Origin of the sequence: Paraburkholderia sejongensis (assembly GCF_020880815.1) — a bacterium.
GTDB classification, from domain to species: Bacteria; Pseudomonadota; Gammaproteobacteria; order Burkholderiales; family Burkholderiaceae; genus Paraburkholderia; species Paraburkholderia sejongensis.
The window spans coordinates 1-115,343 of the sequence record NZ_JAJITD010000010.1; the positions used below are offsets into that span (position 1 = coordinate 1).

The 115,343-nt window shown below is 64.8% G+C and carries 90 protein-coding genes and 6 tRNA genes (1 of these 96 running past the window's edge); 39 read left to right on the forward strand and 57 right to left on the reverse strand.

The annotated features are described in order from the left end of the window. Window positions 1-442: 442 nt before the first annotated feature. Window positions 443-2,347 (forward strand): propionate--CoA ligase, encoded by a 1,905-nt coding sequence (locus LJ656_RS19960; protein ID WP_230511107.1) that lies wholly within the window; start codon window positions 443-445, stop codon window positions 2,345-2,347. Window positions 2,348-2,466: 119 nt separating this feature from the next. On the opposite strand, the gene LJ656_RS19965 is transcribed toward LJ656_RS19960, so the two are convergent. Both LJ656_RS19965 and LJ656_RS19970 read right to left on the reverse strand, forming a co-directional pair. Next, window positions 2,467-3,261, reverse strand: coding sequence for a 5'-methylthioadenosine/adenosylhomocysteine nucleosidase (locus LJ656_RS19965; RefSeq protein WP_230511108.1), 795 nt, complete (start codon window positions 3,259-3,261; stop codon window positions 2,467-2,469). Then, entirely contained in the window at window positions 3,258-5,621 is a 2,364-nt protein-coding gene (locus LJ656_RS19970) for a UvrD-helicase domain-containing protein (RefSeq protein WP_230511109.1), read from the reverse strand. The genes LJ656_RS19965 and LJ656_RS19970 overlap by 4 nt, the downstream gene beginning before the upstream one ends. A 793-nt stretch (window positions 5,622-6,414) precedes the next feature. Between LJ656_RS19970 and LJ656_RS19975 the strand changes: the two genes are divergently transcribed. After that, window positions 6,415-9,294, forward strand: coding sequence for a valine--tRNA ligase (locus tag LJ656_RS19975; RefSeq protein ID WP_230511110.1), 2,880 nt, complete (start codon window positions 6,415-6,417; stop codon window positions 9,292-9,294). Window positions 9,295-9,358: 64 nt separating this feature from the next. Next, complete coding sequence (gene galU, locus LJ656_RS19980) at window positions 9,359-10,240, forward strand: UTP--glucose-1-phosphate uridylyltransferase GalU (protein ID WP_230511111.1); 882 nt, start codon at window positions 9,359-9,361, stop codon at window positions 10,238-10,240. Between the two features lie 221 nt (window positions 10,241-10,461). Here the strand turns inward: galU and LJ656_RS19985 are convergent, their stop codons facing one another. The 4 genes from LJ656_RS19985 to LJ656_RS20000 all read right to left on the reverse strand — a co-directional run bounded on the left by LJ656_RS19985 (window position 10,462) and on the right by LJ656_RS20000 (window position 13,726). After that, window positions 10,462-10,689, reverse strand: a complete 228-nt coding sequence (locus tag LJ656_RS19985) for a sulfurtransferase TusA family protein (protein WP_230511355.1) — start codon at window positions 10,687-10,689, stop codon at window positions 10,462-10,464. Window positions 10,690-10,801: 112 nt separating this feature from the next. Continuing rightward, the gene (locus LJ656_RS19990) at window positions 10,802-11,833 is read right to left on the reverse strand and encodes a Gfo/Idh/MocA family oxidoreductase (protein WP_230511112.1); all 1,032 of its coding nucleotides are present in this window, start codon (window positions 11,831-11,833) and stop codon (window positions 10,802-10,804) included. Beyond that, window positions 11,833-12,849, reverse strand: a complete 1,017-nt coding sequence (gene iolG, locus LJ656_RS19995; RefSeq protein WP_230511113.1) for an inositol 2-dehydrogenase — start codon at window positions 12,847-12,849, stop codon at window positions 11,833-11,835. The genes LJ656_RS19990 and iolG overlap by 1 nt, the downstream gene beginning before the upstream one ends. After that, window positions 12,842-13,726, reverse strand: coding sequence for a MurR/RpiR family transcriptional regulator (locus tag LJ656_RS20000; RefSeq protein ID WP_230511114.1), 885 nt, complete (start codon window positions 13,724-13,726; stop codon window positions 12,842-12,844). Before LJ656_RS20000 ends, iolG begins: the two co-directional genes overlap by 8 nt. A gap of 265 nt (window positions 13,727-13,991) precedes the next feature. On the opposite strand from LJ656_RS20000, the gene LJ656_RS20005 reads away from it, so the two are divergent. From LJ656_RS20005 to iolB, 7 genes are all read left to right on the forward strand, one after another. Continuing rightward, the gene (locus LJ656_RS20005) at window positions 13,992-15,038 is read left to right on the forward strand and encodes a sugar ABC transporter substrate-binding protein (protein WP_230511115.1); all 1,047 of its coding nucleotides are present in this window, start codon (window positions 13,992-13,994) and stop codon (window positions 15,036-15,038) included. 171 nt (window positions 15,039-15,209) lie between these two features. Continuing rightward, window positions 15,210-16,385 (forward strand): ABC transporter permease, encoded by a 1,176-nt coding sequence (locus LJ656_RS20010; protein WP_230511116.1) that lies wholly within the window; start codon window positions 15,210-15,212, stop codon window positions 16,383-16,385. Between the two features lie 25 nt (window positions 16,386-16,410). Then, a complete protein-coding gene (locus LJ656_RS20015) occupies window positions 16,411-17,229 on the forward strand; it encodes an ATP-binding cassette domain-containing protein (RefSeq protein ID WP_230511117.1) in 819 nt (272 codons plus the stop codon). Between the two features lie 66 nt (window positions 17,230-17,295). Next, a complete protein-coding gene (locus tag LJ656_RS20020; protein WP_230511118.1) occupies window positions 17,296-19,362 on the forward strand; it encodes a bifunctional 5-dehydro-2-deoxygluconokinase/5-dehydro-2-deoxyphosphogluconate aldolase in 2,067 nt (688 codons plus the stop codon). Beyond that, complete coding sequence (iolD, locus tag LJ656_RS20025) at window positions 19,359-21,368, forward strand: 3D-(3,5/4)-trihydroxycyclohexane-1,2-dione acylhydrolase (decyclizing) (protein WP_230511119.1); 2,010 nt, start codon at window positions 19,359-19,361, stop codon at window positions 21,366-21,368. The genes LJ656_RS20020 and iolD overlap by 4 nt, the downstream gene beginning before the upstream one ends. 10 nt (window positions 21,369-21,378) lie before the next feature. After that, window positions 21,379-22,287 carry a myo-inosose-2 dehydratase gene (gene iolE / locus LJ656_RS20030; RefSeq protein WP_230511120.1) on the forward strand — a complete coding sequence of 303 codons (909 nt, stop codon included), beginning with the start codon at window positions 21,379-21,381 and terminating at the stop codon, window positions 22,285-22,287. Beyond that, complete coding sequence (iolB, locus tag LJ656_RS20035) at window positions 22,284-23,084, forward strand: 5-deoxy-glucuronate isomerase (RefSeq protein ID WP_230511121.1); 801 nt, start codon at window positions 22,284-22,286, stop codon at window positions 23,082-23,084. The genes iolE and iolB overlap by 4 nt, the downstream gene beginning before the upstream one ends. Before the next feature lie 21 nt (window positions 23,085-23,105). Here iolB and LJ656_RS20040 read toward each other — a convergent pair whose 3' ends face one another. From LJ656_RS20040 to LJ656_RS20080, 9 genes are all read right to left on the reverse strand, one after another. Beyond that, window positions 23,106-25,388: a hypothetical protein gene (locus LJ656_RS20040; RefSeq protein ID WP_425605967.1), complete on the reverse strand. Its 2,283-nt coding sequence runs from the start codon at window positions 25,386-25,388 to the stop codon at window positions 23,106-23,108. A gap of 594 nt (window positions 25,389-25,982) precedes the next feature. Further along, window positions 25,983-26,708 carry an ABC transporter ATP-binding protein gene (locus LJ656_RS20045; RefSeq protein WP_230511122.1) on the reverse strand — a complete coding sequence of 242 codons (726 nt, stop codon included), beginning with the start codon at window positions 26,706-26,708 and terminating at the stop codon, window positions 25,983-25,985. Then, entirely contained in the window at window positions 26,705-27,505 is an 801-nt protein-coding gene (locus LJ656_RS20050; RefSeq protein WP_230511123.1) for an ABC transporter ATP-binding protein, read from the reverse strand. The genes LJ656_RS20045 and LJ656_RS20050 overlap by 4 nt, the downstream gene beginning before the upstream one ends. Next, window positions 27,502-28,956: a branched-chain amino acid ABC transporter permease gene (locus tag LJ656_RS20055; RefSeq protein ID WP_425605968.1), complete on the reverse strand. Its 1,455-nt coding sequence runs from the start codon at window positions 28,954-28,956 to the stop codon at window positions 27,502-27,504. The genes LJ656_RS20050 and LJ656_RS20055 overlap by 4 nt, the downstream gene beginning before the upstream one ends. After that, the gene (locus LJ656_RS20060; RefSeq protein WP_230511124.1) at window positions 28,949-29,887 is read right to left on the reverse strand and encodes a branched-chain amino acid ABC transporter permease; all 939 of its coding nucleotides are present in this window, start codon (window positions 29,885-29,887) and stop codon (window positions 28,949-28,951) included. The genes LJ656_RS20055 and LJ656_RS20060 overlap by 8 nt, the downstream gene beginning before the upstream one ends. A 73-nt stretch (window positions 29,888-29,960) precedes the next feature. Beyond that, the gene (locus LJ656_RS20065; RefSeq protein WP_230511125.1) at window positions 29,961-30,428 is read right to left on the reverse strand and encodes an acyl-CoA thioesterase; all 468 of its coding nucleotides are present in this window, start codon (window positions 30,426-30,428) and stop codon (window positions 29,961-29,963) included. Window positions 30,429-30,551: 123 nt separating this feature from the next. Further along, window positions 30,552-31,700 (reverse strand): iron-containing alcohol dehydrogenase, encoded by a 1,149-nt coding sequence (locus LJ656_RS20070; protein ID WP_230511126.1) that lies wholly within the window; start codon window positions 31,698-31,700, stop codon window positions 30,552-30,554. 61 nt (window positions 31,701-31,761) lie between these two features. Then, complete coding sequence (locus LJ656_RS20075) at window positions 31,762-32,292, reverse strand: NUDIX domain-containing protein (protein WP_230511127.1); 531 nt, start codon at window positions 32,290-32,292, stop codon at window positions 31,762-31,764. Between the two features lie 386 nt (window positions 32,293-32,678). Beyond that, window positions 32,679-34,079, reverse strand: a complete 1,401-nt coding sequence (locus LJ656_RS20080; protein WP_230511128.1) for a YbfB/YjiJ family MFS transporter — start codon at window positions 34,077-34,079, stop codon at window positions 32,679-32,681. A gap of 101 nt (window positions 34,080-34,180) precedes the next feature. Between LJ656_RS20080 and LJ656_RS20085 the strand changes: the two genes are divergently transcribed. Next, window positions 34,181-35,092 carry a LysR family transcriptional regulator gene (locus tag LJ656_RS20085; RefSeq protein WP_230511129.1) on the forward strand — a complete coding sequence of 304 codons (912 nt, stop codon included), beginning with the start codon at window positions 34,181-34,183 and terminating at the stop codon, window positions 35,090-35,092. A 222-nt stretch (window positions 35,093-35,314) separates the two neighbouring features. Here the strand turns inward: LJ656_RS20085 and alaS are convergent, their stop codons facing one another. After that, on the reverse strand, window positions 35,315-37,939 hold the full coding sequence (alaS, locus tag LJ656_RS20090) for an alanine--tRNA ligase (protein WP_230511130.1): 2,625 nt from the start codon (window positions 37,937-37,939) through the stop codon (window positions 35,315-35,317). Window positions 37,940-38,253: 314 nt separating this feature from the next. On the opposite strand from alaS, the gene LJ656_RS20095 reads away from it, so the two are divergent. Continuing rightward, entirely contained in the window at window positions 38,254-39,474 is a 1,221-nt protein-coding gene (locus LJ656_RS20095; protein ID WP_230511131.1) for a CaiB/BaiF CoA transferase family protein, read from the forward strand. 84 nt (window positions 39,475-39,558) lie between these two features. On the opposite strand, the gene LJ656_RS20100 is transcribed toward LJ656_RS20095, so the two are convergent. Beyond that, window positions 39,559-40,116: an RBBP9/YdeN family alpha/beta hydrolase gene (locus LJ656_RS20100; RefSeq protein WP_230511132.1), complete on the reverse strand. Its 558-nt coding sequence runs from the start codon at window positions 40,114-40,116 to the stop codon at window positions 39,559-39,561. A gap of 218 nt (window positions 40,117-40,334) precedes the next feature. Between LJ656_RS20100 and LJ656_RS20105 the strand changes: the two genes are divergently transcribed. Further along, complete coding sequence (locus tag LJ656_RS20105) at window positions 40,335-42,059, forward strand: glutamine--tRNA ligase/YqeY domain fusion protein (protein WP_230511133.1); 1,725 nt, start codon at window positions 40,335-40,337, stop codon at window positions 42,057-42,059. 167 nt (window positions 42,060-42,226) lie between these two features. Continuing rightward, window positions 42,227-43,216: a transporter substrate-binding domain-containing protein gene (locus tag LJ656_RS20110; RefSeq protein ID WP_230511134.1), complete on the forward strand. Its 990-nt coding sequence runs from the start codon at window positions 42,227-42,229 to the stop codon at window positions 43,214-43,216. 71 nt (window positions 43,217-43,287) lie between these two features. Here LJ656_RS20110 and LJ656_RS20115 read toward each other — a convergent pair whose 3' ends face one another. The 3 genes from LJ656_RS20115 to LJ656_RS20125 form a co-directional block, all read right to left on the reverse strand. After that, window positions 43,288-43,737 carry an NUDIX hydrolase gene (locus LJ656_RS20115; protein WP_230511135.1) on the reverse strand — a complete coding sequence of 150 codons (450 nt, stop codon included), beginning with the start codon at window positions 43,735-43,737 and terminating at the stop codon, window positions 43,288-43,290. Window positions 43,738-43,807: 70 nt separating this feature from the next. Continuing rightward, window positions 43,808-44,194: a hypothetical protein gene (locus LJ656_RS20120; RefSeq protein ID WP_230511136.1), complete on the reverse strand. Its 387-nt coding sequence runs from the start codon at window positions 44,192-44,194 to the stop codon at window positions 43,808-43,810. Between the two features lie 214 nt (window positions 44,195-44,408). Further along, window positions 44,409-45,878, reverse strand: a complete 1,470-nt coding sequence (locus LJ656_RS20125) for a cytochrome-c peroxidase (protein ID WP_230511137.1) — start codon at window positions 45,876-45,878, stop codon at window positions 44,409-44,411. Window positions 45,879-46,090: 212 nt separating this feature from the next. Here LJ656_RS20125 and LJ656_RS20130 point away from each other — a divergent pair, with 212 nt between their 5' ends. Both LJ656_RS20130 and LJ656_RS20135 read left to right on the forward strand, forming a co-directional pair. Continuing rightward, window positions 46,091-47,671 (forward strand): acid phosphatase, encoded by a 1,581-nt coding sequence (locus LJ656_RS20130; protein ID WP_230511138.1) that lies wholly within the window; start codon window positions 46,091-46,093, stop codon window positions 47,669-47,671. A gap of 265 nt (window positions 47,672-47,936) precedes the next feature. Then, window positions 47,937-49,430 (forward strand): metal-dependent hydrolase family protein, encoded by a 1,494-nt coding sequence (locus LJ656_RS20135; protein WP_230511139.1) that lies wholly within the window; start codon window positions 47,937-47,939, stop codon window positions 49,428-49,430. A 57-nt stretch (window positions 49,431-49,487) separates the two neighbouring features. On the opposite strand, the gene LJ656_RS20140 is transcribed toward LJ656_RS20135, so the two are convergent. Then, window positions 49,488-52,349 (reverse strand): glycosyltransferase, encoded by a 2,862-nt coding sequence (locus LJ656_RS20140; protein WP_230511140.1) that lies wholly within the window; start codon window positions 52,347-52,349, stop codon window positions 49,488-49,490. Window positions 52,350-52,364: 15 nt separating this feature from the next. Continuing rightward, entirely contained in the window at window positions 52,365-53,531 is a 1,167-nt protein-coding gene (locus LJ656_RS20145; protein WP_230511141.1) for an FkbM family methyltransferase, read from the reverse strand. 254 nt (window positions 53,532-53,785) lie between these two features. Between LJ656_RS20145 and LJ656_RS20150 the strand changes: the two genes are divergently transcribed. Further along, window positions 53,786-55,138: a methyltransferase domain-containing protein gene (locus tag LJ656_RS20150; RefSeq protein WP_230511142.1), complete on the forward strand. Its 1,353-nt coding sequence runs from the start codon at window positions 53,786-53,788 to the stop codon at window positions 55,136-55,138. 261 nt (window positions 55,139-55,399) lie between these two features. Here LJ656_RS20150 and LJ656_RS20155 read toward each other — a convergent pair. Continuing rightward, window positions 55,400-55,476 (reverse strand) — tRNA-Arg (locus LJ656_RS20155). 110 nt (window positions 55,477-55,586) lie between these two features. Further along, window positions 55,587-56,417 (reverse strand): undecaprenyl-diphosphate phosphatase, encoded by an 831-nt coding sequence (locus tag LJ656_RS20160; RefSeq protein ID WP_230511143.1) that lies wholly within the window; start codon window positions 56,415-56,417, stop codon window positions 55,587-55,589. 216 nt (window positions 56,418-56,633) lie between these two features. Between LJ656_RS20160 and LJ656_RS20165 the strand changes: the two genes are divergently transcribed. The 6 genes from LJ656_RS20165 (at window position 56,634) to LJ656_RS20190 (ending at window position 62,057) form a co-directional block, all read left to right on the forward strand. Further along, window positions 56,634-56,777: a hypothetical protein gene (locus LJ656_RS20165; RefSeq protein ID WP_230511144.1), complete on the forward strand. Its 144-nt coding sequence runs from the start codon at window positions 56,634-56,636 to the stop codon at window positions 56,775-56,777. A 291-nt stretch (window positions 56,778-57,068) separates the two neighbouring features. Then, window positions 57,069-57,977 carry an aldose epimerase family protein gene (locus LJ656_RS20170; RefSeq protein WP_230511145.1) on the forward strand — a complete coding sequence of 303 codons (909 nt, stop codon included), beginning with the start codon at window positions 57,069-57,071 and terminating at the stop codon, window positions 57,975-57,977. A gap of 172 nt (window positions 57,978-58,149) precedes the next feature. Next, window positions 58,150-58,866, forward strand: a complete 717-nt coding sequence (locus tag LJ656_RS20175; protein ID WP_230511146.1) for a peptidoglycan DD-metalloendopeptidase family protein — start codon at window positions 58,150-58,152, stop codon at window positions 58,864-58,866. A gap of 146 nt (window positions 58,867-59,012) precedes the next feature. After that, the gene (locus LJ656_RS20180; RefSeq protein WP_230511147.1) at window positions 59,013-59,339 is read left to right on the forward strand and encodes a hypothetical protein; all 327 of its coding nucleotides are present in this window, start codon (window positions 59,013-59,015) and stop codon (window positions 59,337-59,339) included. 1,027 nt (window positions 59,340-60,366) lie between these two features. After that, window positions 60,367-60,675 (forward strand): DUF2288 domain-containing protein, encoded by a 309-nt coding sequence (locus tag LJ656_RS20185; RefSeq protein WP_230511148.1) that lies wholly within the window; start codon window positions 60,367-60,369, stop codon window positions 60,673-60,675. Next, window positions 60,672-62,057 carry an MATE family efflux transporter gene (locus tag LJ656_RS20190; protein WP_230511149.1) on the forward strand — a complete coding sequence of 462 codons (1,386 nt, stop codon included), beginning with the start codon at window positions 60,672-60,674 and terminating at the stop codon, window positions 62,055-62,057. The genes LJ656_RS20185 and LJ656_RS20190 overlap by 4 nt, the downstream gene beginning before the upstream one ends. Window positions 62,058-62,366: 309 nt before the next feature. Here LJ656_RS20190 and LJ656_RS20195 read toward each other — a convergent pair whose 3' ends face one another. Then, window positions 62,367-62,534, reverse strand: coding sequence for a hypothetical protein (locus LJ656_RS20195; RefSeq protein ID WP_230511150.1), 168 nt, complete (start codon window positions 62,532-62,534; stop codon window positions 62,367-62,369). Window positions 62,535-62,702: 168 nt separating this feature from the next. Between LJ656_RS20195 and LJ656_RS20200 the strand changes: the two genes are divergently transcribed. The 4 genes from LJ656_RS20200 to LJ656_RS20215 all read left to right on the forward strand — a co-directional run bounded on the left by LJ656_RS20200 (window position 62,703) and on the right by LJ656_RS20215 (window position 64,816). Continuing rightward, window positions 62,703-62,885 carry a hypothetical protein gene (locus tag LJ656_RS20200; protein WP_230511151.1) on the forward strand — a complete coding sequence of 61 codons (183 nt, stop codon included), beginning with the start codon at window positions 62,703-62,705 and terminating at the stop codon, window positions 62,883-62,885. Window positions 62,886-63,033: 148 nt separating this feature from the next. Next, a tRNA-Pro gene (locus tag LJ656_RS20205) sits at window positions 63,034-63,110 on the forward strand. A gap of 280 nt (window positions 63,111-63,390) precedes the next feature. Beyond that, window positions 63,391-63,849: a SixA phosphatase family protein gene (locus LJ656_RS20210; protein WP_230511152.1), complete on the forward strand. Its 459-nt coding sequence runs from the start codon at window positions 63,391-63,393 to the stop codon at window positions 63,847-63,849. A 154-nt stretch (window positions 63,850-64,003) separates the two neighbouring features. After that, window positions 64,004-64,816: a GNAT family N-acetyltransferase gene (locus tag LJ656_RS20215; RefSeq protein ID WP_230511153.1), complete on the forward strand. Its 813-nt coding sequence runs from the start codon at window positions 64,004-64,006 to the stop codon at window positions 64,814-64,816. A gap of 141 nt (window positions 64,817-64,957) precedes the next feature. Here the strand turns inward: LJ656_RS20215 and ppx are convergent, their stop codons facing one another. Next, window positions 64,958-66,622 carry an exopolyphosphatase gene (gene ppx, locus LJ656_RS20220; protein ID WP_425605971.1) on the reverse strand — a complete coding sequence of 555 codons (1,665 nt, stop codon included), beginning with the start codon at window positions 66,620-66,622 and terminating at the stop codon, window positions 64,958-64,960. A gap of 206 nt (window positions 66,623-66,828) precedes the next feature. Between ppx and ppk1 the strand changes: the two genes are divergently transcribed. Further along, window positions 66,829-68,892 (forward strand): polyphosphate kinase 1, encoded by a 2,064-nt coding sequence (gene ppk1 / locus LJ656_RS20225; protein WP_230511155.1) that lies wholly within the window; start codon window positions 66,829-66,831, stop codon window positions 68,890-68,892. A gap of 117 nt (window positions 68,893-69,009) precedes the next feature. Here the strand turns inward: ppk1 and phoR are convergent, their stop codons facing one another. The 11 genes from phoR to LJ656_RS20280 all read right to left on the reverse strand — a co-directional run bounded on the left by phoR (window position 69,010) and on the right by LJ656_RS20280 (window position 81,366). Continuing rightward, window positions 69,010-70,323, reverse strand: a complete 1,314-nt coding sequence (gene phoR, locus LJ656_RS20230) for a phosphate regulon sensor histidine kinase PhoR (protein ID WP_230511156.1) — start codon at window positions 70,321-70,323, stop codon at window positions 69,010-69,012. A gap of 76 nt (window positions 70,324-70,399) precedes the next feature. Beyond that, complete coding sequence (gene phoB / locus LJ656_RS20235; protein WP_230511157.1) at window positions 70,400-71,101, reverse strand: phosphate regulon transcriptional regulator PhoB; 702 nt, start codon at window positions 71,099-71,101, stop codon at window positions 70,400-70,402. 26 nt (window positions 71,102-71,127) lie between these two features. Next, a complete protein-coding gene (phoU, locus tag LJ656_RS20240) occupies window positions 71,128-71,832 on the reverse strand; it encodes a phosphate signaling complex protein PhoU (protein WP_075301750.1) in 705 nt (234 codons plus the stop codon). A 24-nt stretch (window positions 71,833-71,856) separates the two neighbouring features. Then, window positions 71,857-72,699 carry a phosphate ABC transporter ATP-binding protein PstB gene (pstB, locus tag LJ656_RS20245; protein ID WP_425605978.1) on the reverse strand — a complete coding sequence of 281 codons (843 nt, stop codon included), beginning with the start codon at window positions 72,697-72,699 and terminating at the stop codon, window positions 71,857-71,859. 23 nt (window positions 72,700-72,722) lie between these two features. After that, the gene (gene pstA / locus LJ656_RS20250; protein WP_230511159.1) at window positions 72,723-73,619 is read right to left on the reverse strand and encodes a phosphate ABC transporter permease PstA; all 897 of its coding nucleotides are present in this window, start codon (window positions 73,617-73,619) and stop codon (window positions 72,723-72,725) included. Then, window positions 73,616-74,617, reverse strand: a complete 1,002-nt coding sequence (gene pstC, locus LJ656_RS20255) for a phosphate ABC transporter permease PstC (protein ID WP_230511160.1) — start codon at window positions 74,615-74,617, stop codon at window positions 73,616-73,618. Before pstC ends, pstA begins: the two co-directional genes overlap by 4 nt. A 169-nt stretch (window positions 74,618-74,786) precedes the next feature. Next, window positions 74,787-75,818: a phosphate ABC transporter substrate-binding protein PstS gene (pstS, locus tag LJ656_RS20260; RefSeq protein WP_230511161.1), complete on the reverse strand. Its 1,032-nt coding sequence runs from the start codon at window positions 75,816-75,818 to the stop codon at window positions 74,787-74,789. A 432-nt stretch (window positions 75,819-76,250) separates the two neighbouring features. Beyond that, a complete protein-coding gene (gene glmM, locus LJ656_RS20265; protein WP_230511162.1) occupies window positions 76,251-77,612 on the reverse strand; it encodes a phosphoglucosamine mutase in 1,362 nt (453 codons plus the stop codon). A gap of 27 nt (window positions 77,613-77,639) precedes the next feature. Beyond that, window positions 77,640-78,542, reverse strand: coding sequence for a dihydropteroate synthase (folP, locus tag LJ656_RS20270; RefSeq protein ID WP_230511163.1), 903 nt, complete (start codon window positions 78,540-78,542; stop codon window positions 77,640-77,642). An 84-nt stretch (window positions 78,543-78,626) separates the two neighbouring features. Beyond that, on the reverse strand, window positions 78,627-80,516 hold the full coding sequence (gene ftsH / locus LJ656_RS20275; protein WP_075301762.1) for an ATP-dependent zinc metalloprotease FtsH: 1,890 nt from the start codon (window positions 80,514-80,516) through the stop codon (window positions 78,627-78,629). A 187-nt stretch (window positions 80,517-80,703) separates the two neighbouring features. After that, the gene (locus tag LJ656_RS20280; RefSeq protein ID WP_230511164.1) at window positions 80,704-81,366 is read right to left on the reverse strand and encodes an RlmE family RNA methyltransferase; all 663 of its coding nucleotides are present in this window, start codon (window positions 81,364-81,366) and stop codon (window positions 80,704-80,706) included. Window positions 81,367-81,564: 198 nt separating this feature from the next. Between LJ656_RS20280 and LJ656_RS20285 the strand changes: the two genes are divergently transcribed. Then, window positions 81,565-82,095 (forward strand): YhbY family RNA-binding protein, encoded by a 531-nt coding sequence (locus LJ656_RS20285; RefSeq protein WP_230511165.1) that lies wholly within the window; start codon window positions 81,565-81,567, stop codon window positions 82,093-82,095. Between the two features lie 98 nt (window positions 82,096-82,193). Here LJ656_RS20285 and LJ656_RS20290 read toward each other — a convergent pair whose 3' ends face one another. The 7 genes from LJ656_RS20290 to gloB form a co-directional block, all read right to left on the reverse strand. Next, a complete protein-coding gene (locus tag LJ656_RS20290; protein WP_230511166.1) occupies window positions 82,194-82,703 on the reverse strand; it encodes a DUF4149 domain-containing protein in 510 nt (169 codons plus the stop codon). Between the two features lie 20 nt (window positions 82,704-82,723). After that, window positions 82,724-83,200, reverse strand: coding sequence for a transcription elongation factor GreA (gene greA, locus LJ656_RS20295; RefSeq protein WP_062127755.1), 477 nt, complete (start codon window positions 83,198-83,200; stop codon window positions 82,724-82,726). Between the two features lie 151 nt (window positions 83,201-83,351). Next, window positions 83,352-86,603 (reverse strand): carbamoyl-phosphate synthase large subunit, encoded by a 3,252-nt coding sequence (gene carB, locus LJ656_RS20300; RefSeq protein WP_230511167.1) that lies wholly within the window; start codon window positions 86,601-86,603, stop codon window positions 83,352-83,354. Window positions 86,604-86,754: 151 nt separating this feature from the next. After that, window positions 86,755-87,909 (reverse strand): glutamine-hydrolyzing carbamoyl-phosphate synthase small subunit, encoded by a 1,155-nt coding sequence (carA, locus tag LJ656_RS20305; RefSeq protein ID WP_230511168.1) that lies wholly within the window; start codon window positions 87,907-87,909, stop codon window positions 86,755-86,757. 462 nt (window positions 87,910-88,371) lie between these two features. Then, the gene (locus LJ656_RS20310; RefSeq protein ID WP_230511169.1) at window positions 88,372-89,613 is read right to left on the reverse strand and encodes an MFS transporter; all 1,242 of its coding nucleotides are present in this window, start codon (window positions 89,611-89,613) and stop codon (window positions 88,372-88,374) included. Window positions 89,614-89,864: 251 nt separating this feature from the next. After that, window positions 89,865-91,556, reverse strand: coding sequence for a transglycosylase SLT domain-containing protein (locus LJ656_RS20315; RefSeq protein WP_230511170.1), 1,692 nt, complete (start codon window positions 91,554-91,556; stop codon window positions 89,865-89,867). A gap of 158 nt (window positions 91,557-91,714) precedes the next feature. Beyond that, on the reverse strand, window positions 91,715-92,506 hold the full coding sequence (gene gloB, locus LJ656_RS20320; RefSeq protein WP_230511171.1) for a hydroxyacylglutathione hydrolase: 792 nt from the start codon (window positions 92,504-92,506) through the stop codon (window positions 91,715-91,717). A gap of 18 nt (window positions 92,507-92,524) precedes the next feature. Between gloB and LJ656_RS20325 the strand changes: the two genes are divergently transcribed. The 5 genes from LJ656_RS20325 (at window position 92,525) to LJ656_RS20345 (ending at window position 97,171) form a co-directional block, all read left to right on the forward strand. Further along, the gene (locus LJ656_RS20325; RefSeq protein WP_230511172.1) at window positions 92,525-93,379 is read left to right on the forward strand and encodes a class I SAM-dependent methyltransferase; all 855 of its coding nucleotides are present in this window, start codon (window positions 92,525-92,527) and stop codon (window positions 93,377-93,379) included. Further along, window positions 93,376-93,822: a ribonuclease HI gene (gene rnhA / locus LJ656_RS20330; protein ID WP_230511173.1), complete on the forward strand. Its 447-nt coding sequence runs from the start codon at window positions 93,376-93,378 to the stop codon at window positions 93,820-93,822. Before LJ656_RS20325 ends, rnhA begins: the two co-directional genes overlap by 4 nt. Before the next feature lie 90 nt (window positions 93,823-93,912). Continuing rightward, window positions 93,913-94,647 (forward strand): DNA polymerase III subunit epsilon, encoded by a 735-nt coding sequence (dnaQ, locus tag LJ656_RS20335; protein WP_230511174.1) that lies wholly within the window; start codon window positions 93,913-93,915, stop codon window positions 94,645-94,647. Between the two features lie 48 nt (window positions 94,648-94,695). Beyond that, a tRNA-Val gene (locus LJ656_RS20340) sits at window positions 94,696-94,770 on the forward strand. 526 nt (window positions 94,771-95,296) lie between these two features. Next, entirely contained in the window at window positions 95,297-97,171 is a 1,875-nt protein-coding gene (locus LJ656_RS20345; protein ID WP_230511175.1) for an ABC transporter ATP-binding protein, read from the forward strand. Between the two features lie 31 nt (window positions 97,172-97,202). Here LJ656_RS20345 and LJ656_RS20350 read toward each other — a convergent pair whose 3' ends face one another. From LJ656_RS20350 to LJ656_RS20360, 3 genes are all read right to left on the reverse strand, one after another. Further along, complete coding sequence (locus tag LJ656_RS20350; protein ID WP_230511176.1) at window positions 97,203-97,667, reverse strand: DUF2214 family protein; 465 nt, start codon at window positions 97,665-97,667, stop codon at window positions 97,203-97,205. Window positions 97,668-97,819: 152 nt separating this feature from the next. Continuing rightward, window positions 97,820-98,674 (reverse strand): hypothetical protein, encoded by an 855-nt coding sequence (locus LJ656_RS20355; protein WP_230511177.1) that lies wholly within the window; start codon window positions 98,672-98,674, stop codon window positions 97,820-97,822. A gap of 201 nt (window positions 98,675-98,875) precedes the next feature. After that, window positions 98,876-99,940, reverse strand: coding sequence for a glycosyltransferase family 4 protein (locus LJ656_RS20360; RefSeq protein WP_230511178.1), 1,065 nt, complete (start codon window positions 99,938-99,940; stop codon window positions 98,876-98,878). 693 nt (window positions 99,941-100,633) lie between these two features. Between LJ656_RS20360 and LJ656_RS20365 the strand changes: the two genes are divergently transcribed. Next, window positions 100,634-102,469 (forward strand): ABC transporter ATP-binding protein, encoded by a 1,836-nt coding sequence (locus tag LJ656_RS20365; RefSeq protein WP_230511179.1) that lies wholly within the window; start codon window positions 100,634-100,636, stop codon window positions 102,467-102,469. A gap of 127 nt (window positions 102,470-102,596) precedes the next feature. Here LJ656_RS20365 and otsA read toward each other — a convergent pair whose 3' ends face one another. Next, the gene (otsA, locus tag LJ656_RS20370; protein ID WP_230511180.1) at window positions 102,597-104,054 is read right to left on the reverse strand and encodes an alpha,alpha-trehalose-phosphate synthase (UDP-forming); all 1,458 of its coding nucleotides are present in this window, start codon (window positions 104,052-104,054) and stop codon (window positions 102,597-102,599) included. 55 nt (window positions 104,055-104,109) lie between these two features. Further along, a complete protein-coding gene (otsB, locus tag LJ656_RS20375; RefSeq protein WP_230511181.1) occupies window positions 104,110-104,859 on the reverse strand; it encodes a trehalose-phosphatase in 750 nt (249 codons plus the stop codon). 447 nt (window positions 104,860-105,306) lie between these two features. Here otsB and LJ656_RS20380 point away from each other — a divergent pair, with 447 nt between their 5' ends. The 3 genes from LJ656_RS20380 to LJ656_RS20390 are packed head-to-tail and all read left to right on the forward strand — an operon-like array spanning window position 105,307 to window position 107,339. Beyond that, a complete protein-coding gene (locus tag LJ656_RS20380; RefSeq protein ID WP_425605972.1) occupies window positions 105,307-105,936 on the forward strand; it encodes an SCO family protein in 630 nt (209 codons plus the stop codon). A gap of 19 nt (window positions 105,937-105,955) precedes the next feature. Then, window positions 105,956-106,417 carry a copper chaperone PCu(A)C gene (locus LJ656_RS20385; RefSeq protein WP_230511182.1) on the forward strand — a complete coding sequence of 154 codons (462 nt, stop codon included), beginning with the start codon at window positions 105,956-105,958 and terminating at the stop codon, window positions 106,415-106,417. Window positions 106,418-106,451: 34 nt separating this feature from the next. After that, entirely contained in the window at window positions 106,452-107,339 is an 888-nt protein-coding gene (locus LJ656_RS20390; protein WP_230511183.1) for a cytochrome c oxidase assembly protein, read from the forward strand. Window positions 107,340-107,346: 7 nt separating this feature from the next. On the opposite strand, the gene LJ656_RS20395 is transcribed toward LJ656_RS20390, so the two are convergent. The 8 genes from LJ656_RS20395 to uvrC all read right to left on the reverse strand — a co-directional run bounded on the left by LJ656_RS20395 (window position 107,347) and on the right by uvrC (window position 114,143). Next, window positions 107,347-107,847: a GNAT family N-acetyltransferase gene (locus tag LJ656_RS20395; RefSeq protein ID WP_230511184.1), complete on the reverse strand. Its 501-nt coding sequence runs from the start codon at window positions 107,845-107,847 to the stop codon at window positions 107,347-107,349. A gap of 340 nt (window positions 107,848-108,187) precedes the next feature. After that, the gene (locus tag LJ656_RS20400) at window positions 108,188-108,955 is read right to left on the reverse strand and encodes a TraB/GumN family protein (protein WP_230511185.1); all 768 of its coding nucleotides are present in this window, start codon (window positions 108,953-108,955) and stop codon (window positions 108,188-108,190) included. Between the two features lie 256 nt (window positions 108,956-109,211). Beyond that, window positions 109,212-109,946: a hypothetical protein gene (locus LJ656_RS20405; RefSeq protein ID WP_230511186.1), complete on the reverse strand. Its 735-nt coding sequence runs from the start codon at window positions 109,944-109,946 to the stop codon at window positions 109,212-109,214. A gap of 548 nt (window positions 109,947-110,494) precedes the next feature. Further along, window positions 110,495-110,568 (reverse strand) — tRNA-Cys (locus LJ656_RS20410). A gap of 130 nt (window positions 110,569-110,698) precedes the next feature. After that, a tRNA-Gly gene (locus LJ656_RS20415) sits at window positions 110,699-110,774 on the reverse strand. Window positions 110,775-110,837: 63 nt separating this feature from the next. After that, window positions 110,838-110,913: transfer RNA gene (locus tag LJ656_RS20420), tRNA-Gly, on the reverse strand. Window positions 110,914-111,121: 208 nt separating this feature from the next. Beyond that, window positions 111,122-111,715, reverse strand: a complete 594-nt coding sequence (pgsA, locus tag LJ656_RS20425; protein WP_230511187.1) for a CDP-diacylglycerol--glycerol-3-phosphate 3-phosphatidyltransferase — start codon at window positions 111,713-111,715, stop codon at window positions 111,122-111,124. A 211-nt stretch (window positions 111,716-111,926) separates the two neighbouring features. Further along, window positions 111,927-114,143: an excinuclease ABC subunit UvrC gene (gene uvrC / locus LJ656_RS20430; protein WP_230511188.1), complete on the reverse strand. Its 2,217-nt coding sequence runs from the start codon at window positions 114,141-114,143 to the stop codon at window positions 111,927-111,929. A gap of 271 nt (window positions 114,144-114,414) precedes the next feature. Here uvrC and earP point away from each other — a divergent pair, with 271 nt between their 5' ends. Then, window positions 114,415-115,343, forward strand: the 5' portion of a protein-coding gene (earP, locus tag LJ656_RS20435) for an elongation factor P maturation arginine rhamnosyltransferase EarP (protein WP_230511189.1). Its footprint extends 283 nt past the window's final position; the window shows 929 of its 1,212 coding nt (coding positions 1-929); it begins with the start codon at window positions 114,415-114,417; its stop codon lies beyond the right edge, outside the window.

A 115,343-nucleotide genomic window follows, 5' to 3' on the forward strand; every position in this document is an offset into this window, starting at 1 on the left:
CGCGCCGCATTTGACTGGTCATCCGCCATGAACCAGTTTGCCATTCTGTTTGGCGAGCGCTTCACCAATGCACGCGGGTAACTCCGCTAACCGCCTCGCACACAAAAATGCGGACAGGTTCCGCACAGGGGCAACGCTAATAGACCGACAAGAACACAAGGAAAGGCCAACACAGTAAAGAACACAGACAAAAAAGCCCCGCCCTGCACAAAGGGCCCCAAACCAGCCCCCTCAAACAAAGCCCCCCGCGGTAACGAATTTCCGGCGCACAATCACAACAATCCATCAGCGCGTCCGCGCCTCGTCTTCATGGACAACCCCCGTTGCCCCCACCGGCGCACCCCTCTAAGCTGATGCGCACATCCGCGCCGCGCAGGCGCAAAATTTGCACGGCAGCCCCACCGCCACCCCATCCCTTCACGCCGCAAGAGGATCGCCGCCGATGACCCGCTACCGCGATTTCCACCGCCGTTCGATCGACCACCCCGAAGACTTCTGGCGCGAAGAGGCGCGGCGGATCCACTGGCACACGCCGTTCGGCACCGTGCTCGACCGCTCGAAGCCGCCGTTCGCGCGCTGGTTCGTCGGGGGCCGCACCAATCTCTGCCACAACGCGGTCGACCGCCACCTCGCCGAGCGCGCACAGCAGAACGCGCTCGTCTACGTGTCGACCGAAACCGGCATCGAGCGCCGCTACACGTACGCGGAGCTGTACGCGGAAATCAACCGGATGGCCGCGGTGATGCGCTCGCTCGGCGTCAAGCGCGGCGACGTCGTGCTGATCTATCTGCCGATGATCCCCGAGGCCCTGTTCGCGATGCTCGCGTGCGCGCGGCTCGGCGCGATTCACTCGGTCGTGTTCGGCGGCTTCGCGGCGCCGAACCTCGCGGCCCGCATCGACGACGCGAAGCCGGTGCTGATCGTCACCGCCGACGCCGGCGCGCGCGCCGGCAAGGTGATCGACTACACGCCGCTCGTAGACGAAGCGATGGCGCGCACCATGCACCGGACCCCGCACGTGCTGCTGATCGATCGACAGCTCGCGCCCGAGCGGCTGAACGCGCCCTACCTCGTCGCCTACGAACCGCTGCGCGAACAGTTCTTCAACGTGCACGTGCCATGCGAATGGCTCGAATCGAACGAGCCGTCGTACGTGCTGTACACGTCCGGCACGACCGGCAAGCCGAAGGGCGTGCAGCGCGATGTCGGCGGCTACGCGGTCGCGCTCGCGGCATCGATGGAATACATCTTTCAGGGCCAGCCGGGCGACACGATGTTTACCGCGTCCGACGTCGGCTGGGTGGTCGGTCATAGCTACATCGTCTATGCGCCGCTGATCGCGGGGCTCACCACCGTGATGTACGAAGGCACGCCGATCCGCCCGGACGGCGGCATCTGGTGGCGGCTCGTCGAGCAGCACAAGATCAACATCATGTTCACCGCGCCGACCGCGCTGCGCGTTCTGAAAAAGCAGGACCCGGCGCTGCTCGCGGCCGCCGATCTGTCGAGCCTGCGCGCGCTGTTCCTCGCCGGCGAGCCGCTCGACGAGCCGACCGCCGCGTGGATCGCCGGCGCGCTCGACAAGCCGGTGATCGACAACTACTGGCAGACCGAAACCGGCTGGCCGATGCTGGCGATCCCGCGCGGCATCGAAGAGCTGCCGAACAAGCTCGGCTCGCCGGGCGTGCCGTCGGTCGGCTACAAGTTGACGATCCGCAACGAGCTGACCGGCGAGCCGTGCAAGGCCGGAGAAAAAGGCGTGCTGACGCTCGACTATCCGTTGCCGCCGGGCTGCATGTCGACGGTGTGGGGCGACGACAAGCGCTTCGTCAGCACCTACTGGTCGAGCGTGCCGAACCAGCAGGTCTACTCGACGTTCGACTGGGGCGTGCAGGACAAGGACGGTTACGTGACGATCCTCGGGCGCACCGACGACGTAATCAACGTCGCCGGCCATCGCCTGGGCACGCGCGAGATCGAGGAAGCGCTGTCGAGCCACGCGGCCGTCGCGGAAGTCGCGGTGGTCGGCGTCAACGATCCGGTCAAGGGGCAGGCGGCGATGGCCTTCGTGGTACTGCGCGGCGCGCAACCCGGCGCCGATCCGAGCGAGCGCGCGCGGCTCGAAGCCGAACTGGTGATGACGGTCGATCGCCAGCTCGGCGCGATTGCGCGGCCCGCGCGGGTGGTGGTGGTGTCGATGCTGCCGAAGACGCGCTCGGGCAAGCTGCTGCGCCGCGCGATCGCGGCGCTCGCGGAAGGCCGCGATCCGGGCGATCTGCCGACCATCGAAGACCCCGCCGCGCTACAGCAGGTGCGCGACGCGCTCGGCGACGGCGGGAAGAACTGACGGGGAAAACGAGCGGGAAAGCGGCGCTCATTGAGCGAACGTGCGGCGAAAGCTCAGCGCAGAACCGCGCCGAAACGCAACGAAAGGTGGCGGGGAATCGGCGAACACCCGCCGCAAACTCAGCCCCCGCTGCCCGGCACGGCGAGAAAACGCGCGAGGATTGCGTTCGAATAGGTGCCGGCGATCTCGGTCAGGAACGACATGAACGATGCGGGCGCGTGATCGTCGGCGGTATCGGAGATCGTGCGCACGACCGCGCACGGCACGCCGTACTCGTGACAGACCTGCGCGAGCGCCGCGCCTTCCATTTCGACCGCGAGCGCATCGGGCAACGCGAAGCGCAACGCCCCGAGCGCCGCCGCGCTCGCGACGAACTGGTCGCCGCTGACGATCAGGCCGCGATGCACGCGCGGCTCGTGGGTGCCGAAGCGCGCCGCGCAGGCCGCACCCTCGTCCGCGACGAAACGCTCGCAGGCGGCGGCCAGCCGGTCGGCCAGCGCCGCATCGACGCCGAAACGCGACACGCCAAGCAGCGGCACTTCGAAGCGCGGAAACAGCGGCGACGCATCGATATCGTGTTGCAGCAGCGTGCTCGCGACGACGATATCGCCGACCCGCACATCGCTGCCCACGCCACCGGCGACCCCGGTAAACACGATCGCCTCGACATCGAACGCATGGATCAGCGCGCTCGCGGTCACGGCCGCCGCGACCTTGCCGACCCGCGCGAGCGTGACCACGCACGGCGTGCCGTGCACGGTGCCGACGTGATAATCGCGCCGGCCATGCGTGACGGTGCGCACGCCGGACTCGGCGCGCATCGCTTCGATCAGATCGCCGAGTTCCTGCGGCAACGCGGCCAGAATGCCGAGCGGCCGGCCGGTCGCGGCGGCCTCGCTGATCAGCGTGCTCATTCGACCGCCTGCAATTTGGCGACGGCCAGCGCGAGCCACTTCTCGCCGTGGCGTTTGAAGCGAACCTGCGCTTTCGAGTCGGTGCCGCCGCCTTCGAGCGCGGTGATCGTGCCTTCGCCGAACTTCGTGTGGAACACCTGCTGGCCGACCCGGAAGCCGGTTTCGGCCGCGCGCTGCTCGTTCGCGAAAGCCGGCGCCGGCGCGGACGCGACCGATGCCGCCGTCGACGCAGCGCCGCCATATCCGGGACGCTGGAACCAGTCGCGCCCGTAACCGGCGTTATCCGACCGGCCGCCCCAACGCGCGCCCGCCTCGACCTTAGGCGTGAGCCACTTGAGCGTTTCTTGCGGCAGTTCGTCGAAGAAACGCGAGCGGATGTTGTAACGGGTCTGCCCGTGCAGCATCCGGCTTTGCGCGAACGACAGATAGAGCCGCTCCTTCGCGCGCGTGATCGCGACGTACATCAGACGCCGCTCCTCTTCGAGCCCGTCCGCCTCCATCGCGCTGTTCTCGTGCGGGAACAGCCCCTCTTCCAGACCGGTGATGAACACCGCGGTGAATTCGAGGCCCTTGGCCGCGTGCACGGTCATCAGTTGCACCGCTTCCTGACCGGCCTGCGCCTGGTTGTCGCCCGCTTCGAGCGATGCGTGCGACAGGAAGCCCGCGAGCGGCGTCATCGTGTCGGGGTTCTGGGCCGGATCGGCGACGTCCGGCGCGTCGAGCACGACCGTGTTCGGATCGTCGGTCGCGACCGCGAGTTCGGGCGCGGCGCTCGCGCCCGGGCGCAGTGGAATCGAGCGCGCCGGCGTATCGAGCCCGTAGCCCTCTTCGCTGACGAACGCGGCGGCCGCGTTGACGAGTTCCTGCAAGTTCTCGAGCCGTTCCTGGCCTTCGCGCTCGTTCTGATAGAACTCGGCCAGACCGCTCGTGCGGACCACGTACTCGACGGTTTCCGGCAGGCTCATCTGCTGCGTTTCCGCGCGCATCTTGCCGACCAGGTTCGCGAACGCGGCGAGGCTCGAGCCCGCCTTGCCGGCGACGTACGGAATCGCCGCGGCCATCGAGCAGTTGTACAGACGCGCGGCGTCGGCCAGCTGTTCGAGCGAGCGCGCGCCGATTCCGCGGGTCGGGAAATTGACGACGCGGGCGAACGCGGTGTCGTCGTTCGGGTTATCGATCAGGCGCAGATACGCGAGCGCGTGCTTGACTTCCTGGCGTTCGAAAAAGCGCAGACCGCCGTACACGCGATACGCGATCCCCGCATTGACGAGCGTGTGCTCGATCGTGCGCGACTGCGCGTTGCTGCGGTAGAGGACCGCGATTTCGCTGCGCGACAGGCCGGTGTTGATCAGCGCGCGAATTTCCTCGACGATCCAGCCGGCTTCCTGCGAATCGGTCGCCGACTCATACACGCGCACCGGTTCGCCGTGGCCGGCGTCGGTGCGCAGATTCTTGCCGAGCCGTCGCGAGTTGTTGGCGATCAGCTGGTTGGCCGCGTCGAGAATGTGGCCGTGCGAGCGGTAGTTCTGCTCGAGCTTGATCAGATGACGCACGTTGAACTCGTGCTCGAAGTCGCGCATGTTGCCGACGTTCGCGCCGCGGAACGCGTAGATCGACTGGTCGTCGTCGCCGACCGCGAAGATCGCGTTGTGCTGGCCGGCGAGCAGCTTGAGCCACGCGTACTGCAGCTTGTTGGTGTCCTGGAACTCGTCGACGAGGATGTGCCGGAAGCGCGCCTGGTAGTGCGCGCGCAGCGGCGGATTGTGGGCGAGCAGCTCGTAGCAGCGCAGCAGCAGTTCGGGGAAATCGACCACGCCTTCGCGCTGGCATTGCTGGTCGTACGCCTCGTACAGTTCGACGAACTTGCGATTGAAGTTGTCGGTGGCGTCGACGTCTTTCGGGCGCAGGCCCTGTTCTTTCGCGTTGTTGATGAAGTACTGGAGATTTTTCGCCGGGTACTTTTCGTCGTCGATGTTAAGGCCCTTCATCAGGCGCTTGATCGCCGACAGCTGATCGGCGGTATCGAGGATCTGGAAGGTCGCGGGCAAGCCGGCGTCGCGGTGATGCGCGCGCAGCATGCGGTTACACAGGCCGTGGAAGGTGCCGATCCACATGCCGCGGGTATTAATGGGCAGCAGCGCCGACAGACGCGCCATCATTTCGCGGGCGGCCTTGTTGGTGAAGGTCACGGCGAGCACGGTCGCGGGCGATGCCAGACCATGCTGGATGAGCCACGCGATGCGGGTGATCAGGACGCGGGTTTTGCCGCTGCCGGCGCCGGCGAGAATCAGCGCGGGCTCATTGGGGAGCGTGACGGCGGCGTGTTGTTCGGGGTTCAGATTGGCGAGGAGGTCGGGCATTTTCTCGTGGGGACGGCAAGGCAAAGGGCATTATATGCCCCGACGGGGGCCCGGCTTTTTTCGTTTGTCTGGACAAGGGTTTTGGGTTTGCCCTTGGTGCAGGGCGGCGCTTTTTTTGGCTGTGCTCTTATGGCGTTGGCCTTTCCTTGCTTTCTTGTCGGTCTATTGGCGTTGCCCCTGTGCGGGGCGGCACCTACTTTCTTTGCGGCTGCAAAGAAAGTAGGCAAAGAAAGCAGCTTCACACCGTTAGCTCTTAAGCGGGAACCGTAGCGGGCCACCGGTAGTGGTGCATCTGGAATCTGTGTCCCCGCACATTCGGCGATAGTGACAAAGCCATCATTCTTCCGGCGGCGCTACGCGCGCCGAAGCCCCGCTCAAAAACCGCCCGCCATTTCCCGCGCCCCTTGGTTTCCCTGGCAGACCCGTCCGCGACGCACGCAGTGCGGAGTGGGAGCTGATGACGGCTTTGTCACGAGCGCGGAGTGTGCGGGAACACAGATTCCAGATGCACCACTACCGGTAAGGGGCTACGGTTCCCGCTTAAGAATTAGCGGTGTGAAGCTGCTTTCTTTGCCTACTTTCTTTGCAGCCGCAAAGAAAGTAGGTGCCGCCCCGCACAGGGGCAGAGCTAATAGACCGATAAGAAAGCAAGGAAAGGCCAACACCATACGAACACGGACAAAAAGCCCCGCCCTGCACCAAGGGCAAAACAAAACCCGCCGAACGGCCCAAACCCCCTGTTAGCTATAATCAACCATTCTCCGAATCCAATGCCTCCCTTAAATCCAGAAACATGAGCGACACCCAGAGCTCCACCCCGTCGACGCTTGAGAAAAGCTTCGAACCCCACACCATCGAAGCCCACTGGGGCCCGGAATGGGAAAAACGCGCGTACGCGGCCCCCTCCTTCGACACCAACCGCAAAGACTTCTCGATCCAGCTGCCGCCGCCGAACGTCACCGGCACGCTGCACATGGGCCACGCGTTCAACCAGACCATCATGGACGGCCTCACCCGCTATCACCGGATGCTCGGCGAAAACACCCTGTGGGTGCCGGGCACCGATCACGCGGGGATCGCCACGCAAATCGTCGTCGAACGGCAACTGGACGCGCACAAGGTGTCGCGCCACGACCTCGGCCGCGAGAAATTCGTCGAACGCGTGTGGGAGTGGAAGCAACAGTCCGGTTCGACCATCACCAATCAGGTGCGCCGCCTCGGCGCGTCGATCGACTGGTCGCGCGAATACTTCACGATGGACGACAAGATGTCGGCCGCCGTGCGCGACGTGTTCGTCCGTCTGTATGAACAGGGCCTGATCTATCGCGGCAAACGCCTCGTCAACTGGGACCCGGTGCTGCTCACGGCGGTGTCCGACCTCGAAGTGGTCAGCGAGGAAGAAAACGGCCACCTGTGGCACATCCAGTACCCGCTCACCGACGGCTCGGGCCATCTGACCGTTGCCACCACCCGTCCGGAAACCATGCTCGGCGACACCGCCGTGATGGTCCACCCGGAAGACGAACGCTACGCGCACCTGATCGGCAAGACCGTCACGCTGCCGCTGTCGAACCGTGAAGTGCCGATCATCGCTGACGACTACGTCGACCGCGAGTTCGGCACCGGCGTCGTCAAGGTCACCCCCGCGCACGACTTCAACGACTACCAGGTCGGCCTGCGCCACAAGCTGCCGCAAATCGAAATCCTAACGCTCGACGCGAAGATCAACGACAACGCGCCTGAAAAGTACCGCGGCCTCGACCGTTTCGAAGCCCGCAAGCAGGTGGTCGCCGATCTCGAAGCGCTCGGCGCGCTCGAATCGGTCAAGCCGCACAAGCTGATGGTGCCGCGCGGCGACCGCACCGGCGTCGTGATCGAGCCGATGCTGACCGACCAGTGGTTCGTCGCGATGAGCAAGCCGGCGCCGGAAGGCACCTATAACCCCGGCAAGTCGATCGCCGAAACCGCGCTGGATGTAGTGCGCAACGGCCAGATCAAGTTCGTGCCGGAAAACTGGACCAGCACCTACTACCAGTGGCTCGAAAACATCCAGGACTGGTGTATCTCGCGCCAGCTGTGGTGGGGCCATCAGATTCCCGCGTGGTACGGCGAAAACGGCGAAGTATTCGTCGCGAAGACCGAGGAAGGCGCGCGCGCGAAGGCCGCAGCAGCCGGCTATACCGGCGAATTGAAACGCGACGAAGACGTGCTCGACACGTGGTTCTCGTCGGCGCTGGTGCCGTTCTCGTCGCTCGGCTGGCCGAACGAAACGCCGGAACTGAAGCACTTCATGCCGTCGTCGGTGCTGGTCACCGGCTTCGACATCATCTTCTTCTGGGTCGCGCGGATGGTCATGATGACCACCCACTTCACCGGCAAGGTGCCGTTCGAGACGGTCTACGTGCACGGCCTCGTGCGCGACGCCGAAGGCCAGAAGATGTCGAAGAGCAAGGGCAATACGCTCGACCCGATCGACATCGTCGACGGCATCGACCTCGACACGCTGGTCGCCAAGCGCACCACCGGCCTGATGAATCCGAAGCAGGCCGCGTCGATCGAGAAGAAAACCCGTAAGGAATTCCCCGACGGCATCCCGGCGTTCGGCACCGACGCGCTGCGCTTCACGATGGCGTCGATGGCCACGCTCGGCCGCAACGTGAACTTTGACCTCGCGCGCTGCGAGGGCTATCGCAACTTCTGCAACAAGCTGTGGAACGCGACCCGCTTCGTGTTGATGAACTGCGAAGGCCACGACTGCGGCTTCGACCAGCCGTCGGGTTGCGGCGAATGCGGGCCGGACGGCCATCTGCATTTCTCGCCGGCCGACCGCTGGATCGTGTCGCAACTGCAGCGCGTCGAAATGGAAGTCGCGAAGGGCTTCGCCGACTATCGCTTCGACAATGTGGCCAACGCCCTGTACAAGTTCGTGTGGGACGAATACTGTGACTGGTATCTCGAACTCGCGAAGGTTCAGATCCAGACGGGTCAGCCGAACCAGCAACGCGCGACGCGCCGCACGCTGCTGCGCGTCCTCGAGACGGTGCTGCGCCTCGCGCATCCGGTGATCCCGTTCATCACCGAAGCGCTGTGGCAGAAAGTGGCGCCGCTCGCCGGCCGCTACCCGCAAGGCATGGCCGACGGCGAAGCGTCCATCATGGTGCAGCCGTACCCCATCGCGGACCAGTCGAAGCTCGACGATGATGCCGAGCAGTGGGCGGCCGACCTCAAGGCGGTGATCGATGCGTGCCGGAATCTGCGCGGCGAGATGAACCTGTCGCCGGCGGTCAAGGTGCCGTTGCTGGCCACCGGCAACGCGGAGCGGCTGCGCACGTTCGCGCCGTACGCGCAGGCGCTCGCGCGTTTGTCCGAAGTGCAGATCATCGCCGACGAAGCCGCGCTCGACGCGCAGGCCGATGGCGCGCCGATTGCTATCGTAGGAAGCGACAAGCTCGTCCTGAAGGTCGAAATCGACGTCGCGGTCGAACGCGAGCGGCTGTCGAAGGAAATCGCGCGCCTGACCGGCGAAATCGCCAAATGCAACGGCAAGCTGAAGAACGAAAGCTTCGTCGCAAAGGCGCCGCCGGCGGTCGTGGAACAGGAACAGAAGCGGCTCGCCGATTTCGAAGCCACTGTCGGCAAGCTGAAAGCTCAATTGGCCCGCTTGCCGGCCTGAACGATCCCCTCGCCTTCCTCACAGGCGAGGCAAGGACTTAAACCAGAGGACTCAGGGTATTCACATGCTTAAAGTTACGAAGGCGGTATTTCCGGTAGCCGGTCTTGGCACCCGGTTCCTCCCGGCCACGAAGGCGAGCCCGAAAGAGATGCTGCCGATCGTCGACAAGCCGCTGATCCAGTACGCGGTCGAAGAAGCAATGGCGGCCGGCATCACCGAAATGATCTTCGTCACCGGCCGCAGCAAGCGGGCGATCGAAGACCATTTCGACAAGTCCTATGAAATCGAAGCCGAACTCGAGGCACGCGGCAAAGCCAAGCTGCTCGAGCTGGTGCGCAGCATCAAGCCGAGCCACGTCGACTGCTTCTACGTGCGCCAGGCCGAAGCGCTCGGCCTCGGCCACGCGGTGCTGTGCGCGGAAAAACTGGTCGGCGACAACCCGTTCGCGGTGATCCTCGCGGACGACCTGCTGTACGGCAAGCCGCCGGTGATGACGCAGATGATCGAGGTGTTCGATCACTATCACAGCTCGGTGATCGGCGTCGAAGAAATCCCGCCGGAAGAAACCAAGTCGTACGGGATCGTCGACGGCAAGGAATGGGAAGACTCGATCATCAAGATGTCGGGCATCGTCGAGAAGCCGGAGCCGAGCGTGGCGCCGTCGAACCTCGGCGTGGTCGGCCGCTACGTGCTCAAACCGCGCATCTTCGACCACCTGCGCTCGATCAAGCCGGGCGCCGGCGGCGAGTTGCAGCTAACCGACGCGATCCAGTCGCTGCTCGCCGACGAACAGGTGCTCGCGTACAAGTACCACGGCACGCGTTTCGACTGCGGCAGCAAGCTCGGCTATCTGAAGGCAACGGTCGAGTTCGCGCTGCGTCACCCGGAAGTGGCGGCCGATTTCGAAGAGTATCTGCGCACCCGTTCGCCGGTTCTCGAAGGCTGATGGTCCGGCAAGGCGGCCTGCGAGCCGCCGCCGCATGGCAGGGCACGGCTGGTAGCCGTTGACCGCTGAAACGAAGAAGGCGCTGGGCCCCGTATCTGGGCCCAGCGCCTTCTTTTTTACATTGTCGTGCAATTTTTTCCGGTTATCGAGCGCGACGACTGCCGCTCGCGCTGCGCGTGCCGCAAAAGCGACCGGAACCGCCGAAAGGTTGACGCGCGCGTTTAACGGCGCCGCATCAGGAACGTAAAGACCTTCTCGTGCGCGGAGCTTTCGACGATCTCGTTGCCGGTCTGCTTCGCGAACGCGGCGAAATCGCGCTGCGAACCGGGGTCGGTGGCAAGGACCTTGAGAATCTGGCCGCTTTCCATATCGGCGAGCGCCTTCTTGGCGCGCAGGATGGGCAGCGGGCACATGAGCCCGCGCGCATCGACTTCCTTGTGAATCTGAATTTGCATCGACGATGACCTTCGGGACGGGGCGTCGCCAACGACGCCGCATAGAAGCGTCAAATTCTACAGCAGGCGGGCGTTTGCCGCCGCTCGGTGCCACGGCGTTACAGCGTTACAGCGTGACCGCCTGCCCGCTCAGCAGCGACTCGCGCAGTGCCACGCCGATGCGGGTCGCCTCCAACGCGTCGGCCAGACTCGCGCCGCTCTGCTCTACCCCACCGCGCACGGCGGCCACAAAGGCGCGCGCCTCGTGCAGAAACGCGTCCTCGAAACGCTCGTAGAAACTCGGCGTGCATTCGTTGCGAATCCCGCTCGCGTCGTAAATCTCGACGCGATTCGCGCGCGGATTGCGGCCGATCGTCAGCGCGCCGGCTGTGCCGATCACTTCGCTATGCGTATCGTTGCCGTGCGCCTGGGTGCGCGACGCGTAGAACATTGCGAGCCGGCCGCCGTCGAATTCGCAGATCGCGACACCGTTATCGACGTCGCCGAATTCTCGCAGCCCGTCGTGCAACGCGACCGCTCCGGCCGCGAACACGCGCGTCGCGCGCGGCTTGCCGAGCAGCCAGCGAGCGACGTCGATGTCGTGCACGGTGCAGTCGAGAAAAATCCCGCCCGAACTCGCCGCGAAGCGCACGAAGAAGCCGTCGGTGTCGTTTTTATCGGTGGTCTGCGAGCGCACGAGGAACGGCCGGCCGATCTGGCCGGCGGCGATCCGCTCGAACGCGTCCTTGTAGCTCGGATCGAAGCGGCGCATGAAACCGATCGTCGCGTGCAGATGCGGATGGCGCGCCGCTTCGGCCAGCACGCGCTCGCATTCGGCGACATCGAGCGACAGCGGCTTCTCGCAGAACACATGCTTGCCGGCGCGCAGCGCCGCGACGATCTGCTGCGCGTGCACCGACGACGGCGTGACGAGCCACACCGCGTCGACCCGCGAGTCGGCGAGCAGATCCGCGTAATCGTCGTACAAAGCGGGTTCGGGCAGCGTCTCGCGCGCCCATGCGAGTTCGTCGGCGAGCGGACTGCACGCGGCAACCAGCGTCGCGCCCGGCACCCGGTACGCGAGATTGTCCGCATGCCGTTTGCCGAGCCGTCCCAGCCCCACCACGCCGATCCGCAAACTGTTAGCGGCGGGCTTCATCACGACGCCTCGCCGAGCTGGATCGCGCGCCCCTCGCGCCACGAGCGGGTCGCGGCTTGCGCCAGTTCAAGCGCCTTCAGGCCGTCGGCGACGGTCGTGCGCACTGGCTTGCCGTGCGTGACCGCGTCGAAGAAATGCGCGATCTCGAGCGCGTACGCGGCGCGATAGCGTTCGAGAAAAAACGCTTCGGGTACATCGGTCGATACCTCGGTCTTCGAATACGCGGTCACCTCGGTCGGCCGCAGGTTGCCCGCTTGCAGCATCCCGCTGCTGCCGATCACTTCGAAACGCTGGTCGTACCCGTAAGCCGCACGCCGCGCGGTGTTGATCTGGCACAGCCGGCCGCGCCTGGTACGGATCGTCACCGCGGTCGAGTCGATGTCGCCGGCCTCGGCGATCGCCGGGTCGCTCAGACAACTGCCGGTCGCGTGCAGCGTGTCGGCTTCGTCGTCGAGAATCCAGCGGAAGATATCGAAGTCGTGGATCAGCATGTCCTTGAAGATGCCACCCGAATGCCGGATGTACTCGACCGGCGGCGCCCCCGGATCGCGGCTCGTGACGACCAGCATTTCCGGCGTGCCGATCTCGCCCGCGTCGAGGCGCGCCTTCAGCGCCGCGAAGGTCGGATCGAAGCGCCGCTGAAAACCGATCATGCAAACGACGCCCGCGCGCGCGACCGCGTCCGCGCACGAGCGCGCGCGCTCCAGCGTCAGATCGACCGGCTTCTCGCAGAACACGTGCTTGCGTTGCGCGGCCGACTTCACGATCAGATCCGCGTGCGTATCGGTGCTCGAACAGATCACGCTCGCGCCGATCGACGCATCGCCGAGCGCGCCGTCGACGTCCGCGACCTGCGCGCCGTGCTGCGCGGCCAGCGCCTCGGCGGCCGCGCGGTTCACGTCGACCACGTATTTGAGCCGCACGCCCGGCTGTCGCGCGAGATTGGCCGCATGGATCTTGCCGATCCGGCCCGCGCCGAATACCGCGACGTCGATCGTCTGTACCGCGTCAGTCATCGTAGCCTCCAGGGTCGTTGGATTCCTCAACGTTCAGTTCGAGCTTGTACGCGAGCGCGATGAAGAGCGCCTGGCACAGGCAGATCGTGCTGGTCAGCGAGCGGAACGCGAACGCGCTGCCCTCTTTCACGTAAAGCTGCGTGCTCGCGTAGCGCGCGAGCGGCGATAGTTGGCTATCCGTAATAACCAGCGTCTTCGCCTGATGATGATGCGCGACGCGCAGACAGTGCAGGGTTTCCTTGCCGTACGGCGCGAAGCTGATCGCGATCACCACGTCGCCCTTGCGGACGCTGCGGATCTGCTCGCGATACATGCCGCCGAAGCCGGACACCAGATGCACGCGCTTGTGCGTGTGCTGCAATGCGTAGACGATATAGCTCGCGACCGGAAACGAACGCCGCACGCCGATCACGTAGATGTTGTCGGCCTGTTGCAGCATCTTCACGGCGGCGTCGAACTGGCGGTCGTCGAGCCCCGCTTCGAGTTCTTCGAGCCCGCCGCGCGACGCCGCGATGAATTCGCGCGCGACCGCCCCGCCGGACAAGGTGCCGGGCTTCTCGTCGATCAGCTTGCGAATGCGCTGCTGATAGCTCGGCGACGACACCCCGTGGCCGGTATAGGCCTGACGAAACACCGCCTGCAAATCGGAGAAGCCGGAAAAGCCGAAGCGCTGCGCAAAGCGCACGACCGCCGACGGATGCACGCCGCAACTGGCGGCGATATCGCTGGTGCGGTCCATCATCACGCTCGACCGATGCTGCTCGATATAGGTTGCGACGCTTTTGAGCTGACGCGGCAACAACTCGTAGTTTTCCGCGATGCGCCGCATCAATTCGTCGACGCCCGGCAACGTTGCTTCTGTGCTTTCTTCCGCCATGACTGCCTCTCAGGTGCTCGTGCAATGCGGCATACCGGGACCACGGTTCGCAGGTGTGCCGACGCTGCCGATTATAGGCAGGCAACGCGGCGCAATGGAACGTATTTTCCATTTTTATTCGACGTGAAATATTCTTTGCAAGGCTTCGCAAGTTGACCTAATCTTGGTCGAGAGCGAGGGTATAGCGGCGGCTTCGCGCCGCGCGAAAACGCGCCGGTCCCGCGCTCCCTCAATAACGAACGACAGACCGAGAAAGGTGGAGACAATGAGACTTTGCACAGGCAAGGCAACGCTCAGAATTCTGGTGACGGCGTTGACGTTGGCGACGGGATTGAGCGCGGCCGGCGCCGCGCGCGCGGCCGATGCGCACTTCGTGCTGATCAGCCACGCGCCGGATTCGGATTCGTGGTGGAACACGATCAAGAACGCCATCAAACAGGCCAACGAAGATTTCAACGTCGAGACCGATTACCGCAATCCGCCGAACGGCGACATCGCCGACATGGCGCGCCTCGTCGAACAGGCGGCCGCGCGCAACTACGACGGCGTGGTCGTGTCGATCGCGGACTTCGATGTCCTGAAGAGTTCGATCTCGAAGGTGACCGCGAAGCATATTCCGCTCGTCACGATCAATTCGGGCACCGAGGAGCAGAGCGCGAAGCTCGGCGCGATCATGCACGTCGGCCAGCCCGAATACGCGGCCGGCAGGGCCGCCGGCGAAAAGGCCAAGGCGGCCGGGATCAAATCGTTCCTGTGCGTGAACCACTATGCGACCAACCCGGCGTCGTTCGAGCGCTGTCGCGGTTTCGCCGAAGCGATCGGCGTGAACTTCAAGACCTCGACGCTCGACGCGGGCCAGGACCCGACCGGCGTGCAGTCGAAAGTCAGCGCGTTCCTGCGCAATCATCCGGACACCCAGGCGGTGCTCACGCTCGGGCCGCTGTCGGCCGATCCGACCTTGAAGGCACTGCAACAGATGGGTCTGGCCGGCAAGATCTGGTTCGCGACTTTCGACTTCGATACCGACATCGCGAAGGCGATCCAGGACGGCACGATCCAGTTCGCGATCGACCAGCAACCGTATTTGCAGGGCTATATCCCGGTCGCCGTGCTGGCGATCGCGAAGAAGAACAACACCACCGATCCGGTGAAGATCCGCGAAATCCTGCAAGCCAATCCGAAGTTCAAGGAGCGGCTCGCGACCTACGGCCTCACGCCGTCCTATGGACCCCGAAATATCGGCTCGGGTCCGGGCTTCATCACCAAAGAGAACGTCGACAAGGTGCTGAAGTACGCGGGTCAGTATCGCTAGGCGTGCAACGCCGCGCCGCGTCGGCGCGGCGCTTCGCATGAATTCGCGGCATGCGGCGGCCCGCTCGCCCGCCCGTCCGCTGCGCGCGTCACTGGGTCGGCCGCCGCAGTGCCATGTCCCCGCGCGCCGGGGGCGAATCCGCCGTCCGCCGCCGTCTGAAGGAGAGTTTCAATGGGTGTCGCCGATCTGTTCCATCCCCACCACCGCAAGCCGCCGCCCGATCCGCAGGATGCGGCGTCGCAGACAGCGGCCGCCGTGACGGCGGACGAACGCGTCCGCCGCGAATCGTGGTTCCGCCATCTGCTCGGCCGCCCGGAATTCGCGGCGCTGGCCGGCACCGTGATGGTGTTCATCGTGTTCGGCGTGGCGGCCGGCAACTCGGGGATGTTCAACCTCGACGGCATCATGAACTGGTCGCAGGTCGCCGCCTATCTCGGGCTGATCGCGGTCGGCGCGTGCATGCTGATGATCGCCGGCGAGTTCGATCTGTCGATCGGTTCGATGATCGGCTTCGCCGGGATGATGGTCGCGCTGCCGACCATGTATTTCCACTGGCCAATCTGGCTCGCGATCATCTTTGCATTCGTCGGTTCGATGCTGCTCGGCGCGCTGAACGGCTACCTCGTGATGCGTACGCGGCTGCCGTCGTTCATCGTCACGCTCGCGTTCCTGTTCATCCTGCGCGGCCTGACGCTGGCGCTGTCGGTGAGATTCGCCGATCGCACGATCATCTCCGGAGTCGGCGACGTCGCGCGCGAGGACTGGTTCGCGCATACGTTCTTTCAGGGCGTCGCGTTTCGCGGCCTGTTCGTCTGGCTCGGACATCTGGGCCTCGTGAAGATGCTCGAGAACGGCAATCCGCTGGTGCCGGGGATTCCGAAGGTGTTGCTGTGGTGGCTCGCGCTCGCGGTGGTCTGTGCGTTCACGCTGGCCAAAACGCGCTTCGGCAACTGGATCTTCGCGGTCGGCGGCGACGCGAACGCGGCCAAGAACGTCGGCGTGCCGGTGCGGCGCGTGAAGATTTCGCTGTTCGTGCTGACCGCGTTCTGTTCGTCGCTATACGCGGTACTGCAGGTGTGCGATATCGGCTCGGCCGCGGCCGACCGCGGTTTGCAGGCCGAATTCGAAGCGATCATCGCGGCGGTGATCGGCGGCACGCTGCTCACCGGCGGTTACGGCTCGGTGGTCGGCGCGTGCTTCGGCGCGCTGATCTTCGGCGTCGTGCAGATCGGCATCACCTACACCAACGTCGACTCCGACTGGTTCCGCGTGTTCCTCGGCGTGATGCTGCTGTTCGCGGTGCTGTTCAACCACTATGTGCGCGGCCGCGTCGCCGCGGCGCGTTAGGAGGACGTTCACGATGAACACGCCAATGAGCCCTCCGATCAGCCCCCCGGAAGCGAACGCGGACGACCCTATCCTCGCGCTCGAAAACGTCAGCCGCTATTTCGGCAACATCATCGCGCTGAACGACATCACGCTGCGCCTCAGACGCGGCGAAGTGCATTGCCTGCTCGGCGACAACGGCGCCGGCAAGTCGACGCTGATCAAAACCCTCGCGGGCGTCTACCAGCCGAGCGCCGGCACCTACCGGGTCGACGGCAAGCCGGTGCGCTTCGCGTCGCCGAAAGACGCGCTCGATCTCGGCATCGCGACCGTCTACCAGGATCTCGCGCTGGTGCCGCTCCTGTCGGTCGCGCGCAATTTCTTCATGGGCCGCGAGCCACAGAAAAAACTGTTCGGCTTCCTGAGCGTGATGGACCTCGACACCTGCGCGAGCACCGCGCGCGACAAGCTCGCCGAAATGGGCATCAACGTGCGCGATCCGCATCAGCCGATCGGCACGATGTCGGGCGGCGAACGGCAGTGCCTGGCGATCGCGCGCGCGATCCACTTCGGCGCGCGGGTGCTGATCCTCGACGAGCCGACCGCCGCGCTCGGCGTCAAGCAGAGCTTCAACGTGCTGAAGCTGATTCACAAGGCGCGCGCAAAAGGCATCTCGGTGATCTTCATCACGCATAACGTGCACCACGCGTATCCGATCGGCGATTCGTTCACGCTGCTCAATCGCGGCCGTTCGCTCGGCACCTTCACCAAGGAGACGATCAGCAAGGACGAAGTGCTCGACATGATGGCCGGCGGCGCCGAGATGCAGAAGATGATCGGCGAACTCGAAGGGGCAACGATCTGATCGATTCGCGCGGCTCGGGCGGGCTTTACCGTGACCGCCGCCGCGCCTCGCTATTCAGGACTATTCATGGATCATTCCAGCAGCGCCAGCGGCACCTATAACGGCCCCCCCGGCGACACCTGCGGCGCTTCAAATGCCGCCGCGGCCCGCCGGTTCGCACCGGGCCGCACCCGCGACGTCATCTGCCTGGGCCGTCTCGCGGTCGATCTGTACGCGCAGCAGGTCGGCGCGCGGCTCGAGGACGTCACGAGCTTCGCGAAGTATCTGGGCGGCTCGTCGGCGAACATCGCGTTCGGCTGCGCGCGGCTCGGCCTGAACGCGGCGATGCTCGCGCGCGTCGGCGACGATCATATGGGCCGTTTTCTGACGGAGACGCTCGCGAACGAAGGCTGCGACGTGAGCCACGTGCGGACCGATCGCGAGCGGCTGACCGCGCTCGTGCTGCTGGGCCTGAAAGACCGCGACACGTTCCCGCTGATTTTCTACCGCGAGAATTGCGCGGACATGGCGATCGATCCAGCGGATTTCGACGAGGCGTTCATCGCGTCGTCGAAGGCGCTGCTGATAACCGGCACCCACTTCTCGACCGAACAGGTGAACCGTGCCAGCCGCCGCGCGCTCGATTACGCGCGCCGCAACGACGTGCGCACCGTGCTCGACATCGACTACCGGCCGGTGCTGTGGGGTCTCACCGGCAAGGCCGACGGCGAGACGCGTTTTATCGCCAGCGAGGGCGTGAGCGCGCATTTGCAGCGGATTTTGCCGCTGTTCGATCTGGTGATCGGCACCGAGGAGGAGTTCCGCATTGCCGGCGGCCAAAGCGAATTGCCCGACGCGCTCGCGGCGGTGCGCGCGGTGACGCCGGCCACGCTCGTATTGAAGCGCGGCCCGCTCGGCTGCCAGATCATCGACGGCGCGCTGCCCGCGTCGCTCGACGCGCTGCCGCTGCAAGGCGGCGTCGAAGTCGAGGTGCTGAACGTGCTCGGCGCCGGCGACGCGTTCGCGTCCGGTTTTCTGTCCGGCTGGCTGCGCGATCAACCGCTCGATGCGTGCGCCCGCGCGGCGAACGCGAGCGGCGCGCTGGTCGTATCGCGCCACGGCTGCGCGCCGGCGATGCCGACGCCGGCCGAACTCGCTTACTTCCTGCACGAAGCGCAAGCCGATCCGCAACGGATGCGCCGCCCCGATCGCGACGCGAAGCTCGCGCGGCTGCATCGGGTGTCGCCGGCGCGCAAGCCGTGGCCCGAAGTGCTCGGCTTCGCGTTCGATCATCGCAATCCATTCTTCGAACTCGCGCAGCAGACCGGCGCCGACGAAGCGCGCATCGCGCGGCTGAAGGGACTATTCGTCGAAGCCGTCGCGCAAACCGAGAGCGCGTTGGCACTGCAAGGACGCATCGGCGTGCTGATCGACGACCGTTACGGTCAGGATGCGCTGAACGCCGCGACCGGCCGCGGCTGGTGGATCGGCCGCCCGGTCGAGTTGCCCCATTCGGTGCCGCTGGTGTTCGATCACGGGCGCTCGATCGGCACCACGCTGATCGCGTGGCCGCGCGAACATGTCGTGAAATGCCTCGTGCAGTTTCATCCGGATGAGCCGATCGAGCAGCGTCTCGAACAGGAAGCGCAGTTGCGCGCGCTGTACGACGCGACCCAGGCGAGCGGCCACGAACTGCTGCTCGAAGTGATTGCGCCCAAGCATGCGTCGCTGCCGCAAGGGCCGAACATCGTGTATCGCGCGCTCAAGCGGCTGTACAACCTGGGCATCTACCCCGAATGGTGGAAGCTCGAACCGATGGACGCCGCGCAATGGCAGGCGATCGACGCGCTGATCGCCGCGCGCGATCCGTATTGCCGCGGCGTCGTGCTGCTCGGCTTGTCGGCGGGCGTCGAGCAATTGAGCGACGGTTTTCGCGCGGCCGCGCGCTCGACGACGTGCCGCGGCTTCACGGTCGGCCGCACGATTTTTCATGAACCCGGGCATGCGTGGCTGGCCGGCGAGATCGACGACGCCGAACTGATCAAACGCGTGCGCCGCACGTTCGAAACGCTGATCGCCGCATGGCGCTCCGCGCGCGGCGAGCCTGCCGGGCAACGCACACCGCCTAACGCTCACGAGGAGCAGCCCGCATGAACGAGCGCAGCTTGCATGACGACGCCACGGCCGCGAGCGGCACAACCGCGACGCCCGCCGGCGCGGGCGCCACCGTCCGTCTGACGACGGCCCAGGCGCTGGTTCGCTATCTGGCCGCGCAACGCGTCGCGACCGAAGACGGCAGCAGCGTCGAGCCGCTGTTCGGCGGCGTGTTCGCGATCTTCGGTCACGGCAACGTCGCCGGACTCGGCGAGGCGTTGTACCAGCATCGCGACGCGCTGCCGACGCTGCGCGCGCACAACGAGCAGGCGATGGCGCACAGCGCGATCGCATTTGCGAAAGCGCATTTCCGGCGCCGGATGATGGCGGTCACCACGTCGATCGGTCCCGGCGCGACCAATCTGCTGACCGCCGCCGCGCTCGCGCACGTGAACCGGTTGCCGGTGCTGCTGTTGCCCGGCGATATCTTCGTGTCGCGCGCGCCGGACCCGGTGTTGCAGCAGCTCGAAGATTTCGGCGACGGCGGCGTGTCGGCCAACGATGCGTTCAAACCGCTGTCGCGTTACTTCGACCGCATCGTGCATCCGGCGCAACTGCTCAGCGCATTGCCGCGCGCAATCCGCGTGCTCACCGACGCCGCGTTGTGCGGCCCGGTCACGCTCGCGTTGCCGCAGGACGTGCAGGCGCAGGCGTGGGATTTTCCCGCCGACTTCTTTGCGCCGCGCGTCGTGCGCCCGTATGCACCGGCGCCGCGCGTCGACGATATCGACGCCGCGTGCGCGCGCCTGGCGGCCGCGAAGCGGCCGCTGATCGTCGCCGGCGGCGGCGTGCTGTACAGCCGCGCGGCCGACGCCTTGCAGCGCTTCGCCGCCGCGCACGGCGTGCCGGTCGCGGAGACCCAGGCCGGCAAAAGCTCGCTCGCGTGGAACGATCCGCTGAACGCGGGCGCGCTCGGCGTGACCGGCTCGCCGGCCGCGAACGCGCTCGCGCACGACGCCGACTGCGTGCTCGCAATCGGCACGCGTTTGCAGGACTTCACGACCGGCTCGAACACGCTGTTCACGCAGGCGGACGTGATCGCGATCAACGCGAACGGCTTCGACGCGCTCAAGCATCGCGGCTTCGTCGTTCAAGCCGATGCGCGGCTCGCGCTTGCCGCGCTCAGCGGGCCGCTGCAAGGCTGGCACACGGAGCGCGCGTGGACCGCGCGCGCGCACAAGCTCGCCGCCGGCTGGCGCGACACGGTCGGCACCCTCACCCATGCGCCGCAGCGCGACGCGGTGCTGCCGTACGAGGGAGACGTGATCGGCGCGGTGCAGCGCTCGGCGCCGCACTCCGCGACCGACGACATCGTCGTCTGCGCGGCCGGCACGCTGCCCGCCGATCTGCACAAGCTGTGGCGCGCGGGCCGGCCCGGCGCGTACCACGTCGAATACGGCTACTCGTGCATGGGCTACGAGATCGCCGGCGGCCTCGGCGTGAAGCTCGCGCGGCCCGAGCGCGAGGTGATCGTGCTGCTCGGCGACGGCAGCTATCTGATGATGAACAGCGAGATCGCGAGTTCAGTGATGCTCGGTCTGAAGCTGATCGTCGTGGTGCTCGACAATCGCGGCTTCGGCTGCATCAATCGACTGCAACAGGCTTGCGGCGGCGCGCCGTTCAACAACCTGCTCGACGACTGCGCGCACGGACCCGAAGGCGTGCCGCGCGTCGACTTCGCCGCGCATGCGCGCGCGCTCGGCGCGCAGGCCGAGCACGCGCGCAATCTCGCGGAACTGGAAGCGGCGCTGCAACGGGCGCGCGCGGCGACGCACACTTACGTGATCAGTATCGACACCGACCCGGCTCGCAGCACCGACGACGGCGGCTGGTGGTGGGAAGTCGCGGTGCCCGAAGTATCGTCGCGCGAGGCCGTCCGCGCGGCGCGCGCGCAATACGACGCGCAACTGGCCGCGCGCGGTGAAGCGCCCGCAACTGCACATGCACCCGCACACGCACCCGCGCCCGCGCCCGCGCCCGCCGCGAAACCCGGCCCGCACGATTGAGGACACCCGAATGAGCGCTTTCGACGTACGCATCGGCATCAATCCGCTGTCGTGGATGAACGACGACCTGCCGTCGCTCGGCGGCGAGACGCCGCTCGAAGTCGCGTTGTCCGAGGGCCGGCAGATCGGCTATCAGGGCTTCGAGCTCGGCAACAAGTTTCCGCGCGAGCCGCAGGCGTTAAAGGCGCTGCTCGCGCGCTACGATCTCGCGCTGGTGTCGGGCTGGTATTCGGGACAACTGGCCATCCGCAGCGTCGCGGATGAAATCGCCGCGGTCGGCCCGCACCTCGAACTGCTCGCGCGCAACGGCGCGACCGTGATGGTGTACGGCGAGGTCGCCCATTCGATCCAGGGCGCGCCGCGCCCGCTCTATCAACGGCCGCGTCTTTTCAGCGACGCGCAATGGGCCGCGTACGCGGCGCGGGTCGACGAATTCGCGCGCTATACGCTGTCGCGCGGCGTGCGGCTCGGCTATCACCATCACATGGGCGCGTACGTCGAAACGCCGGCCGACGTCGATCAGCTGATGGCCCGCACCGGCGACGCGGTCGGTCTGCTGTTCGATGCCGGGCACATCACGTTCGCGGGCGGCGATCCGCTCGCGGTGCTCGATAAGCACATCGCGCGCGTCTGTCATGTGCATTGCAAGGACGTGCGGCCCGCGGTCACGAAACTCGCGCGCAATCGCAACTGGAGTTTTCTCGACGCGGTGATCGCCGGCGCGTTCACGGTGCCGGGCGACGGCGCGGTGAATTTCCCGGCCATCATCGAGCGGCTCAAGCGGCATGGTTATTGCGGCTGGCTGGTCGTCGAGGCGGAACAGGACCCGGTGGTCGCGCCGTCGTTCGCGTATGCGCAGAAGGGCTACAACACGTTGCGGGCGCTGGTCGACGCGCCGCTCGGCAAGGAGGCAGCATGAGCTTGTTGGTCAAGGCACAGCGCGAGGGCCAGACGATCGCGCGCGTGACGCCGCAGTCGGCGTGCTGGCGTTACGTGGGATTCGCCGCTTACCGGCTCGAGCCGAACGAAGTCGTGTATGTGTTCGAGCCGGAACGCGAAGTGTGCATCGTCGTGTTGAGCGGCGCGGTCGATGTCGAAACGCCGAATCAGACATGGCGCTCGCTCGGTTCGCGCGACAGCGTGTTCGAGGACGCGGCGCCGTATGCGGTTTATCTGCCGCCGAACGTACGCGCGACGGTGCGGGCGAACCGCGCCGCCGAACTCGGCGTGGCCAGCGCGCCGGCTAAAGGCGAGTATCCGGCGCGGCTGATCGAGCCCGCGTCGATGAAGCGTTCGACGCGCGGCAAGTCGCTCAATACGCGCTACGTCTGCGATATTCTTCCGCAGACCGAGCCGGCGGAATCGCTGCTGGTGGTCGAAGTGAAAACGCCCGGCGGCCATGCGTCGAGCTACCCGCCGCACAAGCACGACACCGACAACATCCCGCACGAGAGTTCGCTCGAAGAAACCTATTACCACCGGCTCGATCCGCCGCAAGGTTTCGCGTTCCAGCGCGTCTATACCGATTCGCGCGATATCGACGAGTCGATGGCGGTCGAGGATCACGACGTGGTGATGGTGCCGCGCGGCTATCACCCGGTGATCGTGCCGTACGGCTACGACTCGTACTATCTGAACGTGATGGCGGGCAGCCAGCGGGTCTGGCATTTCAACAACGACCCGGCGCACGAGTGGATCATCAATAAGGATGCTTGATTAAATGGCGGCCGCGCTCCGCTACTTGCGCGCCGCCAGATCGACACTGAGCGTGCCGTCCTCGCCCATGCGCACCGTCCCCTTCGACACGGCGCGTCGATAGCCGTACAGATCGAATTTCATCGACCCCGCGGTCGAGCTGTCCTCGATATAGGTGCGCGTATTCGTCACCAGCGAATTGAACATCTTCACGTCGCCGGCTTCGATCCACACGTAGCTGTTGCCTGCGCCCGCCGGCGGCCTCGCGACCGCCGTGCCGCTGTGTTTGAATTTCAGCACCAGACCTTCGTCGGTGACGGTCGCGCTCGCCAGCCGCGACACCAGCCGCGGCGGCGGAAACACCGTGTACTGATCGAACACCAGCTCGTTGCCCTTCAATTCGACACCCTGGCGCGCGAACGGCGTCAACGACGCGAGCGGAATATCGAGCGCGCGCAGCAGGCCCGCTTGCGGCACGCCGAGCACCTTGACTTGTGTCGGCCGATACACCAGATGGCGTTCGTCCTGCGCGACGAGCGTGCCGCTCAGCGTGGTCGGCAGCCACACGCCCGGAAAGTGATTCCACAGCTTGATGCCGCCGCTCACTTCGAGCTGGCCGTCGGCGGGTTTGAGCTGCAGATCGTTCAGCGAACGCGGCTGGTAGTCGAGCAGATAGTCATTGAATAGCGCGGCCATCGCCGGCCACTGCTCGACCACTTCGCCGCCGATGATATGGATGTCGTACTGATTCGGGTCGTCGAAGTCGACCGGCTCACCCGGCTTTTTCGGCACCATTTGCGCGTCGAGCGAACGCACGTGAAAGCCGATCCGGCCGGCCACGTAGAAGTCGACGTTCTGTACGTGAATTAGTGGTGCGGGGGCCTGCGAATGACGTTCGTCGTTCGGCTTCGCGGCGAGTGCGGAACCGGGGATCGCGAAGCTGCGGCCCGCGAACGCCGCGCGCGTGCCGACCGGAGTCGCGCGCGGCGCCGACGCCATGCGCGGATTCCGCGGCACGTATTGCCACACAGTGCGGGCCTGCGCGAGCGACGCCTGCTGCGCGCGCAGCAGGCTGTCGTTGTAGCGCGCGCTCGCGCTGCCGATGCCGCCGGCGCTGCCAGTTTGCGAAGCCTTTGCCGTGCTCGCGAGTGCCGGGTACGACGGCAGCTGGACATCGAGCGCGCCCGTTTCGTCGAAGCTCAGATAGCCGGCTGCCATCTGCTCGCGGTAGTGGTACAGGTCGAGCACGAACGGCGCGTCGGCGTCGGCGTCGGCGTTGGCGTTGGCGTTGGCGTTGTCGCTGGCATTGGCCGCTGGGTTCGTGCCCGCCTCTGTCAGCGGCACGATTGCCATGTCGATGTTCATCGGCATCGAGCGCATGAACTTCACGTCGCCCCCCTGTACCAGCAGACCGCGCGCGGGCATCGTCGCGGGCCAGTCGAGCTTCGGCAGGCTGCCGTCGTCGAGCGTGAAACGCACGCCGGCGGCGCTCGTGTCGATCCGCGTGATCGTCATGCTGAGCGTGGGCGGCGGCGTCAGTTTGGCCACCTGCATCACGACGTCGTCGCCGTCGAGCCGCGCGATCGGCGTATCGACCTTCAGCAGATCGGCCATCCGCACGTGCGCGGCCCGCATCAGCGTGTCCGCGCCGACGCCGGCCACTTCGACGTGGTCCGCATGGAACACCAGTTGCTCAGGATTACGCATCGACAGCGAACCGCTCAGTACGATCGGCACCCACGTGTCGCGACGCATGTCGCCGGTGATCCGCAACGTGCCGCCGTCCTGCGGGACCACCCGCATATTGCGCAGCGGCGAGCCCTGATACTGGAACAGATAGCGATTGAAGATCGCGCTGAGCTTCGCGCTGTCGAGCGTCACGTGGCCGCGATGCACGTGAATCGTCGTGCTGGTCGGGTCGTCGAATACGACCGGCTGGCCGGCGCGGGTCGGGCTCAGCGTCGCGGCCATGTCGTGGATCATGAAGCCGATCTCGCCGGTCACGCGAAAGTCGACGTCGCGCGCGAACATCAGCGAGCCGTCGATGCCGCAATCGCGCAGCGTCAACGCGCGGCTGCGGGTTGCGCTCAATCCGCCGGCCGATGGCACGCGCGCGGCGAAGCGTCGTTCGGCGTCGATCTGACGGGCTTTGTCGCGTTCGATGGTAGGTAGCGTTGCTGACGCGGGGGTGGCGTTGTTGGCCGCGTTGTTGGCCGCGTTGTTGGCCGCGTTGCTCTTCGCGCTGTCCGCGCCATTGTGCGCCGTAGGCGCAGCGCTGGAAATTAGCTGGCTATCCTGACTATTCGCAGCGCTCGCGCGAGCCATGTATCTCTCGGATACGTCGCCCGAAGTCGAACTGGCGTCCGCGCAAGCGGACATCAATAGCGCGGCCGCCAGCAGCACGACACCCGCGCCGCAGCGCGAACGCCCCAGCCGTTGTGTGCGCCGCGCTCGCGCAAACCGCGCGCCGACGCACCTGTGATCCAACGCCGCCTGCTGCTTCATCGTGTCCCCTCCTGAGGCCACGACGCGTCTTCGTGCGCGCGATTCGCGGCCGGGTTTGTCGCGCGAAGCGGGACGATCGTTCAGGCAAGTCGCGAGCCTGAAACCCCACGCCGCCGTTGCGCGCTATGCACCCGATTGTCTTTTTTTGTCCGCGCACTGCCGACAACATTTCTGGAGGACGCTCACCAAACAATCAAGCGTTTGAATCGCACGGTTCAATTCGCGCAAACGCGCATGTGCTGGACCTCAGCGGCCTTGCGCAGGCACCCGTTCAAACGCGAACAAAACGGACTAGTGGAGCGCGCGGCGCGTGCCAGCCTCGCGCACGGCAAATGATCAGGGTCACGAAACGTTTCCGGGCACGCCTGCGGCAGCGCACCTGATGCACCTGATGCACCTAAATGCCCGCCCCCCTCAGCCGACGCCGAGCCACTCGTGCATCACATCGGCACGCTCCAGAAACGCTTCGAGCGCACCGTCGAACACGATCTCGCCGTGTCCCATCACCGCCACGCGGCTGGCGATTTCCTGTGCGATCACGAGACGTTGCTCGATCAGCAGCATCGCGACGCCGCGTTCACGCAGTAGCCGCAGAGCGCCGGCGACCTGCTGCATCACGAGGCTCGCGAGCCCTTCGCCGGGCTCGTCGATCAGCAGCAGATCGGGGTCGCCGAGCAGCGCGCGCGAGAGCGCCAGCATCTGCTGCTCGCCGCCGGACAGCACGCCCGCGCGGGTGCGCTTACGCTGCGCGAGTACCGGAAACAGCGCGTATGCATCGTCGAGCGTGAAGCGCGGCGCGCGGCCGCGAGCGCGCGCCGCGCCGGCCGGCGCGAGCCCGAGCAGCAGATTCTCGTGCACGCTCAGCGCCGCGAATACGTCGCGATGTTCGGCGACATAACCGAGCCCGAGCCGCGCGATTTCGAAGGTGCGCAGATCGGCGAGCGAGCGGCCCGCGAAGCGCAACTCGCCTTCGCAGCGCACGAGCCCCATCACCGCGCGCGCAAGCGTCGAGGGGCCCGAGCCGTTGCGGCCGACCAGCGCGACCACTTCGCCGGGCGCGATGCTCAGGGTGACGCCGTGCAGCGCCTGGCTCGCGCCGTACCACGCGTTCAGGTGGCGGATCTCGAGCAGCGCGCTCATCGGTTGGCACTCCGATGGGTTCCGTCGCCGCTGCGCGTACCCGCGCGCTGGTCGGTCGGTTCGCCGAGATACGCGGCCCGCACCGCCGCGTCCGCGCGAATCGCCGCCGGCGTCCCGCTCGCGATGATGCGCCCCTGCACCAGCACCGAAATGCGATCGGCCAGCGCGAACACCGCGTCCATGTCGTGCTCGACCATCAGCAGCGTGCGGCCCGCGGTGGTCGCGCGGATCAGCTCGATCGCGCGCGCCGCTTCCGCGCGGTTCATGCCGGCGGTCGGCTCGTCGAGCAGCAGCGTATGCGCGCCGCCCGCGAGCGCGATGCCGAGATCGAGCGCGCGTTGCTCCGCGTAGCTCAGCGTGCCGGCGAGCGCATCGCGACGCGCGCCCAGGCCAACCGCATCGAGTACCTCGGCCGCGCGCGCGTCGATTGCCGCGGAGCCGGTCAGCCGCTGCCACCAGCGCGTGCGGTCGCGCTCGGCCAGTTGCGCGGCGCAACGCAGGTTGTCGAACACCGACAGCCGCGCGAACACGCTGGTGCTCTGGAAGCTGCGCGCGAGGCCGCGGCGCGCGATCGCGGCCGGCGCCAGCCGCGTGATGTCCGCGCCGAACAGATGGATGCGCCCCGCGCTCGGCCGCGCGCCGCCCGCGATCAGGTTGAACAGCGTCGACTTGCCCGCGCCGTTCGGGCCGATCAGCGCGTGGCGCTCGCCCGGTTCGATCTCCAGATCGACGCCGCGCAGGATCGGCGTCGGGCCGAAACGCTTTTCGATGCCGTAGAGCGCGAGGGCCGGGATCATTGGGGGGCTCCGTCGGTTCTGTCGATTCTGTCGGCTGGGTTGGCTGGGTTGGCTCCCTCGGCTTGTTCAGCGGCGTGGGCCGTCGCAGTCAAAACGACCGTGTCCGCGCCGGCCGCTGACGCTGCGGCGTTCGCGTGGCGAGCAAGGCTTGCGTGAGCGCGGCCCGCGCGACGTGTGGCCAGCGCAGCTAACCCGGCCACCACGCCCAGCAGCAGCGCGACACGCAACTGCGCCGCGCTCGGGTTGGACAGCAGCGCTCCAACGCGAACACCAGAGCTCGAACTCGCGCCGACGCCCGCATCAGCCTCCTCGCCAACACCCGCACCGCCGCCCGCCCCCACCCACGCGCTAAACGCAGTCCCCTCATCGGCGCCGAACTGGGCCGCGTACGCCCACTGCACGCCCGGCACGATCACCGCGAGCCACAACAGCAGTGCCGCGGCGCTCCACAGATATGCGACCCGGCAACGTCGCCAGCCATGCGAGCGAATTCGCGCCGCGTGCCGCGCACAGAAACCGGCAAGCCCGTCCGGCGCCGCGACCACGACCACGACGAACAGCAGTCCGAGATAAAACAGCCACGCCCGCGTGACGCTCGCGACGACTACGCTGAAAAAGGTCAACACGATCGCGCCGGCGACCGGCCCGAAGAATGCCGGGCTGCCGCCGATCACGGTCGCGATCAGCACCGCGCCCGAGCGCATCATCCCGACGCTTTCGGTCGATACCAGTTCGAGATTGATCAGCCCGAGCGTGCCCGCGACGCCCGCAAAAAACGCCGACAGCACGACCATCACGTAGCGGACCCGGCCCGGATAACAGCCGAGCGCCGCCGCGCGCACCGGGTTGTCGCGCACCGCGTTCGCGAGCCGCACGAGCGGCGTGCGCGACAACGCGAACATCGCGACGCCGGCGAGCCCGCACCACAGCGCGATCAGCGCATAAGCCTCGCGCGCCGGGCCGAAGCTCCAGCCGGCCAGAAGCGGACCGCTCGCGCGATCGATCGCGACACCCGCGTCGCCGCCGAACCAGCCCGGCAGGGTCCATGCGGCCGCGACCACGAGTTCGCCCAGGCCGAGCGTGATCATCGCGAACGCGGTGCCGGCACGGCGCGTCGCGATAAAGCCGAACAGCACGCCGCACAACGCGCCGCCCAGACCGCCGACGAGCGGCAGCAGCACCAGTGGCATCGCGCTCGCGTTAAACACGCGCGCGGCGATCAGCGCGCCGAGCCCCGCATACACGGCATGCCCGAACGACAGTAACCCGGTCGCGCCGAGCAGCAGGTTGTAGGACAGCGCGAATACGATCATCGTCGCGCTCTGCGCGAGGTACGCGAGCAGCCAGCTTTGCGGCCATAGAAACGGCGGCAGCGCGAGAAAAGCGGCGAGCGCGAACCACGGCGCGAGCATGCGGGCGGTCCGGCGCGGCAGCACGGCCCCGTTACGCATGATCGTCCCGTCGTCCGAACAAGCCGCGCGGGCGCATCACCAGCACCGCGACCAGCAGCAGATACGGCAGCAGCGGCGCGAGTTGCGCGAGCGTCAGCGCGTCCCAGGCGGGCGGCAGCGGCGCGCCGGCGAACCACAGCACGTCGCCCAGCGACACATCGCTCGTCACCGCCAGCGTCTGTACGCAGCCGACCAGCAGCGACGCCGCGAGCGCCCCGCTCAGCGAGCCAAGTCCGCCGATCACGACGACCACGAACACGATCGAGCCGAGCGAGTCGGCCATCGCCGGTTCGATCACGAACAGCGGCGCGCCGATTACGCCGGCCAGCGCGGCGAGCGCGGTGCCGGCCGCGAACACGCCGGTGAACACGCGCGGCACGTTGTGGCCGAGCGCCTCGACCGCCTGCGGATGCGTCAACGCGGCGCGCACGATCAAACCGGTCTTCGATACGCGCAACACCGAGGCGAGCGTTACGAGCATCGCCAGCGACACCGCCATCATGAACGCGCGATAACGGCTGAACACCGCGCCGTACAGCGAGAACAACGGCCCGTCGAGCACGGCGGGAATGCGCGCGGACAGCGGCCCGAGCCCCCAGCCGAGCTTGACCAGCTCGCCGAGCAGATACGCGGCGCCGAACGTCAGCAACAACTCCGGCAAATGACCGTGGCCGCGCACGCGCCGCAACAACCAGCGTTCGAGCGCCGCGCCGGCCAGACCGACGACGAGCGGCGTCGCCAGCAGCGCGCTCCAGAAGCCAGCGCGCGCCGCCACCGAATAACCGACGTACGCGCCGAGCATGTAGAAGCTCGCATGCGCGAAGTTGAGCACGCCGAGCATGCTGAAAATCAGCGTCAGCCCGGCCGACAGCATGAATAGCAACAACCCGTAACTGAGGCCGTTGAGCAAGGTAATGATGAACGACTGCACGCGCGCGATCCGTCGGGAATTAGTCGGGAATTAGTCGGGAATGAGTCGGGAATGAGTCGGGAATGAGTCGGATTTAATCTGGAATCCTGCTGGATTTGTACGAACCGGCGGTCTGCAACGGTGCGAGCGCCGCGCGCAGTTCGGCCGGCAGATCGACCGGCCGGCGCGTCGCGCGATCGACGTACACATGCACGAAATGCCCCTGCGCGGCGGGCTGCGCGTCGCCCTCCCGGAACAGGCCGACCTCGTAGCGCACGCTCGAGGTGCCGAGCCGCACGACCCGCAAGCCGGCGTCGATGCGCTCGGGAAACACCAGCGGCGCGAAGTAATTGCACTGCGTCTCGACCACGAGACCGATCGTCGTGCCGTGCTCGAAGTCGAGCACGCCGGCGCGGATCAGATACTCGTTCACGACGGTGTCGAAGTAGCTGTAGTAGACGACGTTGTTCACGTGACCGTAGACGTCGTTGTCCATCCAGCGCGTGGTGATCGGCAGAAAGTGCGCGTACGCGGCGCGCGGCGCCGGAGCGGGTTTATTCATCGGGTGTGCCAGGTATTGTTGTTGTCACCAGGGTGCGGCAAGCCGCGGGCGGATTCGGGATCGGGATGGCGTTCGGGGGACTCAACGCCCCCCTGCCTCAGCGTAATCAAGCCACGTGAGCCGTCACAGCGACTCGGTCAGCATGCGCCGGTAGTCGTCTGCGCTCGCCTCGCGCGGATTGGTGCGATGGCAATGGTCGAGAAGCGCGCCCTGCACGACCTTGTCGAACATGCTCGCATCGACGCCCATCTGCGCGAGACCGGTCGGCAGACCGAGCCGCGCGGTCATGTCGAACACCGCCTGGGCGAGGTCCGCCTGTTCCGGCAGCCCCATCACGCGACGCATCCGCGCATAGCGGCGCTCGGCCACCACGCCCGGCGCGCTTTCGTTAAAGCGCAGCACGGCCGGCAGCACGACCGCGTTCAGCGTGCCGTGATGCAGCGACGTGCGGCCATTCACCTTCAGCCCGCCGAGCGGATGCGACAGCGAATGCACGCAGCCGAGGCCCTTCTGGAACGCCATCGCGCCCTGCAGCGACGCGCTCATCATGTTCAGGCGCGCGTCGCGATCGGCGCCGTCCGCGCACGCGCGCTCGATGCTGGCCCACGCGCGTTCGAGGCCGTCGAGCGCGATGCCGTCGGCGGGCGGATTGAACGCGGGCGCGAGGAATGTCTCGATGCAGTGCGCGATCGCGTCCATCCCGGTGGCCGCGGTCAGCCCCGGCGGCAGGCCGAGCGTCAGGCCCGGATCGCACAGCGCCGACTTCGGCAACAGATGCCACGAATGAAAGCCCAGCTTGCGGCCGTCGTTCAGGATCACGATCGCGCCGCGCGCGACTTCGCTGCCGGTGCCGGCGGTGGTCGGAATCGCGATCAACGGCGCGACCGCGTCGGTGATCTTGCCGCTGCCGCCTTCGATCGTCGCGTACTGCGTGAGCGGCCCCGGATGGGTGGCCGCGATCGCGACGCCCTTGGCCAGATCGATCGACGAACCGCCGCCGACCGCGATCAGCCCGTCGCACCGTTCGTTGCGATAGACGTCGGCGGCCGCGAGCACCATCGCTTCGGTCGGGTTCGACGGCGTGTCGTCGAAGACCGGCACGTCGCCGAGCTTCAGTTCATCGAGCGTGCGCCGCACGAGGCCGGCCGCGACGACGCCTTTGTCGCTGATCACGAGCGGCCGTTTGATGCCGACGCGCGCGCACTCGGACGACAGTTGCGCCAATGCTTCGTAGCCCAGATGAATATGGGTGAGGTAGTAGATGAAAGCCATGCCGTTGCTTCTCCCTGAGCGTGCGCTCATTGACCGCCGATTGAGATGAAGATCGATAACCTCATTGTCCCGGCCGTTCGACGAACTCGAACGGCAAACCGCGTCGCCGCATCCACTCGCCGAGCGCCGGGCCGGTGCCCGCGCGCCAGGGCCGCAATCTGGCCGGCTCGACCAGCCGGTATTCGAGCAGTTCCGGCGACAGCGCGATGGTCCCGTGCGCCTTCACGTGATACGCGATGATCAGTTCGTTCTTGCGGATGAATTCGTAGACGCCGATCAGTTCGACCGACCCGGCGTGCAGCGAAGTCTCTTCGAACACCTCGCGCGCGATGCCCTGCTCCGGCGTCTCGCCGTTTTCGAGGAAGCCGGTGATCAGCGCGAACATCCCCTCCGGCCACGCCGCGTTGCGCGCGAGCAGCACCTTGCCCTCGTACTCGACGATCGCCGCGACGACCGGCAACGGATTGTCCCAATGGACGTAACCGCATTCGAGGTCGGGACAGCTCTGACGCACGCGGCCGCCCTCGTGCGCGGGGTCCGCGCGCTCGGTCAGCGGGTTCGCGCAGCGGGGGCAGAATCGGTACTCGGTCATGGCGAGGGGGCGTCTCCTGGGCTCGTGTTTTTGGTGGCGCTGGTGCGCGCGGCGCGGCGTGCTGGTGATTTTATTCGCAGCCTTGGGGCGGCTGGGGGTGATCGTGGGGATCGAGGCCCTTGTGGCCCTTGCGGCCATTGTGCCGCTTGTGGCCGGCACCGCTTGGCGCGTCGCCCGCTGCTAGGCGCAGGCCGGCGTAGTGGTCGGACGCGAAGGATCGCATGCTGGCGCGCTGCGCCCGGCGACAGGCGCATTGGGATGACCGAAAGCGATCATTTTAGTGCGGGCGTGCGCAAATAGGTCCTGGGGAGGTTGGGTATTGGCGGGGCTGGCGACAGTGTGGGGGTTGCCGGCGAGCGGTGGAGCGCAGCCGATCAGCCCGGCGGTTAGTTGCAACCGCAGTCCGGCATGCGGTTGTGCTTACGCTCGCGCGGCACACGTGCCACAGCGACAAGCCCCACCGCCCCCGCGATCAGCGCGCCGGCCGCCAGCCACAGCGCCGGCGAAAACGTGCCGGCGTGCGCGGCGATCGGCGCGGCGACCAGCGGCCCGGCGATCTGCCCGATCCCATAGGCGGCCGTCGCGTAGCCCATCAAACCGGCCGCGTCGTCGCCGCGCAAGCGCCGCGCCTCGCGCATCGCAAACAGCGTGATCGCGGTGAACGGCAAACCGATCAGGATGCTGCCGAGCGAAAAACCGCCGGCCGTCGGCCAGACGATGCCGAGCGCGATCCCGATCGCCTGCAGCACGTAGCAGCCGGCCAGCAGCACGCGGTTGTCCCAGTGCGCCGGCAGCCGCGCGCCGAGCAATGCGCCGACGATCAGCGCCGCGCCGAACATCGGCCAGAACAGATCGGGCCACGCCGAGCCCGGCAGCGCATGTCGCGCGATGACCGGCAGGAACGTCGCGGTGATGATGTAGCCGAAGCCGGGGATGCCGTACAGCAGGATCAGCCAGAACGCGTCGGCGCGATGAGCGGAGGAAGGTGCGCTGGTTGGTGCGACGGACTGGCCGCCCGACTCGTTGCCGATCCGGTTACCGATCCGGTTGCCGGGCTCAGCGGCGCGCTCATTGCCCGCGGCATTCGCAGCGGTAGCGGCGCGAGCGGCACCGTCCGGTTTCGCGTCCGCGGCCGAAGCGGCCCGTGCACGCGCCATGCGGCCCGACCCCGAGCCCGCGCGCGCGCCGTCGGCAAACACCGGCCATACCAGCGCCGACAACACCGAGCCGATCACCCCAAAACCGATCCACCCGGCGGTCGCGCCATAGCCGCCGGCGACGCTGACCAGCAATCCGGTACCGACGATCCCCACGCCCGGCCCCGTGTAAATCACCCCGCTCCACGCGTGCGCGCCGAGTTCGGCAAGCCGCCGCAAGCCCCACTGCGACGCAAACACGAAGGTCCACGCGCTGACCGCGCCGGCGACGAAGCGCACCAGCGCCCAGAACCAGAACGGACCGGCGAGCCCCATCGCGAGCGTCAACAGCACGGTGGCCGCCAGCCCGAGCCGCACCATCCGGCCGGGCGACACGCGCAGCGCCGCGCAGGTGACCGCGCCGACGAAATAGCCCGCGTAATTGGCCGACGCGAGCCAGCCGCCGTGCTGAATGTCGAGCAGCGGCTGCCCTGCCGCGCCGCCGTGCAGCATCAACGGCAGCAGCGGCGTGAACGCGAAGCGTCCGATGCCGAGCGCGACCGCGAGCGTCACCATACAGGCGAGCGCCGCGCGGCGGGCCGCGTGAGGTTCATGAAAGCGCCCGTAGGCGCGGGAAGCGAGGTCGTTCATGTCCGGGAGCCGAAGCGGTAAATCGATTGATCCATATTAGCTTGACCTTTCGATCACGAAAAATGAATAATTCGGATATCAATCATCGCCCGGAGAGAACGATGGATCTGGCCGCCCTGATCATTTTTCGCGCCGTCGTGCGGGAAAACGGCGTGACGCGCGCCGCCGCCAAGCTCAATCGCGTGCAATCGAACGTGACGACGCGGATCAAGCAGCTCGAGGAGCAGCTCGGCACCGAGCTGTTTATCCGCGACGGCCGCCGCCTCGTGCTGACGCCGGCCGGCGAGACGCTGCTGCCCTACGCGGAACGGCTGCTCGCGCTCGCCGACGAGGCGCGCCACGCGGTACGCGAGGACCGGCCGAACGGGCGTCTGCGGCTCGGCACGATGGAAAGCGTCGCGGCCACGCGTCTGCCCGCTCTGCTCGCGCAATACCACCAGCAATGGCCGGCAGTCGCGCTGGAACTGGAGACCGGCACCACCGGCAAACTGATCGAGCGGGTCCGCGAGTTCGAGGTCGATGCCGCGCTGGTCGCGACGCCGCTCGATCCGGCCGCGCTCGGCGAGTTGTTCGAGAGCGTGCCGGTGTTTCGCGAGGAGCTGGTGATGCTGACGCCGCGCGGGCATCGGCCGATTCATCAGGTCGGCGATATCGCGCTATCCACGTTGGTCGCGTTCGAGCGCGGCTGCGCGTACCGGTCGTATATCGAGAAGTGGTATCTGGAGCACGGCGTGCGGCCCGCGCGGGTGCTGGAGCTCGGTTCGTATCACGCGATCGTCGCGTGCGTGGCGGCCGGCGCCGGCGTCGCGGTCGCGCCGCGCTCGGTGCTCGATCTGCAGGCCGACACGAGCAATATCGCGGTGCATGCGCTGCCCGATATCGACCCGGTCGATACGCTGCTGGTGTGGCGCCGCGGACATTTTTCGTCGGCGCTCAATGCGCTGCGGCGCACGCTGGTGGAGTCGCAGCAGGCGACAGGACAGACAGTGGGGACCGCGGAGAGCGCAGCGTAGGCCGGGGCGGCAGCGGCAGCGGCAGCGGCAGCGGCAACGGCAACGGCAACGGCAGCGAGTTTGCGCCGCGCAGCGCCCCTCCCGCCGCAAAGAACAAAGGGGCCACGTAGTGCGCCGATCCTCCCGGCGCGCCACGTGGCCCCTTCTGCCTTCTGGTCAAACCCGGCTCACGCCGGATTCGGCCCCGGCTCGAGTCGGACTCGAGCCGGTTTCCACATCACATCAAAGCTGCCCTTCAACCCATGCCTTCACGCCTGCCAGCGCCGTCGGCAGGTTAGCCGGCTCGGTACCGCCAGCCTGCGCCATGTCCGGACGGCCGCCGCCCTTGCCGCCGACCTGCTGCGCGACGAAGTTCACCAGCTCGCCCGCCTTGACCTTCTTGCTCGCGTCGGCGGTCACACCGGCGATCAGGCTGACCTTGCCGCCATCGACCGCCGCCAGCACGATCGCCGCGCTCTTGAGCTTGTCCTTCAGCTTGTCGACCGTTTCGCGCAGCGTCTTCACGTCCGCGCCTTCGAGCGTCGCCGCCAGCACGTGCACGCCGCCGACTTCGATCGCCTGGCCGGCCAGCTCGTCGCCCTGGCTCGACGCCAGCTTCGACTTCAGCGCGCCCAGTTCTTTCTCGAGCGCCTTGACCTGGTCCTGCACCTGACCGATGCGCTGCGTCAGTTCCGACGGCTGCGCCTTCAGTACCGCCGCGGCCGCGTTCACGCGCGCTTCCAGTTCCTGCACGTAGCGCACCGCGTTGTCGCCGGTGATCGCTTCGACGCGGCGGATCCCCGCCGCGACGCCGCCTTCCATCACGATCTTGAACAAACCGATGTCGCCCGAGCGGCTCACGTGCGTGCCGCCGCACAGCTCGCGCGAGAAGCCGAGGTCGAGCACGCGCACTTCGTCGCCGTACTTTTCGCCGAATAGCGCCATCGCGCCGCCCTTCACCGCGTCGTCATAGGACATCACGCGCACGATGCCGGGCGCGTTCGCGAGCACTTCGGCGTTGACGATTTCCTCGACGCGGCGGATCTGCTCGTCGGTCATCGGCGCGTTGTGCGCGAAGTCGAACCGGGTCTTGTCTGCGTCGACCAGCGAGCCCTTCTGCTGCACGTGCGCACCGAGCACTTCACGCAGCGCCTTGTGCATCAGGTGGGTGGCCGAGTGGTTGCGGGCCGTGCGGGCGCGGCGCACCGCATCGATTTCCGCCTTCACGACGTCGCCGACCTTCAACGTGCCCTGTTCGAGCGTGCCGTGGTGGCCGACCACGTCGGCTTGAACCTTCAGCGTGTCGGCCACCGCGAAGCGCGTGCTCGCGTTCGCGAGCACGCCCTGGTCGCCGACCTGGCCGCCCGATTCCGCGTAGAACGGCGTGTGGTCGAGCACGACCACCGCCTGCTGGCCGGCGCTCGCCTGCTGCACCGACGCGCCGTCCACGTACAGCGCGACGACCTTCGCGTCGTCGAAGACGATTTCCTCGTAACCGTGGAAGGTGGTCTTCGCGCCCGAGTATTCGAGGCCCTGCGCCATCTTGAACTTGCCCGCCGCGCGCGCCTGTTCGCGCTGGCGTGCCATCGCTTCGTCGAACGCGGGTTCGTCGACCGTCACTTCGCGCTCACGACAGACGTCGGCGGTCAGGTCCAGCGGGAAGCCGTAGGTGTCGTGCAGCTTGAACGCGAGTTCGCCGTCGAGCGTCTTGCCGCCCTTCGCATCGAGTTCGGCCAGCGCGGCGTCGAGAATCGACATGCCGTGCTCGATCGTCTCGAAGAAGCGCTCTTCTTCCTGACGCAGCACGTCGGTCACGCGCTGTTCGGCTTGCGCCAGTTCCGGATACGCGGCGCCCATCTGCGCGACGAGGTCGGCGACCAGCTTGTGGAAGAACGCGCCCTTCTTGCCGAGCTTGTAGCCGTGGCGGATCGCACGGCGCACGATCCGGCGCAGCACGTAGCCGCGGCCTTCGTTGCCCGGAATCACGCCGTCGACGATCAGGAACGAGCATGCGCGGATGTGGTCAGCGATCACCTTCAGCGAGTTGTTGGTGAGGTCGCTCACGCCGGTTTCGCGGGCCGCGGCCTGAATCAGCGCCTGGAACAGGTCGATCTCGTAGTTGCTGTGCACGTGCTGCAGCACGGCGGCCAGACGCTCCAGACCCATGCCGGTATCGACGCACTGCTTGGGCAGCGGCGTCATGTTGCCCTGGGCGTCGCGATTGAACTGCATGAACACGAGATTCCAGATCTCGATGAAGCGGTCGCCGTCTTCTTCCGGCGATCCCGGCGGGCCGCCCCAGATTTCCGGACCGTGGTCGTAGAACACTTCCGAGCACGGGCCGCACGGGCCGGTGTCGGCCATCTGCCAGAAGTTGTCCGATGCGTAGCGCGCGCCCTTGTTGTCGCCGATGCGGATGATGCGCTCGACCGGCACGCCGATTTCCTTCGCCCAGATGTCGAACGCTTCGTCGTCTTCCTGGTAGACGGTGACCGTGAGCTTTTCCGCCGGCAGCTTGTAGACCGTGGTCAGCAATTCCCAGCAGTAGTGAATCGCGTCGCGCTTGAAGTAGTCGCCGAACGAGAAGTTGCCGAGCATCTCGAAGAACGTGTGGTGACGCGCGGTGTAGCCGACGTTTTCGAGGTCGTTGTGCTTGCCGCCGGCGCGCACGCTGCGCTGTGCGGTCGTGGCGCGCGAATACGGACGCGATTCCGCGCCGAGGAACACATCTTTGAACTGCACCATCCCCGAATTGGTGAAGAGCAGCGTCGGGTCGTTGCCGGGCACGAGGCTCGACGAACGGACGATCGTGTGGCCCTTCGATTCGAAGAACTTGAGGAATTTCTCGCGGATTTCAGCGGCTTTCATAGCGGGCGGGGGACGGTCCTGACGGGGTTCCTGACTGAGAATGGCGGTCTGTGCGAGGCGCCAACTGTCTGTTTCTTTAAACGACTGATTATACGGGATCGGCACGCGCGCGCGGCGGTGCTGGCCACGCGGCCAGGCCGCGCCCGTGGCCGCAGCGGCACGCACGCGCCCGGCGGCTGCGCGCGGGGTTATGACGTTCGTCCGACTGCGCCCGGCCGTGGGAATCGCTTAAGATGGCCAGCACGGAAATCTCACTAGACACGAGGCGCTGCCGCTCGCGCGCCGTGCGCATCCATCAGGAGACAGTCAGGAATATGGGAGCCCTCAGTCACATCCGCGTACTCGACCTCACCCGCGTGCTCGCCGGCCCGTGGTGCGCGCAGACGCTCGCCGATTTCGGCGCCGACGTGATCAAGATCGAACGCCCCGAACTCGGCGACGACACCCGCCACTGGGGGCCGCCGTATCTGCGCACGCCGGCAGGCACCGACACGCGTGAAGCCGCCTACTACCTCGCGGCGAACCGCAACAAGCGCTCGGTCACCGTGGACATCGCGTCGCCCGAGGGACAGCAGATCGTTCGCGAACTCGCCGCGCAAAGCGACGTGGTGCTCGAGAATTACAAGGTCGGCCAGTTGAAGAAGTATGGGCTCGACTATGAATCGCTGAAGCAGGTGAAGCCGGATCTGATCTACTGCTCGGTGACCGGCTTCGGGCAGACCGGACCGTATGCGTCGCGCGCGGGCTATGACTTCATCGTGCAGGGGATCGGCGGCTTCATGAGCATTACCGGCGAACGCGACGGTCAGCCGGGCGGCGGGCCGCAGAAAGCCGGCGTCGCGATCGCCGATCTGATGACCGGCATGTACTCGACGATCGCGGTCCTGACCGCGCTCACGCATCGCGACCGCACCGGAGAAGGTCAATACATCGACATGGCGCTGCTCGACGTGCAGGTCGCGATGCTCGCCAACATGAACACGAACTATCTGGCAAGCGGCCAGCCGCCGGTGCGCTGGGGCAACGCGCATCCGAACATCGTGCCGTACCAGACCTTCCAGACCAGCGACGGCTGGATCATCGTCGCGGTCGGCAACGACGGCCAGTTCCGCAAGTTCGTCGATGTGGGCGGCCGGCCGGAGCTCGCCGACGACGACCGTTTCGCGACCAACCCGGCGCGCGTGCGCAACCGCGACATCCTCGTGCCGATCCTCGCGGAGATGGTGCGGCTGCGGGGCAAGCAGCAATGGATCGCCGCGTTAGAGGCGGCCGGCGTGCCGTGCGGGCCGATCAACGATCTGAACGAGGTGTTCGAGAACGAGCAGGTGGTCGCGCGCGGCATGCAGGTGGATCTGCCGCATCCGTCGGGCGGCACGGTCAAGCTGGTGCGCAATCCGATCAATATGACCGGCACGCCGCCGCAGGCGCTCAGTCACCCGCCGCTGCTCGGCGAGCACACCGAGCACGTGCTGCACGAGGTGCTCGGGTATGACGCGCAGAAGATCGCGGGGTTGCGGGGGAAGTCGGTGATCTGACGGGACGTGAAGCCGGCGGCTTGACAGCAGAGTGCAGCAGAGTGGACCAGGCCGGCGCCCCGCCCTGCACCGCTTTCACCGCTCTCACCGCGGTCCCAGCGAAGCCAGCCAGCTCCGCCCTTCTTCCCAGTCGCCGAGGCCGCTGTCGGCGTTGATATGGCCACGCGCGCCCAGGTCGATCCAGCGGCTGCCCCACGCGTGCGCGCAGTTGCGCGAAAACGCCTGGCCGCCGTACGGATCGTCGCTGCTCGCGACCACGATCGTCGGGAACGGCAGACGCGCGAGCGGCACCGGCGCGAAGCCGCTCGCAGCGCGTGGGAAATGCGCTTCGGCCGGATCGGGAAGCGCGACCAGCAGCGCGCCGGCCACTTTCGCGAGCTGCGCCGCGCTCGCGTATCCGGTAGCCCAGAACGCGGCGGTCAGGCAGCCGAGGCTGTGCGCGGCGAACCGCACCGGCGCATCGGCGGCGGCCAGCGCGGCGTCGAGCGCGCGGCACCATGCATCGCGCGACGGGTGCTCCCAGTCCGGCATCTGCACCCGGACGAGGCCCGGATCCAGCGCCTCCCAGCGGGTTTGCCAATGGCCGGCGCCGGAGTTCAGATAGCCGGGCAGTACGAGTGTGGTCGGTTGTAATGTGCTCATCGGTTCCCCGGATTCGATTGGTGTTGCGTTTGCTTGCGCGAGTGCGTCGCGTCTGCTGTTCTACCGTATCAGTCGCGCGCTGCCCAGCCCACCGTCGGTCGCCAACCGGCTCCAAGGCGGGCCGCACCCCGCAAGCGCCTGCCGCGAGCTGCCTCGTCAGGTAGAATCGAATGCTCAGCGGGCGCATTGCGCGCCCCATCCGACTCCGATCCTCTCGCATGAATACCGAACGCAAAGACGCTGACCGCACCGACGCGCCCGCGGCATCCAACTTCATCCGCAACATCATCGACGACGACAACCGCACCGGCAAATGGAGCCAGCGCGTCGAAACGCGCTTCCCGCCGGAGCCGAACGGCTATCTGCACATCGGTCACGCGAAGAGCATCTGCCTGAATTTCGGCATCGCGCGCAGCTACGGCGGCGTGTGCCATCTGCGCTTCGACGACACCAATCCGGAAAAGGAAAGCGTCGAATACGTCGACTCGATCATCGACTCGGTCAAGTGGCTCGGCTTCGAGTGGAAGAAGGACAACACCGAGCATCTGTATTACGCGAGCGACTACTACGACAAGCTGTACGAGTTCGCCGAGCTGCTGATCAAGCGCGGCAAGGCCTACGTGGACAGCCAGTCGGCCGAGGAAATGCGCGCGAACCGCGGCTCGGCCACCGAGGTCGGCACGCCGTCGCGCTTTCGCGAGCGCTCGGTCGAGGAGAATCTCGACCTGTTCCGCCGCATGAAGGCCGGCGAGTTCAAGGAAGGCGATCACGTGCTGCGCGCGAAGATCGACATGTCCTCGCCGAACTTCAACATGCGCGATCCGGTCATCTACCGGATCCGCTTCGCGCATCACTACCGCACCGGCGACACCTGGTGCGTGTACCCGATGTACGACTACACCCACTGCATCTCGGACGCGCTGGAAAACATCACGCACTCGCTGTGCACGCTGGAGTTCGAAGACCATCGCCCGCTGTACGACTGGATCCTGAACGAACTCGCCGACGCCGGTGTCTTCACCCGTCCGCTGCCGCAGCAAATCGAGTTTTCGCGTCTGAACCTGACCTACGCGATCACCAGCAAGCGCAAGCTGCTGCAACTGGTCAACGAAGGCCACGTGGACGGCTGGGACGACCCGCGCATGCCGACCATCGTCGGCCTGCGCCGGCGCGGCTTCACGCCGGAGTCGATCCAGCTGCTGTGCGAGCGCATCGGCGTGACCAAGGTCGATTCGTGGATCGACATGAGCGTGTTCGAAGGCGCGCTGCGCGACGACCTCGACGACAAGGCGCCGCGCACGGTCGCGGTGCTCGATCCGGTCAAGCTGATCATCGACAACTTCCCCGAGAACCTCACCGAGCCGTGCAGCGCGCCGGTGCATCCGCACCATCCGGAACAGGGCCTGCGCGAGTTCCCGATTTCGCGCGAGCTGTGGATCGAGCGCGAGGACTTCACCGAAACGCCGCCGAAGGGCTATTTCCGCCTGTTCCCGGGCAACAAGGTGCGGCTGCGCTACGGCTACGTGATCGAGTGCACGCACGCGGACAAGGACGAGCACGGCAACGTCGTCGCGGTGCACTGCAACTACTTCCCGGACAGCAAGTCGGGCACCGAAGGCGCGAACAACTACAAGGTCAAGGGCAACATCCACTGGGTCAGCGCGGCAGCCGCGTGCCCGGCCGAAGTGCGCATCTACGACCGGCTGTTCAAGGAAGCCCAGCCCGACGCGGGCGGCCGCGACTTCCTCGAGGCGCTGAACCCGGAATCGAAGCGGGTGGTCCAGGCCTACCTCGAAACCGGCGCGCGCCATGCGCTGCCCGAGCAGCGCTATCAGTTCGAGCGCCACGGCTACTTCGTCGCGGACCGCGTCGATTCGCAGCCGGGTAAGCCCGTATTCAACCGCATCGTCACTCTGCGCGACAGTTGGGGCAAGCCGGCGTAAGCTCGCCTGAGCCGGCGTCGTCGACGCCCCGAGTGCCAACCCGTCCGGGTTGAAACCGGCGTGCCTCCCGTTCACGGCAGGCACGCTTTTTCGTTACACGATGGTTGCATGATGTCCAGTCGACACTCACTGCGCGCCCGCCCGGGCGCGCCGGTCCGGGAGGTCCGATGAAGGTTGCAACCCGCCGCGCGCAGGCTCGCGCGGCCACGCGTCGCGCCAGTGTGCGCGCGCGCCTGCCGGGCAACACGCCCGGCGTGCGCGGTCTACGCCGCGCGTTCGTCGCGCTGGCCGCCTGCGGCGCGCTCGCGTCCGGCGCTGGCGCGCACGCGGACGAACTCACCGGCACGCTCAAGAAAATCCACGACGACGGCACGATCGCGCTCGGCGTGCGCGAAGCATCGATTCCGTTCTCGTACTTCGACGGCAAGCGCACGGTCGGCTACTCGCAGGCGATCGCGATGGAGATCGTCGACGAAATCAGGAAAACCCTCGGCATGCCGCAACTGCGGGTGCACGAGGTCACCGTGACCTCGTCGAACCGCACGCCGATGCTGCTGAACAACCAGATCGATTTCGAGTGCGGGTCGACCACGCACACGGTCGAGCGCGAGAACGTCGCGGCGTTCTCGAACAGCTTCTTCCAGTACGCGGTGCGGATGATCGCGCGCAATAACAGCGGCATCAGCGATTTCGCGGATCTCGCCGGCAAGCCGGTCGTGACGACCGCCGGCACGTCGGACGAGCGCCTGCTGCGGAGCCTGAATACCGACAAACGGCTGAACATGCGCATCAGCAGCGCGCGCGATCATCAGGAAGCGTTCAGCGCGCTAAAAGATGGCCGCGCGGTCGCGTTCGTGATGGACGAGCCGATCGTCTACGGCTTCAAGGCGACCGATCCGCACCCCGACGAGTTCGTCGTGACCGGCACACCGCTCGGCTACGAGGTGTACGCGTGCATGTTCCGCAAGGGCGACGAGCCGTTCCGCGCGCTGGTGAACCGGGTGATCGCGCGTTCGCAGACGTCGGGCGACGCCGAGCGCCTGTACCGGCAGTGGTTCACGCAGCCGATTCCGCCGTACGGGATCAACCTCAATTTCCCGCTGTCGGATGCGAACCGCGCGTTGTTCGCCCATCCGAACGATCGCGCGCTCGACTGAACGGCGCGTCTTTGCCACGCGGCGGCGGTTGCCGCGCTGCGACGCCGACGCTGTCGGCGCCCTCGCCGCCGCTACAACGAGCGATGCAGCTGCGCGAGCGACAGCGTCGTCTCGAACAGCCGCGTGAGACTGCGGCTCGCGTAGTGCGGGATTTCGTCGAGCGAGGCCCAGCGGTAGTCGTCCATTTCGGGAATCAGCGTGCCGTCCGAGCGGCGCGGAAACAGCGACGTGCAGGTGCAGCCGCTCAGATCCAGTTCAGCGACGCTCGCGCGCGCCGCGAACAGATGCAGGTCCTTGTCGCGGCGGTAGACGAACAGGCCCAGGTCTTTCAGCCGCTCCGCTTCCAACCTGATGCCGGTCTCCTCGACCATCTCGCGCAGCGCGGTCACGTGCGGCGCCTCGCCGGCTTCACCGTGGCCCTTCGGAATGTCCCAGTGGGTGGTTTCGGTCGCATGCGCAAGCAGCACCCGGCCGTCGGGATCGAGCAGCACGATTCCGCACGATACGATGCGCGGGCTCATCGCCGGACCTCTTCGGTATCATGCGCGGCACGACCCGTGGCGCGCGCCGCCGCCCCGCTACGCATGCCGGTCAACGCCGTTTCTGCAATTGCCACGCGCCGCCTTCCTTGCAGAAACCCGGCCGCAGGTGCACCGATTGGCCCTTCGCGTTGAGTACGACCGCGACGTCGCGGCAGTTGCGGCCGCCGTCGTCGGTGGTGCTGCCGAGCGTGATGTCGGCGTCGATCTTCACGCTGTTGCCGGTGCCCTCGTTGACCCACTTCAGGGTCTCTCCGTCTTTTTTGTCATTGAGCGCGCCGGTCAACGTCCGCTTCAGCGAATCGACGTCGCGCTGCTTCATGTAGGTGATCGGCGTGTCGTTCAGGAAGCCGAGATTCGCGGCGTGCGCGGCAACGGTCGCGCCCAGCAGCAGACTCGCGGCGCTCACGCGCAACAGAACACGGGTTCGCATCGACATGAAGGGTTCTCCTCGAAGTGGACATGGTGGCTCTTGATCGAGACCTCAAAAGCATAGCATGCACACTTGCGCGGATTGCGCGCACCGGATGCAATGCGCGCGGTGCGCGGCTGCCTCGCGCACCACTACGTGCACGGCGCTGCGCGCCCCTGGGCGCATGCTCAACTCGGCGGGCCCCTGCGGGCACTACTCAGCGCACCGCTCAAAGCACCACTCAGCGCGCGGCGCCCGTGGTCGCCAGCGCGACCGTCTTGCCCACCGGCTGGTACCCGTCGGTCAGCGTCTTCAGAAACGCGACGACGTCGGCAGTCTCCGCTTCGTCGAGCGCCGGCTTGTCGCCCGGCTTGCGATCGAACGGCGGCTCGGTATTGAGGTTGGCCCAGTAGCGCCGCGGCAGATCGTCGAACTTGCGCACCTTGCCGCCGACCACGGGATAGAACTTCTCCGGATGCGTGTCGCGCTCGGCGTAAAACCTCACCACTTCCTCGAGCGAATGGTAGATGCCGTTGTGGAAGAAGCTTTGCTTCAACGCGACGTTGCGCAGCGTCGGCGTGCGGAAGATGCCGCAGAATTCGTCGCGGCCCTTCAGGTCGGTGCGCTCCGGTCCGCACGCGCCGAGGTCGTAGAAGCGCGGATCGCGATTGGCCGGCAGCGCGCGGTTGCGCGGCACGCCGATCGCGATCAGACCGAAATCGCTGAATTGCGGCGGCGCGCCGTCCCGCGTGCGCTGGCTGATGTGGCAGCTCGCGCAGTTGCCTTTGCGCTCGTCGTTGAAGAGTTCGAGGCCGTGCCGCTCGGCGGCGGTCAGCTGCGCATGGCCGGCCAGATACGCGTCGTACTTGCTGGTGTACGGATAGAACAGCTCGGGCGTCTGCTCGAAGGTGCCGAGCGCCTGCAGCACGGCTTTGAAGGTCGCGTCCTCGTCGTCGAAGATGTGCGCGCCGAAGGTCGCGCGAAACGCGTCGGCGTAAGGCGCGGCCTTGACCGCCGCCGTCACGCGCGCGGCCGAGCTGCCCATCTCGAACGGCGACAGCAACGGAATGCGCGCCTGCGCGCTGCCGCGATCGACGCGGCCATCCCAGGTCAGACCGCCGGTCGGGCCCGCATCGATGCTTTCGTCGCCTTCGTCGTCGGACTCGTGATAGTGCTCGGCGAAGGCCGGCACCGATTGCAGATATTTGAGCGTCGGCGCGGCGCGCAAGCCGGCGCGCTGCATATCGCTGCCGCCCAGTTGCACGGAGCGCGCGTTGGCCGGGGCGAAGCCGTGCTCGGGGCTGTGGCACGACGCGCACGCGAGCTTGCCCGAACCCGATAGCGTCGGATCGAAGAACAGCTGCTTGCCGAGCGCCGTCATCTGCCGTACCGATTCGTAGACCTCCGCGCGGGTCTGCCCGGCCGGGTTAGCGACGAGGTCATGAGCGGCGAGGTCCTGAGCGGCGACCTTGACGGGAGCGGCGAGCGGCGCGGCCGCCGCGGCCTGGCCGCCGTTGGACGTAGTCACGTTCGCCCGCACGCCGGTGCTCGCGTTCGTGCCCGTGCCCTCGCCCGCCTGCGCGGCACTCGCCCCGCGCCCATCACACGCGGCGAGCGCCGTCGCCAGTCCGGCCGCCGCCAGCCCCACCAGCGCCGTCACCACCGCCCGGCGCCGCACCGCCGCGCCCACTCCCGCGAGACCACACCGCATAGTCGTCCACTGAACCCGTGCTATCGAAGCCAAGCAGCGTATTTCCTCCTGATGTCGATTAGATGACATTCGCCCTACGCAACAGCGCGCAGCGGAAGTTATTTGTAATTTTTTACATACTGCTGTCAAAAATCGTCGACACACTTGCGCGTGCAGGCCGCCGACGCAAACCGGCGCGGCCCGTCCCCAACGCGACAATGAGAACTCCTTCAATGAACAAGACACTGATTCGCGCAACGCCCGTGGCGATCGCGATAGCCGCGCTGAGCCTGTACGCATGCGGCAGCGACGAAGTTACGCGACCGGACATCACGTCGATCCAGAACGTCGTCGTGATCTACGCGGAAAACCGCAGCTTCGACAATCTGTACGGCAACTTCCCCGGCGCCAACGGTCTGCAGAACGTCAGCGCGGCGAACTCGACGCAGGTGGACCGCAACGGCGCGCCGCTCGCGACGCTGCCGCACGTGTGGAACGGGCTCACGCAAACCGGTGTGACGCCGGTCGTGACCGAGGCGATGACGGCCAATCTGCCGAACAGTCCGTTCGCGATCGACGATCCGAAAGGCTTCAACACGCCGATCAGCGCGACGACCCGCGATCTGTATCACCGCTTCTACGAGAACCAGATGCAGATCAACGGCGGCAAGAACGACAAGTTCGCCGCGTGGGCGGATTCGGGCGGCCTCGTGATGGGCCACTACTCGCTGAACGCGAACACGTTGCCGTTGTGGAAGATCGCGCAGCAATACACGCTTGCCGACAACTTCTTCATGGGCGCGTTCGGCGGCTCGTTCCTGAATCACCAGTGGCTGATCTGCTCGTGCACGCCGGTTTATCCGAACGCGGACAAGAGCCCGGCGGCCGGGTCGGTGAGCGCGCTCGAAAGCGACGGCGTGACGCTCAAAGTCGCGAACAACTCGCCGGCCTCGGCGCTCGACGGCCCGCCGAAATACGTGCTGTCGGGCAACCTGACGCCGGACTTCTACGCGGTCAACACGATGCAGCCGGCGTATCAGCCGAGCGGCAACAAGGCCGCCGCGGGCGGCGACCCGAAGCTCGCCGATCCGTCGGCGGCCACCACGCTGCCGGCGCAGACGCAGCGTCACATCGGCGATCTGCTGAACGACGCGAAGGTGTCGTGGGCGTGGTACGGCGGCGCGTGGGGCGCGGCGGTGTCGGCCGCGCAGAACGGCACCACCAACGTGATCTATGGCGCGAATCTGAGCGCGCCGAACTTCCAGCCGCATCATCAGCCGTTCAACTACTTCGCGGACCTCGCGCCCGGCACCGCGAACCGCGCGCAGCATCTGCTCGACGGCGGGATGGCCGGCGCGGAATTCATCAAGGCGATCGATGCCGGCACGCTGCCGCAAGTGTCGTTCTACAAGCCGCAGGGCAACCTGAACGAACACCCGGGTTACACCGATGTCGGATCGGGCGACCAGCATATCGCCGACGTGATCGCGCATCTGCAGAAGAGCCCGCAGTGGAATCACATGCTGGTCGTCGTGACCTACGACGAAAACGGCGGCTTCTGGGATCACGTCGCGCCGCCGAAGGCCGACCGCTGGGGTCCGGGCTCGCGCATTCCGGCGCTGATCGTGTCGCCGTATGCGAAGCGCGGGTACGTCGATCATACGCAGTACGACACGACTTCGATCCTGCGCTTCATCACCCGTCGCTACTCGCTGCCGACGCTGCCGGGCATCGCCGCGCGCGATGCGGCGCTCGTCAGCAACGGCAGCAAACCGATGGGCGATCTGACCGCGGCGCTGGACATCCGCCAGTAATCGGCGGGGTTTCCACCACACCGACGATAAGCAGCAGTGCGCGTCACGGCGCGACTTCGACGGGCAGCTTCGGCTGCCCGTTTTTTTTTGGCCGACGCCGATCGCAAGCGCGCGACGAACACGCGCGGCGCGGCCCATCGTGGCCAGCGCGCCGGCTATCGCGGGCCCGATCGACACTGCTAAGATGCGCCGAGTGCATGATGAACGCCTGTCCCGGCGCGAGCATTGTGTCGGCGACAGCGCCCTTCCTTTGGAGGAGTTCCGAATGGAAATGCCAGCTTCGCAACCGCGGCATCGTGCCGGCGCCTGGGGATGCATCTGCCACAGCGCGGCTTTCTTACGACTGAACGCGCGGCTGAACGAAGAGCATGATGCTTCAGTTGCCGATCCGCTGCGCGACGCCGACATCCTGCCGCGCAGCGCGGCGGCGAGCGGCAGCACCGCTGCGCAGCCCGGCGCATCCGCCACCTCGGACGCGCAGCAACCGCCCGTCGCGTTCACCAACATCCGACTGTTCGACGGCCTCAGCAAGACCTTGCGCAGCGGCCTGCGCGTGATCGTCACCGGCAACCGGATCAGCGCGGTCGAACCCGACGACGGCCAGAAGCTCGACGGCATGCAGGTGGTGGACGGCAGCGGCCATACGCTGATGCCGGGGCTCATCGATGCGCACGCGCACATCATGATGGCCTCGCTGTCGATGGCTCAACTGATGGTCGCCGACATCGGCTTCATTCATCTGGCCGCGGCAGGCGAAGCCGAGCGCATGCTGATGCGCGGCTTCACCAGCATCCGCGACATGGCCGGCCCCGCGTTCTCGCTGAAGAAGGCGATCGATCTCGGCATGGTGGCGGGACCGCGCATCTGGCCGTCGGGCGCGATGATCTCGCAGACCTCCGGGCACGGCGACTTTCGCATGCCGTATGAAATTCCGTCGCATCCGGGACAGCCGGTCTCGCGCGGCGAAGCGCTAGGCGCCGGCGCGATCGCCGACGGCACCGCCGAAATTCTCAAACGCGCGCGCGAACAGTTGATGCTCGGCGCGAGCCAGTTGAAGCTCGCGGCGGGCGGCGGCGTCGCATCGAATTACGATCCGCTCGACGTATCGCAATACACCGAGGCGGAGTTTCGCGCGGCCGTCGATGCCGCCGAGAACTGGGGCACCTATGTGGCGGTGCACGCGTACATGCCGCGCGCGATTGCGACCGCGGTGCGCGGCGGCGTGCGCTGCATCGAGCACGGTCAGCTGATGGACGAGAATACCGCGAAGCTGCTCGCCGACGAAGGGATCTGGATCAGCCTGCAACCGTTTCTCGACGACGAGGACGCGATCTTTTTCCCCGCCGGTTCGCCGAGCCGGCTCAAGCAGATCGAGATGTCGAACGGCACCGACACCGCCTATGCGCTCGCCAGGAAGTACGGACTGAAAACCGCGTGGGGCACCGACACGCTATTCGACGCGAAACTCGCGACGCGCCAGGGCGCGCAACTCGCGAAAATGACGCGCTGGTACGAACCCGCCGATGTACTGACGATGGCGACCCGCATCAATGCCGAGCTGCTCGCGCTGGCGGGACCGCGCAACCCCTACCCCGGCAAGCTCGGCGTGATCGAGGCGGGGGCGCTGGCGGATCTGCTGGTAGTGAGAGGCGATCCGCTTGCGAATATCCAGCTGCTCGCCGATCCGGGCAGCCATCTCGCGGTGATCATGAAGGATGGGCGGATTTATAAGGATACGTTGGGGGTGGGGTTTAACTAACGCATATTCCGGAGCCCGCCGTGCAGCGCCGGACGAACGTCAGCCCGGCCAGTTGCACTAAGCCACTGCCGAGAATTCCTCCCAGAGTACTGGAACCTCACCAGGGAAAAGCGGAATGGGCTTATCCCGCGTCACACCCTCGTGCTGGCCCATAAAAAGTTGCCGCAAATCACGCAGTATTTCATATTCCCCGCTTTCGACGCGCCTCACAAAAAATACTCTCTTGTTTTCCGGTATCATCGCCAGGAACATAGCGTTGTTTTTCATGGCTTTTGCATCCAACCCGGAAAAATCCGGATCACTCAATTGCTTCGTCACATCAACGAGTAACCTTTCGGCCCGAGCATGACTGCTCGACCTGTCTTCCACGTAATTCCTCAGTTCCGACCATTCATATCGCGAAAGGGATTGATCATCCAGCTCACGGAATTCGGACAAAGTCGCCAGTAGCCGATCGTTTTCCTGTTGCATCCAAAACTCTTCTATCGCATTGTGATACTGAGCGGCAATCACTTCGCCATCGTGATGTTCCTGTGTGTATGCGCGTGCACGCTGCCCGATTTCCTTGCTGATGTCCGGTGAAGTAAACGCAAAACGGAGAGCCTGCGCGAGATCAGAGCAGCTCGGGTTTTCCTGGAGTTTGGTGACGACATGGTCTGGAATTTCGCGCAGCGCGGCGTGAGCGTTCACGATCACGTGCTTTCCTGCCCCCATTCCATCCGAAACTGCCGCTGATGTCTCTCCTCTGGATTTCGCCCGAAGCTGGACACACAGATCGCAAGCGCTCAGCCATAGCTGATAATCGGCATCACTCACATACCCCGTAACAGTGCAATTAGTGACCTGCCCGCTAGCGGTGAGGCGAAGAAGGAGCGCATTGAACGTATCGTCACCGCAATCCCCGACAAACACGAGCCTGCAGTTCGGTGTCTTGCCGAGTCCGCCTTCACTCCAGGCCTGGAGAAGACGATCGTTCAACTTGAACATTGAAGAGACGATGCCGAATGAGCAAACGACGAATGCGTTCTCGTCGATGCCCAGGCGCTTGCGGGCTTCGAGTTGGGAAACGCTCTGTCGCCCCCAATCTCTCAGGAGGGGAATCACTGCCCAATTTCGAGGGGCACCTTCTCCGTACCACCTGTGAGCCAATTCCTTGCTGTATCCGGAATGCGATATCACACCGATTGCGTTTTCCAATACCGCCAGATTACATGGATAGCGCACCAGCGACCGCAGCACATTGTCCGAGCACAGATGCTCCAGAAGACTTAATTGTCCGTGAGAGAACTCGATTTCTCTTGAAAAAGCGTGAGTCGACGGATCACTCGCCTCAATCGTCCAGAAGAGCCCGCTTAAGAAGAAGTCGTGCAGAACGACTATTCCCGGAATCCTCCGCAGCAATCGCGGCATGTCGGTGTGAAAATGGGAGTTCCCGACGTGGTACACCACGCGATCATACCTGTCTGCAGACCTTTCGAACTCCTCATAGGTCCTGATTGGGAACCTCTCCGACAGTTCGGGAGCGACTTCCTCGCCGTTATGCACTAGATCGATCTCATAATATTTCGACAAAAGCGGTAAAAGCATAGCGCTATACGCGGCAATGCCCGATCGCTCCGGCGGCAACGGGGATACATAGGCCAGTCGTGGCTTATCGGCTCGCTCAAAATACCCAAGCCGGAAGAGAGACGGCGCTTTTGCCCGCGCAGCTATTGATTCGAGCGCATCCCACGCGACGCTTGCACTTCTCTCCCAGGAAAAGGTCTGAGCTCTGCTGAAACCGCTCGCCTGTAAATCTCTCCGAAAATCGTCATCCTGCAGTGCCTGTGCCAATTTCGCCGCCATGTCCATGCGCGATAACGGATTGAACAGCGCATCCGAACGTCCGATTACTTCCGGAACACTTGTGCAGTCTGATCCAATAACTGCTGCCCCGCAGGACATCGCTTCCAGAGCCGGCAGACCAAACCCCTCGTGTATCGACGGGAAAATAAATACCTTGCAGAGGTTGTACAGATCGACTAGTTCGTCATCGGTTACATAGCCGGTTAATACGACATTGCCTTTATCAAGTCCAGCTGCGGCCGCTACGGCTTCAAGTCGCCGCACCTCGGTCAGGTTGGCGCGACAGACGACGGCAAGCTGATGTGTGGACCGCAGTTCTGGCGGCAGGCACGCATAGGCATCGATGAGACCCTCGATGTTTTTTCGAAAATCGATCCCGCCGGTGTACATAATGAACGGCTTCTTCAGTGCAAACCGCCGTCTCAGCTCCGCCTCACGTGCGGGACTCACGTGCATCCGCTTGAACTTTTTATCGACAGCGCTCGATATATTGACCGTCGAATGTTCCGGCAACCCCAGATGATCGATACCCTCCCGCCTTGAGGATTCCGATATCGCAAGCGCAAGATCGGCCTGTTTCAATTGCAGAAGGCGGCGCCTGTACCAATCCTCGACTCGCTCGTCCGCCAGATAGTGTTTGGCGCGCAGATAGGGGATCAGGTCATAAAGGGTTACCGCGTTGCAGGCAAGCGATTCAGGTGCGACCGTCGTCACCGACGAGTCTACGAACCCTTCGAAGAGACTAGCTGTGTGAACGATGTCCGCGTTCAACGACCTGAAGTACTCTTCCTTGATGCGCTCGGACGCAAGTCTGCGGAGCACATTTTTTGGTTCGATTTCTTCAATACCTTTCAGGCCGCCCCACAACACCACATTGGCGTTCGGCAGAAGATCCGCAAAATGCTTCTGAATGGTATCGATGGATTCCGGAAAAGCGCGATTCAGGGCAATCAGAACTTCGTGTCCTCTGCAGTTGCGAATCATCGCGTCCGCCAACGCAAAAGAATAGCGGCCAATGCCCCGGTCGCGGCTCCCCTCCGTTTGGCAAGCCTGAAGATCGATGACAAGTCTCATTCGTTAGCCTCCTCGTTATCGCCGAACGGTGTGCCATAGCTGCGCGAAGACCGGCCGCACACACAACCAGGCTTTACGCACCCACGTATGTTTGAGAAGGAAACTTCTGCAACTCAGACGAAGTGCCCGGATAGGAGCAGTCATTCTCCACGACGTACTGCTTCGCAGCAAATCGATTTCCGAACTCAGCGTGCTGATGCGCTGGCGTAGCAGGTCCTGCTCTATTTGCAACTGCTGGCCCTTCGAATATGCGTCGTCGCGCTCGTCTTTCGCACGTGCAAGACTCGCATGAGTTTGATGCAGTTCAGCCCGCACTTCCGTCAACTCAACACGTTTTTCTGCCAGGCGAACTGACAGACGTTTGTGCTCTAGCATGATGAAATCGTGCTCTACGGCTAATTTTTGTGAGCGCGCTGTCTCCGCGTCCAGTTCCCTGCGGCTCTCCTCCAGTTGCCGAACCGTCTCATGCAATTTTTCGAGGTTTTCTTCGTTCTGTTTTTCTCCGACGGTGACATACTCGTCGAATACATTCGGCGGCGCGGCAAACTTTTCAAGAAGCTCTGCTTTTTCGCTCGCCACGAAATATTTATTCAGACCATCAAAGTACGCGAACTTATAAGACGAGTCCTCAACATGAGCCTGCCAGCTGCAATCAGACAATCGGGAGGTCATTGGAATGGTCGCCTCGATAACCAGAATCCACGGCCGCCAGACTTTGAAGTTGATGCTCTGAATGACATCAGCCTCACTTCCTTCCACGTCAATCTTCAGGAAGTGAATGATGCCGACGTTGTGTTCGACCAGAATCGAGTCCAAACGCGACGGCACTTGGTCCGACTTAATGATTCTGAAACCTGCATTACGGTGAATCTCGGCTTGCTTTCTGTCGACCGTTGAAAGCCCCGTATCTTCTATTTCGTAAAACTCAACCGGGGTAGAACCCGTACCTACGAGTTTTTGTACATTGATATCTTCCGGCCGAGATTCAAGCAACTTTCTGTACCAATGTTCTACTGGCTCGATGTTCACACCTCTCCAGCCACTCTCATAAAACGTCCTGGTAACGGAAAATTCGTCCGGGTCCTGAGCGCCGACATCTACATAAAAACCATTGGTGACGTCAGCCAAGGCTCGGCGAAGAAGCACATCCTCTCGGTTTTGCGAATACGATACAAAAGGCATACGGTAAGCTGTCCTTTTGGCAGTAGAGGCCGACTGCGGAGCAAGTGACCGATTGCGCAATGCCACGCACTTCGAGGGTGGCGGCAGCGAAAGGTCGTCGGAAGAGGCAGTGATTATAACTTGCCCCCATCGATCAATTAATGCGCTCTGGATTTTTTGTCCCGCCCGACTAGACTGACGGATGTCTTAAAAGCGAGGATATACTGGGAGCCGCCGCAGCAGCCTTTTCACGACGCGTCTTTTCGGAGGAGCAAATGGGGTTGAGCAATATGACGCCTTTCAGACAGCTAACTCGCGCATATGGCGCGTTGCTCTCGGCAAGCAACTCGCTGGCTGCGATCGCCAGAAACACATCGGAAGGCAATCATCCGGCCACATCCAACTTTGAGACGCATGCACTTGCGCAGCAGGTCGCAGCCCTTACTGCAAAGCTGGAGACTCTTTCCGCCCAGCCTCGCTCGAATGAACACGCGCCCGGCAGCCTTTCGCAACCTTCGTACGATTTCAATCTGCTGCTGCATCAGGCTCGTAGCGCATTGATGCGCGATATGCCGCCGAACGCCGATCGTCTGGTTAGCGTCGGTTGTTCCGGTCGGTGGTATTTCGACTGGATCGAACAGACTTATGGCTATGTGAACCAGCATCTTGGAATCGAGTACTACTCACCTAAACCGGATTCGCTACCGGACAACGTCAAATGGATCGCGAACACCGCCGGAAACATGGAGGCGGTTGCGGACAGGAGTTGCGACTTATTGATTTCCGGGCAAAACATTGAGCACCTGTGGCCTGACGAGATCGCGGATTTCCTCGTCGAATCCGCGCGCGTCCTAAAAACCGGTGGCACGCTGTGCGTGGACTCTCCTAATCGAACAATTACAGAGTTGCTTAATTGGAGTCACCCAGAGCACACGATAGAGCTCACCGCCGTGGAAATGAGGCATCTTCTTCAACTAGCGGGCTTCGAGATCTCAAAACAAGCTGGCATCTGGCTGTGCCAGGACCCGCAAACCGCACGCACGTTGCCGCTGGATCCCAACACTGACGATCCCCACTGGTCTGTAGCGGAGCGTGTGTTTTCGGCCGCGGACAAGCCCGATCACTCGTTTATCTGGTGGATCGAGAGCCGGCGTACGGCACGCGCACCTGATAAGGACGCTATCCGGGCGTATTTAGCAACGATTTATGCGGTCGCATGGCCCGAACGCATCCAACGACTGATCGTCGTCTCGGGGAAGGCAGAGCATCGCGCAGATGGCGAGTGGCTCATCCTGCCACCAGCACACGAGGGACTTGTGTTCTATGGTCCGTACATGCCGTTACGCGCGGGATCGTATCGGATCACGTTCGAGTTCGATCCAGACCCGGCAGCCGATACCTCTTTCGCCCGATGCGACATCATTGTCGGACAAGAAACCAGGATGCTGGATCAGTGTGAAGTGTTGTCGGGACAGACGCACGTAACTTTCGAGATTCAGATCCACAAAATGGAATTTGGTGCTCAGTTCCGCTGTATCAGTCTCGGTCGCTCAGGATTTGCGGTGCGCAGACATATCACTTTGGTTGAAACGGTGAACGAAACGTCCTCCTTGGCTGAAGCTCCTTGAGCAGACTGCAAGGCCCGTATTAAACGTCAGCCGTCGGGAATGGGGCGCGGATTACGCCAAGGCTTGACACTGTCCACGGTCCACTGTCAGTTGAGACTTCCAGTCGTTGATGTGATGGAAGGCCGGGCGCCCATTGCGCCAGGCTAGAGCGGTACGGACACATTGCGATGAAACTAGCACGTCCGCCTATACCCACGCCGACCTTCTCCGCAAAAAACAAAAGGGCTACGCGAAAAAAATCGCGTAGCCCTTCGATCTGACTGGTACGGCAGGAGGGGCTCGAACCCCCGACCCTCGGCTTAGAAGGCCGATGCTCTATCCAGCTGAGCTACTGCCGTATTGACTGGCGCCTGCACCGAAGCGCAACGCGCGGCGAACCGCGCGACCCGATGCAAGCTGAAATTCTAACTGAGCGGGGTCCGGATTATAACCGATCGCCCGCACCGCCTCAGACCGGCTGCGGATGCAGCATGAACCAGCCGAGAAACACGATCCCCGCGATCACGCAGTACACCCCGAACGAGCCGAGACGTCCGCGGCCTTCGAAATAGCGCATCAGGAATCGCACACTCAGATACGCGGCGATCAGCGTCAGCACGCCGCCGAGCAGCGCGTCGGCCAACTGGTCCGGCGCATGCAGCAGCTTCGGCAGTTCGAGCAGGCCGGCCGCGAAGATGATCGGCGTGCCGAGCAGGAACGAAAACTCCGCGGCCTTCTCGGCGGTCAGGCCCGCCGCGTTGCCGGCGATCATCGTCAGACCGCTGCGCGAAAAGCCCGGAATCAGCGCGCCGATCTGTGCGAGACCGACGAAGAAAGCCTGGCGGAACGTCAATTTCTCCGGTGCCCGATGCGCGCGCGCCCGTTGCAGACGATCGCCGACCCACAGCAGCACGCCGTTGACGATCAGCGCAATCGCGACGATCCGCAGATCATGAAAAATTCGCTCGAGGTGCTTTTCCAGCAGAAGGCCAACCAGACCCGCGGGAATCGTGCCGATGATCAGCGCCCACATCATGTGGCCGTCGTCATTGCGGCGGCCGCCGAGCGACGCGAAGAAGCCGCGCACCAGCGCGCACCAGCGCGCGCGGAAGTACCACAGCAGCGCGAAAGCGGTGCCCAGATGAAGCGCGACGAGGAACGGCAGCAGCTGCGGCGCATGCTTATCGATATGCATGCCGAACAATGCGGGCACGAGCAGCGTGTGGCCGAGGCTGCTCACCGGAAACAGTTCGGTGACGCCTTGCAGCACGCTCAGGAAAATCAGAAACGACAGGTTCACGCGGCGGTCCTTGTAAGGAAAGTGGCGGGGAACTGCGCGCCGCACAAAGCAAAGGTTCGGCGCGTCAAAAGCGCACCGATTATGCCTGGCAGCCAGCGCAGCGCCAAGCGGTCAGGCCACATTCGGGGAGATATTGACGCGCTGCGACACAACTTCACACGGTTGTTACGCGAGGGCAAGGAAAGCGGCCCGAGCGACCGCAATCGAGGAGTAATAATGTTGAAAGCCATTCGCAACGATGAGCATGCAAAACGCTCGACGGACGCATTAAACGCGAACAGCGAAAAGGCGAAACTGTCTGAGGCGAAACGGTGCCCCGCAGCGGTGGCAGCCGCCGCTCAGTCCGGCAACGGCCAATGAGAATCAGCGAAACCCAGCGAAACTCAACGTTTGAGCGAGTGGAAAAAGAAATACGTACTTGCCGTGAACATACCGAACAACGCGACCGCCATTGCCATTGCGAGATCCATCGTGCCCTCCTGAGCCGAACCGCCCGGGAGTCAGAATTGCCGGACGCTCGGCAGATTATCGGCAAGGTTCGCGCTATCGCGACACTCGCAATTTCCCCAGAAGGGTTTCCCCGTAGCACAAAGCAGCGCAAAATCGCGGTTCCGCGCCCCCGTCAACCTCTTATCTGGCTATTCATTCACCATGCCCCTCTCCCCGGAACAGGACATTCTCGAGATCGACCAGGACGCGTCGGTGCTCCGCTTTTCGCCGCAGGCCGGCGGCCGTCTGCTGTCGTGGATCATCGACGGCGAAGAAGTCATCCACTGGCCCGAGCACGCGGACTGGAGCGTGCCGGCCCGCATTCGCGGCGGCAATCCGCTGCTGTTTCCGTTTCTCGGCCGCCATCGCGTCGACGGCAAGATCGGCTACTGGCGCGATGAGCAGGGCACGGTACGCGAGCTGCCGATGCACGGCTTCGCGCGCGACCTGCCGTTCGAGGCTCACGCCGACGTGCGCGGCGCCGGCCTGCGGATGGTGCTGACCGACACCCCGGCAACCCGCGCGGCCTATCCGTTCGGCTTTCGCTTCGAAGCCGCGTACGAGCTGATCGACGCGCGCACGCTGGAGGTCACGTTCACCACCACCAACACCGGCGATACGCGGCTGCCCTACTACGCCGGCCACCATTTCTACTTCACGCTGCCACACACGCAGCGCGCGGACACCACGCTCGAACTGCCGCGCACCGAGCGTTGCCATCAGCAGGAAGACGGCTCGATCAGCGCCGCCGAGCCGGGCGCGCCGCGCTACACGCTCGACGAAGCGCGCATCCACGACCGCTTCCACTGTCTCGCCGGCACGCCCGATCAACCGGTGCGGCTGATCGCGCCGGGCCTCCAGCGCGTGATCACGATCGATCTGCAACGGCCCGGCTCGGTGCCCTGGTACGCGGTGACGACCTGGACCGAGACGCCTCAATCGGACTTCTACTGCGTCGAGCCGTGGCTCGGCCTGCCGGATGCGATTCACAACGGCCGGGGCTTGCGCTGGATCAAACCGGGCCAGACCGAAACGGCGACGCTGCGAATCAGCGTCGAAAAGACGGGCTGAGAGTGACGCGGCCGCCCGGCCGCGTTACTCCGGTGCGCCGTTTGTCAGCACCCGGCCGCACCTCACCCGCACCCGTTCGCGGGTGCGGCCATGCAAAACCGTTAGAATCGAACGCTTTGTCTCCTCTGCCGCGTGATCGGGATCGGCGCGCGGCGGCGCTTTGCGAGGTCCAATGCTGGAAACAACAAGAATCAAACGACTCGGCTGCGCGGCACTGCTCGCGCTGCTCGCCGCGTGCGGATCGGCACCGGTGGGTCCGGGCTACTACCGGGTCGAACGGGGCGATACGCTGTCGAAAATCGCGCGCGGCAACCGTCAGTCGGTGCAAAACATCGCGCGCTGGAACAACCTGAGCAACCCCGACGCGATCGAGGTCGGTCAGGTGCTGCGCGTCGCGCCGCCGGCCGGCGCCGCCTCGACGAGCGGCGCGATCCGCAGCGGCAACAACGGCGGCGCAAGCGCGTCGGCGTCGGCCGCGCCGCGCACGGCACCCGCCGACACTGGCGCGACCGCCGCGCCCGCCGCGATCTCGCTGGTGTGGCCGACCGACGGCAACGTGATCCGCCGCTTCGACGGCTCGAACTCGAAGGGCATCGATATTGCCGCGGCACCCGGCACGCCGGTCGTCGCCGCGGCACCGGGCACCGTCGTGTATGCGGGCAACGGTTTGCGCGGCTACGGCAATCTGCTGATCCTCAAGCACGACGCCGAGTATCTGACCGCGTATGCGCACAACCGCGCGCTGTTCGTGAAAGAAGGCGAAGCGGTCAAGCGCGGTCAGAAAATCGCCGAAATGGGCGACACCGACAGCGATCGCACGATGCTGCATTTCGAGCTGCGCTATCAGGGCCGCTCGATCGATCCGTCGAAGGCGCTACCGCCGCGTTAAGCGGGCGCAGCGGGCCGCGGCGCGCCGCCCCGCGGCCCGGTAACCCGGCCCCCAGACGCGGCAACCCGGCGTGCTATAAACAACGCTCATTCGCGGCGGCGTGGCCTCAGGCCGCGCCGCCTCCCGCTATTTGCAAGGAATCCGACATGAAGAGCGCATTGGCGCGCGTCGCGACAGCCGCGGCGCTCGGTGCAGGTCTGCTGACGCTCGGCAGCCTCGGCGGCTGTTCGACCACCACCACGATGACCTATTTGCCGAGCGGCGACGCCGGCTTTGCGATCAACTGCAGCGGCACCGATGCGAGCACCAGTTGGGCCGAGTGCTACAAGCGCGCCGGCGAGACCTGCGGCAGCTATGGATACGACGTGATATCGAAGGACGTCGACAACGGTGCGACTTCCGGCGGCACGATCGGCGGCATTTTTGGCGCAAACGTGAAAAACCGCTCGATGGTGATTCGCTGCAAACAGTAAGGTTTCTCGAATAACGATTCCCGCTTGAACGCTGTTCCGCGTTAGCTGGCGCGTGTGATCTCACCGCGCCGGCTAGCGGCGCAGTCGGCGCCCCGAGAGCGGATCGATGCGAGCGGCAAAGCGCAGCAGCAGCGCCAGCGCAAACGGCCAGAGGCCGACGAAGATGAGCAACCAGGTCATGGGCCGCGCACGAAAAATAATCCGCCATCATCGGGCGCGCGTGTGAATTCGCGGTGAATACATTCAAACTCGCCACTCGCGACCACGTAATCCACGCCACGTAATCGCCGACGTAAAAACAGACAAAAAAAAGCCCGGCACGAGGCCGGGCTAACGGGGGTTCGGCGCATATCGGCAAAGGACCGGTTCACCATGCGCCAGAACGAAATCTAACAATCCCCATTTACCAGCGCAATCGCTTAATGTCGCGGTCAATGTTACTCGCCGTACGGTTTTCGCAAACCGTGAATCGGCAATGTCGGAATGCGACCGGCCAAATGCGCCGACCGCGCGATATCGATATCGATCAGTCAAACGATTCGAAATACCTGAAGGCCGCACCAGCCAATGCGCTGCGCATGTCTGCGGAAATCGGCCGAAAAATGCCTGACGAATAGGCTGTGGCTGTTTTTAACTAACCGGTACGGCGTAATGGCACCGGTTTGTCCATGTTAAAGACTTGGTGCGCAACCGCACGTAACGCAGCGAATAGTTTTCACCGCACCTGTGAATAAGCGGCGCTAATTCATCACAACAAAAATTCGCGAACAGCGAAACCATAATAGCGGCAAATACACCGACCAATGAACCGCGCGGCCCAAACTCCGCTATTCGCTTCCACCACTCGTTCACTAACTGGACATTAAAGCGAAGCATCGCGTCGCTACAAACGCCGCGCCGTTGCCATTGAATCCGCTCGCATCACGGTTCAGAATCGAAAACTCGATTCAACCGGCTCCCCGCATTAGCGCGCCGCCCGCGCGCGCCGATGGTTTATAGTGACGGCCCCGTCCGACCCGCGCATACGATGAATTCCAACGACGCCTCCCACAGCCCCCTGTACGCGAAGCTGCTTGGCGAAACCGCCAAGATCGGCTGGAGCGAACTCGAACGTTTCTTTGCGCGCGGCATGCTGCTGCGCGTCGCGCGCGACCTCGATCTCGTCAGCGTCGCCGAGGCGATCGCCAGCGACGACACCGCCCAGGTCACGCAATGGCTGTCCGCGGGCCTCGTCGAACGCGTGCAGGCGGAGACCGCCGCCGACTTCGCCGCGCGCGACCCCGACTTGTGGGCGGTCGTCGTGTCGCCGTGGGTCTGCGTGCAGGAGCGCTCTTGAGCGACGCCGCGCCCGAGGCCGCGAAGCCCGGGCACGCCGACCCTGCCCCCGACGGCGCGGCGCCCGCGGTGCCGGTACGCTGGCATCGCCGGGTGCTCGCACTCGCGTTTCCGATCGTCCTCGCCAACCTGACGCAACCGATCCTCGGCGCGGTCGATACCGCCGTCGCCGGTCATCTGGACGGCGCGGCGTACCTGGGCGGCGTCGCGCTCGGCGGACTGTTCTTCAACTTCGTGTTCTGGGGCTTCGGCTTCCTGCGCATGGGCACCACCGGCCTCGTCGCGCAGGCGCACGGCGCGGGCCGTGACGACGAGTTGCGCTATACCGTGCTGCGCGCGCTGTTGCTGGCCGCCGGGATCGGCGCGTTCGTGCTGCTCGTGCAGCAACCGCTGATCGGCTACGCGTTGCGCCTGATCGGCGGCAGCGACGCGGTGCAGCGCCACGCGCTGGTCTATTGCCATGCGCGCATCTGGGCCGCACCGCTCGCGCTCGGCAACTACGTGGTGCTCGGCTGGCTGCTCGGCACGCAGCGCGTGCGGCTCGCGCTGCTGTCGCAGGTGTTCATCAATAGCGTGAACATCGTCGCGGTGCTGCTCTACGTGTACGCGTTCGATTGGGGCGTGGCCGGCATCGGCGCAGCCACCGCGACCGCCGACGCGCTCGGCTTCGTGCTCGGTCTCGCGCTGTTGTGGCACGGCCGGCCGCGCGGTCTACCGGCGCTCGAGCGCGCCGCGCTGTTCGACGGCGCGGCGTTGAAGCGGCTCGTCGTGCTCAATCGCGACATCTTCGTGCGCACGCTGTGTCTGCTGGGGTCGTTCGGCTGGTTTGCGCATCTCGGCGCGCGCCAGGGCGACGCGACGCTCGCCGCCAACGCGCTGCTGCTCAATTTCCAGACCTTCATGGCGTACGGTCTCGACGGCTTCGCGCATGCGGCCGAGGCGCTGGTCGGCGCGGCGATCGGCGCGCGCGACCGGCACGGCTTCGTGCAGGCGGTCAAGGTCACCGCGCTGTGGTCGGCGCTCGGCGCGATCGGCTTTTCGTTCGCGTATTGGGGCGCGGGCGCGTGGATCATCGAACGTCTGACCGATCAGGCCGCGGTGCGCGCCGCGGCGCAAACCTACTTGCCGTGGGCCGCGTTGTCGCCGGTGATTTCCGTTTGGGGATTCCTGCTCGACGGCGTGTTTATCGGCGCGACGCGCACGCGCGAACTGATGGTGTCGATGGTGATCTCGCTCGCGGTGTTCGTGGCGGCATCGTCCACGTTGCTCGCCGTGCAAGGCAATCACGGCTTGTGGATCGCGTTGCTGATCTTCATGGCCGCGCGCGGGGTGACGTTGGGGCGGTATTTGCCGGGGGTCGCGCGGGGGATCGGGGCGGCATAGTGATGTGCGGGCAGCCTTGGCGTATCCGTTTGTGTCGGATATCTCGCAATTGAGATGCCCTCGTTCGCGCCCAGCGACGGCGCACGCGGAGCCGCTTGCACAGGACCGGTCGGAGCCGCGGCCACAGCCGGTTACCGGTTGAAACAAGCACATACATATCGCATCGGGCGCGCGCCCTAGAATGCCCTCAGCCCGCACTCTCCGCGCGAACAGTCTGTGCGGGTCAGAGGCGCCGGCGTGCCCGCGCCGGTGCTTCGCCTCTTTCCTTCTTCCGCGTCGCCGCGGCGGCGCATTATGTGAGGGCCACGGTCATTCGCCGGTCGGCGCGGGCACCATCGAAGGCGGCCGGTCGTCGGTCGGCACGCCATGGTAATCGGCGGGGTCTTGCGGCGGCCCGCGATGATGGGTCGACGGGTTGTCCGCGCAGCCGGAGAGGCCGGCGCACAGCAGCAGGGCAAGGGTCACGATACGAATCATCTGCAAACATCTCCTGAGACATGGGCGGAAGGTTGGCCGCCGAAGCGCGAAGAGTCTACCCGCAAAGCAGGTTGCGCGGCGGCGCACAGGAGCCACGCTCCCATTTCGTGAGATTTCACGAGACCTGAACTACTATGACGTCATGATCGCTTGTTTCGGGAGACTGCCATGGACGCTGAATCGATCGCGGGTCTGGTCGGGCTTGGAATTGGCCTGGCGGTGCTGGTGGCGCTGTCGGTTTTCGAATCGCGCATGTACCGGCGCGAACACGACGGCGAAGGCATGCTGCATCACTGGTTCACCCATCAGCATGTGCTGCATTTGCCGCACTGGAAGCGTCCGCGTCATTGACGCACGGCGGTGCCGACGGATGCTGCGGCGATCGGCATGCCGCGCGATACGCGCGCCGGTTATCGACCGTCGTTTGCATTAAACATGCCTGTACGCCCGACTAGGGATTGACGTGCCTAGGGCAGTGCACGTACAATCTTTGATTCGTCGGAGCGTAGCGCAGCCTGGTAGCGCATCTGATTTGGGATCAGAGGGTCGAAGGTTCGAATCCTTTCGCTCCGACCACGAAAAGCCGTACAAAAACCCGCGTAGCCTCTGGCTTCGCGGGTTTTTGCTTTTGGGCTCGCCAACTCTTGCGCTATGCGTAGCGCCCGATGGCGCGCGCCCACAAACGCCGACTCTCCCCGCCTCGGGCACTCGCCTTGCAAACCCGCCTGGGCGATGCGACAGTGCTCGCGCGTGAGCCGCGTCGACCGCATCCGCGCGGCGCCGCGCAAACGCTTCGCGCGCACGCCCCAGCCCGCTTGCCGATCCGCCGCCCCACAACCACCACCAGGAGACATGCATGGACCTAATCCTCTGGCGACACGCCGAAGCCGAAGATGTCGCCTCCAGCGATCTCGCCCGCGCGCTCACCACGCACGGCCGCAAACAGGCGCAGAACGCGGCCAAGTGGCTGCGCAGCCGTCTGCCCGACGACGCGGTGGTCCTCGCGAGCCCCGCGGTACGCACGATCCAGACAGCGGAAACGCTCAGCGACCGCTACCGCGTGGTCCGCGAACTGGCGCCGAATGCGAGCGCGAACGACGTGCTCGAAGCGGCCGGCTGGCCCGGCGGGATCGCGCAGACCGTGGTGATCGTCGGCCATCAACCGACGCTCGGCCACGTCGCCGCGCAGCTGCTCGGCAACAGCGGCGCGAGCTGGCCGCTGAAAAAAGCCGGCATCTGGTGGATCGCGAGCCGCGAGCGCGACGGCGCGGAACAGGCAGTGCTGCGCGCCGCGATCAGCCCCGATCTGATCTGAGCCACAGCGGCGGCGCACCGCCGCCGCGCGCACCAGCTAGGCGGCAACGCTTACGACCCGTCATCCAATCGTCACGGCTTTGCCATGCAAGCGTCACCCCGCATTACTACATTGGCGAAAAAAGACATCCCACTTTTTTCGATCAGGACCGCCAATGCGAGAACTGCCGACGCCCACCCTGCCCTTCGCCTCGCTGTTCGAAGCGCGCCGTCTGCCGCGTGCCGAGGAAACGGTCACCGCGCAGCATCGCCTGCAAGTATCGTGGGCCCGTAGCGACGAGGAACTGCGCGAAGCACAGCGTCTGCGCTACCGCGTGTTCGCCGACGAAATGGGCGCGCGCCTGTCCGGCCCGGCCGGTCTCGACGTCGATGCATTCGATTCATACTGCGATCATTTGCTGGTGCGCGATCTCGACACGCTGAAGGTGGTCGGCACCTATCGCGCGCTGCCGCCGCATCAGGCCGCGCGCATCGGCCGTCTGTACGCGGAAAGCGAGTTCGACGTGTCGCGTCTCACGCATCTGCGCGCGAAGATGGTCGAGGTCGGCCGCTCGTGCGTGCATCCCGACTATCGCAGCGGCTCCGTGATCATGTCGCTGTGGGCGGGCCTCGCCGCGTATATGAAACACAACGGCTACGAGACGATGCTCGGCTGCGCGAGCGTCGCGATGGTCGACGGTGGCCACTATGCGGCCAATCTGTACTGCTCGCTGCGCGAGAGCGCGCTGACCGCGCCCGAATATCGCGCGTTTGCGCATACGCCGTTGCCGGTCGACGAACTGCAGACCGGCGCCGCCGTCACGCCGCCGCCGCTGGTCAAGGGTTATCTGCGGCTCGGCGCGAAGATTTGCGGCGCGCCGGCGTGGGATCCCGACTTCAATACCGCGGACTTTCTGACGCTGTTCCGTCTGTCGGATATCAACGCGCGTTACGCGCGGCACTTCCTCGGCGATGCGATGCCCCGTTGAGCGTCGCCGCCTTCGCAACATGGCCGCGCATGAAAAAGCCCTGCAAATGCAGGGCTTTTTCACTTCAGCTTCAGCTTCAGTTGAAGCACGCGCATCGGCATCCGCCGTGCCGCATTGAAGCGCACGCGCGACGCGTTCGCGTCAATCCTCCGTATAAACCACCCGATACGGAATCCCAACTTTCTCCCACTCCGCCGCCTCCTGAATCAGGCTGTAGTCGGTCAGCGGATTATTGACGACCCATGTGTTCGGCAAGCGCACCTCGTAACCGCCATTGGCCTGCGCGACCGCGATCCACGGCAGCCCGACATCGGAACGGCGCCGGCACAACAGCGCCGCGAGCCGCAGACAGAACAGCAGCGGCCATTCGACCTCGCGCGTCTGCGCGAGCTTGCCGAGCTTGCCCGCATGGCCGAGCACGAGCCCAGCGACGCGCGCCTGGTCGGTGCGCGAAAACCCCGGCATATCCGCATTGCTCGCGATATAGGCCGAATGCTTGTGATAAGCGCTATGCGAGATCGACAGGCCGATTTCATGCAACGCGGCGGCCCAGCCGATGAACATGCGGTTTTCCTCGCGGCGTTCCGCGTCCGGCTCGATCAGCTGATCGTAGAAGCTCGTCGACAGGTCGCCGATGCGCGCCGCCTGCGCGCGATCGACCCCGTAGCGGCGCATGAAACCCTCGACCGTCACAGTGCGCATGTCCTCGTGCTGCGAGCGCCCGAGCAGGTCGTACATCACGCCCAGGCGCAGCGCGCCGTCGGTGGTGTCGACGTAGTCGACACCGAGTTCGTCGAACACCGCGATCATGATCGACAACCCGCCCGCGAGCACCGGCACGCGGTCGCTCTTCAGCGCGACCAGTTTCAGCCGGTTCACATTCTCGGCCTTGATCAAAGCCCGCTTCAGACGTTCGAGACCGCCGCGCGAAATGCCGTGCGTGATGCCCGCATCGTTGAAGCCGTTCGCCTCGACCAGTTCGGCGAGCGCGCGCGCGGTGCCCGACGAGCCGATCGCCTGCTCCCAGCCGGTTTCCTTGTATTCGGCGGAAATGATCTGGATTTCGCGGCGCGCGGCCAGCTCGGCCTGGCGCATCGTGTATTCATCGACGTTGCCGGCCGGGAAAAACGCGCGGCTATGGCTGACGCAGCCGATATACAGGCTCTCCATCTTCAGCGGTGTGTAATGCGAACCGATAATGAACTCGGTCGAGCCGCCGCCGATATCGACCACCAGCCGCTGCCCCGCGCTCGCCGGCACCGAATGCGCGGCGCCCGCGTAGATCAGACGCGCTTCCTCGCGCCCGGCAATCACTTCGATCGGAAAGCCCAATGCCGCCTGCGCCTCGCCGAGAAACTCGCCGGCGTTCTTCGCGATGCGCAGCGTATTGGTCGCCACCGCCCGCACGCGGTCCGGATGGAAATCGCGCAGGCGCTCGCCGAAGCGCTTCAGCGCGTCCCAGCCACGCACCTGCGACGCGCGATCGAGCATCTTGTCGCGCGACAGTCCGGCGGCGAGCCGCACCGGTTCGCGCAGCGCGTCGACCTGATAGATCTGGCTGCCCGCATCGGTTTCCTCGACCCGGCCGACGATCAGCCGGAAGCTGTTCGAGCCGAGATCGACGGCGGCGAGAAGTTGGGAGGTATTGGACATCGGGTAGGCGGACTCCATACGCGCAAGCGCGGCGGCTGCGGGCGCGGCGGCGGACCCGGCAGGCGCCGCGCGCTTGCCGGGCGGTTTCGGCGCCGCCAGCGCGCCGTGCCCCTGGCGCGCATCGCGGCCGGCCGCGCTGTTCAAAGACGCCATTCTAAGCGGAGCAGGCCTCACGGTGTCACCTCGCTGCGGTGGGAGACCCGCGTATCGTCGCATAAGCAGTGAGTCTTATTGACGACAATAGAAGATTGCGGCATAAAATCTCAAAAACATCGCGAGTGTCATAAGGGCGTCATCCAATTGTGAGAATTTCCGAGCGTCTTTCCGTCTCCATTCCAGACATACCTCTCTCGCTGCCGATGTCCATCCGCTATCCCTTATTGAATCGCGAACTGGGCATTCTGGGTTTCAACGAGCGCGTACTGGCGCAAGCCGCCGATCCCGCCGTTCCCTTACTCGAACGCCTGCGCTTCATCTGCATCACCAGCAGCAATCTCGACGAATTCTTCGAAGTCCGTATGGCCGGACTTCAGGAGCAGATGCGCGACAACCCCGGCGCGCTGTCGCCGGACGGCATGTCGCTGCAGCATGTGTACGACCTCGTCGTCGAGCGCGCGCAGAAACTCGTGCACCGCCAGTACACGATGCTGCACGACACGGTGCTGACCGCGCTCGAACAGGAAGGCATCTATTTCCACGGCACCGAAGGCTGGAGCGACGCGCAGACCGAATGGGCGCGCAATTACTTCTTCGACGAACTGCTGCCGGTGCTCACGCCGATCGGTCTGGACCCCGCGCATCCGTTTCCGCGCGTGCTCAACAAGAGCCTGAACTTCGTCGTCGAACTGGAAGGCAAGGACGCGTTCGGCCGCCAGGCGATGATGGGCATCGTGCAAGCGCCGCGCGCACTGCCGCGGCTGGTGCGGATGCCGCAGGAACTGTCCGGCTATCCGCACGGTTTCGTGCTGCTCAGCTCGCTGCTGCAACGTTTTGTCGGCGAGCTGTTTCCGAATCTGCTGGTGCGCAGTTGCAATCAGTTTCGCATCACGCGCAACAGCGAGCTGTTCGTCGACGAAGACGAAATCACCAATCTGCGCGTCGCGTTGCAGGGCGAACTGCCGGCGCGCCATCTGGGCAATGCGGTGCGGCTCGAAGTGTCGGCGGAAACGCCCGCGCACGTGGTGCGGCGTCTGCTCGACGAAAGCGGTCTGTCGAACAAGGACTGCTACTACGCAAACGGTCCGGTCAATCTGGTGCGCCTGATGCAGCTGCCCGAGATGGTCGACCGCCCCGATCTGAAGTTCGTCCCGCACATTCCGTCGACGCCGCCGCGGATCGCCAACAGCGCCAGCATGTTCGACGTGATCGATCAGGGCGACGTGCTGCTGCATCACCCGTACGAGAGTTTCCAGCCGGTGCTCGAACTGCTGCTGCAGGCGGCCAAAGACCCGAACGTGGTCGCGATCAAGCAGACCATCTACCGCACCGGCACCGACTCGCCGCTGATGGACGCGCTGATGCAGGCCGCGCGCAACGGCAAGGAAGTCACGGTGGTGGTCGAGCTGCTCGCGCGTTTCGACGAGGAAACCAATATCAACTGGGCGTCGCAGCTCGAGGCGGTCGGCGCGCACGTGGTCTACGGCGTGGTCGGCCACAAGTGCCACGCGAAGATGATGCTGATCGTGCGGCGCATGTCGGTCGGCGGCAAGACCACGCTCAAGCGCTACGTGCACCTGGGCACCGGCAACTATCATCCGCGCACCGCGCGCCTGTATACCGACTTCGGGCTGATGACCGCCGATCAGAAGATCTGCGAGGACGTGCACCACGTGTTCCAGCAGCTCACGGGCATCGGCGGCGAGCTGAAGCTGCACGAGCTGTGGCAGTCGCCGTTCACGCTGCATCCGAAGCTGGTCGAGGCAATCCGCAAGGAAGCCGAACATGCGCGCGCCGGCAAGAAGGCGCGCATCGTCGCGAAGATGAACGCGCTGCTCGAACCGACGGTGATTGCCGAGTTGTACGAAGCATCGCAGGCCGGCGTGAAGATCGACCTGATCGTGCGCGGCGTGTGCTCGCTGCAGCCGGGCGTGGCGGGGCTCTCCGAAAACATTACGGTGCGCTCGATCGTCGGGCGCTTTCTCGAACATCACCGCATCTACTACTTCTACGACGACGGCCGCGAACAGGTTTATCTGTCGAGCGCCGACTGGATGGATCGCAATCTGTTCCGCCGCGTCGAAGTCGCGTTCCCGGTCAATAACCGCCGTCTGAAGCGGCGCGTGATCGCCGAAGGTCTGTCGGCGTTTCTCGGCGACAACCAGTCCGCGTGGCTGATGCAAAGCGACGGGCACTATCGGCGCCGGCGGCCCGGCAAGTCCTCGCGCAATGCGCAGATGAGCCTGCTGACGAAGTTCTGTTCGTAGCGGCTGCCGCAAACCCGGCGGACATAAAAAAACCTCCTGTTTCAGGAGGTTTTTTTCATTCCACCGCTGTTTCCAGCAAAGCGGAGCGGGCAAAGCGAGCGGAGCAAAACGCGCCGCTTACACCATCGCCGCCTGGCAACGCGCGGTCCGGTACACCGGAAAGCGCACGGTGAAGGTACTGCCACGCCCTTCCTCGCTCTTCACGTCGAGCTGCGCGTCGTGGCGCTGCAGCACGTGCTTGACGATCGCCAGACCGAGTCCGGTGCCGCCGGTATCGCGCGAACGGCTGCGATCGACGCGATAGAAGCGCTCGGTGAGCCGCGGCAGATCGGCGGCCGGAATGCCGAGACCGCTGTCTGTCACCGAGAACACCGCGTGGCCGCCGTGCGCGTGCCAGCTGACCTGGATCGTGCCGCCGTCCGGCGTATAGCGAATCGCGTTGGTCACGAGGTTGCCGAACGCGCTGAGGATTTCGGTCTCGACGCCGGTAACGGTCAGGCTTTCGTCGGCGTCGAGCACGATCCGGTGATGGTCGCTCGACAGACTCTGCGCGTCGTCGCGCAGATGCCGCAGCACCGCGCGCATATCGATCATCTGCTCGCTCGGCGGCTTGTTGTCGCCTTCGAGCTTCGCGAGCACCAGCAGGTCGGTGACGATATGGCGCATCCGCGATGCCTGCTGATCCATCAGCTCCAGATAGCGCGCGCGTTCGGCTTCGCCGAGCGGCAGTTCGCGCATCGTCTCGAGAAAACCGGACAGCACGGTGAGCGGCGTTTTCAGTTCGTGCGACACGTTGGCGACGAAGTCGCGCCGCATCGCATCGGTACGCTCGAGCTCGGTGATGTCCTGCGACAGCACCAGCTTGCGGTTATCGCCATAAGGAAACACCTGCACCGACAGCACGTTCTGGCGCTTTTCGCCCATCCCGCGCATGATCAGCATCTCTTCGTAACGATGCGAATTCAGATAGCGGACGAAATCCGGATGGCGCACCAGATGGGTGATGTGCTGACGCAGATCGCGTTTCGCATCGAGCCCGAAATGGCTTTCGGAGATCGCGTTGCACCACTCGATCTGATCGTGGTCGTCGAGCATCGCGACGCCGTTCGGCGACGCCTGGATCGCCTGGATGAAACGCGAATGCTGCTGCTCGACCTGGCGCACCTGCGCGTGCCAGCGCTTCGCGAGCTTGTGCAGACGGTAGTAGATTTCGCCCCAGATGCCGGGCGCGCTCGGCACTTCGCCGTACACCGGCGCATCGAGCAGACGCCACAGACGCTGCTTGTGGAAGGTGCCGAAGATGCTCTGCACAAGCAGCATCACGATAGCGAGCGCGAGCCCAGCCTTGACGTTGACCAGTGCGCCGACCAGCGCGCACAGAACAGCAAGCAGCACGACCGACACGAGGGAGCGCGCCCAGATGATGTTCATGTTTTAGCGTCGATCGAAGCGAGAAAACTGCGCAGGAAGGAGATGGCGGCGCGTCGGGTTGCGCCGCCGGCGGCTATCAGGCGCTCTTTGCCAACCGGTAGCCGCTGCCGCGAACCGTTTCAATCATAGCATCGCACCCGGCCGGCTTGAGGGCCGCGCGCAAACGCTTGATATGCACGTCGACGGTACGCTCCTCGACGAACACGTGATCGCCCCACACCTGGTCGAGCAGTTGCGTGCGGCTGTGCACGCGCTCCGGATGGGTCATGAAGAAATGCAGCAGACGGAATTCGGTCGGCCCCAGATCGAGCTTGATCTCGCTGCCTTGCGCGTGCGCGGCGACCCGATGGGTGGCCGGATCGAGCTTCAGACCGTTGATCGCGACCACGTCTTCGGTCAGTTGCGGCGCGCGACGGCGCAGCACCGCCTTGATGCGCGCCATCAGCTCCTTCGGCGAGAACGGCTTGGTTACGTAGTCGTCCGCACCGATCTCCAGGCCGAGCACCTTGTCCTGCTCGTCGCCGCGCGCGGTCAGCATGATGATCGGAATGTGCTTCGTGCGTTCGTTGTTGCGCAGGTCGCGCGCGAACGAAATGCCCGATTTGCCCGGCAACATCCAGTCGAGCAGCACCAGATCAGGCAGCACGTCGCTGATCAGGTTATGCGCCTGCTCGGCGTTGTACGCGCGAATCGGGCAGTGACCGGCGTGCTGAAGATTGACCGAAATCAATTCGGAAATGGCGGGCTCATCTTCAATGACGAGAATGCTGCTGGGCATCGGCACCTCTGTTCCTTATCTCTGGATTAGCTGAGTGCTTCGCGTTCGAGCGCGTCGCGCGACTGGTGCCGCACGTCGGTGCCCTTCACGATGTAAATGATGAATTCGGCGATGTTCTTCGCGTGGTCGCCGATCCGCTCGATCGCCTTGGCGATGAACAGAAAGTCGAGACCCACGGAGATCGAACGCGGATCTTCGGTCATATACGAAATCAGCTTGCGCACGAACGCGCGGAATTCTTCGTCGATCGCCTTATCGTCGCGCACGATCTGCGCGGCGGCAACGGTATCGAGACGCGCGAACGCGTCGAGTGCGCGGCGCAGGATCGACACCGCCATCTCGCCGGACAGCTTGATTTCGGCGATGTTGATGGTGCGCGACGCGCCATCTTCCATCAGGCGCCGCGTGCGCTTGGCGATCTTTTCGGCTTCGTCGCCGGCGCGTTCGAGATTGGTGATGGTCTTCGAAATCGCGATCAGCAGACGCAGGTCGCGCGCGGCCGGCTGACGACGCGCGATGATGTTGCTGCACTCCTCGTCGATCTCGACTTCCATCCGGTTCAGACGGTCTTCGGCCGCGATCACCTGCTCGGCGAGATTGAGGTCGAATTCGTTGAGCGCCTGCATTGCGTTGACGATCTGCGATTCGACGAGGCCGCCCATTTCGAGCACTTTCGACGAAACGAGGTTCAGGTCGGCGTCGAACTGGCTGGACAGATGCTTATCGGACATGTCGTACTCCGTAGTTTGCCCGGGTTAGCCGAAGCGCCCCGTGATGTAGTCCTCGGTTTCCTTGCGAGCCGGCTTGATGAAGATCTTTTCGGTATCGCCGAATTCGATCAGCTCGCCAAGGTACATATAGGCAGTGTAGTCCGAACAACGCGCCGCCTGCTGCATGTTGTGAGTGACGATCACCACCGTGTAGTCGCTCTTGAGCTCGGCGATCAGCTCTTCGATGCGGCCGGTCGAAATCGGGTCGAGCGCCGAGCACGGTTCGTCGAGCAGCAGCACTTCGGGACGGATCGCGATGCCGCGCGCGATGCACAGACGCTGCTGCTGACCGCCCGACAGACCGTAGCCGCTCTGCCCGAGCTTGTCCTTCACTTCGTTCCACAGCGCCGCCTTGGTCAGCGCCCATTCGACGCGATCGTCCATTTCCGGGCGCGACAGCTTCTCGAACATCTTCACGCCGAACGCGATGTTGTCGTAGATCGACATCGGGAACGGGGTCGGCTTCTGGAACACCATGCCGATGCGCGCGCGCAGCAGCGAAATGTCCTGGCGCGTGGTCAGCAGGTTTTCGCCGTCCATCACGATTTCGCCTTCGGCGCGCTGCTCCGGATAAAGCGCGTACATCTTGTTGAAGGTGCGCAGCAGCGTGGACTTGCCGCAGCCCGACGGGCCGATGAACGCGGTCACCTTGCCTTCGGGGATCTGCAGGTTGATGTTCTTCAGCGCGTGATATTTGCCGTAGAAGAAGTTCAGGTCCTTGACCTCGATCTTCGGACGCGCGGGCGTTTGCGCGTGGCCGCCCTGGATGGGGTCGGAGCTGGCGGGCGCGGCCGCGTGCCCGATCGGATTCAGTTGGGTTTCTGCCATATTCATCGGATTACACTCCGCCCTTACTTGTTCGAGAAGATCGTGCGCGCGAGGACATTCAGTCCGAGCACCGCGAGCGTGATCAGGAAGACGCCGGCCCACGCGAGCGATTGCCACTGCGCGAACGGACTCATCGCAAACTTGTAGATCGTGACCGGCAGGTTCGCGACCGGCTGGCCCATATCGACCGAGAAGAACTGGTTCGACAGCGCGGTAAAGAGCAGCGGCGCGGTTTCGCCGGCGATCCGCGCGACGCCCAGCAGCACGCCGGTGACGATCCCCGCGACCGACGCCTTCAGCGTGATCGACAGCACCATCTTCCACTTCGGCGTGCCGAGCGCGAACGCCGCTTCACGCATCGCGTTCGGCACCAGCTTCAGCATGTTCTCGGTGGTGCGGATCACGATCGGAATCTGCAGCAGCGCGAGCGCGAGCACGCCGGCCCAGCCGCTGAAGTGGCCCATTTTCGCGACCACCAGCGCATACACGAACAGACCGATCACGATCGACGGCGCCGACAGCAGGATGTCGTTGATGAAGCGCGTGAGGCTCGCGAGCCAGCCCCTCTGCCCGTATTCGGCGAGATAAACGCCCGCCATGATGCCGATCGGCGTGCCGACGAAGGTCGCCAGCGCGACCAGCATCAGGCTGCCGACGATCGCGTTGGCGAGACCGCCGCCGTCGGTGTTCGGCGGCGGCGTCGATTGCGTGAACAGTTCGACCGACAGACCGCCGATCCCGAGTCGCAGCGTCGTATAGAGAATCCACACCAGCCACAGCAGACCAAAGGCCATCGCCGCCAGCGACAGCGTCAGCGCGATCGCGTTGGTGAAACGGCGGCGTCCCTGCAGACGCGTGCGCGTCGCTTCGAGTGTCGCCGGATCCTTCAGACCCGGCATGTTAAGGGACGGCCCGCTCATTTCGCACCCTCCCCTTTCTCGAGGCGCAGCAGCATGACTTTCGAAATCGACAGCACGATGAAGGTAATCACGAACAGGATCAGGCCGAGTTCCATCAGCGCCGACGTGTGCAGGCCCGGGTCCGCTTCCGCGAACTCGTTGGCGAGCGCCGACGTGATGCTGTTACCCGGCGAAAACAGCGAAATATTGTCGAGCAGGTTGGTGTTGCCGATCACGAAGGTGACCGCCATCGTCTCGCCGAGCGCGCGGCCGAGGCCGAGCATCACGCCGCCGATCACGCCGGTCTTGGTGAACGGCAGCACGATCTTCCACATCACTTCCCACGTCGTGCAGCCGATCCCGTACGCCGATTCTTTCAGCAGCACCGGCGTGACTTCGAACACGTCGCGCATCACCGACGCGATGTACGGAATGATCATGATCGCGAGAATCACACCCGCGCACAGAATGCCGATGCCGATCGGCGGCCCGGCGAACAGCGCGCCGATGATCGGAACGCTTCCGAGCACCGCGCCGAGCGGTTTCTGGAACCACTGCGCGAAGATCGGCGCGAACACCAGCAGACCCCACATGCCGTACACGATCGACGGAATCGCGGCGAGCAGCTCGATCGCGATGCCGAGCGGGCGGCGCAGCCACGCGGGCGAGAGTTCGGTGAGAAACAGCGCGATGCCGAAGCTGACCGGCACCGCGATAAGCAGAGCGATGATCGAGGTGGCGACGGTGCCGTAGATCGGCACCAGTGCACCGAATTGCTTGCTGGGCGGATCCCAGACGGCCGTCCACAGGAACGCGAGACCGAACTCGCGGATCGACGGCATCGACGCGATGATCAGCGACACGATGATGCCGCCGAGCAGCAACAGCGTCACGATGGCGGAAAGGCGTGCGAGGCCGCCGAAGATCACGTCACCCGAGCGGCCGGGCGCTTTCTGCTGCGACGCGCTGCCAGGCGGAGTGGTCCGGCTCGTGCCGGACGCTAGATGAATATCGGACATGTGAGCCTGAGGACCTGTTTCCAGTTGCGGGACCGAACCTGTCGGGCGTCCAGCGATGCTGCGGCAAGTGCCGGGTTAATGTCATTGGCCGTCCCCACACGGAGACGGCCAAGGTGCTGCTAAACACGGTACCGGAGCACCGCGTCGCGCGCTACACGCGCTTTTCCCGTTATTCGGCGATCGCCTTGCCCGCCGAGTCCTTCACCTTCTGCTTCCACTGCGTGCGGATTTCCGACACGACCGATTCCGGCAACGAGATGTAGTCCAGATCGTTCGCGGCCTGATTGCCGTTCTTGAACGCCCAGTCGAAGAACTTGAGCGTTTCGGTGCCTTGCGGCGCCTTGTCCTGCGTGGTGTGCAGCAGCACGAAGGTCGCGCCGACGATCGGCCACGCGTTCTTGCCCGGCTCGTTGGTCAGGATCTGGTAGAACGACTTCGACCAGTCCGCGCCGGCGGCAGCCGCCTTGAACGTGTCGGTCTGCGGCTGAACCACGGTGCCGGCTTCGTTCTTCAGCGCGACGTAGTTCATGTGGTTCTGCTTCGCGTACGCCCATTCGACGTAGCCGATCGAGCCCGGCAGACGCTGCACGAATGCCGCGACGCCGTCGTTGCCCTTGCCGCCCGTGCCGGTCGGCCAGTTGACCGTCGAACCTTCACCGACCTTCGCCTTCCATTCCGGGTTGACCTTCGACAGGTAGTTCGTCCAGATGAAGCTGGTGCCCGAGCCGTCGGCGCGGCGCACCACGGCGATGTCCAGATCCGGCAGCTTGACCTTCGGGTTCAGCGCGACGATCGCGGGGTCATTCCACTTCTTGATCTTGCCCAGGTAGATGTCGCCGAGCACCTGACCCGACAGCACCAGCTCGCCCGGCTTCACGCCCGGCACGTTGACCGCCGGCACCACGCCGCCGACCACCGTCGGGAACTGGAACAGGCCTTCCTTCGCGAGTTCGTCGTCCTTCAGCGGAGCGTCCGAGCCGGCGAAATCGACGGTCTTCGCGACGATCTGCTTCACGCCGCCCGACGAACCGATGCCCTGATAGTTGACCTTGCCGCCGCCGGACTTCTGATAAGCATCAGCCCACTTCGTGTAGATCGGTGCTGCGAACGTGCTGCCCGCGCCCGTGATGTCTGCGGCTTGCGCTGCGATTGCGAAAAGCGCGCCAGCGACGCCAGCGAACACGGTGTGCATCAATTTCATGAGACCTCCAAGGGGTGTAAGCGTGTGGTGTGAGCGTTATCACGAACACCGCGAAGCTTAGGGTCTCTTTATGACAAAGCCGTGACTAATCGTGAAACAGGCGTGACAGTTGTATTACTCGTTGAAAGGTGCTGCTGCGGGGAAAACGATGCTCGGGCGATGCGCGTGGCATGCGGCCAGCGTTGCGCCCGGCGTTGCGTACAGATTAGGCGAAAAAGACGGGGCGCGAACGTTTGCGCGAGGGATGAGGGGAAATTGACGGGTGGCGCGCCGGAGCATACGTGCGCGGGGGGCGACGGGCATCTGTTCCATCGTGCTGCTTTTCGAGCTGCCGCGCAGGACCGGCGCACCGACGGATAAAGGAACGGCGGGACGCGTTACTCGCCGCCCCGCCGCCTGTTCATGCGCTACTTCGGCCCGCGAAAAATCCGCTCAGGCCGCGGTCGCATCCCTGACCGCGTCGGCGATCGCTTCCGAATGCTGCTTCGCATCGGCGGCGTTCTGGGCTTCGACCATCACGCGCAGCACCGGCTCGGTACCCGACGCGCGGATCAGCACGCGGCCGCGACCGTCGAGCGCGCTTTCGGCCGACTTGATCGCGCGGCGGATCGTCTCGCTGCCCTTCCAGTCCGCGTCCGGCTTCATCCGCACGTTGATCAGCTTCTGCGGGAACAGCGTGACGCCGTCGAGGAGTTGCTCCAGCGATTTGCCGCTGCGCTGCATCGCCGCGAGCACCAGCAGCGCGGACACGATGCCGTCGCCGGTCGAATGGCGGTCGAGCGACAGGATATGGCCGGAGCCTTCCGCGCCGAGCTGCCAGCCGTGCTCGCGCAGTTGCTCGAGCACGTAACGGTCGCCGACCGCGGCCCGCACGAACTTCACGCCGGCGTTCTGCAGCGCGACCTCGACGGCCATATTGGTCATCAACGTGCCGACCGCGCCTTCGACGTGCCCGGCGGTCGCAATCCGGTCCTTGACCAGCACGTACAGCAGTTCGTCGCCATTGTAGAGCCGGCCGGATGCGTCGACCACCTGCAGACGGTCGGCGTCGCCATCGAGCGCGATGCCCAGGTCCGCGTGGTTCGCGCGCACCGCGCGCACCAGCGCATCGGGGGCGGTCGCACCGACCCCGTCGTTGATGTTGAAGCCGTTCGGCGCGACGCCGATCGGAATCACTTCCGCGCCGAGCTCGTGAAACACGTGCGGCGCGACGTCGTACGCTGCGCCATGCGCGCAATCGACGACCAGCTTCATCCCGCGCAGGTCGTACGCGGCCGGGAAGGTGCTCTTGCAGAACTCGATGTAGCGGCCGGCCGCGTCATCGAGACGGCGCGCCTTGCCGAGCTGCTCGGACGCCGCGCATGCGAGCGGCTGCTCGAGCTGCTCCTCGATCTGCGCTTCGACGTCGTCCGGCAGCTTGTTGCCGTCGGCCGAGAAGAATTTGATGCCGTTGTCGTAGTACGGATTGTGCGACGCGCTGATCACGACGCCCGCCGCGAGCCGCAGCGCGCGCGTCAGATACGCGATACCGGGGGTCGGCATCGGGCCGGCCAGCATCACGTCGACGCCGGCCGCGGAAAAGCCCGACTCCAGCGCGGCTTCGAGCATATAGCCCGACACGCGGGTGTCCTTGCCGATCAGCACCGTCGGACGTGCGCCGGTCTTCGCCCACTGGTCCGCGCCGGCGAGCACCTTGCCGGCCGCGTAGCCGAGCCGCAACACGAACTCCGGCGTAATGGGCCCTTCGCCAACCTTGCCTCGAATCCCGTCCGTACCGAAGTAACGACGTGCCATCTTCAATCTCCTTATATGACTGCGGGCTTAAGCACCGTGCGCGCCGCTCACGTTGGCCGCGTCGCGTAGGGTGGCCCATACTTTCAGTGCATCGACTGTTTGCGCGACATCGTGCACGCGCACAATCGCGGCGCCGCGCTCGGCCGCGCAGACGGCCGCGGCGACGCTGCCGGCGACCCGCTCCGGCGCCGGGCGTCCGACTACCGCGCCGATCATCGACTTGCGCGACATGCCCGCAAGAATCGGATACGGCGATGCGGCACGCGGCGCTGTCTCGCGCAGTTGCGCAAGCAGCGCATAGTTGTGTTCGACGACCGCCTTGCCGAAGCCAAACCCGGGATCGACGCTGATGCGCGCGCGCGCTATGCCGGCCTGCTGCAAGGTCTCGACGCGCTCTTCGAGGAAATCGCGGACCTCACTGACAACGTCCTCATAATGCGGTTCGCCGAGCTGCATGGTCTGCGGCTCACCGAGCATATGCATCACACAAAGCCCGCAAGCGCTGTCGCGCACCGCATCGATCGCGCCGGGCATCCGGAAACCCCAGATATCGTTGATCAGATCGGCGCCCGCGCTCAATGCGTGACGCATTACTTCCGGCTTGCACGTATCGACCGATAGCGGCACGTTCGCGCCGCGCAGAGCCTCGATCAGCGGCAACACGCGCTCGAGTTCTTCGTCGAGCGGCACCGGCGGCGCGCCGGGACGGGTCGACTCGCCGCCAATATCGATGATCTGCGCGCCGTCGCGCACCATCTGCTCAGCCTGGCGCAGCGCGTCGTCGCGCAACGTGTATTTACCACCATCGGAGAAGGAATCGGGCGTGACGTTCAGGATGCCCATCACCAACGGGCGTTCGAATGTCAGCTTGAAGCGGCCGCATTGCAGCGGCTCGGGAAGAGGTGCGGAAGAAAAATCGACTGTTGACACGTAGCAGGACTTTTACTTGGAACGGACAAATACAAAACGGGCCGGTGTTATACACACCGGCCCGCACTTTCTACTGGCTGTCTATCAGGCCGGCGCGGTCGCGCTTCCCGGCTTGACTTCGGTACCCGTGCTACCGCCCGACGAGGCATCGCTTGCCGACGGCGGCGAGCTCTTCGGTGAGCGCGGCGGACGGCCGGCCATGATGTCGTTGATCTGATCGGCGTCGATCGTTTCCCACTCCATCAGTGCGGCGGTCATCGCTTCGACCTTGTCGCGGTTTTCGTCCAGCAGGCGCCGTGCGAGGTTGTACTGCTCATCCAGCACGCGACGGATTTCCGCATCGACCTTCTGCTGCGTCGCTTCCGAAATGGTCCGCGTGAAACCGCGGCCAAACGGCGAAGCGTCGTTTTCGTCGTCGACATAGACCATCGGTCCGAGCGCATCGGTCATCCCGAAACGCGCGACCATTGCACGAGCCGTCTGCGTCGCTTTGTTGAAGTCGTCCGACGCGCCGGTGCTGATCAGGTTCAGGAACAACTCTTCAGCGACACGGCCGCCGAACAGGATCGCGAGACGGTCGAGTAGATAGTCTTTCGAGTACGTTTCGTTGTCATGCTCCGGCAACTGCCACGTGACGCCCAGCGCACGGCCACGCGGAATGATCGTGACCTTGTGCACCGGATCGGCCTTCGGCAACAGCTTGGCGATCACCGCGTGTCCCGATTCGTGATACGCGGTAGCACGCTTCGATTCCTCGCGGATCACGGCCGACTTGCGCTCCGGACCCATGAAAATCTTGTCCTTCGCGTCTTCGAAGTCCGTCATCTCGACGATGCGCTTACCTCGGCGCGCCGCGAACAGAGCCGCTTCGTTCACGAGGTTCGCCAGATCGGCGCCCGAGAAGCCCGGCGTGCCGCGCGCGATCACTGCCGCGTCGACGTCGTTCGAGATCGGCACCTTGCGCAAGTGCACCTTCATGATGTGCTCACGGCCGCGGATGTCGGGCAGACCGACATACACCTGACGGTCGAAACGACCCGGGCGCAGCAGCGCCTTGTCGAGCACGTCGGAACGGTTGGTTGCAGCGATCACGATCACGCCGGAATTCGCCTCGAAGCCGTCCATTTCGACCAGCATCTGGTTCAGCGTCTGTTCGCGTTCGTCGTTGCCGCCGCCCATACCGGCACCGCGATGACGGCCGACCGCGTCGATTTCGTCGATGAACACGATACACGGCGCGTGCTTCTTGGCCTGCTCGAACATGTCGCGAACGCGAGCCGCGCCGACACCGACGAACATTTCAACGAAGTCCGAACCCGAAATGCTGAAGAACGGCACCTTCGCCTCGCCGGCGATCGCGCGGGCGAGCAGCGTCTTACCGGTTCCCGGCGGCCCGACCAGCAGCACGCCACGCGGGATACGGCCACCGAGCTTCTGGAATTTTTGCGGATCGCGCAGGAAGTCGACCAACTCCGACACTTCTTCCTTCGCTTCGTCGCAGCCGGCGACGTCGGTGAAATTGATCGCGTTGTTGTTCTCGTCGATCAGGCGCGCGCGCGACTTGCCGAACGAAAACGCTCCACCTTTGCCGCCCCCCTGCATCTGCCTCATCATGTAGAACCAGAAACCGATGATCAAAATCGTCGGTCCGAGGTAATACAGCACGGACATCAGTGCATTGGGTTCGTCGTCAGCCTTGCCGCTCACCTGTACGCCATACTTCATCAGATCGCCGACCATCCAGATGTCGCCGGGCGAGACAATCTGGTACTTCTGGCCGTCTGCTGGAGTGACCGTGAGGTTCCGCCCCTGGACAATGACGTTCTTGACTTTGCCGTTCTTCGCGTCGTCCATGAACTGCGAATAGGAAACGCCTTCCTGGACACGGGGCTTGTCGAACTGCTTGAACACCGTAAACAGCACCAGTGCGATTACCAACCACACTGCTGCTTTCGAAAACATATTGTTGTTCAAAGCACCACTCCTTCACTTAGACGGGCGCCTACATTTGCCTTGCGGCACCACGAAAGCATTCTAATCCAGTCCGCAGACCCCTGCCATAACGTTTCACTACCCCAGAAATAGGGTAGCGGGCTGTTTTGACGCCGGTCTGGAACGTGCTGCCCCGGCACGGCAGAGATCGATTCGTCTGGCTACGCCCCTATGCGGGTCGCTTCAGATGCCTACCCAAAATAAACGTTTCAGACGATTTATCCCGCGACGCTTTCGGCTTGCGGGCTCCAACCACCTTGAACTGGCGTTTGAACTTTTCGACAATCTGGCTATAACCGCTGCCGTGAAAGCATTTGACTAAAAGGGCGCCATCCGGTTTAAGGTGATTTTGCGCGAATTCGAGCGCGAGATCGCACAAATGCTCGATCCGTGCCGCGTCCGCGATCGCCACGCCGGACAGGTTGGGCGCCATATCTGAAATTACAAGGTCGACCTGCCGCGCGCCGACCAATTCTTCAAGCTGGCCCAGCACGGAGTCTTCGCGGAAATCGCCCTGGATGAAGTGAACGTCTGCCACCGGCTCCATCGGAAGGATGTCGAGCGCAATAATCGTGCCGTCGATGCCTCCCTCGCGCTCCGCGTTACGCTGCGAACCGCGCGCCAGCTTGTTGCGCGCGTACTGGCTCCAGCTGCCCGGCGTGGAGCCGAGATCGACGATCACCTGCCCCGGCCGGATCAGTTTGTCCTGCTCGTCGATTTCCTTGAGCTTGTACGCCGCACGGGCGCGATAACCTTCCCGCTGCGCCATTTTGACGTACGGATCGTTTATGTGGTCATGCAGCCACGCGGTGTTGAACTTGTTTTTTGCCATTAAAGATGAACTATTGCTGCGTCGTGTCGCGCTTTAGGGGATAATACGCGGTTAATTTCGCGCGGCCGTCGCCAGACTGGCGAGCAGCCGCGATTCTGATGTTCTGACGCGCGCCCTGTCGAATCGAACCGTCCCATTCAGCCAAGCAATGGGACGAACACGCAGGAGCCGCCATTTTAGTCGAGTCTCCTACTTTCCATGCCAGCCCTCAAAGTCTCTTCCGATCAACGCGCCGAGTTGCGCTCCCAGGCACATGCGCTCAAACCGGTCGTACTTGTCGGCGCCGAAGGTTTGACCGACGCGGTGCTCGCCGAAATCAAGGTGCACCTTGCCGCGCACCAGCTGATCAAGATTCGCGTGTTCGGCGATGAGCGCGAAGAACGGCTCGCGATCTACGAACAGATCTGCGACACGCTGAACGCCGCGCCGATCCAGCATATCGGCAAGCTGCTGGTGATCTGGAAGCCCGAAGCGGCGCAGCCGGCCACGCCTGCAGCCAAACGCGGCGCGCTGCCGAGCGCTCGCGAAGCGGCGACCGAAGCCAATTCGTCCAAAGGACGTGCGCCGCGCGTGGTCAAGGTCGCGAAGCCGACCGACGTGCCAATGCGCAAGCCGCGAACCAAGGCAGTACTGGTGCGGGGCAACGAGCGCGTCACGCAGGGCGGCAACATCAAGCGCGCGAAAAAGCGCCAAACCAGCGCGAAGCGCTCGCATCAGTCGTCGAAGTAAGCGCCAATTGCAGGAAGGTGCGGACGGGGTCCGCACCGTTGCGAAACACAAACCGTAGCGACATAACCGATCGGGCGACGATCAGTCCACCGCAAGCCTTAGCCGACCGCCTTTCCGGCGACCCGCCGAGCGCCCTCTTCCTCAGCCGCCGCACCGACGCGAGCCGGCAACAGCCACACCAGCGCCACACCCAGCAGACTCTGGATCAGATAGAACAGGCTCGACACGCCGTGCAGGATGCCGAAGCGAGCCGCATAGGCCGAATGACCGACGTCGGTACCCGCTTCGAGCGCCGCCACCCGAATCGCATTCATGAACGGTTGCAGCGCGAAGTAGCCGACCAGCACGCACACGAGCATGCCCGCGATCAGCCAGCGCACCCGCCGGTAGGCATCGGCACCGCGCCGCACCAGCAGATTGGCGAGCCCCAGCAGCAAAATACCGCAGACGACGCCGATTACGCCCTCGATGCGAAACAGCTGCGCGGCCACTTCGCCCGCGGTCGAACGGTCCAGCGTCGTAAACAGCACGGGCGCGACCGCATAGCCGATAGTCAGCAGGCTACCGACCCATACCATCGTCAGCAGACGGAAAAATCGATGCGGCATCAGGGACACCGGCGCTATCCTCAGACGTAGCTGACTGCGATGATTTCGTACTCGCGCACGCCGCCCGGAGCCTGCACCGACGCAACGTCGCCTTCCGACTTGCCGATCAGCGCACGCGCGATCGGCGAGCTGATCGAGATCAGACCGTGGTCGATGTCCGCTTCGTCGTCGCCAACGATCTGGTACTTGACCGACGCGCCCGACTCCAGATCTTCGAGTTCGAGCGTCGCACCGAACACCACGCGGCCATCCGCTTCCACTTGCGACGGATCGATCACCTGCGCACCGGCAAGCTTCGATTCGATTTCGGCGATGCGGCCCTCGATGAAGCCCTGCTTTTCCTTCGCCGCGTCGTATTCCGCGTTTTCCGACAGATCGCCCTGAGCGCGCGCTTCCGCGATCGAGTTGATGACCGCCGGACGTTCAACCGATTTCAGGCGCTGCAATTCATCGCGCAGCATGTCTGCGCCGCGCTTCGTCAATGGAATAGTGCTCATAAACAACTCTGGAGGCAAAAAACGGCCATAAAAAAAATCACCGCGGTTAAGTGCATTCCGCGAAAGCCGCGCCCGGAACAAACTCGGGTCACAGCACCTGCGGAACGCCGCTTAACCGCGGCACGTACATCTTGGACTGACAGTCGAAGCCTTAGTTTAGGCGAGCGTGGAGTCCTTGTAAATCATAGACTTCCAGGTTCTTCAGATAACGCAGGCCTTCGACCGCCGCGCGTGCGCCGGACATCGTCGTGTAGTACGTGACCTTGTTCGCCTGCGCGCTCATGCGGATCGAACGCGAATCGGCGATCGCCGCGCGGGTTTCGTCGACCGTCGTGAAGACCAGCGCGATCTCGCCGTTCTTGATCATGTCGACGATGTGCGGACGGCCGTCCTTTACCTTGTTGACGACCTTGACCGGCACGCCGGCCGCTTCGATCGCGGCAGCCGTACCCTTGGTCGCGACGATCGGATAGCCGAGTTCGTGCAGCATACGCGCGACTTCGACCGCCTTCGGCTTGTCGGCATCCATCACGGTCAGCAGCACCGTGCCCGACTCCGGCAGACGCGAACCCGCCGCGAGCTGCGACTTGAACAGCGCTTCACCGAAAGTCTGGCCGACGCCCATCACTTCGCCGGTCGAACGCATTTCCGGTCCGAGCACCGGATCGACCGCCGGGAACTTGATGAACGGGAACACCGCTTCCTTCACGCTGAAGTACGGCGGCTCGACTTCCTTCGTCACGCCCTGTTCGGCGAGCTTCTGGCCGACCATCGCGCGCGCCGCGATCTTCGCGAGCGGCAGGCTGGTCGCCTTCGACACGTACGGCACCGTGCGCGAGGCGCGCGGATTCACTTCGAGCACGTAGATGATGTCGAGCTTCGAGCCATCGGCCTGCGGCACCTGCTGGATCGCGAACTGCACGTTCATCAGGCCGACCACGTTCAGCGCCTTCGCCATCGCGGCGGTCTGGCGCTTCAGTTCGGCGATGGTTTCCTTCGACAGCGAATACGGCGGCAGCGAGCAGGCCGAGTCGCCCGAGTGTACGCCCGCCTGTTCGATGTGCTCCATAACGCCGCCGATGAACACGGCTTCGCCATCGGAGATGCAATCGACGTCGCATTCGATCGCGTCGTTCAGGAAGCGGTCGAGCAGCACCGGCGAGTCGTTCGACACCTTCACGGCCTCACGCATGTAGCGCTCGAGGTCGCGCGGCTCGTGGACGATTTCCATCGCGCGGCCGCCCAGCACGTACGACGGACGCACCACCAGCGGATAGCCGATTTCGTCGGCGAGCTTCAGCGCTTCGTCTTCGGCGCGCGCGGTGCGGTTCGGCGGCTGACGCAGACCGAGGTCCTGCAGCAGCTTCTGGAAACGCTCGCGGTCTTCGGCGGCGTCGATCATGTCCGGCGACGTGCCGATGATCGGCACCCCGTTCGCTTCGAGATCGAGCGCGAGCTTCAGCGGCGTCTGGCCGCCGTACTGGACGATCACGCCGACCGGCTTTTCCTTGTCGACGATTTCGAGCACGTCTTCGAGCGTCAGCGATTCGAAGTACAGACGGTCGGACGTGTCGTAGTCGGTCGATACGGTTTCCGGGTTGCAGTTGACCATGATCGTTTCATAGCCGTCCTCGCGCATCGCGAGCGCCGCATGCACGCAGCAGTAGTCGAACTCGATGCCCTGACCGATCCGGTTCGGACCACCGCCGAGCACCATGATCTTCTTGTTGCTGGTCGGGTTCGCTTCGCACTCTTCCTCGTAGGTGGAGTACATGTATGCGGTCTTGGTCGCAAACTCGGCCGCGCAGGTGTCGACGCGCTTGTACACCGGGCGCACGTTCAGCTCGATGCGGCGCGCGCGCACTTCCGCCGGCTTTGCGCCGAGCAGCTTCGCCAGACGGCGATCCGAGAAACCGCTCTGCTTCAGGTACTTCAGCTCTTCCTTCGACAGGCTCGCGAGCGTGCGGCCGGCCAGCGCCTTTTCCTTCAGGATGATCTGTTCGATCTGCGCGAGGAACCACGGGTCGATCGCGGTTTCTTCGAAGATTTCCTGCGCGCTCATGCCGACGCGGAACGCATCGCCGACGTACCAGATCCGGTCCGGACCGGCTTCGCCGATCTCGCGGATGATCTCGTCGCGATTGGTGGTCTTTTCGTCCAGACCGTCGACGCCGACTTCGAGGCCGCGCAGCGCTTTCTGGAACGACTCCTGGAACGTGCGGCCGATCGCCATCACTTCGCCGACCGACTTCATCTGCGTGGTCAGGCGCGAATCGGCCTCGCGGAATTTTTCGAACGCGAAACGCGGGATTTTCGTGACGACGTAGTCGATCGTCGGCTCGAACGACGCCGGGGTCTGGCCGCCGGTGATTTCGTTCTTGAGTTCATCCAGCGTGTAGCCGACCGCGAGCTTCGCCGCGACCTTGGCGATCGGGAAGCCGGTCGCCTTCGACGCCAGTGCCGACGAACGCGACACGCGCGGGTTCATTTCGATCACGATCATCCGGCCGTCTTTCGGATTGATCGAGAACTGCACGTTCGAGCCGCCGGTGTCGACGCCGATCTCGCGCAGCACCGCCAGCGACGCATTGCGCAGGATCTGGTATTCCTTGTCGGTGAGCGTCTGCGCCGGCGCGACGGTGATCGAGTCGCCGGTGTGGATGCCCATCGGGTCGAGGTTTTCGATCGAGCAAACGATGATGCAGTTATCCGCCTTGTCGCGAACCACTTCCATCTCGTACTCTTTCCAGCCGAGCAGCGATTCTTCGATCAACAGCTCGCGCGTCGGCGACAGGTCGAGACCGCGCTTGCAGATCTCTTCGAATTCGTCGCGGTTGTATGCGATACCGCCGCCCGAGCCGCCCAGCGTGAACGACGGACGGATCACGACCGGGTAGCCGCTGCCGGTTTCGGCCGCGATCTTCGCCTGCACCGCGAGCGCTTCTTCCATCGAATGCGCGGTGCCCGACTTGGCCGAACCGAGACCGATCTTGGTCATCGCGTCCTTGAACTTCTGGCGGTCTTCCGCCTTGTCGATCGCTTCCGGCGATGCGCCGATCAGCTCGACGTCGTACTTCGCCAGCACGCCGTGCGCGTGCAGATCGAGTGCGCAGTTCAGCGCGGTCTGGCCGCCCATCGTCGGCAGGATCGCGTCCGGGCGCTCCTTCGCGATGATGCGCTCGACCACTTCCCACGTGATCGGCTCGATGTAGGTCACGTCGGCCGTGTTCGGGTCGGTCATGATCGTCGCCGGATTGCTGTTGACGAGAATGACCTTGTAGCCTTCCTCACGCAGCGCCTTGCATGCCTGCGCGCCCGAGTAATCGAACTCGCACGCCTGGCCGATGATGATCGGACCCGCGCCGATGATGAGGATGCTTTTAATGTCTGTCCGCTTGGGCATAACGCTCTCGCTAAATATTCCTGAATTCTTTCCGTCGGCGCGCGCCGTTTTCACGTAGCGCGCGCTGTTGCGCGGCGAGTCCGCCGCGCTTTTGCCGCGGGGTCCGGCGGCCACTTCGGCCGCCGCGCCCCCGCCCCGCCGCGTGCGTGCGTTACGCCGCCGCGCTCTTGCCGTTCTTGTGCGCGTCCATCAACGCGGTGAAGCGGTCGAACAGATACGCGACGTCGTTCGGACCGGGCGACGCTTCCGGATGGCCCTGGAAGCAGAAGGCCGGCTTGTCGGTCAGCGCGAAGCCTTGCAGCGTGCCGTCGAACAGCGACGTGTGCGTCACGCGCGCGTTGGCGGGCAGCGTGGCGGCATCGACTGCGAAACCGTGGTTCTGCGACGTGATTACGACGCGGCCGTCTTCGAGATCCTTCACCGGATGATTCGCGCCGTGGTGGCCGGTCTTCATCTTCATCGTCTTCGCGCCGACCGCGAGGCCCATGATCTGGTGGCCGAGGCAAATGCCGAAGGTCGGAACGCCGCGCTCGATGAACTCCTTCGCCGCCGCGATTGCGTAATCGCACGGCTCCGGATCGCCGGGGCCGTTCGACAGGAACACGCCGTCCGGATTCAGCGCCAGTGCGTCAGCGGCGCTCGCCTGCGCCGGCAGGACCGTCACGTGGCAGCCGCGCTCGGCCAGCATGCGCAGGATGTTCTGCTTGACGCCGTAGTCGAACGCGACGACGCGGTACTTCGGCGCCTTCTGCTCGCCGTAGCCGGTGCCGAGGCGCCATTCGGAGCGGGTCCACTCATAGCTTTGCTGCGTCGACACGACCTTCGCGAGGTCCATGCCGGCGAGGCCCGGGAACGAGCGCGCGAGTTCGATCGCTTTCGCTTCGTCGTCCGAACCGGCGAGGATCGCGCCGTTCTGCGCGCCCTTGTCGCGCAAAACGCGGGTCAGCTTGCGGGTGTCGATGCCGGCGATGGCAACCACGCCTTCGTCCTGCAGGTATTGCGGGAGCGTGCGCTCCATGCGGAAGTTCGACGCGAGAACCGGCAGATCACGGATGATCAGGCCGGCGGCATGGACTTTCGTCGCCTCGACGTCTTCGGCGTTCACGCCGACGTTGCCGATATGCGGGTACGTGAGGGTTACGATCTGGCGCGCGTAGCTCGGGTCAGTCAGGATTTCCTGATAGCCGGTGATCGCCGTGTTGAACACGACTTCGCCAATGGTGTGCCCGGGGGCGCCGATCGAATAACCACGAAAGACCGTGCCGTCGGCGAGCGCGAGGAGAGCGGGAGAAAATGACGGCAACACGGGAGACTCCTTGGGGGAACACCCTGTTGCCACCTGTCTGTCCGATTGCGAGCCGCAGCGAAACGCATTCTGAATGCGCGCGCAGACTCGCTCGCGTGCTGCCGGTGACGTTGCAAGGGGCGCAAACGGTCCATTGTGTGGACGATTCGACTGGGTGCGGGGCCCTTCTTGCTACGCTCATGGCGCGCGGCGGATGAACGGTTGGGGAGAGGTAGGCGCTAGGGTGCGGGTTGATAAGCTCAAACCTTGAAATTATAGCCTGAATCCGCCCTTCCCTCCAAATCTGAGATAGTACGCGGACGCAAGGCGCCCGCTTTGGCACGAACTCAAAGTCTTGCCTGGCGCGCTTTTCAGCGCCTGCGGACGGCGCTTTTCCCGGCCGGATCGACCGGACACTTCGGGGACGAAACCCCAAAAGTGTTAACTCAGCCGATCGCCGCGCGACGGCGCTCCGGCCTCCTCTCACACCTCGTGCTCGGCCCGCAGTTCGGCCGGGCGGGTCGCCTCGCGGCCCGGCAACACATACCAGATCGCAGCTAGCACCTGCAACGCCACCAGAATTTCCCATGCAGTCAGATGCGCGACCGCTGGGTAGCGGCCGCCGGTCGACGGCCAACGCGACAGCACCGCGCCCACCCCGACCTGGAAACCGAAGATCAGTAGAAAAATAATCAGCGTGAGCGTGGTGTTGACGCGGCCGATCATCTGCGCCGGGAAGTGGCGTGCCATCACCGCGTAGCTGAGGATGCCGGTGCCGCCAAAAATTCCATACGCGGCCCACAGCAGACTCGCCGGCAGCGGCGCCCGGAACATGATCAGCAACTGGGTGAGCACATACAGCGCCATGCCGATTCCGCAGAACGCATACAGCGAGATGCCGCGCCGCTCGAGGCTGCGCGCCGCGGCGCCGAAACCGACGCAGCCCGCCATCATCGCGAAACCGAGGATCGACACGAGCGCCGCGGCCTCGTGCGGCTCGAAACCCTGCACGTCGCGCAGCCACGCGCCGACCCACAGCGACTGCATCGCGTAGAACACCCCTTGCGTGAGCACCGAGAACGACGCGATTTTCCAGAACGCCGCGCTGCGCAGAATATGCCACGTGCCTTTGAATTGCGCGGCGAGGCTGGCCTGTCGATGCGTGTCGCGCGCCTGCGGAGCGAGCGTCCATTGCGCGAGTGCGACCAGCACCGTCAACACGCCGAGCCCGACACAGACCGTCCGCCAACTCGAGAAACCGAGCACCCACGTCAGCGGCGAACCGACCATCACACCGCCGAAGCCGCCGATCGCCATCACGAGTCCGTTCATCAGGGGCAGACGCGCGGCGGGAAAATGCTGCGCGAGCGCCTTGAACGCGGCACCGAGGCACACCGACACGCCGACGCCGATCAACAGCCGCCCGACCATCATCATGCCGAGGCTATGCGCGGCGCCGAACACCCAGATGCCGAGCGCCGCGAACAGCAGCGTGACGGCCGTGACACGACGCGCGCCGAAGTGATCGAGCAACACGCCGGCGGGAATCTGCGCGCCCGCGAAACCGAGAAAATAGAGGCTGGTCAGCACCCCCAGATCGGCTGCCGACAGCCCGAGGTCGTGCGTGATGAACGGCGCGAACCCGAGGTTGACGCCGCGGAACACATAGGAGACGAAATAGCCGGCGGAAAAGAGCAGAAAGACGCGCAGTTGGGTCGACGACATAAATCGGGTTGAGCTTGTTCGAAGAGCGGTAAAGTCGGCCGGATCGGGCGGCACGACACGGCAGACACGCGCTGTAATTTAGGCCATCAACGATAAAGCAAATGCTCGCAATCCGCCGCGATGGTCTGGGGCAATGAAAAACGCCGTCACCTCAGGTGACGGCGTCGGATGAACACGGTGGGTGATCGGAGCGCAATCCATGCGCTGCCCCCGCAACGCATGTGGTCACTACCGTGGGAGCCGCTATTGGTCTATTTACCCTTCCTCTTCGCGTCGGCCACGGTCTTCGGGCGGCTCTCTGCCGCGGCCTTCGACGCCTTCCCGGACGTGGACGCCGCCACTTTCGTCACCTTGCCCTTGCTGCTGGCGGCGGACGCCTCGGCCTTGCTGCCCTTGGCGACCGGCTCGGCTACCTTGACGATGGAAGAACGGCCATGCCCTTTCTTTTTATCGTAGCGCGATTCGCTACGGGTGTCTGCGACACGGGTGCCAATCTTCTGCACGCCGCCGCCCTGCACGTCGGTCGCGATCTTTTCCGGACCTGGCTCGCTCGGGATCGCCTTGCCGACCGGCACGTGCAGCACGACCACCTGACCGCGCGACACCGAATCGCGCCGCGTCTTGTTCCATGCCTTCAGCTGCCCGACCGATACTCCATAGCGCACCGCGATCGCGGCCATCGACTGGTTGCGGCGCACCCGGATCAGCATTTTGCGGGTGTCGGGAACGTCCGGTTCCATTGCGAGCACCGCGCTTTCCGCGACGTCCGCGCTGATGTCCTCGTCGTCGTCCGAGCCACGCGGCACGACGATCGTCGAGCCCGGCTTCAGCCGCATGCCGGCGGGAATCTTGTTCACTTCCATCAGCGTGCCGGCGTCGACGCCGATCTTTTCCGCGATTGCCGCCGGGGTCGCGCGCTGGTCGACCGTGTAGGTGGTCCACGACGACAGCGAGCCGGAGTACGCCTTCAGATTGCGCTCGAACGCCGATGCGTTGTCGAACGGCAAGAGGATCTGCGGCTGGGTCGCGCCGAGAATCACCGGCTTCCTGAACGACGGGTTCAGCGAGCGGAATTCGTCGGTCGACATATTGGCGAGCCGCGAGGCGACGTCGACGTCGATATCGTGCGAGGTGGTCACCGTCACGAAGTACGGATGGTTCGGGATCGAGGGCAGAGTGAGACCATACATCTGCGGGTTCATCACGAGATTCTTGACCGCCTGCAGCTTCGGCACGTAGTTACGCGTCTCGTTCGGCATGCGCAGGCTCAGATAGTCGGTCGGCAGACCGGCGGCCTCGTTGCGCGCGATCGCCCGCTGCACGTTGCCCTCGCCCCAGTTGTAGGCGGCCAGCGCGAGCTGCCAGTCGCCGAACATGTCGTGCAGCTTCGACAGATAGTCGAGCGCGGCGCTGGTCGACGCGAGCACGTCGCGGCGCTCGTCCTGCCACATGTTCTGCTTGAGGTTATAGGTGCGGCCGGTGCCCGGCATGAACTGCCACATGCCGGCCGCCTTGGCGACCGACAGCGCCTGCGGACTGTAAGCGGACTCGATGAACGGCAGCAGCGCGAGCTCGGTCGGCATATGGCGCGTCTCGAGTTCCTCGACGATGTGATACAGGTATTTCTGCGAACGCTCGGTCATACGCTGCACGTAGTCCGGGCGCTGCACGTACCAGTTCAGCTGCATGTCGACGAGGTCGGTCTGCAGATCGGGCATCTGGAAGCCGCGGCGAATGCGGCCCCACAGGTCGGCGTCCTGGCTCGTCAACTGCGTGACGGAACCCTGGTCGACGTTGATGGTTTCTTTAGCGGTGGCGTTCTTGCGAAGGGAATCGGCTACGGCTTGCTTGCTGGCGGGGGTGTTGGCGGTATTCGTTGTCGGTCCCTGGCTCGCGCAGGCGGCGAGTGTCAGAACCAATAACGCACTTAAGATAAATCGCATGAACGTCTCGGCTTCCACAAGGGCTGGAATTTGCAGCCGATAGTACGAAACGGCAACGTTTCCGTCAATCGGAAAATTGAGAAAAAAATCAAACAAATCTTGGGCTTGGCGAATTTTTCCGACTCATCGCTTGAACATCGCCCGGAATGCGCCGCGAATCAGCGAAAGCGGTTCTTCCACTCGCGCATCAGCGTAAACGCGGCCAGACGGTCAGAGACCGTTTCGTGCAACTGCTCGCGCAGGCTCGCCTGAACCGTCGCTTCGCCGGCGCGCAGGAACGGATTGACCGCGCGTTCATGAGCGATCGTGGTCGGCAGGGTCGGCTGGTGGCGCGCCCGCAATTCGCTCGCGCGGTCGCGCCACGCCTGCAGCGCGGCGTTGTGCGGTTCGCAGGCGAGCGCGAAGCGGATGTTCGACAGCGTGTATTCGTGCGCGCAATGCACTTCGGTCGTGCCGGGCAGCGCGGCGAGCGCGTCGAGCGAGGTCAGCATCTGCGCCGGCGTACCTTCGAACAGGCGGCCGCAGCCGCAGGCGAACAGCGTGTCGCCGCAAAACACGTGCGGGGTGCCGTTGGGATCCGCGGCTTGAAAATAGGCAATGTGGCCGCTCGTGTGACCGGGCACGTCGAGCACGCTGAATTCGAGCGCGGGAGCCGCAATGTTCACCCGGTCACCCTGTTGCAAACGCTGGGTGACATGCGCAATCGCTTCACCGGCAGGCCCGTAGACCGGCACGTGCTGGCCCTTCAGCAGATCGGCCAATCCGCCGACGTGGTCTTGATGATGGTGCGTGAGTAAAATAGCGCTCAGCCGCCAGCCTCGTTGGGCCAGGTAGGCGCGCACAGGGGCGGCATCGCCCGGATCGACGACCACCGCATGGTGTCCGTCGGCAATGACCCAGATGTAATTGTCCTCAAACGCCGGGACCGGTACGTACTCGAGCGCATTCATAGGCGACGCATTCTAGATATGACTGACCGAGCGATTATAGACTGGCCCGCCTGGACCGATTCGCCGCCTGGCCGCTACGTGCTGCAGTGGGAGCAGACCCAGCTCGACCGGGTGGTATCGGACGTGTTCGGCTATCATGCGCTGCAACTCGGGTTGCCGCAGCTCGACGCACTGCGCGAAAACCGCATGCCGTGCCGCGGCCTCGTGCTCGATGCGGCGAGCGGCGCGAGCGCGCCGTATAGCTATCCGCGCGCGGCGCGCGCCAACCTGAACGGTATGAACGGCAACGCCGCGCCGCCGCGCAGTTCAGCCGGCCTGCACGCCCCGGCCGAACGCAGCGCGCTCTGGTGCGATCTGCTCGACCTGCCGTTCGAAGCGCAAAGCGTCGACCTGATCGTAATGCCGCACACACTCGAGTTCACGAGCGACCCGCACCGGCTGCTGCGCGAAGCCGAGCGCGTGCTGATGCCGGAAGGCCAATTGATCATTCTCGGCTTCAATTCATTGTCGCTGTGGGGCGTGCGCCAGTCGGTCGGCAAAATGACGGGCCGCCCGTTCGTGCCGTCCGCCGTCGATCTGATCGCGTTCACGCGCCTGAAAGACTGGATCAAACTGCTCGGCTTCGACCTTGAACGCGGGCGCTTCGGCTGCTATCGTCCGCCGCTCGCGAGCGAGCAGTGGCTCGCCCGCTACGGCTTCATGGAGGCCGCCGGCGACCGCTGGTGGCCGATTTTCGGCGCCACCTACATGATCAAGGCGATCAAGCGCGTGCGCGGCATGCGCCTCGTCGGCCCGCTCAAGGTGAAAAAGCCCGTCCTGGCCGCGGGCCTGGCGCCCGCCGCCACCCCCAATACACGCAATCACATCGAATGACTCCGGATCACATCGACATTTATACCGACGGCGCCTGCAAGGGCAATCCCGGCCCCGGCGGCTGGGGCGCGCTGCTGCGCTTCGGCGCGCAGGAAAAAGAGCTGTTCGGCGGCGAGGCCAACACGACCAACAACCGGATGGAGCTGATGGGCGTCATCGCCGCGCTCGAAGCGCTCAAGCGTCCGTGCAAGGCGATCGTGCACACCGACTCGCAGTACGTGCAGAAAGGCATCAGCGAGTGGATCCACGGCTGGAAGAAGAAGGGCTGGGTCACCGCGGCGAAGCAGCCGGTCAAGAACGCCGACCTGTGGAAGCGACTCGACGCACTGGTCGCGCAGCACGAGATCGAATGGCGCTGGGTGCGCGGGCATAACGGCCATCCGGAAAACGAGCGCGCCGACCAGCTCGCCAATCGCGGCGTCGCGTCGCTCGCGCAGGTCTAACGCCGGCTGGCCGCGTTGCCGGCCGCCGACAGCAGCGCACCCGCCCTCTCCGATTTTTTTCGCACTTTTTTCGCAGCAGGCTAATCCGACATGCGTCAACTCATCCTCGATACCGAAACCACCGGCCTGAACGCGCGTGGCGGCGACCGGATTCTCGAACTCGGTTGCGTCGAGTTGGTGAACCGCCGGCTCACCGGCAACAACCTGCACTTCTACATCAATCCCGAACGCGACAGCGATCCGGGCGCACTGGCGGTGCACGGGCTCACCACCGAGTTCCTGAGCGACAAGCCGAAGTTCGGCGAGATCGTCGACCAGTTCCGCGACTTCATCCAGGGCGCCGACCTGATCATTCACAACGCGCCGTTCGACATCGGCTTTCTCGACGCCGAATTCGCGCTGCTCGGCCTGCCGCCGGTCAAGACGCATTGCGGCGAGATCATCGACACGCTCGCGCGCGCCAAACAGATGTTCCCGGGCAAGCGCAATTCGCTCGATGCGCTGTGCGACCGCTTCGGCATCAGCAACGCGCACCGTACGCTGCACGGCGCACTGCTCGACTCGGAGTTGCTCGCCGAGGTCTATCTGGCGATGACGCGCGGCCAGGAAAGCCTCGTCATCGACATGCTCGGCGAGGCTCAAAGCAGCGGCGCCGCCGATACGCCGCGCATCGCGCTCGAGTCGCTCGAACTTATCGTGGTTACCGCGAACGACGAAGAGATCGCCGCGCACGAGGCGGTGCTCGACGGTCTCGACAAGGCGATGAAAGGCACGAGTGTCTGGCGTTTTGAACCCGCGCCCGCAACCGATGAGCAAATTACTTAAAAAGTACTAGACGAACTCAAAAAAGCCTGACATAATTTCAATCTCTTCGGGTGGTTAGCTCAGCGGTAGAGCACTGCCTTCACACGGCAGGGGTCACTGGTTCGATCCCAGTACTACCCACCAGATTCTTGGTGTGTCGATCACCGAAGATAAAAGGGCTTACGCAGCAATGCGTAAGCCCTTTTTCTATTGGCGTGCGGCGGGCTCAAAGCGATGAATTGCGATGCAAAGTGGCAATGCGACTCGCGGCCCATTTCGTCGGCGCCGTGATTGCGTAGCTTGGCGAGCCGATCGCGCTGCTGATATATTCGGCACTCGGGCTTCTCGCCCCGTCGGATTTTCATCTCAACCATCACAGGGAGGCGCCACATGGTCAATGTGCATCGCGCGCTTCCTTGCATGGTCCCGCGACCGTCGGCCCGCCCGACACGACCAATGCGACCTTAACAGCCGCAACGTCGTCGCCGATGCGGGGCCGCCTCGAGCGGCGCGCCGCATTCATTCCGGACAGTCCGTTGTTTCGTTGTCGTTGCTCCTGACCGCGCCATTGCGTGTAGTCGCTGCGCGTGTGCCGGCATCCGTCGACTGTCTGCCTTTTTCGCTTCTGACTGGAACCGCGGTGCGTTCGCGCGTCACCGGGGCGTAATCAATGACCAGCAAAAAACTCGACTTTCGCGGACAGTCCTTCAAGGACGTTCTCGGTTTCACCTTCCGTCACTGGGCACAACAGCCGTGGCGCATCGTCGTGATCGCCGCGCTCGCTCTGCTCACCGCGGCCGCGGACATTCTCACGCCGGTGTTCGCCGGTCGTCTGGTCGACGCGATCGCGGCCGGCCCGCCCTCGTCCGCGCTCATCTGGCAGCACGCGCTCGAAGCGTTCGGCGTGCTCGCCGCACTCGGCCTCACCGCGACGCTGCTGCGCCAGGGCGTCTACTTCAACATCATCCGCTTCACGCTGAAGATGATGAGCGAGATCGCCGCCAGCGCGTTTCATCGCGTGCAGCGCTTTTCGACCGACTGGCACGCGAACAGCTTCGCCGGCTCGACCGTGCGCAAGATCACCCGCGGCATGTGGGCTCTCGATCTGCTCAACGACACGCTGCTGATCGCGCTGTTGCCGTCGCTCGTGATGCTGGTCGGCGCGACCGCGCTGCTCGGCTGGCGCTGGCCGCTGATGGGCGTGGTGGTCGGTAGCGGCTCGCTGCTTTATATCGGCATCACCGTGACGGTATCGCTCGGCTTCGTCGCGCCGGCCGCGCGGCTGGCGAACGCGTGGGACACCCGCATGGGCGGCGCGCTCGCCGATGCGGTCAGCTGCAACGGCGTGGTCAAGGCGTTCGGCGCCGAAGCGCGCGAGGAAGCGCGTCTGGCGCACGTGATCGGCAAATGGCGGCAACGCACGCGCCGCACTTGGGTGCGCGGCACGCTCAACGGCGGCTTGCAGGGCGGCATGCTGGCCGCGATTCAGGCGGCGATTCTCGGCGTCGCGCTGCTGCTGTGGACGCGCGGCGAAGCGGGTGTCGGCGACATCACGTTCGCGCTGACGATGTTCTTCATGCTGCAAGGCTATCTGCGCGACATCGGCATGCACATCCGCAACCTGCAGCGCTCGGTCAACGACATGGAAGAACTGGTGTCGCTCGACAGCCAGCCGCTCGGCATCGAGGATCGCCCGGGTGCGGGTCCGATCGCGATCCGCGCCGGCGAAATCCGCTTCGAGCACGTGTCGTTTCACTATGGCGCGCACAGCCGGCCGCTCTATGACGACTTCTCGATCCGCATCGCGCCGGGCGAACGCGTCGGCCTCGTCGGCCATTCGGGCTCGGGCAAGACGACCTTCATCAAGCTGATCCAGCGCCTGCACGATATTTCGGGCGGCCGCATCACGATCGACGGGCAGGACATCGCCGACGTGCAGCAAGCGTCGCTGCGCAGCCAGATCGCGATCGTGCAGCAGGAGCCGGTGCTGTTTCACCGCTCACTGGCCGAGAACATCGCGTACGGCAAGCCCGGCGCGAGCCGCGAGGAGATCGAGCGGGCCGCGCGGCTCGCCAGCGCGCACGAGTTCATCGCCGCGCTGCCGCACGGCTACGACACGCTGGTCGGCGAGCGCGGGATCAAGCTGTCGGGCGGCGAGCGGCAGCGCGTCGCGATCGCGCGCGCGTTCCTCGCCGACGCGCCGATCCTGATTCTCGACGAAGCCACCTCGAGCCTCGACAGCGAAAGCGAAGTGCTGATCCAGCGCGCGATGGAGCGGCTGATGCAAGGCCGCACCACGCTGGTGGTCGCGCATCGGCTGTCGACCGTACGCGCACTCGACCGGCTGCTGGTGCTGGACAAGGGCAAGGTCGTCGAGGAAGGCAGCCACGATGCGCTGATCAAGCGCGACAACGGCCTGTACCGGCGGCTGTTCGAGCGTCAGGCGCTGGAACTGATCAAAGGTCTCGGCGAGCCGGCTCTCGCGCGTGAGAGCGCCGGCGGCGAGACGGTCGCGGGCAACGGGTCGGGTTTGCTGGTCGATTGAGCCGGTGACGGGTTGGCGGAGCGGCCGCGGGTTACGCCGCGCCGGCCGTCAGCCCGATGCCACGCGCCATCCCGGTCGCGGCAAACACCATTAGCACCAGCAGCACGGTCTGAATCACGCTGAAATGCGCATACGAGCGCGCCCTCTTCAGATCCGGCGTCGCGCCGCTACGAATCGACGCGCGCCAACGCATCAAGCCGAGCATGGTCGGCACTTCGAGGATCAGGATCAACACCAGCAACGCCATCTTCGCGTGAAAGAGCGGCTGGTGGAGGTAGAAATCGGCGCCCTTCTCGTAGCCGCCGAACACGCGCATCAGCCCGGTGACGATCAGCACCAGCGCGGCGAGACCCCAGCGCGTATCGGCGCGAAACACCGAGCGCAACGCGGCGGGTACCGACGCTCGACGCAACGACCACGTGCGTCTGAGAATCGACGCGAGCGCAAAGCCATAAGCAAGCAGATGAAGCGCGGCAAGCAACCAGCGAACCAGCATAGCGACTCCTGCGAAAGACGCGATACGATCGATGAGTGTCCCACTCGCCCGCTCCCAGCGCCCGGGCGTCCTGACTGCATTATCGGCGAAGCTGCGCTCCGGCTGGCGTGCATCGGTCACGCACTGCGACCGACAGCACCAACCGTGCGGCGTCAGACTTGCCGCAACGTCGCGTCGAGCGCGCGGGCCGCGACACGGTCGCCCTCGGTCATCAACGCGGCGCGAAACACGGTCTGCCGGTTATGCCCGGCGGCCGCCGGCGAATCCCACAACAATTCGACTTTGGGCCGCATCCCGAACGCGCCGCGCGTCAGCGCCGGCGCCGCCACCGATGCGATCGGTGCAGCCGACGCGCCCGGCTCGCCCGCGGCGCCGAACGCAACCGCCGGCGTGGGCGTCGGAGTCGGACGCGCAGCCGGGCCGTTAGCCCAGCGCACCGACAACTCGCGCGCATCGTACTGCCCAACCTTGCGCCGCTCGGCCCATACGACGACCGTGCGCGTCAGCGCATCGAGCGACACCGCATAGCGGCCGATCGCGAAGCGTCGCGCCGCGACATTGGTACGCCACAGCGGCCGCGGCCGGCAGATCCACAGCACCGCCGCATAGAGCACCGGCGCGGCCACCAACCAGCCGTTGGTCGCGGCGACCGCCTGCATCGCGCGCCGCCAGCCGGCGCTCGCGACGAACGCGCCGACCGACCATAGCGCAAACAGCAATCCGAGGAAGGCAAACAGGCGCAGCGCCTGACGCAGCCATTGCGGCAGCGGATGGAACGGACGCTCGGCAACGGCGCGCGCGCCCGGCTGGAAGATCAGCAGAAACAGAAACACGAGGTTGATGCATGCCCACGGCGACGAGGCCATCGCGGTAAGCGCGGAGGTCAGGTTCATCTGCGACATCGAGAAAAACCAGCGGGCGGCGAGCACGAGACCGATGGCGCGTAACGTAAAAATCGTTCCGGCGCCGGGCGCGGCGTTCGCACGCGTCTCTTTCGTTCTCGCCAAGGCATCCTCCTGTCGTCGGCGGCGCCGCAGTCCAGTTTGCGGCACGGCCATTATAGGGATATTACCGAGAGTGGCCCGCTTGCGCCGGGCCGAAACCGGTATTTTTAAGCGTCGCCCGATAAAACCGCGGCGCGCATGCAACAACGCCCCGCCGGCGAGGTGCCGGCGGGGCGTTGCGAGCGTGAAAAGCAGCGGCGGGCTTTAGCCTGCGTTGACTTCGCGCAGCACCGTGCGGTGCTTGCGGCGCAGCAGTTCTTCGTAGGTCGCGACGTAGTTCTTCGCCATCACCTTCGACGAGAAGCGCGCTTCGAACGCCTTGCGCACATTGGCGCGCGGCAGCGTGTGCAGACGCTTGAGCGCTGCGACCGCGCTGATTTCGTCTTCGACGACGAAGCCCGACACGCCGTTTTCGATCACTTCCGGCACCGAACCACGGTTGAATGCGATCACCGGCGTACCGCACGCCATCGCTTCGATCATCACCAGACCGAACGGCTCCGGCCAGTCGATCGGGAACACCAGCGCATGCGCGTTGCCGAGGAACTCACGCTTTTCGGCTTCGCCGATTTCGCCGATGTACTCGACGTGCGGGAGCGCCATCAGCGGCTTGATCACTTCTTCGTAATACGCGCGGTCGGCCTTGTCGATCTTCGCGGCAACCTTGAGTTTCATGCCCGCCTGGCCGGCGATGCGGATCGCGCGGTCGAGACCCTTCTCCGGCGACACGCGGCCGAGGAATGCGAGGTAGCCCGGTTCGACGTCGGGTATCGGCGTGAGCACGTCTTCCGGCAGCCCGTGGTAGACGGTTTGCAGCCAGTGCGCTTGCGGCAGCGGCAGGCGCTGGTTGTCGGAGATCGACACGACCGGCACGTCGTTGAACGTGTTGAAGATCGGCTGCAGTTCCGGCAGATCGAGACGGCCGTGCATCGTGGTCAGGAACGGCACCGGCTGACGCGCAAACAGCGAGAACGGGTAATAGTCGATGTGGAAATGCAGCACGTCGAATTCGTCCGCGCGGCGGCGCACTTCTTCGAGCAGCAGCATGTGCGGCGCCATCACGTCGCGGATCGTCGGGTCCAGGCGCAGCGCCTGCGGCCAAAAGGCTTCGAGCTTCGCCGAGGTTTGCGAATCGCCGCTTGCAAATAGCGTGACGTCGTGGCCCTGCTCGACCAGCGCCTCGGTCAGATAGGACACCACGCGTTCCGTACCACCATACAGCTTGGGAGGAACCGCCTCGTGCAACGGAGCGATTTGAGCGATTCGCATAATGACGAACTCCTAGTAAAAATCAGGCAAAAGTACTGCGTTTGGAAAAAGCGACTCGCTTGCTCGCCAGGGCGCTCTGGCCGGATAAGCCGGCGCGGGCCTGATTCTTTCGAGAAATCCTGCGATGGATCGCTTGGGTTACGAGCCCGACCAGTGCATCAATTTTCGGGCATGTGCGAGTAAACGCGCATCAGGCACCTACGTTGACAAACTGTCAGAAAATTTGCCGGGCTAACACGCACGCATTATCGGTGCCCACATGCGTGCCGCAGTGCCGCATTTCAAAGTCTTTACGTTGTTACAAACGCGAAACACTTTGCAAACCCTTGTTTTCTAAGACAGTTCTAGAGTGACAACACGCGTTCCGCAGTCACGGCGGAACAGCATCCCGGCGCTGCAGCGGCAACTTTGCCGGTAAGGATTGAAGAATACCCCGCCCGGGTTGAATGCAATCTGTAATTATATCTCGAAATTTTTCGCAATCTGCCTGAACCGTCGGGCAACCGGCGAGTCGGGACACATCAGGGTGCGGAAGTCCATCGCGAAATCAATCGCGCCAAGGCCCGGAATCACAGGGCGCAATCGTCTTTGCATGTTTACAATGCGAAGCATCGGCTTCGCGGGGCCTTCATGCCTGTCCCCCGTGGCCCGCGCATTGCATGCACAACCCGCAACACAACGATCTCAGCTCAATTGGAACATTTGACCATCGCCCAGCGTAACGCCCAGAACGCAAAGCTCGCGAGCTATGCGCATCGGCCGCTTGCGTTTCTCTTCCGCTTTATCCGCCGCCACCCGCTCGCCCATGCGATCGTGCTGTGCAGCGTGTTCGCGGCCGTGGGCTGTGCACTCGCCTCGCAATATGCGATCAAGCATCTGATCGACGTGCTCGCCGGCGGCCGGCATCACCCCGGCCCGCTGTGGGGCGCGTTCGCGATCCTCGTCGGCCTGATCGCCGCCGACAACCTGCTATGGCGGGTCGGCGGCTGGGTCGCCGCGCATACGTTCGTTGCCGTCACAGGCGACCTGCGCCGCGACCTGTTCCAGTACCTCAGCGGCCACTCGCCCACCTACTACGCGGAGAAGCAGCCCGGCATGCTGGCGAGCCGGATCACCGCGACCTCGAACGCGGTCTACACCGCCGAGAACACCACCGCATGGAACGTGCTGCCGCCGTGCATCGCGGTGCTCGGCGCGATCGTGATGATCGTTTCGGTCAATCCGCTGATGGCGCTCGGCCTGATGCTGTGCTCGGCGATCCTGTCAGTGGTGCTGTACAAACTCGCAGGCCGCGGCTCCGCGCGCCATCACACCTTCGCGACCAAGGCGGCGTCGGTCGACGGCGAACTCGTCGACGTCATCAGCAACATGGGCCTCGTGCGCGCGTTCGGCATGACCTTCCGGGAACAGAACCGCTTTGCCGCGACGGTCAAGTCGGAAATGGAAGCGCGCCAGCAGAGCCTGCTCTATCTGGAGAAGCTGCGTCTGCTGCACGCGGTGATTACCGCGCTGCTGTCGGCCGGGTTGCTCGGCTGGGCGCTGTGGCTGTGGGACCAGGGCCGTGCGACCTCGGGCGACATCGTGCTCGTCAGCTCGCTCGGCTTCACGATCCTGCACGGCACGCGCGATCTGGCGGTTGCGCTCGTCGACGTTACCCAGCACGTCGCGCGTCTCGCCGAAGCGGTGCGCACTCTGCTCGAGCCGCATGGGATGCCCGATCGCGACGACGCGACCGAACTCGTGCCGCAAGGCGGCCGGGTCACGTTCGAAGGCGTGACTTTCGCCTATCCGCGCCGCCGCCCGATTCTCGATCACTTCGACCTGAACATCGAACCGGGCCAGCGGGTCGGTCTGATCGGCAAGTCGGGCGCGGGCAAATCGACCGTGCTCGCGCTGCTGCAGCGCTTCTACGAAACCCAGGGCGGCGCGATCAAGATCGACGGTCAGGACATCGCGTCGGTCACCCAGGACAGCCTGCGCCACACGATCGCACTGGTGCCGCAAGATATCTCGCTATTCCATCGCACGGTGTACGAGAACATCGCCTATGGCCGCCCCGAGGCGAGCCGCGAGGAAGTGCTCGCCGCCGCGCGCGAAGCCCGTTGCTCGGACTTCATCGAAGCGATGCCGGAAGGCTACGACACGATCGTCGGCGACCGTGGCGTGAAACTGTCGGGCGGCCAGCGGCAGCGCATCGCGATCGCGCGCGCGATACTGAAGAACGCGCCGATCCTGCTGCTCGACGAAGCGACCTCCGCGCTCGACAGCGCGTCGGAAGAAGCGATCCAGAAAGCGCTCGACCGGCTGATGGTCGGCCGCACGGTGATCGCGATCGCGCACCGGCTGTCGACGCTGAACAACTTCGACCGGATCATCGTGATGAGCGCCGGCAAGGTTATCGACGACGGCTCTCCGGACGAACTGCGCCAGCGCCCGGGCCTCTATCGTGACCTGCTCGCGAAGCAGTACGGCAAGGGCTCGACGCTGCATATCGGCGGCAAGAAGATTGACGAACAGCACGTGGCCTGACGTACGTAGTACACACGGCGCGCGTCATCGAGTGCAGGCGCGATTGCAGGCGCGCCGCGGCAACAATAAAAAAGCCGCTCCATGGAGCGGCTTTTTTGCGCCTCGTAGTCCGCGCTTTTGACGCGGCCTAGCCCGTCACACTCACGCGCCCCGCCCTCTTGCGCGCCACTGCCGTCTTGCCGGAGCGGGCGCCCTTCCCCTCCAACACCTGCTGAAGATCGCGCATGAAGTTATCGCGCCACACCGACACGTTGTTCTCGCGCAGTTGCTCCATCATGTCGCGATAGCGCGCCTGGCGCTCGGCGAGCGGCATCGCCAGAGCCTGCGCGAGCGCCTCGGCCATGCCGTCGATATCGACCGGATTGACGATCAGCGCGCCGTCCAGTTCCTGCGCTGCACCAGCGAAGCGCGACAGCACCAGCACGCCCGGATTGTCCGGATCCTGCGCCGACACGTACTCCTTTGCGACGAGGTTCATACCGTCGCGCAGCGGCGTCACGTAGCCGACATGGGCGGTCCGGAACAGCGCCGCCAGCACCGAGCGCTCGTACTGCTTGTGGATATACAGAACCGGCGTCCAGTCCAGTTCGGCGAAGCGGCCATTGATCCGCCCCGACTCGCCTTCGAGCTGCAACCGGATGTCCTGATATGCGTGCAGATCGGCGCGCGTCGGCGGCGCGATCTGCAGGAACGACACCTTGTTGCGCAGCGCTGCGGTGTGCTCGAGCAGCCGCTCGAACGCGCGGAAGCGCTCGACCAGTCCCTTCGAATAGTCGAGCCGGTCGACGGCCATGATCAGCTTGCGCGAATGCAGCGTCGCCTTCATCGTGCGCACCGGCTTGCCGCGCTCGCCCGCTTTCGCAAGTTCGGCGATCTCGTCCGGATAGACGCCGATCGGATACGCGTTCGCCCGCAGCGTGCGGCCGAACGCGTGCACGGTGAGCGGACCTGGCGCCGACGCGTCGATCGTGCCGCCCGCCTCGTTGACGATGTAGTCGCCGAACGCGCGCAGATCGGGGGCGGTCTGGAAGCCGAGCAGGTCAAACGAACACAGCGCCTCGACCAGCTCCCGATGCGGAGGCACCGTCAGCAGCACCTGCGAGGCCGGAAACGGAATATGCAGAAAAAAGCCGATGCGGTTTTTAACGCCCGCCGCGCGCAGCGCCTGCGCGAACGGGATCAGGTGATAGTCGTGCACCCAGATCACGTCGTCTTCACGCAAGAGCGGCACGAGTTGCTGCGCGAGCCACGCGTTCACGCGGCAGTAGCCCTCGAAGTCGTGGCGGTCGTAGTGCAGCAGATCGGAGCGGTAGTGAAACGCGGGCCACAGCGTCGCGTTCGAAAACCCGCGGTAGTACTGATCGTAATCGCGCCGCATCAGCGGCACCGTCGCGAAGGTCACCGGACCGCGCTCTTCGACCTTGATCTGCGGCTGGCCCGAACCCAGCACCTCGCCGCTCCAGCCGAACCACATGCCGCCGGTCTCTTTCAGCGCGTCGTACACGCCGACCGCCAGACCGCCCGCCGCCGGACCGCCCTCCGAAATAGGCGCAACCCGGTTCGAAACAATGATCAGTCGGCTCATGAAACGCAATTCCCGAGGCAGTATGTTGTTTTCGTTCAGCGATGCGGCGCCGGCATCACGCCGCGCGCGCCGCCGCGACGATCGTTTCCAGCCAGTCGAGCAGCGCGCTGACGGATTCGACCCGCGTATGCGCGAGCGTCTCGCCGGCGCCGACCTTGATCGACAGGCCGCCGCGCTCGTTGACGAGCGCGAAGCCCTTTTCGTCCGTCAGATCGTCGCCGGCAAACACCGGCTTGCGGCCGGCGAACGGCAACTCGTCGAGAAACGCGCGCGTCGCGCGGCCCTTGTCGACGTCCTTCGGTTTGATTTCGTAGACCATCTTGCCCGGCTGCAGTACGTACGAGGCCGGGTACTGGGCGACCAGCCGCTCGGTGGCCTCGCGCGCGACCGGCTCGCGGTCCGGCGCATTGCGGTAATGCAGCGCGAGCGCCGCGCCCTTGATCTCGAGCAGCATGCCGGGATGCTCGTTGACCACCTGCGCGAGCACCTGCTCCATGCGCAGCAGCCGGTCGTCGTTGAAGCCGATCCGCTGGGTGTCGCCGTTCGCGTCCCGGCGCTCGGCGCCGTGCAGACCCGCGACCGGTAGATCCGGCATGCCGAGGAAACTATCGATGCTGTCGATGCCGCGCCCCGACACCACCGCCACCGCGCCATTGGTCAGGCTGCGCAGTTCGCGCAGCAGCTCGATTACGCGCGGTTGCACCCGCACGCCGTCGGGCGTGGGTGCGAGTTCGACTAGCGTGCCGTCGAAGTCGAAAAAAAATGCCGTCTCGCTCGGAGACAGAACAACCGGAAGTGCTTGCATCGCCTGGGTTCGCCTTTCAGCCTGCTGCGGCCGGAAAAGTGTGCGCATCTTACCGCGCATCCGTCAATTTTTCGAGAAAGTAAGCCGGCACTCAAGCCCGGCGGGCAGCGCAGCCGCACGAGCGGCCCGATTGCGTTCAAAAGTGGAACAATCGGATTTCACGTCGCTTTCGGCCGGCTGCGGCAAATTGCCCCGCAAACCATGCGCCCGGGGCATGGCGCGACGCTTGCGGTGAAATTGCGCTACAGTCGCTGCCACTTGTTGCGCTGTCGGGCTGGGCCGTCCATCGTTGCATGCTACCGCCCAATCGCGCGTCGCCCGCTTTCAATCGAGCTATTGAACCCTGTTTTGTTCCCGATCTTTACGACCCGTCGAACCCAGCCGAACTTGGGCCGTGCCAGGCCAGCGCGGTTCGGGCGGCTGTTTGCGCGTCGTTGGGTAGGTCGGTTGGTACGCCAGTGCGCAGGTCGGCTCATTCAAAAGTACGCGAGCAGCACGACGCTCGGTGCGCTGCTCGCGCTCACGGCGCTCAGCGGCTGCACGCAACCCGCCCAGCCGTGGCAATTGACCAACGTGAGCGGCCATCTGCCGGATCTGTCGTTCACGCTGACAGCCGACGATGGCCGCCCCGTCACCGCCGACGCGTTCAAGGGCCGCGCGTCGCTCGTCTACTTCGGCTACACCCATTGCCCCGATGTCTGCCCGGAGACGATGGGCCGGCTGATGCAGGTGCTCGGCAAGCTCGGCGACGACGCGCAGAAAGTGCGCATCCTGTTCATCACCGTCGACCCCGCGCGCGACACGCCACAAGCGTTGCGCGACTACGTCGGCGCGTTCGACGCGCAGCACGCCGAAGGACTGACCGGTACCGACCGGCAGATCGAATCGCTGGCGAAGCGCTATCGCGTCGCCTACCAGATGGAGAAACGCGACCCCAACGGCAACTACGAGGTCACGCACAGCTCCGCCGTCTACGTGTTCGACAGCCAGGGCCGCGCGCGGCTGCTGGCGACCGATCACGACACGCCCGATGCGATCGCGCAGGACCTGCGCCGTCTCATCGACGACCATTCCTGACCTTCACTTTCCTTCCATCATGACGATCAAGCTCAAAACCCTCGCTTCCCTCGCCGGCGCTGTCGTGCTGTCGTTCGGCATCGGCTCGGCGGCGTATGCGGCCGATGCTCACGCAATCAGCGTCAAGGACGCGTGGGTGCGCTGGCTGCCGAACAACCTGCCGGCGGCCGGCTACGCGACGCTCGTCAACGCGGGCGACAAGCCGGTGGATCTCGTCGATGTATCGAGCGACGACTACGGCGACGTGATGCTGCATCAGACGGTCTCGAACGGCTCGACGCAGAAGATGGTGATGGTCGACAAGCTGACGGTGCCCGCGCACGGCCAGGTCGCGATCGCGCCGGGCGGCTACCACCTGATGCTCGAAGACGCGAAGCACAAGGTCGCGCCGGGCGACACCGTGCATCTGACGCTGAAGTTTTCCGACGGCGCAACGCTGAGCACGCCGTTCGCGGTCAAAGCGCCGGCGCAGACCAAGTAAGCACGCACCGCCGCACCCGAGCGCCGACCTTGCCATGACCCTGCTCTACTGGCTCGATCCGTGGGAGTTTTCGCCGACCGTCGTGATCGCGCTGCTCATTCCCGCGATCCTGTTCGTGCGCGGCGCGCGCAAGGCGCGCGTGTCGTTCGCGCGGCAACTGTCGTTCTGGTTCGGGCTGGTCGCGCTGTACGTGGTGTTGCATACGCGGCTCGATTATTTCTTCGAGCATGAGTTTTTCATGCATCGCCTGCAGCATCTGGTGCTGCATCACCTCGGGCCGTTCTTCATCGCGCTGTCGTATCCGGGCGCGGCGCTGCGCGCCGGCATTGCGCCGCGCTGGCGGCAGCGCTTCGTGCGGCCCGCGCTGCAGAATCGACTGGTGCGCGCCGTGCTCGACGTCGTCATGCATCCGGTCGTCGCGGTCACGCTATTCGTCGGGCTGATCTATTTCTGGCTGATGTCGCCGGTTCATTTCGTCGCGATGCTCGACTGGCGGCTCTATCGGGTGATGAACTGGAGCATGGTGATCGACGGGCTGCTGTTCTGGTGGCTCGTGCTCGATCCTCGCCCCGCGCCGCCCGCGCGTCTATCGCCGGGCAAGCGCGTACTAATCGTGATTGCCGCGATCCCGCCGCAGATCATTCTCGGCGCGTTCATCTTCTTCACTCCGCACGAGCTGTATCCGATCTATTCGATCTGCGGACGCGCGTTCACGTGGCTCAGTCCGATGCGCGATCAACAGATCGGCGGACTGCTGCTGTGGATTCCCGGTTCGATGATGAGCGTGATCGGCGCGCTGATCGCGCTGCGTCACTGGATGCGCCTTTCGGCGCGTGGCCGCTTGCGGGCCGAGCGGCGCGCGGCCGCCGCGCGCGGGCTGATTCATGCAGCGGGTTCGAAGACCGCACCGGGGCCTCGCTGAGCGGCTGTTAAAGCGAACGCATCCACACGTGCGGGATGCCGTCCTCGTCGTGAATCTCGCCGACCGGCGTAAAACCAAACGCGCCATAAAAACCCTGCAGATGCGCCTGCGCGTGCAGACGGATCGGCGTATCGGGCCACTGCTCACGAATATGCGCGATCGAGCGCGCGAGCATCGCATTGCCCAGACCGATGCCGCGAAACGCCGCGGTGGTCAGCACACGGCCGATTCGCACGTCGGCGTCCTGCGTGTCCGGTAACAGCACGCGCAGATAGCCGGCGAGCGGCGGCAGCGCGGCATCTTCGCCGGCGCCATATGCGAACAGATGCCAGGCTTGTGGGTCGAGTCCATCGATATCGCCGTACACGCAGTTTTGTTCGACGACGAACACCGCGCTGCGCGCAGCCAGCATTTCATAGACTTCGATGCTCGTCAGGTCGACGAACGGTTTCCAGCGCCATTCGAGTTGGGCGAGGCGCGCGGCGGCGGTGTGCGGCGAATGGGTCATCGGGGATTTGAGAAAAAATGCGCGACAGCGCGAGGACAGGCGAATCCGCAATTATGCCGCGCGCGCCATCGACGGGCTATCGACGGGCTATCGACGGGCTATCGACGGGCGCGCGCAAAGCGCAAGCGCGAAGATGTGTTGTGTCGACGCGGATGCACTACCCGGCCCCCTGCATGGCTGGGCTAGCGGCGCCGGTCGGCGCCGCTCAGCGACACTGCGTCGCCGAGGTTTCGCGCGTCCGTCCCGGCGCACGCTTGCCTCTCCCGCGCGGGGATTGGCGGAAACTGCCGGATTTTCGTGGACGGCGCCGCCGCGCCGGGCCGGGCCCGCACCCGCGGGCCTACGCGTCGAACACCGCTTCGACCGGCCGCGCGAGGCAGTCGAGCAGATTGCCCGGCCCGCACAGATGCAACGCGCCGACCACCACCAAGGTGCGCTCGTCGGTATCGAGCGATGCGCGCAGCCGCGCGGCCCACGCGCGATTGCGGATGTCGAGCAGCGCGTGGCGCAGACCCGGCAGGTTGAACATCGGCGACTCGACCGCGATCCGCTGCAACGCCGGCAGATCGCCGTCGAGCCACGCCGCGTGCATCCGTTCGAGCGTGCGCTGCGGCTCGCCGAGATCGGCCATCAGCAATTCGAGCGCGGCGGCGATCACTTCGAGCGAAATCGATTCGAGCGCCGCGGCGACGTCCCGCCCGGTCTCGAGAAACCGCAGCGGTTTGCCCTGCGCGCTAGCCGAACGCATCAGGCGCGGCTCGACACCTTCGACGGCATGCTGCAACAGCGTCGGCGCGACGATCAGCGCGGCCCACGGACGCAGCGCGTCGAGCGGCGCCAACGCACTACTCGCGGGCCACAGCGATTGCAGTTGAGTCCATACGTCGTCGCGCAGCAAGGGTTGCAGTTGCGCGGCGCTGCGCAGTGAACCGGATTGCGCGTCGGCGCGCAAAAACGGCAGGATCGTCGCCGGGTCGGATTCGAATACCAGCGCGTCGGCCCAGTCGTAGGCCTCGGCGATCCACGGCGGCGTGCGCCGGCTCGTGGCCGGAAACAGATGCATCGAGCCGAGCAGGCGAACGTTGGTGCCGGTGAGTTGGAGATACATGCGGCGTGGGGACGACTGGCGATGGGAATGCGGCGATTTTATCGCCGCTCGCGGACGCCGCGCGTCTGTTGTGCGTCTGTTGTGCGTCTGTTGTGCGCCGGGCCGCCCGCACGGATGATTTTGCGGTCAGGCGCGAACCGGACGAATTGCATCGAGCGGATTAAAACGCGCGTTTGACTATTCAGTTACGAGACCACGCGTCGCGCATTGAATCGTCATACGCAGCCCTTTTAATCATCGATCTTACACATCGCGTTTATTGCGGGCCTTTTTTAAACGATTCGAGTTCAGACGTATAACGTTCGTTTCTCACTCCGTTACTGCCGTAATATTCTTCCACCGATTTCACCCAGCGGCCGACTTCGGGCACATACCAGAACGCTTTATAGGTACGGCCGGTTACTTCGACAGGGCCCACTTTCTGCGCATGCGTAATCATCGCGGTATCGCCCTGCTCGACCTGGGTGGCCTGGGTGACGGTCTGATGCGGCTCGACCTGGCCGTGCCAGTCGCCTTCGGATTCGATCTTGATCGCGTCGAATTTGCCGGCCGGCACCTCGATGGACTCCGTGCCCACCACCCGGTATTGCGAACTCCATTTCGTCGACGCAAACACCTTGTTCGGATGCTGTTCGGTGTAGTCGACACTCCAGCTCTTGCCCGCCGACAACGGAAAGGCGAATGGCCGGTTCACGACCGTTTCCGTACCGTTAACGCTGCGCTCGCGACTCCAGTCCACACCGGCGATCAGTTCGCGCGGCGGCTGCGTCGAGCCGGCGATTTTTGATTCGTAGTAGATGTGCGACGAGGTCGCGCGCAGCACCGTCACCTCGTTGTGCGATTGATTCCAGCCCGACGGTCCTTTCTCGATCGTCGTCGCGTACACCCACGAGTCTCCGGGTTTGATTCCGGGAGCCGGCGCCGACTGCGCGAGCACCGTCAGCGGCAAACCAAGACTCAATAGCAGCGCGGCGATGCTGGGATTTCTCATAGGTCGAATATTGATTTTATGCGAGAAGGATAAACGGTCACTGCAATTCATACAAATCGCCAACAACACGTTTTAATAAAGCATCAGGCATCGATACTTTACATCAACAAGACCCGAATGCTAGCGCCGAATATCGAATTAACGATACCCGATAAATCCGCAATAAAAACGAAAGATAATAAAATGCGAAAGAAAGCCAGTAAACACGGAATGGTCAGCAGACCGGCCATTCTGGGGCATCGAGTGCGCTTTTGTTGGCTGGATGCGGCGGAGGTTCGTCGAGCGACACCGCGGCCGACGGTCAGATCGTCACGTTGCAGGGCGTCCGCGCGTAGGTGGTCAAGAGCGCTACCGCCGACCATCGTGTGCCCCACCAGTACACCGGCGGCATCTATGCGGCCTACGAAATCAAAAGCGGCACACCGCAAGACACGCACTCAAACGGCAGCTCGCTCACAACGAAGATGCCGCGCAAGCGGCATCTTCCAAATACAGCAATAGAAAAAAGAAAAGCCCCGACGAGTCGGGGCTTTTCTTACATCAACTACTGGAGGCGCGAGCCGGAGTCGAACCGGCCTAAACGGCTTTGCAGGCCGCTGCATAACCGCTTTGCTATCGCGCCGCAAGCGGACTGGAATCTAGAAACGAGATTCTCAGATTGATCTGGCGGGAACCAGAAGGACCGGGGATTCCGATTGATCAGAACGGCCGGCCTTCCAAACAAAAAGGGAAGCGTTGCTTCCCCTTATGTATGGAGCGGGAGACGAGGCTCGAACTCGCGACCTCAACCTTGGCAAGGTTGCGCTCTACCAACTGAGCTACTCCCGCATTGAACTGCTTCACACCGTGCCGCGTTCTTTACTTCGCCAAACAACACGATGCTTCGAAAACTGGAGCGGGAAACGAGGCTCGAACTCGCGACCTCAACCTTGGCAAGGTTGCGCTCTACCAACTGAGCTATTCCCGCGTTGCACTGCATTTACTGCTACTTCTTTGCTGCGTCTCCGGTGTTTCGCGTTGCGTGCATCGGAGAAACGAGATTATGGAGAACCGACCGAAACGTGTCAACCCCCTTTGCACAACTCTTTTAAAGAAATTATTTGCCTCATCGTTGCCCGAGGTTCGAGCACGTTTTGCTCCCCCGCGCCGCTACGTTCTCGACGACGTTTCCGATCTCAAGCGACACCACCACGCTCGCGAATTTGCGGCCATGCGAGCTTCATGTAGTAGAGCATCGACCAGATCGTCAGGAACGCGGCCAGATAAATCAGCCATAGGCCCCACACGCGCGTATCGACCGTGATGCCGGCGCCGAGCCGCAACGGACCGTAGAACAGCAGCATCGGAATCGCGATCATCTGGCACGCGGTCTTGAACTTGCCGAGCGAGTTGACCGCGACGCTCTTCGACGCGCCGATCTGCGCCATCCATTCGCGCAGCGCCGAGATTGCGATTTCGCGTCCGACGATCACCAGCGCAATCGCCGAATCGATCCGCGACAGTTGCACGAGTACGAGCAGCGCGGCCGTCACCATCAGCTTGTCGGCGACCGGATCGAGAAATGCGCCGAACGCGGAGGTCTGATTCCATTTGCGGGCAAGAAAGCCGTCGAACCAGTCGGTGAGCGCGGCCAGAATGAAGATCGTCGCGGCCGCGAGGTTGCGGTGCGCGGGACTCATCATCATGTCGGGCAGATAGAACACACCGACGACCAGCGGAATCAGCACGATTCGCAGCCAGGTCAGGAAGATCGGGAAATTAAACGGCATGTGGGCAGGCGCAGCGTCGGACGAGTGAGTTGCAATTGTGCCGTGTCGCCGTGCCTGCCACAAGCAAGCCGGCGCGGCTGTGCAAGCGGCCGACTCGAGCCCGGCGCATGCCGCGCGCGGCGGGGCCGGACGGCGCTGGATGCTTCGACCCGTTCACGCGCCGCCGGACGAAGCGGCGCGCGGCGCGCCGCGAGTCACCGCGAGGCGAAGCTCAATGCAGCTGCCGGTAGATCTGCTCGGCCAGCGCCTGCGAAATGCCTTCGACGCTCGCGAGATCCTCGACGCTCGCGGCCACCACGCCGCGCAATCCGCCGAAGCGCGCGAGCAGCCGCTGACGCCGCTTCGCGCCGACCCCTTCGAGTTCCTCGAGCCGCGAGGTCTGGCGGGTCTTGCCGCGCTTCGCGCGCATGCCGGTGATCGCGAAGCGGTGCGCTTCGTCGCGGATCTGCGCGACCAGCATCAGCGCGGCGCTTTCCTTGCCGAGTTCGAGCGGCGTGCGGCCGTCGGCGAAAATCAGCGTTTCAAGGCCAACCTTGCGGCCCTCGCCTTTCGCGACCCCGACCAGCATGCCGGTATCGAGCCCGAGTTCGGTGAACACCTGGCGCGCAATTTCAACCTGCCCCTTGCCGCCGTCGATCAGCACGATGGTCGGCAGTGTGCCGCCGGCAGCGGCCGGTTCGGCCGCATCGGCGGCGAGCGACGGCTCGGCGGCCGCGTCGCCTGGCGATTCGGCCGCTGCGTCGGCGGCATTGGCGGCGGCTTGCTCGACCATCTTCTCGTAGCGGCGCGTCAGCACCTGGCGCATCGCCGCGTAGTCGTCGCCGGGCGTGATGCCGGTGATGTTGTAGCGACGGTACTCCGACGACTGCATCTTGTGATGGTGATAGACCACGCACGACGCCTGGGTCGCCTCGCCCATCGTGTGACTGATGTCGAAGCATTCGATGCGCAGATGCGCGAGGTCGTCGCACTCCATCCCGAGCGTGTCGGTCAGCGCGCGCGTGCGGGCCTGCTGCGAGCCCTGCTCCGACAGCAGTCGCGCGAGCGCGAGCCGGGCGTTCTGCTCGGCCATCGCGAGCCATGCGCGGCGTTGGCCCTGCGGCTGACGCAGCACGGTCACCTTGTGGCCCGCCTGTTCGGTCAGTACGTCGACCAGCTCACGCGCGGGTGCGTGGCTGACGACCAGCACCGGCGGCACGCGATTGCCCAGGTAGTGCTGCGCGATGAACGCTTCGAGCACCTCGGCTTCGATGCCGCCCGGCGCGCGGCCTTTGCGGCGCTGCGTGGCAGGGGCGGATGCGTCGGGCGCGGTCGGTTCTGCGTCTGTGGCGTCGAGGCCGGCGTCTTCGAGGTCGGCGTCTTCGTCTTCCGCCGGCATGTCCCGCGCGATCGCGAGCGCATCCGCGGCCGCCGCTGCATGCGCCGCGTCGTTCACACGCGCTTCGGCCTGCACCACCGGCACCGGCGCGCCGGCCGCGCCCGCGTTAGCGTCGGCGTCGGCGTCGGCGTCGCCGTCTTCCAGCCCGCCTTCGTCGGCGGTCAACGCGCTCTCCACATGAGTCGGGAAATACGCTTTATCACCGAGATGCCGGCCGCCGCGCACCATCGCGAGATTCACGCACACGCGGCCGCCCAGCGCGACCACCGCGAGAATGTCGACGTCGCTGTCGCTGCCGACTTCGATCGCCTGTTGATGCAACACCGTCGACAGCGAACTCATCTGGTTGCGCACCGCCGCCGCCTGCTCGAACTTCAGCTCGCTCGCGAACGCGTGCATCTTCTGCTCGAGCTCCTTCATCACCTCGCCCTGGCGGCCGAGCAGAAAGCGCGCTGCGTTGCCGACATCGCGCGCGTAATCCTCTTCGCTGATATTGCCGACGCACGGCGCGGTGCAGCGGCCGATCTGATGCAACAGACACGGCCGCGTGCGGTTGTTGAACACCGAGTCCTCGCAGGTGCGCAACTGGAATACGCGCTGCAGGATCTGGATGCTCTCGCGCACCGCCCACGCGCTCGGAAACGGACCGAAGTACTGGTTCTTGCGATCGACCGAGCCGCGGTAATACGCCATGCGCGGAAACTTGTGGCCGGTCAGCTTCAGATACGGATACGACTTGTCGTCGCGAAACAGGATGTTGTAGCGCGGCGCGAGCGCCTTGATCAGATTGTTTTCGAGCAGCAGCGCCTCGGCCTCCGAGCGCGTGACGGTCGTCTCGATGCGCGCGATGCGCGTGACCATCATCGCGATGCGCGGCGACAGCTGGGTCTTCGTGAAGTAGCTCGAGACGCGCTTTTTCAGGTCGCGCGCCTTGCCCACGTAGAGCACCGCGCCGCCGGTGTCGTAGTAGCGGTACACGCCGGGCAGATGCGGCAGTTGGGCGAGCACTTTTTTCGGCTCGAAAGCGTCGGTTGCTGCGGATTCGGTCATGCGGGGTCGTTTGGGTGGGACGGTGTCGCGCTCGGTGTGGCTCGGTGTCGCTTAGTCTCGTCGTTGTCTCGCAGAGGCGCCGGGCGTGGCATCGCGGTCGCTCATCGGGCAACGCACCTGGCGGCCCGCTCGTCGTGCCGCAGTCGTGCTCGAAGCGCTGGGAACGGTCGCGCGCGATCGCGAGCGAGGCTATAGAATCGCCAGTTTAGATCATTCCGCGTGGCTTCGAACCCGCTTCGCGTCGCCGAAGCCGGCCGCTGCCCGAACCGCCATGTCCGCCGTCCCGCCCGCTTCCGGAACCCCCGCCGCACCCGCCAGCCCGGCCGGTCTCGCCACCCCGATCGCCTGCGATATCTTTTGCGCGGTCATCGACAACTTCGGCGACATCGGCGTGTGCTGGCGTCTCGCGCGCCAGCTCGCCGGCGAGCACGGCTGGCAGGTGCGGGTATTCGTCGACGATCTGCATGCGTTCAGGAAGCTGTGCCCGTCGCTCGACACCACTCGCGCGCGTCAAACACTCGACGGCATCGTCATCGAACACTGGCACGAACCGGCTCACGCCGGCGACACGCTCGAAGTCGCCGACGTCGTGATCGAAGCGTTCGCGTGCGAGCTGCCGCCGGTCTACATCGCCGCGATGGCCGAACGCCCGCGCGCGCCGTTGTGGCTGAACCTCGAATACCTGAGCGCCGAAGACTGGGTCGCCGACTTCCATCTGAGGCCGTCGCCGCATCCGCGCTATCCGCTCAGCAAGACGTTCTTCTTCCCCGGGCTCGGCCCCGGCACCGGCGGCGTGCTGAAAGAGCAGCAACTCGACGCGGCGCGCGCCGCATTCGAAGCGTCGGCCGATGCGCGCGCCCACTGGTGGCGCACCAGCACCGGCCACCCGCCGCCGCCCGCCGACGCAACGGTTATCTCGCTGTTCGCATACGAGACTCCGGCCGTCGACAGCCTGCTCGAACAATGGCGCGACAGCGCGAGCCCGATCGTGCTGCTGGTCCCCGAAGGCCGCATTTCCGGCGCGCTCGCGCGCTTTTTCGGGCTGCCGTCGTTCGCGGCGGGCAGCCACGCGACGCGCGGCAACCTCACCGCGCACGCACTCGCGTTCACCGACCAGCCCGGCTACGACGCGCTGCTGTGGGCCAGCGACGTCAATTTCGTGCGCGGCGAGGATTCGTTCGTGCGCGCGCAATGGGCCGC

Coding starts and splice junctions, on each gene's coding strand:
- LJ656_RS20100 (WP_230511132.1), bottom strand. CDS start 40,116: ATGAGCACATTACAACCGACCACACTCGTACTGCCCGGCTATCTGAAC.
- LJ656_RS20360 (WP_230511178.1), bottom strand. CDS start 99,940: ATGCGAATCGCTCAAATCGCTCCGTTGCACGAGGCGGTTCCTCCCAAG.
- LJ656_RS20195 (WP_230511150.1), bottom strand. CDS start 62,534: ATGATTCGTATCGTGACCCTTGCCCTGCTGCTGTGCGCCGGCCTCTCC.
- iolG (WP_230511113.1), bottom strand. CDS start 12,849: ATGACTGACGCGGTACAGACGATCGACGTCGCGGTATTCGGCGCGGGC.
- LJ656_RS20095 (WP_230511131.1), top strand. CDS start 38,254: ATGGGAGCCCTCAGTCACATCCGCGTACTCGACCTCACCCGCGTGCTC.
- otsB (WP_230511181.1), bottom strand. CDS start 104,859: ATGCAAGCACTTCCGGTTGTTCTGTCTCCGAGCGAGACGGCATTTTTT.
- LJ656_RS20390 (WP_230511183.1), top strand. CDS start 106,452: ATGACCCTGCTCTACTGGCTCGATCCGTGGGAGTTTTCGCCGACCGTC.
- LJ656_RS20105 (WP_230511133.1), top strand. CDS start 40,335: ATGAATACCGAACGCAAAGACGCTGACCGCACCGACGCGCCCGCGGCA.
- LJ656_RS20015 (WP_230511117.1), top strand. CDS start 16,411: ATGAGCCCTCCGATCAGCCCCCCGGAAGCGAACGCGGACGACCCTATC.
- phoU (WP_075301750.1), bottom strand. CDS start 71,832: ATGTCCGATAAGCATCTGTCCAGCCAGTTCGACGCCGACCTGAACCTC.
- LJ656_RS20405 (WP_230511186.1), bottom strand. CDS start 109,946: ATGAGAAATCCCAGCATCGCCGCGCTGCTATTGAGTCTTGGTTTGCCG.
- ppx (WP_425605971.1), bottom strand. CDS start 66,622: ATGGCGTCTTTGAACAGCGCGGCCGGCCGCGATGCGCGCCAGGGGCAC.
- phoR (WP_230511156.1), bottom strand. CDS start 70,323: ATGAACATCATCTGGGCGCGCTCCCTCGTGTCGGTCGTGCTGCTTGCT.
- uvrC (WP_230511188.1), bottom strand. CDS start 114,143: ATGACCGAATCCGCAGCAACCGACGCTTTCGAGCCGAAAAAAGTGCTC.
- LJ656_RS20070 (WP_230511126.1), bottom strand. CDS start 31,700: ATGGCTTTCATCTACTACCTCACCCATATTCATCTGGGCTACGAAGCA.
- pgsA (WP_230511187.1), bottom strand. CDS start 111,715: ATGCCGTTTAATTTCCCGATCTTCCTGACCTGGCTGCGAATCGTGCTG.
- pstC (WP_230511160.1), bottom strand. CDS start 74,617: ATGTCCGATATTCATCTAGCGTCCGGCACGAGCCGGACCACTCCGCCT.
- LJ656_RS20050 (WP_230511123.1), bottom strand. CDS start 27,505: ATGATCCCGGCCCTCGCGCTCTACGGCATCGAAAAGCGTTTCGGCCCG.
- LJ656_RS20280 (WP_230511164.1), bottom strand. CDS start 81,366: ATGGCAAAAAACAAGTTCAACACCGCGTGGCTGCATGACCACATAAAC.
- LJ656_RS20185 (WP_230511148.1), top strand. CDS start 60,367: ATGAATTCCAACGACGCCTCCCACAGCCCCCTGTACGCGAAGCTGCTT.
- LJ656_RS20020 (WP_230511118.1), top strand. CDS start 17,296: ATGGATCATTCCAGCAGCGCCAGCGGCACCTATAACGGCCCCCCCGGC.
- phoB (WP_230511157.1), bottom strand. CDS start 71,101: ATGCCCAGCAGCATTCTCGTCATTGAAGATGAGCCCGCCATTTCCGAA.
- LJ656_RS20345 (WP_230511175.1), top strand. CDS start 95,297: ATGACCAGCAAAAAACTCGACTTTCGCGGACAGTCCTTCAAGGACGTT.
- carB (WP_230511167.1), bottom strand. CDS start 86,603: ATGCCCAAGCGGACAGACATTAAAAGCATCCTCATCATCGGCGCGGGT.
- LJ656_RS20395 (WP_230511184.1), bottom strand. CDS start 107,847: ATGACCCATTCGCCGCACACCGCCGCCGCGCGCCTCGCCCAACTCGAA.
- LJ656_RS20125 (WP_230511137.1), bottom strand. CDS start 45,878: ATGCGGTGTGGTCTCGCGGGAGTGGGCGCGGCGGTGCGGCGCCGGGCG.
- LJ656_RS20040 (WP_425605967.1), bottom strand. CDS start 25,388: ATGGCTCGCGCGAGCGCTGCGAATAGTCAGGATAGCCAGCTAATTTCC.
- LJ656_RS20045 (WP_230511122.1), bottom strand. CDS start 26,708: ATGAGCGCGCTGCTCGAGATCCGCCACCTGAACGCGTGGTACGGCGCG.
- LJ656_RS20385 (WP_230511182.1), top strand. CDS start 105,956: ATGACGATCAAGCTCAAAACCCTCGCTTCCCTCGCCGGCGCTGTCGTG.
- LJ656_RS20310 (WP_230511169.1), bottom strand. CDS start 89,613: ATGTCGTCGACCCAACTGCGCGTCTTTCTGCTCTTTTCCGCCGGCTAT.
- LJ656_RS20200 (WP_230511151.1), top strand. CDS start 62,703: ATGGACGCTGAATCGATCGCGGGTCTGGTCGGGCTTGGAATTGGCCTG.
- otsA (WP_230511180.1), bottom strand. CDS start 104,054: ATGAGCCGACTGATCATTGTTTCGAACCGGGTTGCGCCTATTTCGGAG.
- LJ656_RS20170 (WP_230511145.1), top strand. CDS start 57,069: ATGCCCCTCTCCCCGGAACAGGACATTCTCGAGATCGACCAGGACGCG.
- LJ656_RS20065 (WP_230511125.1), bottom strand. CDS start 30,428: ATGAATAAACCCGCTCCGGCGCCGCGCGCCGCGTACGCGCACTTTCTG.
- LJ656_RS20085 (WP_230511129.1), top strand. CDS start 34,181: ATGGATCTGGCCGCCCTGATCATTTTTCGCGCCGTCGTGCGGGAAAAC.
- LJ656_RS20010 (WP_230511116.1), top strand. CDS start 15,210: ATGGGTGTCGCCGATCTGTTCCATCCCCACCACCGCAAGCCGCCGCCC.
- LJ656_RS20350 (WP_230511176.1), bottom strand. CDS start 97,667: ATGCTGGTTCGCTGGTTGCTTGCCGCGCTTCATCTGCTTGCTTATGGC.
- ppk1 (WP_230511155.1), top strand. CDS start 66,829: ATGTCCATCCGCTATCCCTTATTGAATCGCGAACTGGGCATTCTGGGT.
- galU (WP_230511111.1), top strand. CDS start 9,359: ATGCTTAAAGTTACGAAGGCGGTATTTCCGGTAGCCGGTCTTGGCACC.
- LJ656_RS20140 (WP_230511140.1), bottom strand. CDS start 52,349: ATGAGACTTGTCATCGATCTTCAGGCTTGCCAAACGGAGGGGAGCCGC.
- LJ656_RS20325 (WP_230511172.1), top strand. CDS start 92,525: ATGACTGACCGAGCGATTATAGACTGGCCCGCCTGGACCGATTCGCCG.
- pstS (WP_230511161.1), bottom strand. CDS start 75,818: ATGAAATTGATGCACACCGTGTTCGCTGGCGTCGCTGGCGCGCTTTTC.
- LJ656_RS20285 (WP_230511165.1), top strand. CDS start 81,565: ATGCCAGCCCTCAAAGTCTCTTCCGATCAACGCGCCGAGTTGCGCTCC.
- LJ656_RS20145 (WP_230511141.1), bottom strand. CDS start 53,531: ATGCCTTTTGTATCGTATTCGCAAAACCGAGAGGATGTGCTTCTTCGC.
- LJ656_RS19990 (WP_230511112.1), bottom strand. CDS start 11,833: ATGAAGCCCGCCGCTAACAGTTTGCGGATCGGCGTGGTGGGGCTGGGA.
- glmM (WP_230511162.1), bottom strand. CDS start 77,612: ATGGCACGTCGTTACTTCGGTACGGACGGGATTCGAGGCAAGGTTGGC.
- greA (WP_062127755.1), bottom strand. CDS start 83,200: ATGAGCACTATTCCATTGACGAAGCGCGGCGCAGACATGCTGCGCGAT.
- LJ656_RS19975 (WP_230511110.1), top strand. CDS start 6,415: ATGAGCGACACCCAGAGCTCCACCCCGTCGACGCTTGAGAAAAGCTTC.
- LJ656_RS19970 (WP_230511109.1), bottom strand. CDS start 5,621: ATGCCCGACCTCCTCGCCAATCTGAACCCCGAACAACACGCCGCCGTC.
- iolE (WP_230511120.1), top strand. CDS start 21,379: ATGAGCGCTTTCGACGTACGCATCGGCATCAATCCGCTGTCGTGGATG.
- pstB (WP_425605978.1), bottom strand. CDS start 72,699: ATGGCAGAAACCCAACTGAATCCGATCGGGCACGCGGCCGCGCCCGCC.
- LJ656_RS20150 (WP_230511142.1), top strand. CDS start 53,786: ATGGGGTTGAGCAATATGACGCCTTTCAGACAGCTAACTCGCGCATAT.
- pstA (WP_230511159.1), bottom strand. CDS start 73,619: ATGAGCGGGCCGTCCCTTAACATGCCGGGTCTGAAGGATCCGGCGACA.
- LJ656_RS19965 (WP_230511108.1), bottom strand. CDS start 3,261: ATGAGCACGCTGATCAGCGAGGCCGCCGCGACCGGCCGGCCGCTCGGC.
- LJ656_RS20055 (WP_425605968.1), bottom strand. CDS start 28,956: ATGCGTAACGGGGCCGTGCTGCCGCGCCGGACCGCCCGCATGCTCGCG.
- LJ656_RS20215 (WP_230511153.1), top strand. CDS start 64,004: ATGCGAGAACTGCCGACGCCCACCCTGCCCTTCGCCTCGCTGTTCGAA.
- LJ656_RS20165 (WP_230511144.1), top strand. CDS start 56,634: ATGTTGAAAGCCATTCGCAACGATGAGCATGCAAAACGCTCGACGGAC.
- LJ656_RS20135 (WP_230511139.1), top strand. CDS start 47,937: ATGGAAATGCCAGCTTCGCAACCGCGGCATCGTGCCGGCGCCTGGGGA.
- iolB (WP_230511121.1), top strand. CDS start 22,284: ATGAGCTTGTTGGTCAAGGCACAGCGCGAGGGCCAGACGATCGCGCGC.
- alaS (WP_230511130.1), bottom strand. CDS start 37,939: ATGAAAGCCGCTGAAATCCGCGAGAAATTCCTCAAGTTCTTCGAATCG.
- LJ656_RS20000 (WP_230511114.1), bottom strand. CDS start 13,726: ATGGCGGAAGAAAGCACAGAAGCAACGTTGCCGGGCGTCGACGAATTG.
- LJ656_RS20130 (WP_230511138.1), top strand. CDS start 46,091: ATGAACAAGACACTGATTCGCGCAACGCCCGTGGCGATCGCGATAGCC.
- LJ656_RS20315 (WP_230511170.1), bottom strand. CDS start 91,556: ATGCGATTTATCTTAAGTGCGTTATTGGTTCTGACACTCGCCGCCTGC.
- LJ656_RS20110 (WP_230511134.1), top strand. CDS start 42,227: ATGAAGGTTGCAACCCGCCGCGCGCAGGCTCGCGCGGCCACGCGTCGC.
- iolD (WP_230511119.1), top strand. CDS start 19,359: ATGAACGAGCGCAGCTTGCATGACGACGCCACGGCCGCGAGCGGCACA.
- LJ656_RS20210 (WP_230511152.1), top strand. CDS start 63,391: ATGGACCTAATCCTCTGGCGACACGCCGAAGCCGAAGATGTCGCCTCC.
- LJ656_RS20180 (WP_230511147.1), top strand. CDS start 59,013: ATGAAGAGCGCATTGGCGCGCGTCGCGACAGCCGCGGCGCTCGGTGCA.
- dnaQ (WP_230511174.1), top strand. CDS start 93,913: ATGCGTCAACTCATCCTCGATACCGAAACCACCGGCCTGAACGCGCGT.
- LJ656_RS20400 (WP_230511185.1), bottom strand. CDS start 108,955: ATGTATCTCCAACTCACCGGCACCAACGTTCGCCTGCTCGGCTCGATG.
- LJ656_RS20005 (WP_230511115.1), top strand. CDS start 13,992: ATGAGACTTTGCACAGGCAAGGCAACGCTCAGAATTCTGGTGACGGCG.
- rnhA (WP_230511173.1), top strand. CDS start 93,376: ATGACTCCGGATCACATCGACATTTATACCGACGGCGCCTGCAAGGGC.
- LJ656_RS20175 (WP_230511146.1), top strand. CDS start 58,150: ATGCTGGAAACAACAAGAATCAAACGACTCGGCTGCGCGGCACTGCTC.
- LJ656_RS20075 (WP_230511127.1), bottom strand. CDS start 32,292: ATGACCGAGTACCGATTCTGCCCCCGCTGCGCGAACCCGCTGACCGAG.
- gloB (WP_230511171.1), bottom strand. CDS start 92,506: ATGAATGCGCTCGAGTACGTACCGGTCCCGGCGTTTGAGGACAATTAC.
- LJ656_RS20115 (WP_230511135.1), bottom strand. CDS start 43,737: ATGAGCCCGCGCATCGTATCGTGCGGAATCGTGCTGCTCGATCCCGAC.
- LJ656_RS20080 (WP_230511128.1), bottom strand. CDS start 34,079: ATGAACGACCTCGCTTCCCGCGCCTACGGGCGCTTTCATGAACCTCAC.
- LJ656_RS20290 (WP_230511166.1), bottom strand. CDS start 82,703: ATGCCGCATCGATTTTTCCGTCTGCTGACGATGGTATGGGTCGGTAGC.
- LJ656_RS20120 (WP_230511136.1), bottom strand. CDS start 44,194: ATGTCGATGCGAACCCGTGTTCTGTTGCGCGTGAGCGCCGCGAGTCTG.
- LJ656_RS19960 (WP_230511107.1), top strand. CDS start 443: ATGACCCGCTACCGCGATTTCCACCGCCGTTCGATCGACCACCCCGAA.